Source organism: Glaciibacter kafniensis (genome assembly GCF_039538945.1).
GTDB lineage: Bacteria > Actinomycetota > Actinomycetes > Actinomycetales > Microbacteriaceae > Cryobacterium > Cryobacterium kafniensis.
Genome location: NZ_BAABCN010000017.1, coordinates 228078 through 341654 on the forward strand (window position 1 = coordinate 228078; position 113577 = coordinate 341654).

General features: G+C 64.4%; 109 protein-coding genes (2 of these 109 running past the window's edge). 76 read left to right on the forward strand and 33 right to left on the reverse strand.

The features are described 5' to 3' along the window. From nusA to ABD791_RS19860, 5 genes are all read left to right on the forward strand, one after another. Window positions 1–508, forward strand: partial view of a transcription termination factor NusA gene (gene nusA, locus ABD791_RS19840; RefSeq protein WP_345069614.1) — the 3' portion only. Its footprint begins 503 nt before the window's first position; the window shows 508 of its 1011 coding nt (coding positions 504–1011); its start codon lies beyond the left edge, outside the window; its stop codon occupies window positions 506–508. An 8-nt stretch (window positions 509–516) separates the two neighbouring features. Next, window positions 517–774: a YlxR family protein gene (locus tag ABD791_RS19845; protein WP_345069615.1), complete on the forward strand. Its 258-nt coding sequence runs from the start codon at window positions 517–519 to the stop codon at window positions 772–774. 76 nt (window positions 775–850) lie between these two features. Beyond that, the gene (gene infB / locus ABD791_RS19850) at window positions 851–3727 is read left to right on the forward strand and encodes a translation initiation factor IF-2 (RefSeq protein ID WP_345069616.1); all 2877 of its coding nucleotides are present in this window, start codon (window positions 851–853) and stop codon (window positions 3725–3727) included. Between the two features lie 126 nt (window positions 3728–3853). Beyond that, window positions 3854–4360, forward strand: a complete 507-nt coding sequence (gene rbfA / locus ABD791_RS19855; RefSeq protein ID WP_345069617.1) for a 30S ribosome-binding factor RbfA — start codon at window positions 3854–3856, stop codon at window positions 4358–4360. A 487-nt stretch (window positions 4361–4847) separates the two neighbouring features. Next, complete coding sequence (locus tag ABD791_RS19860; RefSeq protein ID WP_345069618.1) at window positions 4848–5819, forward strand: D-2-hydroxyacid dehydrogenase family protein; 972 nt, start codon at window positions 4848–4850, stop codon at window positions 5817–5819. Window positions 5820–6018: 199 nt separating this feature from the next. Here ABD791_RS19860 and ABD791_RS19865 read toward each other — a convergent pair whose 3' ends face one another. From ABD791_RS19865 to ABD791_RS19880, 4 genes are all read right to left on the reverse strand, one after another. Then, complete coding sequence (locus ABD791_RS19865; RefSeq protein ID WP_345069619.1) at window positions 6019–6594, reverse strand: dihydrofolate reductase family protein; 576 nt, start codon at window positions 6592–6594, stop codon at window positions 6019–6021. A gap of 588 nt (window positions 6595–7182) precedes the next feature. Beyond that, window positions 7183–7479 carry a Dabb family protein gene (locus ABD791_RS19870; protein WP_345069620.1) on the reverse strand — a complete coding sequence of 99 codons (297 nt, stop codon included), beginning with the start codon at window positions 7477–7479 and terminating at the stop codon, window positions 7183–7185. A 50-nt stretch (window positions 7480–7529) separates the two neighbouring features. Then, window positions 7530–7682 (reverse strand): hypothetical protein, encoded by a 153-nt coding sequence (locus tag ABD791_RS19875; RefSeq protein ID WP_345069621.1) that lies wholly within the window; start codon window positions 7680–7682, stop codon window positions 7530–7532. 97 nt (window positions 7683–7779) lie between these two features. Next, window positions 7780–8136 carry a YybH family protein gene (locus ABD791_RS19880; RefSeq protein WP_345069622.1) on the reverse strand — a complete coding sequence of 119 codons (357 nt, stop codon included), beginning with the start codon at window positions 8134–8136 and terminating at the stop codon, window positions 7780–7782. Between the two features lie 235 nt (window positions 8137–8371). Between ABD791_RS19880 and ABD791_RS19885 the strand changes: the two genes are divergently transcribed. Together ABD791_RS19885 and ABD791_RS19890 are read left to right on the forward strand one after the other, a co-directional pair. Further along, window positions 8372–8791, forward strand: a complete 420-nt coding sequence (locus ABD791_RS19885; RefSeq protein WP_345069623.1) for a YciI family protein — start codon at window positions 8372–8374, stop codon at window positions 8789–8791. A 145-nt stretch (window positions 8792–8936) separates the two neighbouring features. Beyond that, entirely contained in the window at window positions 8937–9560 is a 624-nt protein-coding gene (locus tag ABD791_RS19890; RefSeq protein WP_345069624.1) for a YdeI/OmpD-associated family protein, read from the forward strand. Between the two features lie 166 nt (window positions 9561–9726). Here the strand turns inward: ABD791_RS19890 and pdxR are convergent, their stop codons facing one another. Then, entirely contained in the window at window positions 9727–11127 is a 1401-nt protein-coding gene (gene pdxR / locus ABD791_RS19895; RefSeq protein WP_345069625.1) for a MocR-like pyridoxine biosynthesis transcription factor PdxR, read from the reverse strand. Window positions 11128–11174: 47 nt separating this feature from the next. Here pdxR and ABD791_RS19900 point away from each other — a divergent pair, with 47 nt between their 5' ends. The 3 genes from ABD791_RS19900 (at window position 11175) to ABD791_RS19910 (ending at window position 13541) form a co-directional block, all read left to right on the forward strand. Then, window positions 11175–11669, forward strand: a complete 495-nt coding sequence (locus tag ABD791_RS19900; protein WP_345069626.1) for a carboxymuconolactone decarboxylase family protein — start codon at window positions 11175–11177, stop codon at window positions 11667–11669. A gap of 48 nt (window positions 11670–11717) precedes the next feature. Continuing rightward, a complete protein-coding gene (locus ABD791_RS19905) occupies window positions 11718–11921 on the forward strand; it encodes a hypothetical protein (protein ID WP_345069627.1) in 204 nt (67 codons plus the stop codon). A gap of 477 nt (window positions 11922–12398) precedes the next feature. Next, window positions 12399–13541: an AI-2E family transporter gene (locus ABD791_RS19910; RefSeq protein ID WP_345069628.1), complete on the forward strand. Its 1143-nt coding sequence runs from the start codon at window positions 12399–12401 to the stop codon at window positions 13539–13541. A 16-nt stretch (window positions 13542–13557) separates the two neighbouring features. Here ABD791_RS19910 and ABD791_RS19915 read toward each other — a convergent pair whose 3' ends face one another. Next, entirely contained in the window at window positions 13558–14577 is a 1020-nt protein-coding gene (locus ABD791_RS19915; protein WP_345069629.1) for a LacI family DNA-binding transcriptional regulator, read from the reverse strand. A gap of 169 nt (window positions 14578–14746) precedes the next feature. Here ABD791_RS19915 and ABD791_RS19920 point away from each other — a divergent pair, with 169 nt between their 5' ends. The 4 genes from ABD791_RS19920 (at window position 14747) to ABD791_RS19935 (ending at window position 20015) form a co-directional block, all read left to right on the forward strand. Beyond that, the gene (locus tag ABD791_RS19920) at window positions 14747–16030 is read left to right on the forward strand and encodes a sugar ABC transporter substrate-binding protein (RefSeq protein ID WP_345069630.1); all 1284 of its coding nucleotides are present in this window, start codon (window positions 14747–14749) and stop codon (window positions 16028–16030) included. Between the two features lie 50 nt (window positions 16031–16080). Continuing rightward, window positions 16081–17046 (forward strand): carbohydrate ABC transporter permease, encoded by a 966-nt coding sequence (locus ABD791_RS19925; RefSeq protein WP_345069631.1) that lies wholly within the window; start codon window positions 16081–16083, stop codon window positions 17044–17046. Beyond that, the gene (locus ABD791_RS19930) at window positions 17043–17942 is read left to right on the forward strand and encodes a carbohydrate ABC transporter permease (protein ID WP_345069632.1); all 900 of its coding nucleotides are present in this window, start codon (window positions 17043–17045) and stop codon (window positions 17940–17942) included. The genes ABD791_RS19925 and ABD791_RS19930 overlap by 4 nt, the downstream gene beginning before the upstream one ends. Window positions 17943–18053: 111 nt before the next feature. Next, window positions 18054–20015 (forward strand): glycoside hydrolase family 127 protein, encoded by a 1962-nt coding sequence (locus tag ABD791_RS19935; protein WP_345069633.1) that lies wholly within the window; start codon window positions 18054–18056, stop codon window positions 20013–20015. On the opposite strand, the gene ABD791_RS19940 is transcribed toward ABD791_RS19935, so the two are convergent. Beyond that, window positions 20012–21520 (reverse strand): RNB domain-containing ribonuclease, encoded by a 1509-nt coding sequence (locus ABD791_RS19940; RefSeq protein ID WP_345069634.1) that lies wholly within the window; start codon window positions 21518–21520, stop codon window positions 20012–20014. The two genes, ABD791_RS19935 and ABD791_RS19940, sit on opposite strands and share 4 nt — an antisense overlap. Window positions 21521–21663: 143 nt before the next feature. Beyond that, window positions 21664–22554, reverse strand: coding sequence for an HhH-GPD family protein (locus tag ABD791_RS19945; RefSeq protein ID WP_345069635.1), 891 nt, complete (start codon window positions 22552–22554; stop codon window positions 21664–21666). A 23-nt stretch (window positions 22555–22577) separates the two neighbouring features. On the opposite strand from ABD791_RS19945, the gene ABD791_RS19950 reads away from it, so the two are divergent. Continuing rightward, a complete protein-coding gene (locus ABD791_RS19950; protein ID WP_345069636.1) occupies window positions 22578–23180 on the forward strand; it encodes a nucleoside/nucleotide kinase family protein in 603 nt (200 codons plus the stop codon). A gap of 111 nt (window positions 23181–23291) precedes the next feature. Here ABD791_RS19950 and ABD791_RS19955 read toward each other — a convergent pair whose 3' ends face one another. Beyond that, window positions 23292–24290 carry a ketopantoate reductase family protein gene (locus tag ABD791_RS19955; protein ID WP_345069637.1) on the reverse strand — a complete coding sequence of 333 codons (999 nt, stop codon included), beginning with the start codon at window positions 24288–24290 and terminating at the stop codon, window positions 23292–23294. Window positions 24291–24351: 61 nt separating this feature from the next. Beyond that, on the reverse strand, window positions 24352–25851 hold the full coding sequence (locus ABD791_RS19960; protein WP_345069638.1) for a DHA2 family efflux MFS transporter permease subunit: 1500 nt from the start codon (window positions 25849–25851) through the stop codon (window positions 24352–24354). A 62-nt stretch (window positions 25852–25913) separates the two neighbouring features. Between ABD791_RS19960 and ABD791_RS19965 the strand changes: the two genes are divergently transcribed. From ABD791_RS19965 to ABD791_RS19985, 5 genes are read left to right on the forward strand one after another with little or no spacing between them, the layout of a single operon-like run. Next, a complete protein-coding gene (locus ABD791_RS19965; protein ID WP_345069639.1) occupies window positions 25914–26546 on the forward strand; it encodes a TetR/AcrR family transcriptional regulator in 633 nt (210 codons plus the stop codon). Then, the gene (truB, locus tag ABD791_RS19970; RefSeq protein WP_345069640.1) at window positions 26543–27553 is read left to right on the forward strand and encodes a tRNA pseudouridine(55) synthase TruB; all 1011 of its coding nucleotides are present in this window, start codon (window positions 26543–26545) and stop codon (window positions 27551–27553) included. The genes ABD791_RS19965 and truB overlap by 4 nt, the downstream gene beginning before the upstream one ends. Further along, entirely contained in the window at window positions 27550–27918 is a 369-nt protein-coding gene (locus ABD791_RS19975; protein ID WP_345069641.1) for a hypothetical protein, read from the forward strand. Before truB ends, ABD791_RS19975 begins: the two co-directional genes overlap by 4 nt. Before the next feature lie 46 nt (window positions 27919–27964). Then, window positions 27965–28456, forward strand: coding sequence for a hypothetical protein (locus tag ABD791_RS19980; RefSeq protein WP_345069642.1), 492 nt, complete (start codon window positions 27965–27967; stop codon window positions 28454–28456). Next, complete coding sequence (locus ABD791_RS19985) at window positions 28453–29382, forward strand: bifunctional riboflavin kinase/FAD synthetase (protein WP_345069643.1); 930 nt, start codon at window positions 28453–28455, stop codon at window positions 29380–29382. The genes ABD791_RS19980 and ABD791_RS19985 overlap by 4 nt, the downstream gene beginning before the upstream one ends. A 216-nt stretch (window positions 29383–29598) precedes the next feature. On the opposite strand, the gene ABD791_RS19990 is transcribed toward ABD791_RS19985, so the two are convergent. Next, on the reverse strand, window positions 29599–30261 hold the full coding sequence (locus ABD791_RS19990) for a maleylpyruvate isomerase family mycothiol-dependent enzyme (protein WP_345069644.1): 663 nt from the start codon (window positions 30259–30261) through the stop codon (window positions 29599–29601). Window positions 30262–30283: 22 nt separating this feature from the next. On the opposite strand from ABD791_RS19990, the gene ABD791_RS19995 reads away from it, so the two are divergent. After that, window positions 30284–31507 (forward strand): MFS transporter, encoded by a 1224-nt coding sequence (locus tag ABD791_RS19995; protein WP_345069645.1) that lies wholly within the window; start codon window positions 30284–30286, stop codon window positions 31505–31507. A 33-nt stretch (window positions 31508–31540) separates the two neighbouring features. Here the strand turns inward: ABD791_RS19995 and ABD791_RS20000 are convergent, their stop codons facing one another. After that, a complete protein-coding gene (locus ABD791_RS20000; RefSeq protein ID WP_345069646.1) occupies window positions 31541–32488 on the reverse strand; it encodes an ROK family protein in 948 nt (315 codons plus the stop codon). A 251-nt stretch (window positions 32489–32739) separates the two neighbouring features. Between ABD791_RS20000 and ABD791_RS20005 the strand changes: the two genes are divergently transcribed. The 7 genes from ABD791_RS20005 (at window position 32740) to ABD791_RS20035 (ending at window position 43508) form a co-directional block, all read left to right on the forward strand. Next, window positions 32740–36798, forward strand: a complete 4059-nt coding sequence (locus ABD791_RS20005; protein ID WP_345069647.1) for an Ig-like domain repeat protein — start codon at window positions 32740–32742, stop codon at window positions 36796–36798. 341 nt (window positions 36799–37139) lie between these two features. Continuing rightward, on the forward strand, window positions 37140–38111 hold the full coding sequence (locus ABD791_RS20010) for a sugar-binding transcriptional regulator (RefSeq protein ID WP_345069648.1): 972 nt from the start codon (window positions 37140–37142) through the stop codon (window positions 38109–38111). 88 nt (window positions 38112–38199) lie between these two features. After that, window positions 38200–39204 carry a deoxyribose-phosphate aldolase gene (gene deoC / locus ABD791_RS20015; RefSeq protein ID WP_345069649.1) on the forward strand — a complete coding sequence of 335 codons (1005 nt, stop codon included), beginning with the start codon at window positions 38200–38202 and terminating at the stop codon, window positions 39202–39204. Window positions 39205–39290: 86 nt separating this feature from the next. Beyond that, window positions 39291–40877 (forward strand): aldehyde dehydrogenase family protein, encoded by a 1587-nt coding sequence (locus ABD791_RS20020; protein ID WP_345069650.1) that lies wholly within the window; start codon window positions 39291–39293, stop codon window positions 40875–40877. Next, the gene (locus ABD791_RS20025; RefSeq protein WP_345069651.1) at window positions 40874–41737 is read left to right on the forward strand and encodes an aldehyde dehydrogenase family protein; all 864 of its coding nucleotides are present in this window, start codon (window positions 40874–40876) and stop codon (window positions 41735–41737) included. Before ABD791_RS20020 ends, ABD791_RS20025 begins: the two co-directional genes overlap by 4 nt. A gap of 284 nt (window positions 41738–42021) precedes the next feature. After that, window positions 42022–42873 carry a glycerophosphodiester phosphodiesterase gene (locus ABD791_RS20030; protein WP_345069652.1) on the forward strand — a complete coding sequence of 284 codons (852 nt, stop codon included), beginning with the start codon at window positions 42022–42024 and terminating at the stop codon, window positions 42871–42873. Between the two features lie 74 nt (window positions 42874–42947). Continuing rightward, window positions 42948–43508 (forward strand): GDSL-type esterase/lipase family protein, encoded by a 561-nt coding sequence (locus ABD791_RS20035; RefSeq protein WP_345069653.1) that lies wholly within the window; start codon window positions 42948–42950, stop codon window positions 43506–43508. A gap of 593 nt (window positions 43509–44101) precedes the next feature. Here the strand turns inward: ABD791_RS20035 and ABD791_RS20040 are convergent. Both ABD791_RS20040 and ABD791_RS20045 read right to left on the reverse strand, forming a co-directional pair. Next, window positions 44102–45478: a M20/M25/M40 family metallo-hydrolase gene (locus ABD791_RS20040; protein ID WP_345069654.1), complete on the reverse strand. Its 1377-nt coding sequence runs from the start codon at window positions 45476–45478 to the stop codon at window positions 44102–44104. Next, on the reverse strand, window positions 45475–45750 hold the full coding sequence (locus ABD791_RS20045; RefSeq protein ID WP_345069655.1) for a metal-sensitive transcriptional regulator: 276 nt from the start codon (window positions 45748–45750) through the stop codon (window positions 45475–45477). Before ABD791_RS20045 ends, ABD791_RS20040 begins: the two co-directional genes overlap by 4 nt. Before the next feature lie 459 nt (window positions 45751–46209). Here ABD791_RS20045 and ABD791_RS20050 point away from each other — a divergent pair, with 459 nt between their 5' ends. Beyond that, the gene (locus tag ABD791_RS20050; RefSeq protein ID WP_345069656.1) at window positions 46210–46485 is read left to right on the forward strand and encodes a type II toxin-antitoxin system TacA family antitoxin; all 276 of its coding nucleotides are present in this window, start codon (window positions 46210–46212) and stop codon (window positions 46483–46485) included. Further along, the gene (locus ABD791_RS20055; protein ID WP_345069657.1) at window positions 46482–46997 is read left to right on the forward strand and encodes a GNAT family N-acetyltransferase; all 516 of its coding nucleotides are present in this window, start codon (window positions 46482–46484) and stop codon (window positions 46995–46997) included. The genes ABD791_RS20050 and ABD791_RS20055 overlap by 4 nt, the downstream gene beginning before the upstream one ends. A gap of 33 nt (window positions 46998–47030) precedes the next feature. Here ABD791_RS20055 and ABD791_RS20060 read toward each other — a convergent pair whose 3' ends face one another. Beyond that, window positions 47031–49157 (reverse strand): heavy metal translocating P-type ATPase, encoded by a 2127-nt coding sequence (locus ABD791_RS20060; RefSeq protein ID WP_425562277.1) that lies wholly within the window; start codon window positions 49155–49157, stop codon window positions 47031–47033. 142 nt (window positions 49158–49299) lie between these two features. Between ABD791_RS20060 and ABD791_RS20065 the strand changes: the two genes are divergently transcribed. Both ABD791_RS20065 and ABD791_RS20070 read left to right on the forward strand, forming a co-directional pair. After that, window positions 49300–51195, forward strand: a complete 1896-nt coding sequence (locus ABD791_RS20065; protein WP_345069658.1) for a DUF2207 family protein — start codon at window positions 49300–49302, stop codon at window positions 51193–51195. A 49-nt stretch (window positions 51196–51244) separates the two neighbouring features. Then, a complete protein-coding gene (locus ABD791_RS20070) occupies window positions 51245–51601 on the forward strand; it encodes a DUF6804 family protein (RefSeq protein ID WP_345069659.1) in 357 nt (118 codons plus the stop codon). A gap of 70 nt (window positions 51602–51671) precedes the next feature. On the opposite strand, the gene ABD791_RS20075 is transcribed toward ABD791_RS20070, so the two are convergent. Further along, window positions 51672–51875: a hypothetical protein gene (locus tag ABD791_RS20075; RefSeq protein ID WP_345069660.1), complete on the reverse strand. Its 204-nt coding sequence runs from the start codon at window positions 51873–51875 to the stop codon at window positions 51672–51674. On the opposite strand from ABD791_RS20075, the gene ABD791_RS20080 reads away from it, so the two are divergent. Both ABD791_RS20080 and ABD791_RS20085 read left to right on the forward strand, forming a co-directional pair. Then, window positions 51865–54051: a DEAD/DEAH box helicase gene (locus ABD791_RS20080; protein WP_345069661.1), complete on the forward strand. Its 2187-nt coding sequence runs from the start codon at window positions 51865–51867 to the stop codon at window positions 54049–54051. The genes ABD791_RS20075 and ABD791_RS20080 overlap by 11 nt on opposite strands. A 120-nt stretch (window positions 54052–54171) precedes the next feature. Further along, window positions 54172–55200, forward strand: coding sequence for a 6-phosphofructokinase (locus ABD791_RS20085; protein WP_345069662.1), 1029 nt, complete (start codon window positions 54172–54174; stop codon window positions 55198–55200). A gap of 21 nt (window positions 55201–55221) precedes the next feature. Here ABD791_RS20085 and ABD791_RS20090 read toward each other — a convergent pair whose 3' ends face one another. Beyond that, window positions 55222–55476: a mycoredoxin gene (locus ABD791_RS20090; RefSeq protein ID WP_345069663.1), complete on the reverse strand. Its 255-nt coding sequence runs from the start codon at window positions 55474–55476 to the stop codon at window positions 55222–55224. Window positions 55477–55628: 152 nt separating this feature from the next. On the opposite strand from ABD791_RS20090, the gene ABD791_RS20095 reads away from it, so the two are divergent. The 3 genes from ABD791_RS20095 to ABD791_RS20105 are packed head-to-tail and all read left to right on the forward strand — an operon-like array spanning window position 55629 to window position 57757. Further along, window positions 55629–56210 (forward strand): 8-oxo-dGTP diphosphatase, encoded by a 582-nt coding sequence (locus ABD791_RS20095; protein ID WP_345069664.1) that lies wholly within the window; start codon window positions 55629–55631, stop codon window positions 56208–56210. A gap of 18 nt (window positions 56211–56228) precedes the next feature. Further along, on the forward strand, window positions 56229–57428 hold the full coding sequence (locus ABD791_RS20100) for an inorganic phosphate transporter (RefSeq protein WP_345069665.1): 1200 nt from the start codon (window positions 56229–56231) through the stop codon (window positions 57426–57428). Beyond that, window positions 57425–57757 (forward strand): peptidase, encoded by a 333-nt coding sequence (locus tag ABD791_RS20105; protein WP_345069666.1) that lies wholly within the window; start codon window positions 57425–57427, stop codon window positions 57755–57757. The genes ABD791_RS20100 and ABD791_RS20105 overlap by 4 nt, the downstream gene beginning before the upstream one ends. A 397-nt stretch (window positions 57758–58154) precedes the next feature. Here ABD791_RS20105 and ABD791_RS20110 read toward each other — a convergent pair whose 3' ends face one another. Next, complete coding sequence (locus tag ABD791_RS20110) at window positions 58155–59429, reverse strand: uracil-xanthine permease family protein (protein WP_345069788.1); 1275 nt, start codon at window positions 59427–59429, stop codon at window positions 58155–58157. Window positions 59430–59628: 199 nt separating this feature from the next. Between ABD791_RS20110 and ABD791_RS20115 the strand changes: the two genes are divergently transcribed. The 4 genes from ABD791_RS20115 to ABD791_RS20130 all read left to right on the forward strand — a co-directional run bounded on the left by ABD791_RS20115 (window position 59629) and on the right by ABD791_RS20130 (window position 64493). Continuing rightward, a complete protein-coding gene (locus ABD791_RS20115; protein WP_345069667.1) occupies window positions 59629–61059 on the forward strand; it encodes an NCS2 family permease in 1431 nt (476 codons plus the stop codon). 220 nt (window positions 61060–61279) lie between these two features. Then, window positions 61280–61678, forward strand: coding sequence for a DUF4190 domain-containing protein (locus tag ABD791_RS20120; RefSeq protein ID WP_345069668.1), 399 nt, complete (start codon window positions 61280–61282; stop codon window positions 61676–61678). A gap of 319 nt (window positions 61679–61997) precedes the next feature. After that, complete coding sequence (locus ABD791_RS20125; RefSeq protein ID WP_345069790.1) at window positions 61998–63434, forward strand: aspartate ammonia-lyase; 1437 nt, start codon at window positions 61998–62000, stop codon at window positions 63432–63434. 138 nt (window positions 63435–63572) lie between these two features. Next, window positions 63573–64493 (forward strand): alpha/beta fold hydrolase, encoded by a 921-nt coding sequence (locus ABD791_RS20130; RefSeq protein ID WP_345069669.1) that lies wholly within the window; start codon window positions 63573–63575, stop codon window positions 64491–64493. 42 nt (window positions 64494–64535) lie between these two features. On the opposite strand, the gene ABD791_RS20135 is transcribed toward ABD791_RS20130, so the two are convergent. After that, the gene (locus ABD791_RS20135) at window positions 64536–65366 is read right to left on the reverse strand and encodes a glycosyltransferase family A protein (RefSeq protein ID WP_345069670.1); all 831 of its coding nucleotides are present in this window, start codon (window positions 65364–65366) and stop codon (window positions 64536–64538) included. 148 nt (window positions 65367–65514) lie between these two features. After that, complete coding sequence (locus tag ABD791_RS20140) at window positions 65515–66390, reverse strand: fumarylacetoacetate hydrolase family protein (protein ID WP_345069671.1); 876 nt, start codon at window positions 66388–66390, stop codon at window positions 65515–65517. 176 nt (window positions 66391–66566) lie between these two features. Between ABD791_RS20140 and gdhA the strand changes: the two genes are divergently transcribed. The 3 genes from gdhA (at window position 66567) to ABD791_RS20155 (ending at window position 69974) form a co-directional block, all read left to right on the forward strand. Further along, window positions 66567–67928 (forward strand): NADP-specific glutamate dehydrogenase, encoded by a 1362-nt coding sequence (gdhA, locus tag ABD791_RS20145; RefSeq protein WP_345069672.1) that lies wholly within the window; start codon window positions 66567–66569, stop codon window positions 67926–67928. A gap of 84 nt (window positions 67929–68012) precedes the next feature. Continuing rightward, window positions 68013–69413, forward strand: a complete 1401-nt coding sequence (locus ABD791_RS20150) for an FAD-binding oxidoreductase (protein ID WP_345069673.1) — start codon at window positions 68013–68015, stop codon at window positions 69411–69413. Window positions 69414–69602: 189 nt separating this feature from the next. Next, complete coding sequence (locus ABD791_RS20155; protein ID WP_345069674.1) at window positions 69603–69974, forward strand: FKBP-type peptidyl-prolyl cis-trans isomerase; 372 nt, start codon at window positions 69603–69605, stop codon at window positions 69972–69974. Between the two features lie 13 nt (window positions 69975–69987). Here ABD791_RS20155 and ABD791_RS20160 read toward each other — a convergent pair whose 3' ends face one another. Further along, window positions 69988–70140 carry a hypothetical protein gene (locus ABD791_RS20160; protein WP_345069675.1) on the reverse strand — a complete coding sequence of 51 codons (153 nt, stop codon included), beginning with the start codon at window positions 70138–70140 and terminating at the stop codon, window positions 69988–69990. On the opposite strand from ABD791_RS20160, the gene ABD791_RS20165 reads away from it, so the two are divergent. Then, window positions 70139–70576 (forward strand): hypothetical protein, encoded by a 438-nt coding sequence (locus ABD791_RS20165; protein ID WP_345069676.1) that lies wholly within the window; start codon window positions 70139–70141, stop codon window positions 70574–70576. The two genes, ABD791_RS20160 and ABD791_RS20165, sit on opposite strands and share 2 nt — an antisense overlap. 34 nt (window positions 70577–70610) lie before the next feature. Here the strand turns inward: ABD791_RS20165 and ABD791_RS20170 are convergent, their stop codons facing one another. The 6 genes from ABD791_RS20170 to ABD791_RS20195 form a co-directional block, all read right to left on the reverse strand. Further along, complete coding sequence (locus tag ABD791_RS20170; RefSeq protein ID WP_345069677.1) at window positions 70611–71462, reverse strand: SDR family NAD(P)-dependent oxidoreductase; 852 nt, start codon at window positions 71460–71462, stop codon at window positions 70611–70613. Window positions 71463–71543: 81 nt separating this feature from the next. Beyond that, a complete protein-coding gene (locus tag ABD791_RS20175) occupies window positions 71544–72734 on the reverse strand; it encodes a hypothetical protein (RefSeq protein ID WP_345069678.1) in 1191 nt (396 codons plus the stop codon). Between the two features lie 58 nt (window positions 72735–72792). Next, window positions 72793–73215, reverse strand: a complete 423-nt coding sequence (locus ABD791_RS20180; protein ID WP_345069679.1) for an ester cyclase — start codon at window positions 73213–73215, stop codon at window positions 72793–72795. Between the two features lie 75 nt (window positions 73216–73290). Then, complete coding sequence (locus tag ABD791_RS20185) at window positions 73291–73992, reverse strand: M23 family metallopeptidase (RefSeq protein ID WP_345069681.1); 702 nt, start codon at window positions 73990–73992, stop codon at window positions 73291–73293. Between the two features lie 5 nt (window positions 73993–73997). Next, window positions 73998–74276: a protealysin inhibitor emfourin gene (locus tag ABD791_RS20190; RefSeq protein ID WP_345069682.1), complete on the reverse strand. Its 279-nt coding sequence runs from the start codon at window positions 74274–74276 to the stop codon at window positions 73998–74000. Window positions 74277–74283: 7 nt separating this feature from the next. Continuing rightward, on the reverse strand, window positions 74284–75420 hold the full coding sequence (locus tag ABD791_RS20195; RefSeq protein ID WP_345069683.1) for a M4 family metallopeptidase: 1137 nt from the start codon (window positions 75418–75420) through the stop codon (window positions 74284–74286). Window positions 75421–75587: 167 nt separating this feature from the next. Here ABD791_RS20195 and ABD791_RS20200 point away from each other — a divergent pair, with 167 nt between their 5' ends. The 7 genes from ABD791_RS20200 to ABD791_RS20230 all read left to right on the forward strand — a co-directional run bounded on the left by ABD791_RS20200 (window position 75588) and on the right by ABD791_RS20230 (window position 81872). Next, window positions 75588–76478, forward strand: a complete 891-nt coding sequence (locus ABD791_RS20200) for an LLM class flavin-dependent oxidoreductase (protein WP_345069685.1) — start codon at window positions 75588–75590, stop codon at window positions 76476–76478. Further along, the gene (locus ABD791_RS20205) at window positions 76478–76933 is read left to right on the forward strand and encodes a PaaI family thioesterase (RefSeq protein WP_345069687.1); all 456 of its coding nucleotides are present in this window, start codon (window positions 76478–76480) and stop codon (window positions 76931–76933) included. Before ABD791_RS20200 ends, ABD791_RS20205 begins: the two co-directional genes overlap by 1 nt. Before the next feature lie 68 nt (window positions 76934–77001). Then, window positions 77002–77859 (forward strand): class II fructose-bisphosphate aldolase, encoded by an 858-nt coding sequence (locus tag ABD791_RS20210; RefSeq protein WP_345069689.1) that lies wholly within the window; start codon window positions 77002–77004, stop codon window positions 77857–77859. A 3-nt stretch (window positions 77860–77862) separates the two neighbouring features. After that, complete coding sequence (locus ABD791_RS20215) at window positions 77863–78669, forward strand: HAD-IA family hydrolase (RefSeq protein ID WP_345069692.1); 807 nt, start codon at window positions 77863–77865, stop codon at window positions 78667–78669. Further along, the gene (gene dhaL, locus ABD791_RS20220; RefSeq protein ID WP_345069693.1) at window positions 78666–79343 is read left to right on the forward strand and encodes a dihydroxyacetone kinase subunit DhaL; all 678 of its coding nucleotides are present in this window, start codon (window positions 78666–78668) and stop codon (window positions 79341–79343) included. The genes ABD791_RS20215 and dhaL overlap by 4 nt, the downstream gene beginning before the upstream one ends. A gap of 73 nt (window positions 79344–79416) precedes the next feature. Next, window positions 79417–80412: a dihydroxyacetone kinase subunit DhaK gene (dhaK, locus tag ABD791_RS20225; RefSeq protein WP_345069695.1), complete on the forward strand. Its 996-nt coding sequence runs from the start codon at window positions 79417–79419 to the stop codon at window positions 80410–80412. Between the two features lie 167 nt (window positions 80413–80579). Then, a complete protein-coding gene (locus ABD791_RS20230; RefSeq protein WP_345069697.1) occupies window positions 80580–81872 on the forward strand; it encodes an acyltransferase family protein in 1293 nt (430 codons plus the stop codon). Between the two features lie 36 nt (window positions 81873–81908). Here ABD791_RS20230 and ABD791_RS20235 read toward each other — a convergent pair whose 3' ends face one another. From ABD791_RS20235 to ABD791_RS20250, 4 genes are all read right to left on the reverse strand, one after another. Further along, the gene (locus ABD791_RS20235; protein WP_345069699.1) at window positions 81909–82043 is read right to left on the reverse strand and encodes a hypothetical protein; all 135 of its coding nucleotides are present in this window, start codon (window positions 82041–82043) and stop codon (window positions 81909–81911) included. After that, on the reverse strand, window positions 82040–83494 hold the full coding sequence (locus tag ABD791_RS20240) for an aspartate aminotransferase family protein (RefSeq protein WP_345069700.1): 1455 nt from the start codon (window positions 83492–83494) through the stop codon (window positions 82040–82042). The genes ABD791_RS20235 and ABD791_RS20240 overlap by 4 nt, the downstream gene beginning before the upstream one ends. A 48-nt stretch (window positions 83495–83542) precedes the next feature. Further along, the gene (locus ABD791_RS20245; protein WP_345069701.1) at window positions 83543–84643 is read right to left on the reverse strand and encodes a phosphotransferase; all 1101 of its coding nucleotides are present in this window, start codon (window positions 84641–84643) and stop codon (window positions 83543–83545) included. A gap of 186 nt (window positions 84644–84829) precedes the next feature. Next, window positions 84830–85339, reverse strand: a complete 510-nt coding sequence (locus ABD791_RS20250; RefSeq protein ID WP_345069702.1) for an OsmC family protein — start codon at window positions 85337–85339, stop codon at window positions 84830–84832. A 116-nt stretch (window positions 85340–85455) separates the two neighbouring features. Here ABD791_RS20250 and ABD791_RS20255 point away from each other — a divergent pair, with 116 nt between their 5' ends. The 12 genes from ABD791_RS20255 (at window position 85456) to ABD791_RS20310 (ending at window position 98817) form a co-directional block, all read left to right on the forward strand. Continuing rightward, window positions 85456–85815, forward strand: coding sequence for an ArsR/SmtB family transcription factor (locus tag ABD791_RS20255; protein ID WP_345069703.1), 360 nt, complete (start codon window positions 85456–85458; stop codon window positions 85813–85815). A gap of 56 nt (window positions 85816–85871) precedes the next feature. Continuing rightward, on the forward strand, window positions 85872–86357 hold the full coding sequence (locus ABD791_RS20260) for an SRPBCC family protein (RefSeq protein WP_345069704.1): 486 nt from the start codon (window positions 85872–85874) through the stop codon (window positions 86355–86357). A gap of 200 nt (window positions 86358–86557) precedes the next feature. Then, complete coding sequence (locus ABD791_RS20265; protein ID WP_345069705.1) at window positions 86558–87085, forward strand: asparagine synthase; 528 nt, start codon at window positions 86558–86560, stop codon at window positions 87083–87085. Between the two features lie 172 nt (window positions 87086–87257). Next, window positions 87258–87527: a 30S ribosomal protein S15 gene (gene rpsO, locus ABD791_RS20270; protein ID WP_345069706.1), complete on the forward strand. Its 270-nt coding sequence runs from the start codon at window positions 87258–87260 to the stop codon at window positions 87525–87527. Window positions 87528–87706: 179 nt separating this feature from the next. Next, complete coding sequence (locus ABD791_RS20275; RefSeq protein WP_345069707.1) at window positions 87707–89488, forward strand: DUF262 domain-containing protein; 1782 nt, start codon at window positions 87707–87709, stop codon at window positions 89486–89488. Continuing rightward, window positions 89478–90719, forward strand: a complete 1242-nt coding sequence (locus ABD791_RS20280) for a type II toxin-antitoxin system HipA family toxin (protein ID WP_345069708.1) — start codon at window positions 89478–89480, stop codon at window positions 90717–90719. The genes ABD791_RS20275 and ABD791_RS20280 overlap by 11 nt, the downstream gene beginning before the upstream one ends. 78 nt (window positions 90720–90797) lie before the next feature. After that, on the forward strand, window positions 90798–91067 hold the full coding sequence (rpsO, locus tag ABD791_RS20285; RefSeq protein ID WP_345069706.1) for a 30S ribosomal protein S15: 270 nt from the start codon (window positions 90798–90800) through the stop codon (window positions 91065–91067). A gap of 191 nt (window positions 91068–91258) precedes the next feature. Further along, window positions 91259–92311, forward strand: a complete 1053-nt coding sequence (locus ABD791_RS20290; RefSeq protein ID WP_345069709.1) for an LLM class flavin-dependent oxidoreductase — start codon at window positions 91259–91261, stop codon at window positions 92309–92311. 253 nt (window positions 92312–92564) lie between these two features. Further along, the gene (locus tag ABD791_RS20295; protein ID WP_345069711.1) at window positions 92565–94085 is read left to right on the forward strand and encodes an amino acid permease; all 1521 of its coding nucleotides are present in this window, start codon (window positions 92565–92567) and stop codon (window positions 94083–94085) included. Window positions 94086–94148: 63 nt separating this feature from the next. Beyond that, window positions 94149–95306, forward strand: a complete 1158-nt coding sequence (locus tag ABD791_RS20300; RefSeq protein ID WP_345069712.1) for an LLM class flavin-dependent oxidoreductase — start codon at window positions 94149–94151, stop codon at window positions 95304–95306. Window position 95307: 1 nt separating this feature from the next. Then, complete coding sequence (locus tag ABD791_RS20305; protein ID WP_345069713.1) at window positions 95308–95934, forward strand: FMN reductase; 627 nt, start codon at window positions 95308–95310, stop codon at window positions 95932–95934. Window positions 95935–96537: 603 nt separating this feature from the next. Next, window positions 96538–98817, forward strand: coding sequence for a polyribonucleotide nucleotidyltransferase (locus ABD791_RS20310; protein ID WP_345069714.1), 2280 nt, complete (start codon window positions 96538–96540; stop codon window positions 98815–98817). Between the two features lie 354 nt (window positions 98818–99171). On the opposite strand, the gene ABD791_RS20315 is transcribed toward ABD791_RS20310, so the two are convergent. Beyond that, window positions 99172–99645: an Lrp/AsnC family transcriptional regulator gene (locus ABD791_RS20315; RefSeq protein WP_345069715.1), complete on the reverse strand. Its 474-nt coding sequence runs from the start codon at window positions 99643–99645 to the stop codon at window positions 99172–99174. A 230-nt stretch (window positions 99646–99875) separates the two neighbouring features. Here ABD791_RS20315 and pdhA point away from each other — a divergent pair, with 230 nt between their 5' ends. From pdhA to ABD791_RS20340, 5 genes are all read left to right on the forward strand, one after another. Further along, on the forward strand, window positions 99876–100979 hold the full coding sequence (gene pdhA / locus ABD791_RS20320; protein WP_345069716.1) for a pyruvate dehydrogenase (acetyl-transferring) E1 component subunit alpha: 1104 nt from the start codon (window positions 99876–99878) through the stop codon (window positions 100977–100979). Further along, the gene (locus ABD791_RS20325) at window positions 100976–101953 is read left to right on the forward strand and encodes an alpha-ketoacid dehydrogenase subunit beta (RefSeq protein ID WP_345069718.1); all 978 of its coding nucleotides are present in this window, start codon (window positions 100976–100978) and stop codon (window positions 101951–101953) included. Before pdhA ends, ABD791_RS20325 begins: the two co-directional genes overlap by 4 nt. After that, entirely contained in the window at window positions 101950–103422 is a 1473-nt protein-coding gene (locus ABD791_RS20330) for a dihydrolipoamide acetyltransferase family protein (protein ID WP_345069719.1), read from the forward strand. The genes ABD791_RS20325 and ABD791_RS20330 overlap by 4 nt, the downstream gene beginning before the upstream one ends. Window positions 103423–103517: 95 nt before the next feature. Then, a complete protein-coding gene (locus ABD791_RS20335; protein WP_345069720.1) occupies window positions 103518–104177 on the forward strand; it encodes a VOC family protein in 660 nt (219 codons plus the stop codon). A gap of 12 nt (window positions 104178–104189) precedes the next feature. After that, the gene (locus tag ABD791_RS20340; RefSeq protein WP_345069722.1) at window positions 104190–105011 is read left to right on the forward strand and encodes an MBL fold metallo-hydrolase; all 822 of its coding nucleotides are present in this window, start codon (window positions 104190–104192) and stop codon (window positions 105009–105011) included. On the opposite strand, the gene ABD791_RS20345 is transcribed toward ABD791_RS20340, so the two are convergent. Beyond that, complete coding sequence (locus tag ABD791_RS20345; RefSeq protein WP_345069723.1) at window positions 105005–105622, reverse strand: SACE_7040 family transcriptional regulator; 618 nt, start codon at window positions 105620–105622, stop codon at window positions 105005–105007. The genes ABD791_RS20340 and ABD791_RS20345 overlap by 7 nt on opposite strands. 169 nt (window positions 105623–105791) lie before the next feature. Here ABD791_RS20345 and ABD791_RS20350 point away from each other — a divergent pair, with 169 nt between their 5' ends. The 7 genes in view from ABD791_RS20350 to ABD791_RS20380 are tightly spaced (at most 10 nt apart) and all read left to right on the forward strand, a layout consistent with a single transcriptional unit that may run on beyond the window. Then, window positions 105792–107399: a carboxyl transferase domain-containing protein gene (locus ABD791_RS20350; protein WP_345069724.1), complete on the forward strand. Its 1608-nt coding sequence runs from the start codon at window positions 105792–105794 to the stop codon at window positions 107397–107399. Beyond that, entirely contained in the window at window positions 107396–109528 is a 2133-nt protein-coding gene (locus ABD791_RS20355; RefSeq protein WP_345069726.1) for an acetyl/propionyl/methylcrotonyl-CoA carboxylase subunit alpha, read from the forward strand. The genes ABD791_RS20350 and ABD791_RS20355 overlap by 4 nt, the downstream gene beginning before the upstream one ends. Continuing rightward, window positions 109525–110727, forward strand: a complete 1203-nt coding sequence (locus ABD791_RS20360) for an acyl-CoA dehydrogenase family protein (protein WP_345069728.1) — start codon at window positions 109525–109527, stop codon at window positions 110725–110727. Before ABD791_RS20355 ends, ABD791_RS20360 begins: the two co-directional genes overlap by 4 nt. Before the next feature lie 10 nt (window positions 110728–110737). Then, window positions 110738–111568, forward strand: coding sequence for a CoA transferase subunit A (locus tag ABD791_RS20365; RefSeq protein ID WP_345069729.1), 831 nt, complete (start codon window positions 110738–110740; stop codon window positions 111566–111568). Beyond that, window positions 111565–112230 (forward strand): CoA transferase subunit B, encoded by a 666-nt coding sequence (locus ABD791_RS20370; protein WP_345069730.1) that lies wholly within the window; start codon window positions 111565–111567, stop codon window positions 112228–112230. The genes ABD791_RS20365 and ABD791_RS20370 overlap by 4 nt, the downstream gene beginning before the upstream one ends. Next, entirely contained in the window at window positions 112227–112760 is a 534-nt protein-coding gene (locus ABD791_RS20375; RefSeq protein WP_345069731.1) for a MaoC family dehydratase, read from the forward strand. The genes ABD791_RS20370 and ABD791_RS20375 overlap by 4 nt, the downstream gene beginning before the upstream one ends. Continuing rightward, window positions 112757–113577: the 5' portion of an HpcH/HpaI aldolase/citrate lyase family protein gene (locus tag ABD791_RS20380; protein ID WP_345069791.1), read on the forward strand. 10 nt of this gene lie beyond the right edge of the window; 821 of the gene's 831 nt are visible here — the first part of the coding sequence; its start codon is at window positions 112757–112759; the stop codon falls past the right edge of the window. Before ABD791_RS20375 ends, ABD791_RS20380 begins: the two co-directional genes overlap by 4 nt.

Below are 113577 nucleotides of genomic sequence, written 5' to 3' on the forward strand. Positions count from 1 at the left end.
TTTCGTGACCAGCGTCGCCAAGGGCATGAAGGGTCCGCAGATCACGGTCTCGCGCACCCACCCGTCGCTCGTGCGCAAGCTTTTCGCACTCGAAGTGCCGGAAATCGCCAGCGGAGTCGTCGAGATTGTGTCGCTCGCCCGCGAAGCAGGCCACCGCACCAAGATCGCCGTGCGCGCAACCGAGCCAGGCGTCAACGCCAAGGGTGCCTGCATCGGTGAGCTCGGACAGCGCGTACGCGCCGTCACCGCTGAGCTCAACAACGAGAAGATCGACATCGTCGACTTCTCGGCCGACCTGGCGACCTTCGTGGCCAGCGCACTGTCGCCGGCCAAGGTGACGAGCGCCTATGTCATCGACGAATCGATCAAGGCAGTTCGGGCACTCGTGCCGGATTACCAGCTTTCGCTGGCGATCGGCAAGGAAGGCCAGAATGCCCGCCTCGCAGCCAAGTTGACCGGAGCGAAAATTGACATCCAGCCTGACAGCATTCTGGAGGATGCCGAATAGGGGGTACGATGGACTCCGTTAGAACGTGCATCGGCTGCCGTTCACGTGCCCCGCGGTCCTCACTACTGAGGGTTGTGGCCCGGGATTCAGAACTCGTGGTGGATGAACCCGCCACACTTCCTGGGAGAGGTGCGTGGCTGCATCCGACGATCGCGTGCTTCCAGGCTGCGGTCAGGCGCAACGCTTTCGGACGTGCCCTTCGCGTATCGCGCCCCCTGGACGCGACACAACTAGAGAACAGGCTGAATTGGCTAATGGATAACTAATGAGCGGCTCGAAATGAGACCCGTCCGTTACTAACGGTCTGCCCCTTTCCGGGTGCAGGCCCGGAACAGGAGAATTGTGGCTGCAAAACCACGCGTACACGAGATCGCAAGCGAACTCGGTGTCGACAGCAAGATTGCCCTTGCAAAATTGAAGGAAATGGGCGAGTTCGTCAAGGGACCGTCCTCCAGTGTTGAACCCCCCGTTGCACGGCGCCTGCGCGCCGCCCTCGAGGCTGATGGCCTGATCGGTTCCGCGCCCGCCGCGGCTGCCCCCAGCGCCACCCCGACTGCCGCGGCCGCTGCGCCGCGCCCCGGCACCCCGGCCAAGCCGGGTGCCTCACGCCCGACCCCCGGCCCGGCTGCACCTGCAGCTCCGGCTGCTCCGGTTGAAGCAGCTGTTGCGGCTCCCGCAGCGGATGCAGCACCGGTTCCCGCCGCGCCGCTGACCGTTGCAGAGCGCCAGACGCAGGCCGCCGAGAAGGCTGCCGCTGCCGAGAAGGCCGCTGCAGCTGAGAAGGCTGCTGCTGCCGACGCTCCGGCCGCCGAAGCTGCTGTTTCTGCTGCTCCGACCGATGGCGCCGCGGCATCCGCTGCGAAGCCGGGCGGAAGCATCCCGAAGCCGCCGTCTGCTCGTCCGGGTAACAACCCGTTCGCCAGCAACCAGGGCATGGGCCAGCGTCCCGCCGCTCCGCGTCCGGGTAACAACCCGTTCGCCAGCGCGCAGGGCATGGGTCAGCGTCCGACGAGCCCGGTTCCGACCCCCAGCAACATTCCGCGTCCGGCTGCTCCGCGCCCCGGCGCACCCCGTCCGGGCGGACCCGGCCAGGGTCAGCGCCCGACCGGTTTCGGTCAGCGCCCCGGTGGCTTCCAGCGTCCCGGCGGCGCTCCCGGTGCCGGTGGCGCCGCACGCCCCGGCTTCACACGTCCCGGCGCACCCGCCGGCGCACCGGGCTTCGGCCCGCCGCGCCCGGCTGGTGGAGCAGGCGGCGGCGGCGGTCGTGGCCGTGGTCCCGGCGGTGGAACCGCTGGTGCATTCGGTCGCGGTGGCGGCAAGAGCAAGGCACGCAAGTCGAAGCGTACGAAGAGAGCAGAATTCGAACTGCGCGAAGCTCCGTCGCTGGGTGGCGTGAGCGTACCCCGCGGCGACGGTGGAACCGTTGTTCGTCTGCGCCGCGGCGCCTCGATCACCGACTTCGCTGACAAGATTGACGCGAGCCCCGGAAACCTCGTCACCGTGCTGTTCCACCTCGGTGAGATGGCAACGGCGACGGAGTCCCTCGACGAGGCGACCTTCGACATCCTGGGTGAAGAACTGGGTTACAAGATCCAGATGGTTTCGCCTGAAGACGAAGACCGCGAGCTGCTGCTCACGTTCGGCATCGACATCGACGAAGAACTCGCCGAAGAAACCGATGACGAGCTCAAGCCCCGCCCGCCCGTCGTCACCGTCATGGGTCACGTCGACCACGGTAAGACTCGCCTGCTGGACGCCATCCGCAACTCGAAGGTTGTCGAAGGCGAAGCCGGCGGCATCACGCAGCACATCGGTGCGTACCAGGTTGTGGCCGAGCACGAGGGCATCGAACGTCCGATCACCTTCATTGACACCCCTGGCCACGAGGCGTTCACCGCCATGCGTGCACGTGGTGCTCAGGTGACTGACATCGCGATCCTCGTTGTCGCAGCTGACGACGGCATCATGCCGCAGACCATTGAAGCGTTGAACCACGCTCAGGCTGCAAACGTGCCGATCGTTGTCGCGGTCAACAAGATTGACAAGGCAGACGCCAACCCGCAGAAGGTGCGTCAGCAGCTCACCGAGTTCGGCCTCGTCGCCGAAGAATACGGTGGAGACGTCATGTTCGTCGACGTGTCTGCACGCAACAACATTGGTATCCAGGAGCTCCTCGACGCTGTTCTGCTCACCGCAGACGCCGGCCTCGACATGCGGGCCAACCCGGATAAGGATGCTCGCGGTGTGGCCATCGAGGCCAAGCTCGACAAGGGTCGCGGTGCTGTTGCTACCGTGCTCATCCAGTCGGGAACACTGCGCGTCGGAGACGCCATCGTTGCGGGAACGGCTTACGGCCGCGTTCGTGCCATGGCCGACGAGAACGGTGTTGCGGTTCTTGAAGCCACGCCGTCACGTCCGGTTCAGGTTCAGGGTCTCTCCAGCGTTCCCCGCGCCGGTGACACCTTCCTCGTCATCGAGGAAGACCGCACCGCCCGTCAGATCGCTGAGAAGCGCGAAGCTGCAGAGCGCAACGCCCTGCTGGCCCGCACTCGCAAGCGCATCAGCCTCGAAGACTTCACCCGTGCACTCGAAGAGGGCAAGGTCGAGTCGCTCAACCTCATCATCAAGGGTGACGTTTCCGGTGCCGTTGAGGCCCTGGAAGAGTCGCTGCTCAAGATCGAGGTCGATGACTCGGTTCAGCTGCGCATCATCCACCGTGGTGTCGGTGCTGTCACGGAGAGCGACGTCAACCTCGCCACCGTCGACAACGCCATCATCATCGGCTTCAACGTGCGTCCCGACACGAAGGCGCGCGAACGTGCGGCTCGTGAAGGCGTCGACGTGCGCTTCTACTCCGTCATTTACTCGGCACTCGAGGACATTGAGAACTCCCTCAAGGGAATGCTCAAGCCCGAGTACGAAGAGGTTCAGAGTGGTGTCGCCGAGATCCGCGAGGTCTTCAGCTCCTCCAAGTTCGGAAACGTCGCCGGTGTTATCGTTCGCTCAGGCACGATCACCCGAAACGCCAAGGCACGCGTCATCCGCGACGGCATCGTCGTGGGCGACAACCTGGCCATCGAGTCGCTGCGTCGATTCAAGGATGACGTCACTGAAGTTCGTACGGACTTCGAGGCTGGTATCGGCCTCGGCAAGTTCAACGACATCCAGATCGGCGACGAGATCGAGACCATCGAGCTCAAAGAGAAGCCCCGCGTCTAACCACGCATGCCGAGGTCGGCATCCGTTGACCTCAGCACCCTGTTGACCTCGCCCGTCGAGGCCCCTCCCTGCTAGCCGGGGAGACGGCCTCGACGGGCTTGGTTGGCTTAGAGAAGGAGAAGAGCAATGACAGATCCGGCACGCGCCAGAAAAATGGCAGACCGCATCAAGGTCATCGTGGCCAAGCGCCTCGAGCGCGGCATCCGCGACCCGCGCCTCGGCTTTGTGACAATCACGGATGTCAAGGTGACCGGCGACTTGCAGCACGCGTCGATCTTCTACACGGTCTACGGCTCCGACGAGGAACGTGCCGACAGCGCCCTGGCGTTGAAGGCCGCCACCGGAATGATGCGTAGCGAGGTGGGCAAGAACATCACCGCTCGGCTCACTCCGTCGATCGAGTTCATCGCCGACGGCATCCCCGAGAACGCGAAGCTCATCGAAGACCTGCTGCGCACCGCGCACGAGCGCGACACCGAGGTGGGCCAGCTTGCTGAGACCGCCACGTACGCCGGCGATGCCGACCCGTACGCGAAGCCGCGCGACTTCGATGAAGAGAGCGACGACGAGGACGACTTCGACGGTGCGGCGCCTGGCGCCGCCACTCCGTCTGACGAGAACGCCGCGAAATAGCTTCGGCTTCAGCCGGCGTGTGGACCTCAGGGTCTGCACGCCGGTTTTTTGTAGGCGGCGTTCGTTCTCGTCGCATCGAACGTGAGGCAGAGTGAAGATCGTGTCACTTTCAGAACCTGTCTGCGCGTGAGTGGGAACGGAATGTGCGGCCAAGGGCAGTTGCGTATGACGCACGGCCATCGGGCTTAATCTCGGGACAGTCAAACGGTCACCGTGACATTTCGGCACGGTCAGACCCGCGAGTTTTCGGGGGATCACCCGATGGGCGTCCGGCTTGCGGGCACAGTCACAAGATGGTCAGGCCGACCCGTCCGGAAAGCCGGATCAGATACCTACTACTCGTGTAGCAACCCCGACGTAAACTGTTCCCCGACATGACAGATAGCGATGCGGGGGTTCGGTACGTACCGATTCATCCCGAAGCGGTGCATGCGGGCAGCGGACGTCGATTGGTAAAAACTAGGCACAGGAAAGTGGGGAGTACGCCATGACAGTACGCCTGCGATGCGTCGTGCTTGATGACTTCCAGGGGGTAGCAACTAGCAGTGCTGACTGGTCGCCGCTAGAAGAAACAGTGGAAGTAATCAGCGTTACTGAACATCCGGGGTCAGAAGACGAGCTGATCGGACTCCTTGGCGATGCCGAGATTGTGGTGACGCTGCGAGAGCGTGTTGATTTCCCTCGCAGTGTGTTCGAGCGCCTACCGAAGCTGCGGCTTCTGGTAGCGACTGGTATGCGCAATTCGGCCATCGACATGGCTGCGGCCCGTGAGCATGGTGTGGTGGTCAGTGGCACGGCGAGCAGCCTGACCCCGCCGACAGAGCTCACCTGGGCGCTCATCCTTGGACTGACTCGAAATCTCGTGGTCGAAGACGCCATTGTTCGCGCAGGTGGCTGGCAAACGACTGTCGGCTCGGATCTTCACGGGCACACACTTGGTGTCATTGGTCTTGGAAGAATCGGCACAGCGGTCGCGAAAGTCGGTTTAGCGTTCGGGATGGAAGTGATCGCTTGGAGTAGCAACCTCACCGAGGAACAATGCGAGGAAGCCGGGGTGGTCTATGCAGGCTCCTTGGACAACTTGCTGTCTAACAGTGATGTAGCCACCATCCATCTCAAGCTGAGCGTGAGGAGCAACGGGCTTATTGGGGCTCGTGAACTTGGGCTAATGAAACCCTCGGCACTTCTGGTGAACACCTCAAGGGCTGGAATAATTCAACGGCAGCCGCTTCTGGAAAGCCTATATAACGGGACGATCGCTGGCGCTGGACTCGATGTTTTTGACCAAGAGCCGGTGCCTCAAGACGATCCGATCCGAAACGCGCCGCGTACTCTTCTGACTCCGCACCTGGGGTACGTCACGAAGGACAATCTGAACACCTACTTCAGCCAGGCTCTTGAAGACATCACGGCATTTATCGCTGGTACCCCACTTCGGATACTAAATACGAGAAGCTGATAGGCCGGTAATAACGGCAAAAACCACAAAATGGTGCTGGGCGCATTCCGTCCATCACCCGCACACCGTTTGTGTCCGGCAGTGGCTTTGCTTTCGAAAATCGACTAGCGCAAAGGCAAGGCGTTCCGCTGGAGGTTCCAACGCGATTCACACCGACGGCACCGAAAACGTCTCCGGATCGATGCTGTCGAGCGCGTCGTCAGCGTCGCACGTCGTAGACGAGTTTCACTACTCCGTTGGCGTAGGTTGCGGAGTCGCGCAGCGCTAGGCCGCGGCGGTCTGCGCCACTTGCACTGAAGATCGTTTTGCCGCCGGGCAAGAGGTAGGGGAACATCAGCAGGTTGTAGCGGTCGATGAGGCCTGCTTCGCCCAGGCGCAGGGCGAGGTCGGCGCTGCCGTGGATGAAGATCGCGCCGCCTTCGGTCTGCTTCAGGTCGGCGATGTCCTCTGTGGTGCGCAAGATTGTCGTAGGACCCCAGCCATCGACCAGATCGTCGTCGCCGAGGGTCGTGGATGCGACGTACTTCGGCAGGTCGTGGTAGGCCGCGTGGTCGGGAGACGTCGGCCAGAAGTTCGAAAACGCCTCGTAGCTGCGGCGGCCGAACAGCAGAGCCGTCGTCTCCTCGAGCTCTTCCGCCTTCAGCGAGAACGCATCGGAGACGAACTCGGTGTCGAATACCCAGCCGCCGCCTGGGTGCCCCTCGGCCGTGCCACCGGGAGAGTCGATCGCGCCGTCGAGAGCAATGAATCCGGTGTAGATCAATTCGCGTGTCATGGTTCCGCTTCCGTGCTGGGACACCCGTTCGGTGTCTTCATAGGGCCGTCGAACGGGGCGTCCACAAATCGACATCTCCCGTACTTTATTCTCCCGACGATACTGAGGTGCGGCTCCTCGCGTCCGATAGTGGGATCAGCCTCACCCCAGCGGTCAGAACCAGCCATTCAGGTAAACGAGCGCAGCCGACGCGATAGCAGGGCGGATGTGCCCGCAGAGCGTTCCGGTTGCGCCACAATAGCAGCGGCACCATCTCAAGCTGCACTAACTGCTGCCTACGCGGTCGGCCAAACGGAAATACCAACAGAACAAGCGGAGTCCTTGTCAGATAACAAACCAGTTGTCCCATGAAGCTGACGCTGACGCTTTGCGGCTCCTCGCCGTCTGCCGGGCGACACCGTTGACGGTCGACTTCCTCGCCGACGAGTGAAAGACGCAGCCAGGAACGGGAGAACGGGCCTCCCGCCCCGCAAGCAGCACGAGACTGATGCCTCTTCTCCGGCGACACCGCGGAAGGCCGCACCTTTGTGATGCGGGCGGAACATCGGATGTGACCGTTGATCGTGAGTGGCGGTGTTTGCGCCGTGTCTAGTCGACCGGAACGAGATCGAGTTCTTGGTACGAAGTGACCTCGGTCTGCCAGCGGGACGATACGAACGCCTGGTGGTCAGGGTGCGCGTCGTAGGCATCGTAGTCGGCCTGGTCGGCGAAGCGCATCGAGAACTGGAACGTGTGATCGCTCTTCGGGCTGACCTGACGGCTAACGGTGAAGTCATGCACGCCGGGGATCGCGGTGAGCGTGCGCCGTCCCGTGCCGAGGAATTCGGCCTCGGCGGCGGAGCCGGGGGAGTGCACGAGAGCGAAGCTGACGGTGTGTCGGATCATGGGATCTCCTGTCTGGGGTCGTGGGTAGAGGCGGACGTCGTCAAGTGCTGCTAGCGGGCGAGGTGGGCCCGGAACGCCTCGACGATGAGGTCGTGCTCGACATCGTCGTTCACACCCGACGCGACCGCGACGCCAACCAGGGCCCGGCCGATCCTGATGGGCACGGCGCCCCCGTTGAAAGCGTAGACCGTCGGGTCGACCATGCGGGCGAGGCGGGCTCGGAGATCCTGTATGCGGCCATCTGCTCGGCAACGAGCAGGGACGCCTTGTCGCATCGGCGGACGACCGCTGCCTTGCGGTTCATCCACGAGAGCTGCCGTCGGCCTGGCGGCGCACGACCTGGGCGCGGGCTCCAGTGCCCTCCTTCGGTGGGGTCGAGGTGAGTGCGAGGTCGCCGCTGACAAGAGTCGGGAGAGGCTCTTCCGGTTCAAAGTGCGGCCTGTGCGCGAGGACTGAAGCCCATAGTTTCTGGATCGCGGCTCGCCCCACCGTCTGTGCGCCGGCCGGATAGGCCATCACGGCGTCCTCCTCGTAGAGCGCGGCGACGCCCTCGGCATCGCCGGCGTTGGAACGCTCGACGAACAGGCGGGTGATGACTTCTGGCGTGGACGCCTTCTCTCGGTTTGGATCGAAACGCGGCCTCGAGTGCAACTTCACGGCAACCTGAAAGGCCGCCCGATGGGCGTCCGGCTTGCGGGCGGCTTGACTGAAGACGTCGCGCCCTGGGCAGTACAGTCAATGTTGATCCGGCTGGCCCGCGGTCGTGCGGTGGCGAATTGTCCCGCTCGAAAACTATCCAAGAATTCTTTTGCGAGTGTCGATCTGGGGTCGCGCCGTTCGACCTATGGGTGAGAAGGTCGAAGGGCGACCTTCCAGAATCAAGGAGTACGAGATGGCCAAGTACATGCTGATCATGCGCGCGACCGACGAGTCGTTCGCGAACTTCACGAGCGTCGACTTCACCGAGATCCTCGACGCGATGGGCAAGTTCAACGACGAGCTGATCCGGGCTGGCGTATTGCTCGCGGCCGAAGGCCTCGACGACCCGAACAACGGGGTCGTGGTCGACTTCACGGGAGAGACGCCGGTCGTGACTGACGGTCCCTACGGAGAGACCAAGGAACTGTTCAACGGCTACTACATCCTCGACGTCGCGTCGATTCAGGAGGCAGTCGAATGGGCCAAGCGCGCGCCGATGACCGCGGGAAGCAAGACCGAGATCCGTCGCGTGCCGTCAATCGATGAATTCCCCCAGGACAACGCCTGGATCCAGAAGGAGCGCGCCTGGCGCGAGCAGACCGGGCAGCTCTGATCGATCTCGCCCAGGAGGCACTCGCTTAAGCTGTGCGGGTACGCCGTCGAACGCGCGGCGCTCGAGCGCAAGGTTTTCGACAGTCGTCCCGCTGAGCGTTGCTACATCTAACAATTGAACGATGTCCCGGAAGGAGAATATATAAATGTCACTCAAGAATGCTGACCCAAAAGTCACACAGTACATCGAAAACTCTGAGGACTTTGCCAGACCAATCCTCAATCATCTGAGAGAGCAGATACATAAGAACTGCCCCGATGTAGTGGAGTCGGTTAAGTGGGCTATCCCGCATTTTGACTACAAAGACGATTTTATGTGCGTCCTGGCTTCAGCTAAAAACCACTGTTCGCTCACATTCATAAAGTCTGAATTCATGGACGATCCCCGGTTTGCTGGCGGCAAAAAGGTAAAGCCGGGCCAGCGATTTATGAGCAGAATCACGAGTATGTCCGAGCTGCCATCAGATGAAGAGCTCGCAGGCTTTATCAAACAAGCGATTGATTTAAATGACAGAGGCGTAAAACTCGACAAGACAGCCAAAGCTGCACCGAACAGCGAACCGGTGGAAACTCCGGCATATCTCCTAGAAGCACTATCGACAAACTCCGTTGCCAAACAAGTTTTCGAAAACCAATCGGCGTCATTTCGCAAGAACTATATCGTGTGGCTTGATAGTGCAAAGACCGATACCACACGACAACGGCGAATAGATGAAGCCCTGGAATGGATCGCCGGCGGCAAGGGTCGATTCTGGAAATACGAAAAGTAAATGGGCGCTGTCGAACTGCCAGCGCGATCGCAAGCGCCGATACCAATCAGAGGGCCCAAAGCTAACAATGCCCTCGACGATCGTCCCGCATGCGGTTCGGCCTGCGGGCAGCTCGAGCAGCGCGTCGAGGCGAGCGGAATTAAGCTTTGACGTGCCCGTGTAGGTATTACACAGCGCGCATGATCGCGCTCACCGCGGCCCGCAGCGCCGCAGGATAGTAACGCTGCTGTGGCGCTCCATAGCCGACGACCATTGCCGGTGCACGAGAGGCGAGGCGACCTTCGGGAAGGTAGGTGCTGAGTCCCTCAAAGCTAAGACCGTGCTGGGCAGCCTCCACGGTGACGTCGGCTTCGAGGACACCAGGGGGGAGTTCGACGAGGCAGTGCAGTCCGGCGGACAATCCGCTGATCCGGGTGCCTGGCACCAGCGCTGTGAATGTCCTCTCCAACTCCTCGCGACGGTTCCGGTAGCGTGCCCGTTGCTGCCGGAGGTGTCGGTCGTACTGATGGCCCCGCATGAATTCGGCCAGAGTGATTTGGGCGAGAACATCGGCGGTGCTGCCCAGCAATGTACGTTGCTCGACCAGACCGGGCATGAGTCGATCCGGGATGACTCCCCAGGCGAGGCCGACCGCCGGTGCAAGGCTCTTGCTGGCGGTGCCGGCGTAGATCACGTGTTGCGGTGCAAGCGCTTGGAGCGCGCCGATGCTTCGACGGTCGTAGCGGAACTCGCCGTCGTAGTCATCCTCGATGACGAGGCCATCGGTGCGCTCCGCCCACTGGATCAGCTCAATCCGTCGCGAAGCGGAGAGGGGGACGCCGGTAGGGAATTGGTGCGCTGCAGTCAGGAGCACGGCATCTGCTCCTCCGGCATCGAGTTCGGTGACGACCGCACCATCGTCATCCACTGCGATGGGGATGACGGTCAGGCCCGCCGCGGCGATGATCGCGCGATGTGCTGCGTGTCCGTACTCCTCGACTGCCACCCGGCGTGCTCCGGATGCGCGAAGGGCACGGCAAACGACGGCGAGGAGGTCGCCGAAGCCATGGGCAATGAACACGTCGTCAGGGGTGGCGAAGACACCGCGCGTGCGGGCCAGATACTCTGCCAGGATGTCTCGCAACCGGTCCACGCCTTGCGCGGCCTGGTAACCGAAGCTGTCGGCGGATGCGGCGTTGATCGCTCGGCGGGCCGCCGACGACCACTCGGAGCGTGGAAATGTCGAGGCATCCGGAATCCCTCCACGCAGGTCCAGCGCGAGTCTGGCAGTCGGCGGCGTCAGCGCGCTTCCGGCCGCGCCGGCCGGTAGACCGCTCACCCAGGTTCCGGAGCCGGCACGCGCGAGCAGCCATCCCTCTGCGACGAGCTGACCGTAGACCTCGGCAACGCTGTTGCGGGCCATCCCGAGATCGGCGGCCAGCACGCGGGAAGCAGGCAGGCGAGTCCCGGCTCCGAGCCGGCCGCTGCGAATGGCCGAGCGCAACGCCTCTTCCAAAGACTTGGTTCGTCGAGTTGGCGCGACGCCGAGGTGTAGATCGAGCCCGAAATTGGCCCATTGATTCTTCATGAAATTGGACTGTAGCAGAGGGCCGCCCGTCATCTAGCGTCGAAGCCATGACGACAACAACAACCTGCATCCCGGTTCGCTCGCGCCTCGACTTCGACGCCATCGTTCCGACGTTCTCCCGCGCGGTGAGCGACCTCGACGACGCTGCGACCGCAGAGCTCGACCGCGCCGGCATCCCGCACAGCCTCCGCGAGATCATCCGTCTCCGCGCCTCGCAGCTCAATGGATGCGCCTACTGCGTCGATCTTCACAGCAAAGCTGCCCGCGACGCCGGAGACACCGAACAGCGCTTGCACGCGGTCGCCATTTGGCGCGACTCCTCCTTCTTCACCGCTGCGGAACGTGCCGCCCTCGAGCTCACCGAAGCAATCACCCGACTCTCAGAAACTCACGTTCCTGAGAACGTCATCACCGGAGCCCTGATCGAGTTCAGCGAGGACGAGGTCGCCGCACTGATCAGCCTGATCGTCGTGATCAATCTCTGGAACGGCATCGGCGTCTCCACCCGATGCTGGACGCCCGCGCACCGATCTGCTAGCTGAAGAGTGGACGGCCAACAGCGTGGCCTCCGCGGAGATGCGGTGACAACGATGACCGCAGCAGCCACTCGCACTCAACCACGGTTGCTCAACCATCTCGTCGTCAAGCTGATGCTCCCGATGCTCTCGTGGGCGCGCAATCGGGCCAATCGGGCATCCATCGGCCGCGACGAGCACGAGCGACTGGTCGAGCTGGCCGCTGAATTCCAGCGGCGCGAACACGATTCCGCGAAGCGTGCCGCCCGCGTTATTTAGTCGTCAACGGCCGAGACATCGCCGGTGTGACCGACACGGATGAGCGCGTCACTCTTCTGGACGCAGGCCGCCGATGCACACCGGGCCAGCTGCACAAGCGTCATTTGGCTGCCCCCACTCTCGACGGCAACAAGCGTCCTGAACGGGGCCTTCAGCTCGTCGCGCGCGGGGGCGGCGGCGCGCCATGTTCAGCGCTGTTCCTAACTTCGGAGATTTTGACCACTCGGTGTGAAAATGGGCCGATTCACGACTCGTGGGAAGAAATCTCCGAAGTGGAGAACACGATTGCGGCCAGCCTGCGTAGCTCGACACTCGTGAGGCTTACTGCACCACGACGAAAACGAATCGCCTCACAGGAGATCACTTGAGACGGCCTCACCTGATGAAATTCTGAGTGTCGGCGTGGAGAACACTCAGATGCACCGAACTGAGCTTGGCTAGACGCATCGACGTCTGTCGACACGACGAGGGGCTCTCATGGGATTGTTTGACCGCCGACAGATTGTGGTTCACCGCGAGCCGTCCGCACCGCAGAAGGATGCGCCCGCGCGCAGGACCCAGTGGAACGACGGCTTCGGTCGCATCGCGACCCGCAGCATCCAGATCATCGCGGTGCTCATCGTCGTTGGAGTGCTGGTTTTCGGGATGACTCAGCTGAGCTTGGTGGTCATCCCCGTCGTGCTCGCATTGATTCTGGCAGCCGCCATCAACCCGTTGATGCGCTGGATGCGTTCGCGCCGGGTTCCCGACATCCTGGCCACGTGGCTGGCGTTGCTCTCACTCATTGTTGTACTGGGCGGGATCGGCTGGCTCATCGTCAATGCGGTGCGCAACCAGTGGGGTGACCTGATTTCCTCGGCGCAAGACGGAATTCTGCAGTTGCAGGATGAGCTTGCTCACCTTCCGTTTGCGCTCAGCACCGAGCAGTTCGAGGGCATGCAGAAGGCCATCACCACATTTCTCACCAGTAGCCAGTTCGGCAGCGGCGCCCTCGCCGGCGTCTCGGCGGCAACGGGTTTCGTCACCGGCCTGGTGTTGATGATCGTTGTGCTCTTCTTCTTCTTGAAGGATGGACCGCGCATCTGGGAGTTCTTGCTCCGGCCCTTTGAGGGGGAGCATTACGCCCGTGCCCGCCGCATCGGCGACAAGACAGTGACGACCCTGGGCGGTTATGTACGCGGCACAGCGACCGTGGCAGCCGTCGATGCCATCGGAATCGGCGTGGCGCTGGCAATCTTGCAGGTTCCGTTGGCTCTTCCCCTGGCCGTCATCGTCTTTCTGAGCTCGTTCATTCCTCTGGTCGGGGCGACAGTGGCCGGCATCCTGGCCGCCCTCGTCGCCCTTGTGGCGAACGGTCCGGGCGTTGCGCTGATTGTGATCATCGTTGTGGTCGCGGTCAACCAGCTTGAGGGCAACTTCTTGCAACCCGTCGTGATGGCCCGCTCGCTCAAGCTCCACGCCCTGGTGATTCTGCTCGCCTTGACCATCGGAACGATCGTCGGCGGCATCGTCGGCGCGGTTCTGTCGGTGCCGATCGCCGCAGTGGCCTGGGGAATCGTCACCATTTGGAACGGCCCGAACGAGCCAGCTTGGCCGGCAAAGCAGAAACGTCCGGAGTAGGCGGCGGCCCCACCGATCAGGTTGTCTCGCGCACCACCACGCGGCAGGGCAGCTTCTGGATGCCACCGGAGTGGTCGCCATCGATCGCGGCGAAGAGCCGGCGGGCGGCGGCTCGGCCGAGGGTTTCGAGGTTCATGTCGACACTGGTGAGGGCCGGCCTGGCGCCAGACGTGAAAATCTCCCAGTTGTCGAAGCCCATGACAGCGATCTCATCCGGCACGATCTTTCCTGCCTCGCGCAGGATATCGAGGGCGCCACGAGCGATCTGGTCGCTTCCGCAGAGGATCGCGTCGACGTCGGGATGTTCGGCAAGGAGCTGCTGTGTTGCGCGCCGCCCCCAATCCTCGGTCCAACTGCCATAGCGGGCCTCACCGCCCACGAGCGTGAGACCCGAACGGGCGAGTTCGATCTCGACCCCGGTCGCACGATCGGTCGCCGCAAGGTAGCCGGCATCACCGGTGATATGTGCGATGCGGATGCGCCCGCGTTTGACCAGGTGCGCGGCGGCATCCGAACCGGCTTGTTCGTTGTCGGCGACAAGCGAAATGTCTGACGCATCGAGCGACGGGGCATACGCGTAGACCACGGGAATGGGCAGATCCGAACCCAATGACGGCCGCGGGTTCGTGGTGCTGCCGACGACGATCAACCCGTCGACACGTCGACTCAGCAGCGCCTGGAGATGGTACTGCTCCCGGATGGCGTCGCCCCGGGCATCGCAGAGAAACACCGACATCTTGCCGGTTCCGAACGCGTCTTCCGCGCCCATCAGGATGGGGATGCTGAAGCGCCCATCAAGATCTCCGGTGATCAGCCCGACGGTGCCGGTCTGGCCGGCGATGAGACCCTGCGCGAGCGCGTTCGGAGTGAACGAAATCAGGCGGGCGGCTTCGTGCACTCGAGTTCGGGTCTCCGGATGCACATGGTCGCGGCCGTTCAAGGCCTTCGACGCCGTGGCGATTGAGACGCCGGCCAACTGGGCCACATCGCGCAGGGTGGGGTTCTTGACCCGGACAGCACCGTCGTTGAGTTCCACCACCACTCCCATCGTGTTTCGTGTTTGCCCAAGCATAGAGGTTTGACGCCTGAAATTGTTTGATGTTAGGGTGGCGAAAACCTTTTCGGAAAGTTTCGCAAAGGCGAGGCACGCTGACATCCCACCCACCGTGCACTGCAATCAACGACGATTAGAGACAGGACAACGAATGAAGTTCACTGGTGAAAGTCACTCGAGCGGGCGACGCGAACGGCGGGCGGTTGCGCTGGCCACCGGCGCGATCTTTGCCGTGGGCGCCCTCGCCCTCAGCGGATGCACGCCGACGTCCAGCGGCGCAGCGAGCGACGCGACCACGATCACGGTCTGGCACTACTTCAGCGACGAGAATCAGGTCAAGGTCATGACCGACTACAAGGACCTCTTCGAGACCAACAATGACGGCGTCACCGTCGACAATGTGTACGTGCCCTACGACCAGATCAACTCGAAGCTCATCTCCGCAGTCGGCGCGAAGACCGGCCCCGATGTGGTCGTCTTCAACGGAGCGGATGCCAGCACGCTCGCCCTCGGCGGGGCGCTCGCCCCGATCCAGGACCAGTGGGATTCCTTCGCAGACAAGGACCAGTTTCCGGATTCTGTCGTGCACCGCCTCGACGATGCCACCTACGGTGTGCAGGGCTACGTCAACCTTCTCGGACTCTGGTACAACCAGGACATCCTCGACGAGGTCGGTGTGACGCCGCCCACGACCATGGATGAGCTGAACGCGGCATTGGCCAAGGTCGTCGCAGCAGGCAAGGGCGGAATCACCCTCTCCGGCCTGCCGCAGTCACAGGGCGAATGGCAGGCGTACCCCTGGTTGAGCAGCTTCGGCTTCAACTACGACAAGCCGGATGCCGCCGCTCTCACCGACGCATTCACCATGGTGCAGGACTGGACGGACACCGGCGCACTCACCCGCGAGGCCGTGACCTGGGATCAGACCGTTCCGTTCCAGACCTTTGCTGCCGGAAACGTCGCATTCGCGGCGAACGGCAATTGGCAGATCGGCACGGCTGCGAGCTCGGCCGACTTCAATTACGGCGTCGTGCCGCTGCCCGTTGGCGACTCGGGCCAGGTCTATCTCGGCGGCGAAGCCGAGGGCATCGGGGCATTCAGCACGCACCCCGACCTGGCCTGGAAGTACCTGCAAGAGACCTACTACAGCGCAGAAGGCCAGGCGATTGCACTCGCCGACGTCGGAAGCATCCCGAGCCGCCTCGACGCTGCAGCCGACAAGGCTGTGACGGATGACCCGCTGCTGTCGGCCTTTGCGACATCCATCGCCACGAACGGTGCAAACTACCCCTCCGCCGCTGTGCCGCCGGCCAACGTCGCCGACCAGCAGCTGGTCGTCGGCCAGGCCTGGAGCTCGGTGATCGGCGGTTCGGCAACACCGGCTGCTGCTGCCGAGAAGCTCATGGGGCAGCTCACCCCGTTGCTCACGAAGTAACAGCACGACTCCGATGACGATGACTGTGGAATTGACCAGTGAGGCACATCATGACCGTTGAAACGTCATCGAAGCAGATGACTCGGCGGGCCGCTCAGCGGCCCGCCGGCGCAGCTGCTCCCCGCACCCGCAAACGGATGCCGTCGAATAAGCGCAAGCAGCTGGCATTCATCATCCCCGCCGCGGTCTTCCTGGCGATCTTCTCGTTCTACCCGATGCTGCAGCTGTTCAGGATGAGCGTCTCCGACGTCACCTCGTCGACGCTCAACCAGCCCTGGCAGTTCGTCGGACTCGACAACTTCGTGGCCGGCGCCGAGCAAGGCGACCTGGGCACCGCATTCGGCAACACCACCCTGTTTGTTCTCGTGGTCACGATCATCGGGCTGGTCGGCGGCTTGGTCGCGGCCATCCTATTGAGCAAGTCCACCAAGGGAGCCGCGTTCATTCTCGGCCTGATGGTCTTCATCTGGGCGCTTCCACCCGTTGTCAACGGCAGCGTGTGGAAATTTCTCCTCGGCGACGCCGGCCTGTTCAACTCGGTGCTCACCGGCCTCGGCCTCACCGAGTCGGCCGTGCCCTTTCTGTACGACCAGCACTTCGCGCTGATGTCGGTCGCGGTCGTGAACTCCTGGGCGGTGATCCCGTTCAACGCACTGGTCTTTCGTGCGGCGATCTTGGGCATTCCCGCCGAGACCTTCGAGGCAGCTCGCATCGACGGCGCAAACCGCTGGCAGGAGATTTGGCACATGATCGTTCCCGCCGTGCGCCCGACCACCCTCGTTCTCGTCGTGTTGACCATCGTCTACGCGTTCCGCTCGTTCGACTTCATCTATGTGATGACCTACGGCGGCCCCGGCACGTCGACGAACACGCTGCCGTTCCTCAGCTACTTGCAGGCGTTCGTCAGATATGACTTCGGCCTCGGCGCTGCGACCGCCGTGATCTCGGTTCTGCTTGTGCTCGTACTCGCATTCATCTACGCCCGCAGCGTGCGCAAGGAAGAGGCCAACTCGTGAGCGTCACGTCACCAGAAGCTCCGGCGGTGCTGACCGCCCGGTCGACGAACCCGTCAACGAACCCGGCACGTCGCCGCCGTCCCAAGCGGTTCGAACCGATCGCCTCACCGCTGCGATTCATCCTGCTGTTGGCGTACGGCATCCCGATTTTGTGGATCGTACTCACCTCGTTGAAGAGCCCGTCCGATGTCATCTCGTCGCAGGCATCCGTCATTTTCGCGCCGACGCTCGACGCCTATTCCGCGGCGCTGGGCCAGAGCGGACTGTTCATCGCACTCGGTCAATCACTCGTCATCGCAGCCGGAACGACACTCGTGACACTTCTGGTCGCCATCCCCGCCGGATACGGTCTGGCTCGGGTCGATGGGCGGATCACCACGATCGGCCTCGGACTGCTGATCGTGCTGCAGATGGTGCCGCAGACCGCGAATGTGATTCCGCTCTTTCAGATCTTCGGATCTTGGGGTCTGCTCGATCAGAATCTCGGTGTGATCATCGCGGACTCAGCGATGCTCATCCCCTTCGCCGTGCTGCTGCTGCGACCGTTCTTTCGGGCCGTGCCTGAAGCGCTCGAAGAGGCCGCGTCGATCGACGGCGCGTCGACCATGCGCACTTTCTTCTCTGTCATGCTGCCGATCGCCAGAAATGGCGTCGCGACGACGGGAACGCTCGTTTTTCTGATGTCGTGGGGCGAGTTTCTCTATGCCGTCAACTTCTTTCTCTCGCCGGGCAACTACCCGCTGAGCGCGTTGCTGGCGCAGCAGGTGTCGGCCTTCGGCATCAACTGGCCGGGACTCATGGCGCTTGCCGTGATCACATCGGTTCCGATTCTGATCCTGTTCGTATTCACCTTCAAACTCCTGCGCGAGGGGCTCACCATGGGCGCCGTGAAGTAGCGCGTTTTCGCTCTGCATCGCCATCCTTCGGCGACTTCGCCATCTTTCTTCGTCATTCTTCGCTCGACTGAGCTGCATTTTTCAACTTCTTCACCGTGAACTGGGGTAACCATGTCTTCTACCGCTGAACTGATCGACCGTGCACAGAACTTGGCAGCTGCTGCCGGTCGCCCCGTCGAACCGAGCCACGGCCGGCTGAACCCGCTCGGTCTGCGCGAGGTGCGCATCGAGGGCGGCTTCTGGGGTGAGCGGCAGGAGCTGAACGCCGGCGCCATCATCGAGCACTGTGAACACTGGGTCGACAAGATGGGCTGGGTCGACAACTTCGATGCGGCGGTCGAGGGCCGTCTGCCGGCCGACCGCACCGGACGCGAGTTCGCTGACTCGGATGTCTACAAGTTGATTGAAGCTATGGCCTGGGAGATCGGTCGCACGAACGATTCGGCAATGGACGCCAGGCTCCGGGCGCTCGTGGCGCGGATCGCCCCGGTACAGGAGGAGGACGGCTACCTCAACACCCACTTCGGTCGTCCCGGCCAGGCGGCCAAGTACTCCGACCTGCAGTGGGGGCACGAGCTCTATTGCTACGGCCACCTGCTTCAAGCCGCGGTCGCCCGCGGTCGCACGGTCGGGGACGACCAGCTGGTGCAGATCGCGCGCCGCGCCGCAGACCACGTCTGTGAGGTGTTCGGCGTCGGCGGCATCGAATCGGTCTGTGGGCACCCCGAGATCGAGACGGCGCTGGTCGAATTCAGCCGATACACCGGCGACCCGCGCTATCTCGAGCAGGCGCGCCTCTTCGTGGAGCGCCGCGGGCACGGTGTGCTCGGCGACATTGAGTTCGGCCGAAGCTACTACCAGGACGACGTTCCCGTTCGTGATGCAACGGTGATGGCCGGACACTCGGTGCGTGCCATGTATCTGGCCGCCGGCGCGATCGACGTGGCGGTCGAGACGGATGACGAAGACCTCGTCAGCGCCATCATCGGCCAGCTGTCCGAGACACTGGCCAAACGCACCTACATCACCGGGGGAATGGGCGCTCACCACGAGGGGGAGTCGTTCGGTGCCGACTTCGAACTGCCGTCTGACCGTGCATACTCGGAGACCTGCGCCGGCGTCGGCTCGATCATGCTCAACTACCGGCTTCTGCTTGCGACGGGTGATTCCGCATACGCAGACGTGATCGAACGCACTCTGTTCAATGTGGTCGCGGCATCGCCGGCGGCCGATGGGCGCTCATTCTTCTACACGAACACGCTGCACCAGCGCGAGCCGGGAAGTGTTCCGTCAGGCGACGAGGCGAGCCCCCGTGCGTCGTCGAGCCTGCGCGCACCGTGGTTTGACGTGTCCTGCTGCCCGACCAACGTCGCCAGAACTCTGGCTTCCCTCGGGGCCTATCTCGCCACGTCGTCGGCCGATGGCCTGCAGATCCACCAGTACGCCGGCGGGGCGATCACGGCGCCGGTGGCCGGCGGTACCGTCGGCGTCACGGTCTCGACCGAGTACCCCGTGCAGGGCCTCGTGCGTGTCGAGGTCACCGATACCGTCGAGGGGGAGTGGGAGCTCACGCTCCGCGTTCCCGGTTGGGCGAGCGTCGGCGCCACCCTGACCGAGAACGGTGAGACGCGCGCCGTCGAACCCGGTGCGGTGAGCATCCGTCGCGAATTCGCCGTCGGCGAGGTCATCGAGCTGTCGCTGCCGATGGCGGCGCGGTGGAGCGCTCCCGACCCTCGTATCGATGCGTTGCGCGGCCAGCTTGCCGTCGAACGCGGACCGCTGGTGCTGTGCCTTGAATCGACGGATGCGCCCGGCATCACGAGCGTGAACGAAGCGCGTATTCTGACTGAGCTGCTCGACCGCACCGATGAGGGCGAGGGCGTGACTGTTGCCCTGCGGGAGGTCACGGTCGCTGACAGTGGATGGCCATACGGCACAGGTGCGGTGGCGGGCGATGACGCGCCGGTCACCCGGGCGGCGTTGCGACCGTACTACTCCTGGGCGAATCGCGGACCATCGACGATGAGGATCTGGCTTCCTGTCGTCGGCTCCGACTCGGTGGTTCCTGCCTAGTTGGCGATGAGTTCGTGCTGACTCGTCGACACCGCCTCGAATGACACGATTCCCGTCTCGATGGTGGCTTCGACGAGTCGCACCGAAATCACCGTGCCGGCAGTCAGATTTCCGGTGCAGCGCGCGGTGACGGCCGGATCAGTCAGCTGGATGCGACCCCTGCCGTTCGCTGCGCCGTTTCCGGCTGTTGCAGAGCCAGACGAACCGGTGCCGGCTGAAATGACCGTCGCGGTGAAGACCTCGCCGACCCGTCGGCTGAGCACGGCGGCCTCCACGGCATCGATTGCGGCGCGGCTGAGTGCGCCCTCCTTCTGATCCGACGATGTCATCAGGCCCGGCAGCTCGGTGAGCGCATCACTCACCCATTGAGGCACTGGTTCGTTTGCGCAGATTGCCGCACAGAGCACCAGAGTGAACCTGTCGACGAGGCGTCGCAGCGGTGCGGTGACGTGAGCGTATGGCGCGGCGACGGCGGCCTGCATGGTGTTGGCGGGTGCCGTGCCGTCGAATGCCGTGTAGCCGGCGCCGCGAAAGAGGGAGCCTGCCGCGTGCATGATGGCGAGCTCACGGGGATCCTGCAGGTCGAGCGTGCGGAGATATTCTCCATAGGGCATATCTTCAGGCCATGGATGCCCGAGTGCGTGGGTTTGATGGCGGAAGCTGGTGATGGTGGCCGGTTCCGGCTGCGGCATCGTGCGCAACAGCCCGATGCGTGCGCCGAGCATCAGCTGAGCCGCAGCCATCCCGGTCATCAACGAGATCTGGGCGTTCCAGTCTTCAATCGGCAGCGGGCTGCGTCGCACGAGACGGTAGCCACCGCCGGACTCAGCATTTCCCACTTCTTCAATCTCGACGCTCGGGAGGTTGAGGCTCGCGCCGCCGCGCTGCCGCTCCAATTCGATGCGCGCGGTTCCGACGACCTTCAACAACCGCAGGGTTTCGCTGGGCTGCGCCGTGTCGAGTGCCGACTGGGCTTGTTCGTAGCTGAGTTGCTGACGGCTGCGGATGCGCGCCCGCGTGACGGTCGTCGAGGTGATCTCACCCTCGGCATCGAGAGCGATCTCCCAGACGAATGCACTGCGCTCCTGCCCGGCCAGCAGTGAGGCGGCTCCCTCACTGATAACGGCGGGATGCAGGGGGATGCGCCCGTCAGGAGCGTAGATGGTCTGGCCGCGGTGGCGGGCCTCTGCATCAAGCGCGCCGCCGGGAACGACGAAGGCGGGGACATCCGCGATCGCATAGAAGACTCGATATCCGCTGCCGTGCGTCTCAATGTGCATGGCCTGATCGAGGTCGGTTGAGCCGGCCGGATCAATCGTCAGGAACGGCAGGTGGGTGAGATCGATCGACGGGAGCTGGAGTGCGGCGATGGCGTGCAGCGCCTCGGCGGTGGCGGCATCCGCAAACTCGCGCACCAACCCGAATCGTTCAGGCAGCGCGGCCAAGGCCAGCGCCAACTCGTCGGTAGCAGTCTTCGCGTGAACATGCAGCACGGGCTTCGGCATGGCCTCAGCCTAGATTGTTGCTTGCTTCCCCCGCGAGAGTGCAATTGTCGGAGCTTCCCGCGTCGTGAGGCTCCGACAACTGCAGGCTCGCGGTGAGTGACGAGAGTGACGACAGGGACGAGTGGTTCTCGAGGGACGAGAAGTCAGTCGGGCAGCAGGTAGCCACCGGTGGGCGAGGCGACGGCGAGACCATCGGAGAGTAGGCCGGCCAGTGCGCGGTCGCGCTGGGCGGCATTCGGCCAGAGAGTCTCGATCTCCGCGTTGGTGACCGGACGGTGGGTCGAGCGGAGCTCCGCCATGATCAGGCCGCGCACCTGCCTGTCGCTTCCCTCATACTTCTTCTGCACGGCCTTCTTCGGCCCGTCGTAGACCGGGTAGCCGGCTGCCCGCCAGGCGCAGGCATCCCTGATCGGGCAGACGTCGCAACGCGGACTCTTCGCCGTGCAAACGATGGCCCCGAGCTCCATGATCGCGGCGTTGAACGCCGCAGCCTCGCGCCGGTCATGCGGCAGCAGCGCGGTCATTGCCTCCAGATCGCGGGTGCGACTGGGCGGGGCGGGCTCGCCCTGGCCCGCGACGGCGCGCGCGATCACCCGGCGCGTGTTCGTGTCGACGACCGGATGCCGGTGGCCATAGGCGAAGGCGGCTACCGCGCGCGCGGTGTAGTCGCCGATCCCGGTCAGAGCCAACAGCTCGTCGACGTCGTCTGGTACCTCCCCGCCGTGCCGCTCGGTGATCTGCACCGCCGCGGCATGTAGCCAGAGGGCGCGGCGCGGGTAGCCAAGCGACGCCCAGGCACGCACCGCCTCGCTGGCCGGAACCGCGGCGAGAGCGGCGGGAGTTGGCCAGCGGGTGAGCCACTCCTCAAGGCGGGGAATCACCCGGGCGACTGGCGTCTGCTGAAGCATGAACTCGCTGACGAGGGTTCCCCAGGCGGTGAAACCGTCGCGCCGCCACGGAAGATCCCGAGCATTCTCGTGAAACCACGCGGTGATCACAGGCGCAAGATCAGGTGCGGGGAGTGTCTCGTTCATCACATCTAACCTAGGCTCGATTTATGAAGCTAGTCTCCACGCCTCGGATCGAGTTCCTGCGCTCGCTCACCACCGAGATTTTGCACAACTACGGGCGTGGACGACAGATCGTCGCGGTCGGTGGCAACGAATCATCGGGGCGCACCGCGTTCGCCGACGACCTGGCCGCCGTCTTCGACGAGCGCGAGCATCCGGTCTTTCGGGCGTCGCTGCGCTACTTTCAGAGGTCGCGTGCTGCCCAGGATGCCTTCGGACCGCCGTCGCCGGAACGCCACTATCGGCACGCCTACGACTACCCCACGCTGCGCCGTGTGCTGATCGACCCGTTCCGGATGGGGGTCGCGACGGGGTTTGTGACCGCCCAGTGGGATCCGGATCGCGACACCTGGATCGAGCCGACCTGGTTGACCTCTCCCGTCGACGCCGTGCTGATCATCGACGGCGAGTTCATCAACCGGCGTGAGTTGCACGGACTCTGGGCCTACAGTATCCGCATCGACAGCGAGCCGGAGAACGAGGCCGACCGTCTCTACCTCGAGGAGGCGAATCCGCGCAGTGTCGTCTCGGCGTTGATCGACAACTCGAACCCGTTGCTGCCGCGGCGTCTGTTGCTCGACAGCTGCTGACGGCGTCGTGCCCCCTCGCCGAGCTTGACCGTTTCGGTCGAGTTTGACCGGCACACCAGGGAAACTCGACCGCACGTGTCAAACTCGGCGGGATGAGGTCGGTCGCGAAGACTAGAGGGCGGCGTACCGATTCAGCACCTCGGCCGGCGCCACGAAGGCTCCGGACGCCTCGACCTCATGCACGAGCGCGGTGAGTAGCGCATTCACCGGCGTTGGCACTCCTGCAAGGCGCCCCTCGCGCACGACCGCGCCGTTCAGAAAGTCGATCTCGGTCAGCTGACCGCGGGTGACGCTCTGCAGAGTCGAGCCGAGGTTCGGCACCGATCCCATCCGTCGGCGCATCTGAAGGGGGAGAACCTGTCCGAGCGTGAGAGGCAGGTGGCGAAAGGCGCGCAGCCGGGCATCTCCGAGCGCCTGAAACGCACCGAAACGCACCCCGCGGCCCACTCCGACCTGCACGGCCTCACGCATGCTCGCGGTCATCACGCGGCGCAAGCCCCCATCGTCGACGACGGTCTGCACGCTCAGCCCGGTGATCGCGGGGAGGGCATTGAGCATATTCACGACAAGTTTCGTCCATTGTGCGCCCACGAAATTGGGCTGGGCGACGGTCGGCACCGCGTCGTTCAGAACGGACTGCCAGCGCCGAGTCTCGGCATCGACCGGGCCGGAGCCGCGGCCGAGATAGGTCGGCGCCGCCGTGGTCACCCGCACGGCTCCTGGCTCGGTGTAGTTGGCGGCGATGATCGAGAGCGCTCCGAAGGAGTCGGATCGGGGGAGCAGCCGCCCGGCCGTCTTCACCCCGTCGAGGCCGTTCTGCACGACGATGACGGCCCCGCCATCGATGACCGCGGCGTTCTGCGCGATCGCGGCCTCGGCATCTTGCGCCTTGGTGCAGACCAGCGTCAGCTCTGGTGACTCGGTCAGCTGCTCGAGCGCGGTTGGCCGCGCGTGAACATCGCCGAAACCACCACTCAGGCGGATGCCGTCGGCCCTGATCGCGGCCAGCCCCGCGCCGCGCGCGGTCACGGTGACGTCATGCCCGGCCCGGGCGAGGAGAGCGGTGAATGTTCCGCCGAGGGCACCGGCACCGATGACTGCGATTCGCATTGCACCAGCCTAGATTGAGGAGTCCGCCTGGCTTGACGCGACGGCTCCTCAACCGGAGCCGCTACAGCGCCGAGTGCACCGGGTCACGGGTCTCGCGAGCGTCGGCGTCGGCCGACTCCTCCGGCTGAGCGCCGGACCGAGCGCCCAACGCCGCGGCCGCTAACGACGCCGCAGCCGCCATCGCATTGCGCTTCGACGGTAGCGCGAGTGCGATCACCGCGGCAATCGCGAGTACGCCGGCGCCGACCGTGATCGCCGGAATAGCGGCATCCACATAGCCGGTCGGGGTGAGCTGGCCGCCGGCGCCGGTGAAGACAGCGGTCAAGACGGCGATGCCGAGCGCGACACCGATCTCGCGCAGCGTCGAGTTCGTTCCCGACGCCTTTGCGTGGTCCACCGGCGCCATATTGGCGAGCACCGCGGTGGAGCTCGGCGCGAAGACGAAGCCCATTCCGACTCCGGCGAGCAGGAACGCCGGAATCAGTGCGCCGTATGCCACGGTGGGCGACATGGTCGCCGCCAGAGAGAACATTGCCACCGACAAGAAGGCGAGGCCGACGACGATCGGCAGACGCGTTCCGGTGCGCGGGCTGAGCATCCCGGTGAGTGGCGCGACGACCATTGGCGCGAGCGTCCACGGCATGGTCATCAGGCCGGCTTCGAGCGGGGTGTGCCCCTGAACGATCTGCAAGAACTGAATCAGGATGAAGATCGAGCCGAAGATCCCAAAGCTGAAGGTGAGACCCACCAGGTTGGCGACGGTGAAACTGCGATCGCGAAACAGTCGCAGGGGAAGGAGTGGAGCCGCTGCCCTCATCTCCCAGAGAACGAAGAGCACGAGCAGGATGGCGCCGCCGCCGAGCGTGCCGACTACTTCGGCGCTACTCCAGCCCGCATCGTTGCCGCGCACGATTCCGTAGACCAGGCCGAACACGCCCAGGCCGGCCAGAATGAGGCCGACGATATCGGCGCGCAGCTTCGCGCCGAAGCTGTTCGGCAGGGCGAGAAGAACGAGCGGGACCGACAAGATGCCCACCGGCACGTTGAGCCAGAAAATGGCCTGCCAGTTCCAGCCCTCGATCACCGCACCGCCGATCAGCGGGCCGAGTGCGACACCGAGACCGGCGATGCCGCCCCAGATGCCGATCGCGGCTGGCCTGAGCTTGGTGCTGACCGAGCCGACCAGCAGGGTGAGCGAGAGCGGCATGAGCGCCGCAGCGCCGACGCCCTGCAGTGCGCGGGAGGCGATGAGCATCCAGGTCTCGTGGCTGAGCGCCGCAAGAACTGACGCGGCGGTGAAAACGGTGATGCCGACAAGAAAGACGGTGCGCCGGCCGAATCGGTCGCCGAGTGCGACGGCCATCAGCATGAAGGTGGCGAAGCTGAGCGAGTAGGCGTTGACAACCCACTGCAATTCTTCGATGGATGCGGAGAGGTCGCGGTTGATCACGGGCAGAGCGCCGGTGACGACGAGGTTGTCAAGTGTCGCCATGAACATCGGCAGTGCGGCCGCGATGATCGCGAGCCAGACAGGAACGCGGCGGGCGGGGGTGGAAGCCACGGGAACACCTTTCGTGGTAATTGAATGATTACAAAGGGACACGTTAGTAATCGACTGATAACATGTCAAGTGTGAGTGAGACGACAACTGAGCGAATTCCGGCCGCTGAGCGCCGGGAACAGATTCTCGCCGCAGCCAGCCGCGTGTTCGGTGAGCGGGGCTATGCCGGTGCAACGACCGACCAGATCGCCCGCGCGGCTGGCATTTCCCAGCCCTACGTCGTGCGGATGTTCGGCACTAAGGAGAATCTCTTTCTCGAAGTGCTCGATCGAGCACAGATCAAACTGGCCGTCGCGTTCCGCGCGGTGATCGCCGAGTTTCCACCCGTCGACGGTGTGCCGCCCGAGGGAGTGGGCGCGCGTCTCGGTGCCGCCTATGTCGACCTGATCGAGGATCGCGGCATCCTGCTCTCGCTCATGCAGGGCTTCATCAGCGGACATGACCCCGTCATCGGGCCGCGCGCCCGGGTGGGGTTTCTGGCCACCTACCGAATTCTTCGCGACGAGGCGGGGTTCTCGCCCGAGTATGTACGGGGCTTTCTGGCCGACGGCATGTTGATGAACACATTGCTCGCCCTGCAGTTGCCCGATGCGATCGACGACGATCCGGCGACCAGAGAGATCTTGGCCTGCGCGTTTCAGAGCAAACTTGATTTGGTGATCGACGTCACCGCAGCACAGAAAGAAGACGCATGAGCGCCACCAAGAGCGGCCTGGTTCTGATCGACAAGACCCCGGGTTGGACCAGCCACGACGCCGTCGCCCGCACGCGCCGGCTCGCCGGCACACGCAAGGTCGGCCATGCCGGCACTCTCGACCCGATGGCAACCGGCCTGCTCATCCTCGGCATCAACAGCTCGACCCGACTGCTCACCTACGTGGTCGGCCTCGACAAGGAGTACCTCGCCACGATTCGTCTGGGGGCGTCGACGACGACCGACGACGCCGAGGGCGACATCCTGGTCGCCGCGGATGCAGCAACGGTTGCCGCGATCGAAGCGGATGCGGTCACGGCCGGCATCAGCGACCTGACAGGGGCCATCGAACAGGCGCCCAGCTCGGTCAGCGCCATCAAGGTCGACGGCAAGCGAGCCTACGCTCGCGTGCGGGCCGGAGAAGACGTGGTGTTGCCGAAGCGCCCCGTCACGGTCAGCGAGTTCGAACTGCTCTCGAGCACGTTCGTCGACGGCTTTCTCGACCTTGAGGTGCGCGTCGTGTGCTCCTCGGGCACCTACATTCGTGCCCTCGCCCGCGACCTGGGGGAGGCGCTGGGCGTCGGCGGACACCTCACCAGCCTGCGCCGCACGCGCATCGGCCCGTTCGGCATCGATGCGGCCCAGACGCTCGAAGAACTCGATATCGCCTCGGTCTTGATCGGCCCCACGGATGCGGCGACACTGCTTTTTCCGCGCCTGGACCTCACCGCCGAGCAAGCGGTCGACCTCGGCCACGGCAAGCGCATCGACTTGACCGGCACGTCGGTGAGTGAGATCGCCGCGGACTCCCCAATTGCCGCCGTTGCGCCGGGCGGCCGGCTCGTCGGCCTGGTCACGCGTCGGGGGAGCCAGGGCAAGACGCTGGTGAACTTTCCGCCCGACGAGCCCGATGTGCCCACCGGGCCTGATGAACCCGACAAGCAGGCACCCGACGCGCCGTCCGTGTCTGCCGGCACCGTGGCATCCGCCTCGGACGCCACCTCATGATCGAGTGGTTCACCTGGCTGCAACTGGCGGTTGCGGTGCTCGGCGGGCTGCTCTGCCTCGCCCTTGGCCTGGCCGGACGCAAACCGAACGACCTCACGCTCGGCGCCGTCGCCCTGGTCGAGCTGTTGCTGATCGTTCAACTCGTTGTGGCTCTCGTCGCGCCGGCGGTGGGCAACGAGCCGACCGGAAGCCTGCTCGAGTTCTACATCTATTTGATCAGTGCGTTGCTGCTGCCGATCGTCGCCGCATTTTGGGCGCTGATCGAGCGCAGCCGCTGGAGCACTGTCATTCTGGGGGTGGTCTGCCTCTCAGTGGGGGTGATGGTCTACCGGATGTTGCAGATCTGGACGGCCGCGGCCGTCTAGGCGCTGGCACGAAGTGCCTTGCGGATGCTGCGATAATTGCCAAGCCATGATCGAAGAAAAAACTCAGGCCGACACGCGCACCGCTGCCGGAACCCCCAGCCGCGTGACCGGTGTCGGACGACTGCTCATTGCCGTCTACGGTGTGTTGGCGCTCGCCGCCACCGGCCGTTCCGTCTCGCAGCTCATCTCTCGGTTCGACGAGGCGCCGCTGGCATACTCGTTGTCGGCGCTCGCCGCCGTCGTCTATATTGTCGCCACGATCGCACTGATCGCGCGCGGCCCGGTCTGGTATCGCATCGCCTGGGCGACGATCACCTTCGAGTTGGTCGGCGTACTCACCATTGGAACCCTGAGCCTTCTTGTTCCCGATCTCTTCCAGCACCACACCGTCTGGTCGGTCTACGGCTACGGCTATCTGTTTATCCCTCTCGTACTGCCGATTCTCGGGATGTGGTGGCTGGCGCGTCATCGTCCGCGTGCACGCGCGAAAGCTCCGCAGGCCGTCAACAGCGCCGCAACGCCGGGACACGCCTCGTGAGAACGTTGAACGGGGTCGACGCCGTTCCCTCCAACTGGCCGGCCTCCGCGATCAGTATCGGCAAATTCGACGGGGTGCACGCCGGTCACCGAGCCGTCATCAGCGAACTCAAATCGCTCGCGCAGCGCGACGGACTCGCGGCCGTCGTCGTGACGTTTGACCGGCATCCGCTTGCCCTGCTCTCGCCGTCTCACTGCCCGAATGCTCTCGTCAGCGTCGATCAGAAGCTTGAGTTGCTGGCCGAGACCGGTGTCGATGCGACACTCGTGCTGGAGTTCAACGAGGCGTTGTCGTCGTTGCCGCCCGAAGATTTCATTCGCGGCATTCTCGTTGACGCGCTGCACGCGCGGCAGGTGCTGGTTGGCCGTGACTTTCACTACGGTGCCCGTGGTGCCGGCGATGTCGCCTTGCTGCAGCGGCTCGGCGAGACCCATGGTTTCGAGGTGCACGTCATCGACGACGTGATGCCAGACAACGAGCACAGAGTGTCGTCGACCTGGATTCGCGAGCTGCTGTCCGACGGGGACATCCCGGCGGCGGCGGCGCTGCTCGGTCACATTCCGACGGTGCGCGGTGTTGTCGTGCACGGAGCAGCCCGCGGCCGAGAACTCGGCTATCCGACGGCCAACCTCTCGCCGCAATCCGAGGGACTGATTCCGGCCGATGGCGTGTACGCCGGCTGGCTGACGGATGCCGGAACTCGCTACCCCGCAGCGATTTCAGTGGGCAACAATCCCACTTTTGAGGGAGTTCCGCAGAAGCAGGTCGAGGCGTATGTGCTCGACGAAGACATCGATCTGTACGGGCACATTGTCGACGTGTCCTTCGTCGAACGGATCAGGGGCATGGTGGCCTTCACCGGAATCGACCCGCTGATCGAACAGATCGCAGACGATGTCACCCGGGTGCGCGCGATCCTGACCTAGCCGGCTGGCCATTTCGTTGATCGAGGAGCGCGCGACGGAGTCGGCCGCGTCTTTGAAGTATGTGGGCCATTTCGTTGATCGAGGAGCGCGCGAGCTTGCGAGCACGCGTCTCGAGATCTCGCGAGCCAATCCTTGAACTCGGGTTGCGTGTGAATATCTGCTCGCGAGGTCTCGAGACGCTCGCTGGTGCTCGCTCCTCGACCAACGGGCGTTCGCTCAGCGGCTCTCGACCGGAAGCCCTCCGCGACCGTAGATGAAGGGCACAAGCGTCTCGGCCGTGCCGAGCAGCTCGCGGCCGTGTCCCACCCGCCACACCGCATCCGTCGCCACCAAGGTGCGGGTGCGGAGAACCGCCTTGATCTCGGTCGGCGCCAGCAGGCTGCCTCGCACGGCTACCGCGCCGGACGCCGACGGAGCGATCGGCAACGAGATTCCGAGCGGTCGGGCGATGTCATACCCATGCACGACGGCCTCGGTCAGCTCGCCCACGCCGGTGCGCCCGTGGCCGGCGGCTTTCTCGTCGGCGATCTCACGGATGCGTGCCACCAGGTCGGCGACGGGAGCCTCGGCGGCTGCACGGCTGAGCGCGTCGATCGCCCGATTCGGATTGACGAAGTGGCCGAAGTAGGCGCGGGACGCGGTGCCGACGAGAACCCGGTTGCTGCTGCCGACCCGCCAGACCAGGTGTCCGGCGACATCCCGAATCCGCCAGAGGCCGCAGAGGCTCTGGGTCTCCCACTGCTCGGGAGTGAGCGTGTCGAGAACATCGGCCGTCGCACGGAGCGTTGCCGCGAGATGCCCGCCCCAGCGAGAGTTGGCGCCGGATTCGTCAATCGTCGGGCGCATGCTGAGCGGAAGGTGTTTGGCGAAGTCGGCCATGCTCCGAGCTTAGACTTGTCCGATGACTGACGCGCCGGCCCCCCGACTCTGGGCGGGCCGAACGCTCGCTCTCATCGGGATTATTCTCGTCGCCGCGAACCTCCGCACCGCGGTCACCGCGTTGTCCCCGATCGTGACTCAGATCAGCGTTGACCTTCCGCTGAACCCCGTGACCATCGGCGTGCTCGGGATGCTTCCTCCCATCTGCTTCGCCGTGTTCGGCATTCTCACCCCCGTGCTCACCCGGCGCATCGGCCTCGAAAACGTGCTGCTGCTCTCGCTCGGCGCAATCGTGGTCGGAAGCCTGCTGCGCGGATTCTCCGGATCGGTCGCCGTTCTCCTGCTCGGCAGCGTGATCACGTTCGCCGGACTCGGCTCCGGCAATGTTCTGCTGCCGCCGTTGGTGAAGAAATACTTTCCCGACCGGATCGGGCTCGTCACCTCGCTCTACGCCACCATGCTCTCGGTCAGCACGCTGGTACCGCCGCTGCTGGCCGTTCCGGTCGCCGACACGGCGGGATGGCGCACCTCGCTGGGAATGTGGGCGGTTCTCGCCTTGTTCGCCATGGTGCCGTGGATCACCATGCTGGTGCGTCACCGCACGTCGGCCCAGGCGACACCGGTCATCGACGAGGCGGAGCCCGCACTGCTCGGCAAGATCTGGGGGTCGTCGATCGCCTGGGCCATCACGATCGTCTTCGCTGTTTCGGCGCTGAACGCCTATGCGATGTTCGCGTGGCTGCCGCAGTTGCTGATCCAGAGCGCCGGCGCGAGTGCCGCGGAGGCCGGCACGATGCTGTCGCTCTACGCCGCAATGGGCATTCCCGCCGCGATCCTCATTCCGGTGCTCGCCGCCCGGATGAAGAACGTCGCGCTGCTCGTCTATCTGGGCGTTGCAAGCTTTCTCGTCGGCTATGGCGGCCTGGTTCTGTTTCCCACCACGGGAACCTGGTTCTGGGTAGCGGTGGCCGGTCTCGGCCCGCTGCTCTTCCCGCTCGCGCTCGTGCTGATCAATCTCCGCACGCGCACGCATGCCGGGTCCGTCGCCTTGAGCGGGTTCATTCAGAGTGTCGGCTACGTCATCGGCGCTTTCGGGCCGCTGGTCGTCGGGGTGCTTCACGATGCGACAGACGGATGGCTGTGGCCGCTGCTGTTTCTGATGGCAACGGCTCTCGTCGCCGTCGTCGCGGGCACCGTCATCGGTCGGCCCCACCTGCTTGAGGATGACCTCGCCAGACGCCGGTAGGCGGGCTCGGCCCGAGCACTCCGGCAGTTCTTGCTACGGCACCATCGACGCACGGTGAATCAGCGCAGCCGCCCCGATCAACGGGCCTTCGCCCGAGAGCGCGGAGTGAGCGAGGCGCACCCGTGTCGCGAACTCGAAGCCCGTGCGTTCGGCGATGGTGCGGCGGGCGGCGTCGAACAGCGCGGGGGACACGTGCGAGAAGCCGCCTCCGATCGCGACGAGGTCGAGGTCGACCAGGTTCGTCGCTGAGGCGATCGCGTGGCCGAGAGCTTCACCGCTGCGCTGAACGGCACGCACGGCGATGTCATCTCCTGCGGCATGAGCGGCGGCGAGCTCCTCGCCCGTCGTTCCGGTCCACCCCTGTCGGCGCGCCCATGCCACTGTTTTGGGGCCGGAGGCGATGGCTTCGAGGCAGCCGCGGCCGCCGCACGCGCACGGGTCGTCGTATCCGCTGACCTCAACGTGCCCGATGTGTCCGGCATTGCCGCTGGGGCCGGTGATTGTGCGCCCGCCGAGAATCAGCCCGCCGCCGACGCCGGTCGACACGATCATGCCCATCAGGTTGTCAACGCCCTGGCCGGCTCCCACCCAGTGCTCGGCAAGCGTGATGCAGAGTCCGTCCAGTCGAAGTCGCACCGGCACATTGGGCACCAGCGAACGCACCAGATCGGCCAGCGGGTAGTCGCGCCAGGCCGGCACATTCAACGGAGAGATGACACCGGATGCGACGGTGATCGGACCAGCGGTACCGATTCCGACTCCGGCCAGCGGCGCATCGTTCGGCAGCGCTGCGACGGCCTGCGTGACGACCGCGGTGACGCTCGCCTCCAACTCGGCGCTTGACGAGCTGGGGCCAGTCGGTGCGCGAAAGCGGCTCGGCGCGAACAGAGTGCCCGTAGCGTCGATCAGAGCGGCTTCCACTTTGGTGCCGCCGAAATCGAGGCCGAGTGCAAAGGAACCGTGAGCTGGCGCAGTAGACATTGTCAGATTCTATTGGGCCCACGAGCTGGTCGAGTTCGGTCGCCAGACGCAGCCGATATGAAGCTTGTGTTACGACTTCATTTCCCGGCCGGAATGGCTTCTCCGCGCGCCCTAGTCTCGTCCCGGAGGACAACGGAATCCTCCTGTTCGCAGTGCAGCCCCCTGCACTGAAGCTCCTACGCGCGCGCCCACAAACTGCGGTGTCTGAGCCCATCCGATCATTTTCAGCGAGGAGAACTGTGTCTAAACGCATGTCCACAGCACGAAGAGCGGTGTTCGCGGCCGCTCTCTGCCTGGTGCCGGTGATGGCCCTGACGACTGCCCCCGCAGCGTTCGCAACGCCGATCGCCAGCAACAACTCTGCAAGTGAGGTCGCATCGGGAGACGGCTGGTCGATCACCCAGCTCGCAGGTGCCTACCTGGTCACGCTCGCCCTGAGTGAGCCGCTCCCCATCGTCAATGACGCCCCGACCCTTCTCATCGATGGCACAGACATCGGGCTTGCCGTCGAATCGGCGGACGGACTCTCGCTGGCCGTCGTGACGAGCGATCCGGCCGTCGTCAACGCCACCACTGTGACGAAGGGCTGGTCGAGCGGCGAGGATGACAAAGCAGCAGAAGCGACAGAGACGCCCGTCACCCCGGCCGTACCTGAGAACAAAGCGCTCCTCAAGCAGCTGAAGTCGCTGCCCCTCGCCGAGGACACCCCGGCGGCCGACCCAGCAACGCTTGGTGCGTACACCGTGACCGAAGCCGAATACGACTTCGGCGACCAGGCCGTTCCCCTCGCCGCAATCGGCGGACTCCGCGGCGAGCTCACCGGAAAGATGTACCTGACAAATGCGGAAGGCGCGCGTCCGACCGTCGTTCTGATGCACGGTCGCCACACCTCGTGCTCCGGCAGCGGGGCCAACCCGCTGCGTTGGCCGTGTGGTCCGACCCAGATGAACATCCGCAGCTACCTCGGATATGAGGGCACCGCGCGTGCTCTCGCGAGCAACGGATACAACGTGCTCTCGATCGCCGTCAACGCCGTCAACTCGAACGACAACCAGCTTGCGCTCGACTACGGCGCACAGGCCAGAGGCCAGGAAGTTCTCGACACACTGACGATGCTGCAGAACGCGTCAGCGGGAACAGCGGTCAGCTACGACGACATCACGACCGCCACCGCGACCGTGCCAAGCACGACGACCACGCGCACACTCGATGACGCGTTGCTGCGAGCAACCACGCGTACCGACCAGCCGGCTGCCGCCTCCGGCGTCACCGCGGCTTCGCTCGTCGGCCGGTTCGACCTCGCCCACGTCGGAATCATGGGTCACTCGCGCGGTGGGGAGGGCGTCGTCTCTGCGGCGACTCTCAACCAGGGCCTCGCGACGCCGTTCGGTATCGAAGCGGTTCTCCCGCTTGCGCCGGTCGACTTCGGGCGCATGACTCTTCCCGATCTGCCCACCGCCGTCTTCCTCCCGTACTGTGACGGCGATGTGTCGAACCAGCAGGGGCAGCACTTCATCGACGACTCACGCAACGCGTTTGACGACAACGTGCTCCGCTCAGCCGTGTGGGTCATGGGCGCGAACCACAACTTCTTCAACACCGTCTGGACTCCGGGCAAGTACCCGGCCGCAACCGGTGACGACTGGAGCGTGAATGACAAGACCTCGACCTGTTCCACGACCGACTCGACCCGCCTCACCGCCGACCAGCAGTACCAGGTCGGCGTGTCGTACATGGCCGGCTTCTTCCGGCTCACGATGGGCGGCGAGACGCAGTTCCAGTCGCTGTTCGACGGTTCGGTGAAGCCGAACACCTCCTCGACAAGTTTCGCCGACGTGCGGGTGATGGCCAGCCAGCCGCAGCAGAACACGTCAACGATCGCCGACTTCACGTCGCAGAATTCGCTGATCCGCACCTACGGAGCGGCCACCGCACCGGTCTGCACCAACCTGACCGGTCGCACTCTGCCGCAGGCGCTGCCATTCTGTGCGACATCGAAGCTCTCCGCGCAGGTTCCACACTGGACGCCAGGCTCGTTCGCTCCGAACGTTCCCGAATTCCCCGTCACCAAGTTCCTCTGGACAGGGGCATCGGCATCGGATCCGACTGTGGCCAGCACGGGAGAGCTGCGTGTGACAGTACCGAAGGCACAGCGCGACGCCTCGCAGTACTCCCAGCTCACCGTGAAGACTGCGCCAGACGAGTCAGTGCCCACCGGCACCGACTTCACCGTCACCGTTGTCGACGGCGACGGTGCGACATCCTCGGTGCTCGCGTCGGCGATCAACCCGTCGGCGATCAACCGCATGCCGGGAGGATCCCACACGACTCTGAACAAGGTCGTGCTCCAGCAGCTGACGATTCCGACCTCGAGCCTGACCGGCATCAACCTGGCGGATGTCCGTGAGATCCGGTTCACGGCCGCGATCGGTGCCGACACGACCGGCACCGGCGGGGTGTATCTCTCCGACCTCGCATTCGACACCCCGGGCGTCGGCACGCCCGTCATCGCAACCCGCACGACGGTCAACGTCGGTGCGACGAGTGTCGAAGAAGGCAACGGGCCGGGAACCGCCGATGTGCCGGTTTACCTGAGTCGTGCCGACGACAAGACGGTCACCGCATACGTCAGCGTGATCGGCAGTGCGACGGGCAAGGTCGGCCTCGGAATGGAGAAGGTCGTTTTTGCACCCGGCGAAACCTGCAAGGCGATCACCGTCTCGACGCTCGGCGACAAGACTGCCTCGAGTGCGGCAACCACCGCATTCAAGGTGTCGGCGACCAACACGCAGAATGCGGTGATGGGTGCGAGCGCCTTCAACAACCTGACCGTGCGTGAAGACGATGGAGTGACCGGTTCAGCGGTCGAGGCATCGGCCGTCGGTGCTCAGGGCGATGTGTGCGCCGAGTTGGCCGCGTCACAGTCAGAGGGGTCGCTGGCGGTGTCGGCGAAAGACGTTGCGCCGGAGGCTCCGCTGACTGTCACGGCCAGCGGCTACCGTCCGGGGGAGAGCATTGCGTTCACCTACGGCGAGACTGACCTCGGCCGCGTCATCGCCGACAAGTCCGGCTCTGCCGTGCGTGAGCTGACTGTTCCGAGCGACGCGGCACTCGGGTCGACGGTGCTCACAGCTCTCGGGTCCGGGTTCTCGTACCGCTCCACCGCAACGGTGTCGGTGCTCGCGCCGACCTCGACCACCCTGGCCGTGTCACCGTCGCTCCCTGCGATCAAGAAGTCAACGACGCTGACCGCAACGGTGTCGGGTGCCAGCAGAGACGGTTCGGTGACCTTCACCGACGGCGACACGGTTCTCGGCACAGCTGCAACAGTCGACGGGATCGCGACCCTGGAGGTGACCGCCGGGTTCACGGCGGGTGCCCACGCACTCTCCGCAACGTTTGCCGCAACGGCGACCGCCTCGGCGTCACAGTCGGAAACGACATCGTTCGCCCTCGTCAAGGGCAAGACCACGGTCGCGCTCAAGCTGGCCACCGCCACGCAGACGTTCGGAGCGACAACGAAGGTCACAGCGACAGTCGGCGGTTCGGCGACGGGCTCGGTTGCCTTCACGTACGGTACGAAGACTGTGTCGGCTGACGTCGTGGAGGGCGTCGCCTCGATCACTCTGCCGGCCACGCTGAAGGTCGGCAGCTACACGGTCACGGCGACGTTCCTCGAAACCGAGGAGGCGTCGGCAAGTTCGGTTGCGAGTGCCGGCTTTGCGGTAGTGAAGGGCAAGACGACGGTCGCGCTCAAACTGGCCACCGCCACGCAGTCGCTCGGCAAGACGACGAAGGCTACGACTACCGTGAGCGGCTCGGCGACAGGCTCGGTTGCCTTCACCTACGGCACGAAGACGGTGAACGCCACCGTTGTGAATGGCGTCGCGTCGATCACTCTGCCGGCCACGCTGAAGGCCGGCAGCTACAAGGTCACCGCAAAGTTCCTCGGAACGGATGAGGCGTTGGCGAGCTCGGTTGCGAGTTCAGGCTACGTCGTGTCGAAGGCGGTGACCTCGGTCTCGTTCTCGCTGGACACCTCGAAGCCGAAGGCAAAGAAGACGGTCACGGTGACCGCAACGATCACGGGGGCGACGGCCGGGTTCTACCCGACCGGAACCATCAAGATCTACAACGGGACGAAGGTCGTCAAGACGGTCAGCATCTCGGCCGCGAAGAAGGGGATTGTGAAAACCTCGTTCACGGCACCGAGCAAGACGGGAGCCGTCAGCGTCAAGGTCTCCTACTCAGGCGACTCGAACTTCCTGGGCAAAACCTCGGCGTCGAAGACGTTGACAGTGACCAAATAGTTCGTCAGCGAACGGTTGCCGATCGCCTCTGAAACAGCAACGCGAGGGCGATCTGGTTGGCCGGTGTCCCCGGTGCGGCGTGAGTGCGAACACTCATGCCGCACCGGGGATTTTCGCCGTTTCGGGGACCGGTGCACTGCGCCTCGCACTGGACCATGCCCCGCCGTTCCCCCACCGGCGGCAACAACTGTGGGGATCGACCCCCGCCATCTGCTCATATGAGCAAGGTTGCCAACGAGTGTTGAATTGCGCAGCCCGGCGACCTACGCTGGTTGAAGAGGGCCACGAGCCACACAGTCCCACCAGGTCTGACAGAACACGCCACGAGAGGAGTGCGCCGAGTGATTGATACTGACGAGCTGCTTTCGATTCGCGCCGCAGAGCTGTACTACGAAGAGAACAAGACCCAAGACGAAATCGGGTCGATCCTGCGTCTCACCCGGTGGAAGGTCGGTCGCTTGCTCGCTCAGGCGAAGGCGAGCGGATTCATTCGGATTGAGATCGTGCATCCGCGCGCCCGGCGTCTGCCGCTGGAACGGCGGCTCCGCGAAGCGATGGGACTGAAGGCTGCCATCGTTGTCTCTTCCGCTGGGGTTTCCGATGATGAAGAACTTCAGTCGCGCACTGCCCAGGCGGCGGCCGACTACCTCACCAGCCTGCGTCCGATCCCGCGCACGCTCGGCCTGAGCTGGGGTCGCACCCTGCACGATGTCTCGCTTCACCTCAAGCAGGGCTGGGCTCCTGGCGTGAACGTCGTGCAGATCAACGGCGGCGTCAGTCTGAGCAAGCGCACCGGAACCGCGGCAACCACCGCCGTCATGATCGCAGAGAAGGCATCTGGGTCGGCCACGCTGTTGCCCAGTCCCGCCATTCTTGAGCGACTCGAGACCAAGCGCGCCATCGAGTCCGATCGGGCCGTCGCGGCAGTGCTCAATCTCGGAATCGGCGCATCGGCCTATCTCTACAGCGCCGGTCAAGCGGATGCCAGCTCCGCCCTTGTCGACAGCGGCTATCTGACCGCCGCGCAGATCGACGAGCTCGTTCAGCGGGGCGCCGTCGGTGACATCGTCGGCCGCTACATCGACAGCAGCGGCTCCATCGTCGATCCGGAACTCGACGAGCGCACCTTGGGCATCTCGCTCACCCATCTGCGTCGCGCGCCATTGGCCATTGCCGTGATCGCCGGTCGGCAGAAGCACGCCATCGCGCGCGCCGTTGTGTCGAGCGGCCTCTGCACCGTGCTTGTCACCGATGAGGCAACGGCCCTCGCGGTGCTCGGCGACACTCCCGACAGCGAACCTCACTCCTCGTAGCCTCGACCGACGTCGACGACCATTCACCCCAAATACCAGACAATTACGACCGACCAGAACCACGACCGACCCGAACCAAGGACACGTCATGACCAGTACTCAACTCGCCACCCGGGAACGCACCCTGGCTGTGCTCGGCGGTGAAGCCACCGACACCAATCTTCGGCGCTACCTGCACGGCATCCCCGGAATCGACGCCGTTGGCCTCGAACAGCGCGCCGCGGGGCTCGGCACCCGCTCGATCAAGACCACATCAAAGAAGTGGGCGATCGACACCATCATTCGACTGATCGACCTCACCACGCTTGAGGGCGCCGATACGCCAGGCAAGGTGCGGTCCCTCGTCGCCAAGGCGATGAACCCCGACCCGAGCCACCCGAGCACGCCCCGCGTCGCCGCGGTCTGCGTCTACGGCGACATGGTGCCAGACGCGGTTGCAGCCCTCGGCGCCGCCCACTCGAATGGCACCGATTCGGGCATCAACGTGGCAGCCGTCGCGACTGCCTTTCCGAGCGGGCGTGCCTCACTCGCGGTGAAGTTGTCAGACACCTCTGATGCCGTGGCCGCCGGAGCCGACGAGATCGACATGGTCATCGACCGCGGCGCTTTCCTCTCGGGCCGCTACGGTCAGGTCTTCGATGAGATCGTCGCGGTACGGGAAGCCTGCAAGCGTGAAAACGGAACCTACGCGCACCTCAAGGTGATCCTCGAGACCGGCGAACTCAACACCTATGACAACGTTCGCCGCGCCTCTTGGTTGGCAATTCTTGCCGGAGGAGACTTCATCAAGACCTCGACAGGCAAGGTTGCTCCCGCTGCGACGCTCCCCGTCACCCTGTCGATGCTCGAGGTCGTGCGCGACTGGCACCGCCTGACCGGCGAGAAGATCGGCGTGAAGCCGGCCGGCGGCATCCGCACCTCAAAAGATGCAATCAAGTACCTCGTGACCGTCGCCGAAACGGTGGGGGAGGAGTGGCTGCAGCCGCACCTGTTCCGCTTCGGTGCGTCAAGCCTGCTCAACGACGTGCTGTTGCAGCGTCAGAAGATGACGACCGGCCACTACTCAGGCCCCGACTACGTGACGATTGACTAACCCTTCGAGACGGCCCTGGCGGGCCTCCTCAGGGACCGATTTACTCATGCCTGACATTTTTTGAATACTGAAGGGTTACCCCTCTTATGAACTTTCTTGACTACGCCCCGGCGCCAGAGTCGCAGGCAATCCTCAATCTGCAGAGCGACTACGGGCTCTTCATCGACGGCGAGTTCGTCGCCGGCCGCGGCACGCCGTTCTCCACGATCAACCCAGCCACCGAGAAGCAAATCGCAATGATCGCTCACGCCAATGCAGCGGATGTCGATGCTGCAGTTGCCGCAGCACGTCGCGCCTACGACGGCGTCTGGTCTCGCCTCTCCGGCAGCGACCGCGGAAAGTACCTCTTCCGCATTGCTCGACTGGTGCAGGAGCGCGCCCGTGAGCTCGCCGTCGCCGAGAGCCTCGACAATGGCAAGCCGATCAAGGAGAGCCGCGACGTCGACGTTCCCCTCGTCGCGGCCTGGTTCTTCTACTACGCCGGCTGGGCTGACAAGCTCGACCATGCCGGTGCCGGACCCAACCCGTCGTCGCTCGGTGTCGCAGCCCAGGTCATCCCGTGGAACTTCCCGTTGCTCATGTTGGCATGGAAGATCGCCCCGGCCCTCGCCGCCGGCAACACGGTTGTGCTGAAGCCCGCCGAGACGACCTCGCTGACGGCGCTGCTCTTCGCCGAGATTCTGCAGCAGGCCGACCTGCCCGCCGGCGTCGTGAACATCATCACGGGCGCCGGAGACACCGGCTCACTGCTGGTGAATCACCCGGATGTCAACAAGGTCGCGTTCACCGGCTCCACCAATGTCGGCAGGGCCATCGCTCGTTCGGTTGCCGGAACCGATAAGAAGCTCACCCTGGAGCTCGGCGGCAAGGCGGCGAACATCGTCTTCGACGACGCACCGATCGACCAGGCCATCGAGGGAATCGTCAACGGGATCTTCTTCAACCAGGGGCAGGTCTGCTGCGCCGGAAGTCGCTTGCTGGTGCAGGAATCGATCCACGACGATGTCGTCGACCGACTCAAGCAGCGTCTGTCGACCCTGCGTCTCGGCGATCCGCTCGACAAGAACACCGACATCGGCGCCATCAACTCGGCCGCCCAGCTGGAGCGAATTCGCACGCTCTCCGACATCGGCGAGCAGGAAGGCGCGGAGCGCTGGACTGCAGACTGCGCCATCCCCGAGAACGGCTTCTGGTTCGCGCCGACCATCTTCACGAATGTGTCGACCAGCCACCGCATCGCCCGTGACGAGATCTTCGGCCCGGTGCTGTCGGTGCTCAGCTTCCGTACCCCGGCTGAAGCGATCGCCAAGGCGAACAACACGCCGTATGGATTGTCGGCGGGCATCTGGAGCGACAAGGGCAGCCGCATCCTCGCGGTGGCCGACAAGCTGCGCGCTGGAGTGATCTGGGCGAACACGTTCAACCGATTCGACCCGGCCAGCCCGTTCGGTGGCTACAAGGAGTCCGGCTACGGCCGCGAAGGCGGGCGCCACGGTCTCGCCGCCTACCTCAAGCCGGCAAACAGTCGACCCGTTCTGACTGCAGCCGCCCCGGCTCCGGCGATCGAGACCGCATCGGTGGTCGAGCCTGCCGGCGCCCCTGCCGCATCCCCGACCGCCAACGCCACCGCTCCCGCACCGAAGCCTGCCGCAGGAAAGAAGGCCGCAAAATGACCCGCCTCGCCGTTCCCAAGACCTACAAGCTCTACATCGGCGGAAAGTTTCCGCGCAGCGAGTCTGGCCGGGTCTACGAGATCCGTTCGCACTCCGGTGAGTTTCTCGCCAATGCCGCGCAGGCCTCCCGCAAGGATGCCAGGGATGCCGTCGTCGTCGCCCGTGGCTCGCTCGGTGGCTGGGCCGGCGCAACGCCCTACAACCGCGGCCAGGTGCTCTACCGCATCGCCGAGTTGCTCGAGGGCCGCCGTGCGCAGTTCGTTGACGAGATCATGCAGTCAGAGGGTGTGACGACAGCCGTCGCATCCGCTCAGGTCGACGAAGCCATCGACCGCTGGGTCTGGTACGCCGGCTGGGCAGATAAGTACGTGCAGGTTGCCGGAAACGCCAACCCGGTCTCCGGTCCGTTCTTCAACATCTCGGTGCCGGAGCCCACCGGAATCGTCGCGATCGTCGCGCCGCAGTCCGGCGGCTCCCTGCTCGGAATCGTCAGCGCGATCGCGCCGGCACTTGTCGCGGGCAACACCGTCGTCGTGGTGGCGAACCAGTCGGCGCCCCTGTCGGCGATCAGCCTGTCTGAGGTGCTCGCCACCAGCGACGTGCCGGGTGGCGTCGTCAACATTCTCACCGGCTCACCGGCCGAGATCGCGCCGTGGCTGGCCAGTCACGCCGATGTCAACGCGATCGACCTTCTCGGTGCCGGTGCGCTTGACTGGGTCGACCTGCAGATCGCTGCCGCCGACACCCTCAAGCGGGTGCTTCCTCCTGAGAACGGTGAGGATGCCGCCACGCCGTCGTTGGAGCGCATCCTGGCGTTCACTGAGACGAAGACGGTCTGGCACACGAAGGCTCTGATCTAGGGCGCCCGTGCTTCGCGCCTGCGTCGTCCGCACCTGCGTCGCCCGCACCTGCGTGCTTCGCCAGCGCACGTGAGTGAATGGCCGCTTCCCGTCAGGGGAAGCGGCCATTCTCACGCTCACGTGCACCGGCTCCCAGACGGATGCCTGTGCCCTGGTTGGGGGAGCACTCGAAAGGTAACAAAACGGTAACGACTCGGGTAGTGTTGCTTCACGCCCACCGCACCGTCGCGGCGGCGGGGAGGGGCACCGCGGTGAGACGACCGTCAACACGACGACTTCTTTCAGTGCTGTTCGCCAGCTGCACCACGGCAGTTCTCGCCGCCATCCTGATTCTGGGAGCCGCACCGGGGCAGGTTTACGCCACCGATGTCTTCGGCGCCCTGCGCACCCCCGGCGAAGGAGCGTTCATCGCCGGTCACCGGGGCGACAGGTCTGCCGCACCAGAGAACACCATGCCCGCCTTCGAACTCGCCCTTGCGAGCGACATGGACTTCGTCGAAACCGATGTGCAGCTCACGAGCGACCACGTTCCGGTGCTCTTTCACGACGTGACGCTCGAGCGCACCACGAATGGTCGCGGAAAGGTCTCCGACAAGACCAGCGCGCAGATCAAGAAGCTCGACGCCGGCCGCTGGTACGCCCGCGAGTATGCCGGAACGCGCATCCCAACCCTCGACGAGTTCTTCACCCGGCTCGTCGACTCCGACAAGAAGGCTCTCGTCGAGCTGAAGTTCAGCTGGAGCGACGACGACCTGCGCAACGTGATCGACCTGATCGGCCAACACGGGCTGAGTTCGCGCGTCGTGCTGCAGAGTTTCAGCATCGAGACGCTGCTGAACCTGCAGCGGGTGTCGCCGCAGTTCCCGCGCATCATGCTCGTGCGCGAGCTGCCGGCGAATCCGGTGCCCATGGCCGAGCGCTTCGGCGTCATCGCCCTCGCGACGACGGCGAAGGCGGTGGCCGCCCAACCGGATGCCGTCACTCGCCTGCATGAGGCAGGGTTCGGCATAATTTGCTACACGCTCAATACCGAAGACACCTGGGCTGAGGTGCGTCAGCTCGGTGTCGACGGAATCATCACCGACACCCCGAGCGACCTGGATTCCTGGCTCGCGGCGACGAGCGGCGGAACCTGAGAACCTGCCAGCGCTCTCGCCAATACTCTAGCCAGCGCGCCGCGCCGGAGGCATGATTGACAGGGGAGGCAACAATGCCAGCGACGGTTGTGTTCATGGGTGACGGCCTGATTGCGGGTGGGCGTTGGAACGAATGGCTTCCCGCCTACGAGGTGACGAACCTCGCAATCGGGGGTGCGACCAGCGACGATGTGCTGGGCGGGCTTGACGTGCTTGTCGAACACGCTCCCGACGCTGTGGTGCTCGGCATCGGCACCAACGACCTTGGCTGGCGTCGCTCAGACGAGTATGTCGTGCGCAATGTCGAGTCGATTCTTGTCACACTTCGAAGGCGGCTCCCCGAAACGCGCATCCTGATTCATTCAGTGCCGCCCCGGGAGCGGGAGTTCGCCGACCTCATCAGATCGGTCAACCGTCACCTCTGGCAGTTCGCTCCGACGATTCACTCCCAATACCTCGATCTCTGGCCGACACTGGCCGAGGCCGACGGCGAGCTGAACCCGTCGTACACCGAAGACCGCTTGCACCTCACGAAAGAGGGCTACGAAGCGTGGGTGTCCGAGCTGATCCCCGCGCTCGAGACCCTGTTCGAGCTGCCGCCCTCAAGCTCGGCGATTCCGGTGCAGCACGCCTGACGCCGCGCGCCATCCGCCGTTGATCAGCTGGTCTCGGCTCTGAACCTCCTCGGTGGTCGAGCCAGTCGAAAACCGCCGCGCCGACCGAACTCAAGAGGCGTCGCGCCATTCGACCCTCATGGTGCGAAACGGGCCACCCACGGATGCCGCCACGCGGGTTCGCACCCACCGCGAGCTATCTGAACATTGCGGTGGTCGAGGAACGAGCGCAGCGAGTATCTATCAGGCATATGGGCCATTTCGTTGGTCGAGGAGCACGCGACGAAGGAGCGCGCATCTGTGAGGTATATGGACCATTTCGTTGATCGAGGAGCGCGCGAGCTTGCGAGCACGCGTCTCGAGATCTCGCGAGCCAATCCTTGAACTCGAGTTGCGTTCAAACATTGGCTCGCGCGATCTCGAGACGCGGCCTCCTTCGTCGGCTGCTCCTCGATCAACGGCGGGAGCTCGGGACCGCGTTCAGGGGCGGAGGTGTGTCGAACGACGCGAGCCCGCGGAACGACGGGGCGCTGCATCCATGACACGCACTCCGTTCCTGAACCAGGACCCTGCCCATCCAGTCGGCTCGGCCGATCTCGACGGCTTCGCACCACCTAGCGGGCCGCGATCACCCTGCGATAAAACTCTATGCCCGCCAGAAACGTCGACACGGTGACGCGCTCGTTCACGGCATGCAGGGTTGCTCGTTCGTCGCTGCTCATCCGAAACGGACTGAACCGGTAGACAAAATCACTGACCCGGGTGAAGTGGCGGCTGTCGCTCGCTCCCAACATCACGTAGGGCGTCACGATCGTGCCGGGATAGGTGGCTTCGATGCTGTCGACAACGAGCTGCCAGGCCGCCCCGGTCGTCGGTGACACGGCTGACGGCTCGTTCGGAAGCTCTGCGTCGATCACGACCAGGGGGTCGCGGATGGCTCGGCGCACGTGTCGAAGCATGGCGGCGACGCTGGAGCCTTGGGCGATGCGCACGTTGACCACGGCCCGGGCTTGCTCCGGCAAAGCGTTCGCGGCCTGCGCACCCGAAAGCTGGGTGACGGCCGCCGTGGTGCGCACCATGGCACTCGTCTCATCGCCCAGTCGTCCGAGCAGGGCGGCAAGCGGTCGGTTGAACAGGCGGGCGCGTTCGAAGACGAAACGCAGCGGGCCGCTCGTGTGAGCGCCGAGCGTTTCAATCATCTCGAAGTTCGTCTCGGTGAGGTGGGCCGCAAAACGTCGTGCGTTCAGACGGGTGATGGCGCGGGCCAAACGCACCGTCGCAGTCATCCGTGGGGGAGTCGAGGCGTGCCCGCCCGACTGGTTCACGGTCAGTGTGACGCTCGTGATTCCCTTTTCGCTTACGCCGACCACGGCGATGGGTTTGGTCACGCCGGGAAAAATGTTCTCGACCACCGCGCCACCCTCGTCGATGACCAGCGCTGGGCGGATGCCTCGGCTCGCCAGCAGATCGACGATCGCCGACGCACCCGCTCCCGTGGTCTCTTCGTTGTGCCCGAAGCTGAGATAGATATCGTTGGCCGGTTGGAATCCGACACCGACCTGGGCTTCGACCGCTTCAAGGATGGCCACAAGGGCGCCTTTGTCGTCGAGTGTGCCGCGGCCCCAGACGGACTGGCTCGCTCCCTCGCCGACAAGGGTGGCGTCAAAGGGCGGATGCGTCCAGCCGTCAGACGTGGCCGGCACGACGTCGTAGTGGGCCATTAAAACCGTCGCGTCGCCCGCTGCGGCACCCGGCCAGCGGTAGAGCAGCGAATGCCCGGCCACGACCTCACGGCTGAGTGTCGCGTGGAGGGCCGGATAGAGCGAGGGGAGCGTCGCAACGAAACGATCGAAATCCGCCCAGACCGTCTCGGTTTCGTCGAGCCGCGACATCGTCGGGATGCGGATGAGCTCCTGAAGGCGCGATACTGCGTCGGTCGCCGAGTTACTTTCCTCCGGGTGGCTGGCCCCCACGGCCACCGAGTCGCTCACCGGTTGTTGTTGAGCTCGAAGACACGCAGAAGTTCGGCGATGGCGTCTTGACGCTCTTGGCCGCCGGCGTCGAACATGTGGCTGACGTGAGTCTGCAGATGGTTCTCAACGAGAAGCTTGTTGAGTGAGCCCAGCGACTTCTGGATGGCCAGCGACTGGGTGATGATGTCGACGCAGTAATCCTCGTTCTCGATCATCTTCTCGAGACCACGCATCTGGCCTTCCATGATGCGGGTGCGGTGCAGAGCGCGTCGCTTGATGTCTTCGATCATTGCTCAAGCGTACTGCTCAGTCCTGATACCCCTCAAGGGTATCGGCGCCGGCCGAAGCATCCACCGTGCCGCCGCTCGGCTCACGCTCAAACTGGGCGCTGAGCCCACTCAATCCAGGTCGCGCCAAATTTCTCGGTACTGGGCACTGCCGAAGCCCAGGACGAGGTATCCAAATTGATGTCCTCTGGTTAGCGCTGACGTCGGTCCAAACTGCGAAGAGACTATCGGTGCAGCACCGCAGGGGGTGGCAGGGACGGTCGTACTCGAAGGCATCACCGCTGGCCGACACCGGTTACGCCGTTGAAGTCCTGCTTCGTCGCACTCGGCATTTCCGTATCCGGGCGTTCGCCCATCGATGGTTTGGGCCAGCAGGCACCAGCGACATCTGTCCTTCACACGCGGCCCAGATCGTCTATATCTACCGTTGAACTGTACGGAAATTTACCGTACACTCATCTCATGGGAAACGTTACCAAGAGCGACCGGCTCGACTTGCGGCTCACTAAGCAACACAAGCAGGAAATTGAGCAAGCAGCAGCTTTGTCGGGGCGATCAGTCACCGATTTCTCTGTCTCGGTGCTCGTCAAGGAAGCTGCCGAGGTGATCCGTCGCGAACGTGATCTTGCGATGTCGTTGGAAGCATGGGAAGCCTTCAATAGGGTTCTCGATCGACCAGCACGGCCAGTCGAAATGCTGGCGAGCCTACTCAAGCGCCCGACCGTCTTCGACGATTGAGTCCGCTTCTTCGGCCTCGGGCTATCACCTCGAAAGACTCTTTCGTTGACTTCGATTGCGGGGAGCCATCACTCAACGAATGGCTGCGCAATCGGGCGGTTGCCAACGAGCGTGGCGGCGCATCTCGCACCTTCGTCTCAGTCGACAGGAATTCGCAGATCATCGCGGGCTACTACTGCCTCTCGGCCAGCTCGCTGCGGAGCGAAGACGCACCGGGAGCTCTCAAGCGGAACATGCCCAACCCCTTACCCGTCATTCTGATTGGCCGACTGGCAGTGGATGGTCGCTTCGCCGGTCACGGGCTCGGGGCTTCTCTCCTTCAGGATGCGGTCCTGAAAAGTGTGGAGGCGGCTCGGCTCGTTGGAGCACGCGCGCTCCTCGTCCACGCTCTCACGGAGGCGGCAGAAAACTTCTACACTAAATTCGGTTTCGTGCGGGTGCCGCATAGTGCTCGCGTCATGTATCTCCTGACTGCGGACGCCGAAGCCACCATCGCTTCAATCACGACGTAAGTCCTCGCCTCAGATCTCACTGTCAACCACGACTCAGCGCGCACTGACCTCCGGCCGCAAATCGAGGCGACGCAACAGCTGCGCGTTCAGTGCCACGACGATCGTCGAGACCGACATCAGGATCGCACCGACCGCCATCGGCAGTACGAAACCGATCGGTGCCAGAACGCCGGCCGCGAGCGGAACCGAGATCAGGTTGTACCCGGCTGCCCACCACAGGTTCTGCTTCATCTTGCGATAGGTCGCCGTCGAGAGATCGATCACGGAGAGCACCGAGCGGGGGTCATCGCTCGCGAGGATGACGCCGGCCGAGGCGATGGCCACGTCGGTTCCGGCGCCGATCGCGATGCCGACATCCGCCTGGGCCAATGCAGGGGCATCGTTCACTCCATCGCCGACCATGGCGACGGTGCGTCCCTCGCTCTGCAACTCGGCCACCTTTGCCGCTTTGTCTTCGGGTTTGACCCCGGCGAACACCCGGTCGATGCCGAGTTCGGCGGCCACAGATTCGGCGACAGCCTGCGCATCGCCCGTGATCATGACGACCTGGATGCCCCGCGCACGCAGCGCATCGACGGCGTGCCTCGACTCCTCCCGCACCTCATCGGCCAGACCGATCGCGCCGATCGGCACTCCGTCCTGCAGCACGTGCAGGATGATTGTGCCCTCCCTCGTCCAGGGTTCGCTGGCCGCGAGGGGAGTGACGCCATGACTGGTGAGTAGGTGCGGTCCACCGACGCTGACCTGGCGCCCGTCGATGGTGCCCGTCACACCGACCGCGGCCTGCGCCACGAAATCGGTGGCCTTCACAACCGTGAGACCGCGCAGGCTTGCCGCCTGCACGATCGCCTTCGCCAACGGATGCTCGCTGTCGGCTTCGACCGATGCCGCCAGTGCGAGAACCTCGTCATCGGTGTGCCCGGCCGCGACCGACAGGTGAGTCAACGCCGGCTCGCCCTTGGTCAGGGTGCCGGTCTTGTCGAACAGCACAGTGGTGACGGTGCGCATACTCTCCAGCGCGAGGCGGTCCTTGATCAGCACTCCAGCCTTCGCCGCGCGCTCCGTGGCGATCGAGACGACGAGGGGAATAGCCAGGCCCAGGGCATGCGGGCAGGCGATCACCAAGACGGTGATGGTGCGAATCACCGCGTCGTCTGGGTAGCCGAGCATCGTCCAGACGATGGCGGTGAGCACGCCGGAACCGAGGGCGAACCAGAAGAGCCAGCCGGCCGCCGTGTCGGCGATGCGTTGGGCGCGCGAGGACGAGTTCTGCGCCTCGGCCACGAGGCGAGCGATACCGGCCAGCGCCGTGTCATCGCCGACCGCGGTGATCCGCACCCGGATGGCGGTGTCGGTGGCGACGGTTCCGGCCACGACGCGCGAACCGGGGCCACGCTGCACGGGGCGCGACTCTCCGGTGATCATCGACTCGTCGACATCCGCTGTGCCCTCGATCACCTCGCCATCGGCGGGAACCCGTGCACCGGGGCGCACGATCACGACGTCGCCGAGCTCGAGTGACGTCGGCGACACGACAACAACACTGTCGCCCTCCACGCGCTCGGCCTCATCGGGCAGCAACGCAGCCAGAGATTCCAGTGCGGTGGAAGTCTGCGCCAGCGAGCGCATCTCGATCCAGTGCCCGAGCAACATGATCACGATCAGCAGCGCGAGCTCCCACCAGAAGTCGAGTTCGTGGTCGAGGATGCCGAGGCTCGCGCCCCAGGAGGCGAGGAACGCGACGGTGATCGCGAGGGCGATCAGCAGCATCATTCCCGGTTTGAGCGCCTTGAGTTCGGAGACCGCTCCGGTGAGGAATGGCTTGCCGCCCCAGACATACATGACGGTGCCGAGCACGGGGGAGATCCAGGTGAAGAAGGCAGAGTCGGGCAGCGAATAGCCGATGATCGACGCGAACATGCTGCTGAACAACACGACGGGAATCGCGAGCACGAGCATGATCCAGAACAGGCGGCGGAACTGGCCGACGTGGTCGCCGTGTCCGCCATGGCCGCCATGGTCCATCGTGCTGTGGTCTGTGGCGCCGTGATCCATGGTGCTGTGGTCTGTGGCGCCGTGATCCATCCCGCTGTGAGTGCTGTGCTCCATCGTGCTGTGGTCGATTGCGTGGTGATCGTGCGAGTTCTGTGGCTCGGTCATGCGTCAACGGTATACCCCCTAGGGGTATGCGTCAAGGGTGTGGCCTTCTCGACGACGGGAGCACCGCGTGCTCGAGATCGGCCAACGGATGCCGACAGCTCGACCTGCAAAGGCCCCGATCGAGTCTCGATAGGCTGGCCAGATGCGCCGATTGCTCCGTCTTGTTGTCACCACCTCCTGCGCTGCGCTCGCGCTCGCCGCATTCGCCGTCGCGGCTCCGGCCACCGCCGCACCCAGCCAGGCGCCGATGATCGTTGCCACCGACACGAGCGACTTCACGTTCGATTCCTGGCACTCCGACCTCCGACTCGGGCTGACCGCCGACGGGCACTCCGAGCTCCTCACCACCGAGACGATCGTCGCCCGGTTTCCCGACTTCGACCAGAATCACGGGATCCGACGCGCCATCCCCACCGACTATCGCGGGCATCCGACTGGCCTCGAAATTGAGAGCGTCACCGACGAAAACGGCGTGCCTCGCAGCTACGACACCGAGTCGACGTCCGATGATTCAGGCGATTTTCTTGAACTCACCATCGCCGCCGACGACTTCGTGCACGGTGCGAACACCTACCGAATCACCTACCGGCAGAGCAACGTGACATTTATCCCGTCGGGTTCGAACGACGATCAGTTTTTCTGGGAGGTGAACGGCACCGGTTGGGACCAACCGTTCGGCGACGTGTCGGCAACCCTGCTCATTGATCCGGCGATCGCGGGAAAACTCACCGGCCAAGTGCGGTGCCTGCAGGGCGCTGCCGACTCGGGTTCAGACTGCGCCAGCCTGACCAGCGAAGCGGATGGCGATGGCTGGCGCATCGAGGCGGCGACCGGTCCGCTGGCCGCACACCAGGGTCTCGCGCTGGTGGTCGGTTTCGAGCCAGCGACCTTCGTGCCCCGTGACGACTCCTTTCTGGCCAGCCCCGCTCCGAGCATCGGGCTTGCCGGTGCTCTGATCGCGCTCGCCGGTCTCGCCCTGGGCTGGATCGGTCGTGCTGGTCCCTGGCGCAACGCGCGAGGGCGGCCGACGATCATCGCGGAGTACCTGCCGCCGAAGGGCGTCAGCCTCCTGAGCTCCGCCAACGTCAGCGCAACTGCGACCAAGCTCATCCCTGCGCTGATCTTGAGCTTCGCCGTGCGCGGCAATCTGCGGGTACTCGCCGAGAACGGCAAGAAAAAATACACTCTCGAGTTGGTGCACGCCGACGGCCTCGAACCGTCAGAGCATGCCATCCTCGCCGACCTGTTCCCCGGCCTGCAGCCCGGCACACTGCGCAAGCTCGCGAAGAAAGACGCCAAGCTCGCCGCCGCGCTGCAGAAGAAACTGGCCGCCGTGCCTCAGCGGGCCGTCGCCGACGGGTTGCGCCTGAAAATCGGTGGGCCTCTGCGCCGCTGGGCGATCATCCTCGGCATCGTCGCCCTGCCGCTGAGCTTCTTCGGCAGCGTCATCGCGCTTTCCGATCAGATCGGCGGTGTCTGGCCGGTGCTCACCCTGATCGTCGGGATCGTGGCCGCCATCGGTGCGCTGGTGCTGGCATCCGTCGTGCGCCCCTTGACCGCTGCCGGTGCAGAACTCCGCGACTACCTGGCCGGGTTGAGGCTCTACATCAAGCTGGCCGAGGCCGACCGAATGCGCGTGCTGCAGAGTCCACAAGGCGCGCTGCGTTCGCCGTATCGGCCCGATGCCGCAACCGAGGCGACTTTCGATCCGTCGGCCGATCCGTCAGTCGATCCGGCGCAGCAGCTTGAAGTGCTCAGGCTGTCGGAGCGGCTGCTGCCCTACGCCGCGCTGTTCGGCCTCGAGAAGGAATGGTCGGCGGTGCTCGGCGATTATTACGCCAGAAGCGGCGCCGAGCCCGACTGGTACCTCGGTTCCAGCGCGTTCAACGCGGCCTATTTCGGTGCGGCGATCGCGTCGTTCTCTGCGTCGACCGCCACGTCGTGGGCGGGCACCGCGTCGAGCTCAGGGGGCTCAGGGTTCAGCGGCGGCGCCTCGGTCGGCGGCGGTGGGGGAGGCGGCGGTGGCGGTGGGGTGTAACCGCTCCGGCGCGGTCATCCCGCACGCTCTCGCTCGATAGTCTTGAGGGATGCGCGCAGACCGACGTCCCCTGGGAACACCCGCCGAACCGACGTTTTCCCGATCGGCGCTCGCCCCTGGCCTGCTCGGCGCGATTGCGCTGCTTGCCGGCCTGGCTCTGCTCGACTCCGATGGCTTCATCATCATCCGCTACATCGTGAGCATCCTCGCGATCATCATCTGCGTGTTCGTGATCCAGGCCAAGTCGTGGTGGTGGCTGATCGGGCTCGTGCCCATCGCCATCCTCTGGAATCCGGTCTTCGTGATCGAGCTTCATGGGCAGGGCTGGGTCTCAGCCCAGTTCATCGCCGCGATCGTCTTCATCCTCGTCGGTGTCAGAACCAAGGTTCCTGCGCGCCACGAGTAATCTGCGGGCGTACACTGGGTCTTGCGCCTGAGAACCCGGTCACCGTCTCGACCGTGCGATTGCAGGTCAGTCACGCTGACACAGCAGAACTGACAAGCACGACCTGACCAGCAACCAACGCGATGCTCGATTCAGGGTTCGGCGTCTCGAACGAGCCGACATCGCGGATGTCGACGCCTTTGAGATCGGTTTCTTGTGGAGCCTGTCGGAAGCCGCGCCACTCGGGTGCAGCGTCCGAACCGGCATCCGTGAAGTGGAGAAGAATGCCATACACCCGCCAGCAGTCGTCAGGCTCTAGCAGCCGCGGACCCCGCGCCGACAGCAGCCGCAGTCGGCAGCGTGCGCGCTCCCGAGACGACGACGCGCCCATCATCCCGATCCTCGCCCGCAAGGTGCGCGAGGTCGAGGCGAAGGCGCAAACCGGCGGAAAGCTTGGCCCGACGAACCGCATTAAGTACCAGGTCATCGCACTGCTGATGCGCGAAGAACGCGCCAGAGTCAAAGCAGACCAGGAGACGACGGATGCGAACCGCGCCGAGTTGCTCAAGCGCCTCGACGGCATCGCTCAGATTCTCGCGAAGACCGCCGCACGCGACACCAGCCTGATCACCCTGCTCGAGCCCGACGCGTCGGTGTCGACCGTCGCCCAGCGATTCCGTCGCGATTGGCTGCTGGAGTCCGGCGCCGAGCTCAGCCCAGACGAGCTCATCATCACGCGCGAGCCGGAGGCCAAGCCCGAACTGCCAGAGAACCAGGTCATCCCGCAATCGGTGAAGGCCCGTCAGCTGGCCAACCCGTTCCTGGCCCCTGACTTCAGCGCCGCGCAGGCCAAGCCCGTCGTTTCCGCACGCCGCCTGGCCAACTGGGAACTCCTCGGCCCGCTGTTCAAATCGTTCGAATACGGCTCCGGCGGCCAGGCCGCCACGATGAGCCTCCCCGAAGCTCCCACCCTCGACCGGCTTTCTCCTCCTGGCATGGAGCTGATGCGACACCAGGCCCGCTTCATCGAAAGCGCGCGCCTCGGGCACCGGAGCTACCTGTTGGCCGACGAGCCGGGCCTCGGCAAGACGGCACAGAGCTTGCTCGCCGCATCCGTCGCCAACGCCTACCCGCTGCTGGCCATCGTGCCGAACGTCGTCAAGATGAACTGGGCACGCGAGGTTGAGCTGTGGACGCCGAACCGTCGCGCCACCGTCATTCACGGTGACGGCGACACCCTCGACGCCTTCGCCGACGTGGTCGTCGTGAACTATGACGTGCTCGACCGTCACCTGGCCTGGCTGGGAACCCTCGGGTTCAAGGGCATGGTCGTCGACGAGGCGCACTTCATCAAAAACCAGCAGTCGCAGCGGTCCAAGCATGTGCTTTCTCTCGCCGACCAGATTCGGCGTCGCACGCCCGGCGGAAACCCGCTGCTGATGGCCCTCACCGGCACCCCGCTGATCAACGATGTCGATGACTTCCGTGCGATCTGGCAGTTCCTCGGCTGGATCGACGGCGACAAGCCGGCACCCGCCCTGATGGCGAAGCTCGAGGCGACCGGTTTGACCCCGGCGGATGTCGGCTTCTACGCCGAGGCGCGTGCTGCCGTGATTGACATGGGTATCGTGCGCCGTCGCAAGGTCGACGTCGCCGCCGATCTGCCGGCCAAGCGCATTGCCGACCTGCCGGTCGAGCTCGACGACGACCTGGGCCGTTCGATCAGACAGGCGGAGCGCGAGCTCGGCGCCCGACTGGTCACGCGCTACAACGCCCTGGTGACCGCCCGCAGCACCGGCAAGAAGAAGCTCGTGCCAGACGCCGAGCAGCGTGAGCAGTTCATCCGCGCGGTCGCCCATGCCGAACTCGAAGAGTCGAAGGGCGCCACGACCGGCGAGAACGTCTTCACGATGGTGCGCAAGATCGGTCAGGCGAAGGCCGGGCTGGCCGCAGACTACGCCGCCCAGCTCGCGCGCTCGGTGGGCAAGGTCGTCTTCTTCGCCAAGCACATCGACGTGATGGATGCTGCAGAAGACACCTTCGCCAAGCGGGGCCTGCGCACGGTATCGCTCCGTGGCGACCAGACTGCACTGGCCCGCCAGGCCGCCATCGACGCCTTCAACAACGACCCGGAGGTTGCTGTCGCGGTCTGCTCGCTCAGCGCAGCCGGCGTCGGCGTCAACCTGCAGGCATCCTCGAACGTCGTACTGGCCGAACTCAGCTGGACCGCCGCCGAACAGACTCAGGCGATCGACCGGGTGCACCGGATCGGCCAGGACGAGCCGGTGACCGCCTGGCGGATCATCGCGGCGCACACCATCGACGCCCGCATTGCCGATCTCATCGGCAGCAAGCAGGGTCTCGCGGCCCGTGCGCTCGACGGCTCAGAAGAAGCAGACACGTCGTCTGACTCGATCCAGGCCAGCGCCCTGATCTACCTGCTCACGCAGGCGCTCGACGGAACGTTGTAGCCACCCGAGCCCGGTCGAGCCCCCGTGCGATTTGATCGCGGGGGGCTCGGCACCCCATGATGTGTAGACGGTAATGGCGCCGTTTCTGATCTCGTCCTGTTGCATGAAAGAGCGGCCACTATGAAAATCGGTATCCTCACCAGCGGTGGAGACTGCCCCGGCTTGAACGCTGTTATTCGCGGCGCCGTCTTGAAGGGCGTGCGCATTCACGACGACGAGTTCGTCGGAATCCGCAACGGCTGGCGCGGCCTCGTCGACGGCGACTTTATGGCCCTCGACCGTCACAGTGTGCGCGGCCTGTCGAAGCAGGGCGGCACCATTCTGGGCAGCTCCCGCACCAACCCGTTTGAGGGCGAGCACGGCGGGCCCGAAAACATTCAGAAGCGTCTCGACGCTCAGGGCATCGACGCGATCATCGCGATCGGCGGCGAAGGAACCCTCGCCGCCGCGCAGCGTCTGACGGATGCCGGCATCAAGATCGTCGGCGTGCCGAAGACCATCGACAACGACCTCGCTGCCACCGACTACTCATTCGGATTCGACACGGCCGTCGAGATCGCGACCGAGGCCATCGACCGGCTCCGCACCACCGCGGAATCGCACGGTCGGTGCATGGTCATCGAGGTCATGGGTCGCCACGTGGGCTGGATCGCGCTGCACTCCGGCATGGCCGGTGGCGCTCACGCCATCCTGATTCCCGAGCAGCCGCAGACGATCGAGCAGATCTGCGAATGGGTCGAGCACGTGCGCGACCGCGGTCGTGCGCCGGTCATCGTCGTTTCGGAGGGCTTCTTGCTCGCCGGAATGGAAGAGGCCCACTCGCACAAGGGTCTCGACGCGTTCAACCGCCCGCGTCTCGGCGGCATCGGCGAACTGATCGCCCCCATGATCGAGGAGCGCACCGGCATCGAATCCCGCGCGACAGTGCTCGGTCACACCCAGCGTGGCGGCGCTCCGTCGGCCTATGACCGGGTGCTCGCGACCCGCCTCGGCATGGCGGCGATCGACGCGATCCAGGCCGAGCAGTGGGGCTCGATGGTCTCGCTGAAGGGCACCGAGATCGAGATCGTCAGCATCAAGGAAGCCACCGGCGGCCTGAAGACGGTTCCGCAGGATCGCTATGACGAGGCTGCAGTTCTCTTCGGATAACCGAAATCGCGACGCGCGGGTTTAGGCGAGTTTGGCCTGAACCTGCGCGAGCGACGGATTCGTCGCCGCCGAACCATCGGGAAAGAGCACCGTCGGCACCGTGCGGTTACCGCTGTTCAGGCTCATCACGAGTTCGGCGGTGCCGTCGACCTCTTCGATGTTGACCTCGCTGTAGCCGATGCCGACCTTGTCGAGCTGGGTCTTCAAGCGACTGCAATAGCCGCACCAGGTCGTGGTGAACATGGTGATGGTTCCTGATTCGGGCACAAAGTCCATGTGCAGAGCCTAACCGAGTGCGAATGGCAGCTTTCTGTACGCGGGTGTGGCGCCCCGTTTGCGCCCTGCCTGCGCCGTGCCTACGCCCTTCCTGTGGCACGCACACTGCTTGCAGCCAGGTTCACCTGGCAGTCGCCCGCTACGCTGAATGCATGACGTTGCCTCAGGTTTGCGTGAGCTACATTCTGCGCCGAACCGACGACGGACGCACCCAGGTCATGCTGGGACGTAAGAAGAAGGGCCTCGGGCTCGGAAACTTTGTCGGCCTCGGCGGCAAGCTCGAACCGGGGGAGACCCCGGTGGATGCCGCGGTGCGAGAGATTCACGAGGAATCAGGTCTCAGCGTGCGTGCGTCAGATCTCGTGCCGATGGGCCGACTGCGCTACTGGTTTCCGCACCGTCCCGCGTGGAGTCAGGAATCGAGCGTTTTCGTCTGCTCGATCTGGTCGGGAACTCCGAAGGAATCCGACGAGTTGAACCCGGAGTGGTTTGATCAGGGCGCGCTTCCGCTCGCAGAAATGTGGGACGACGCGAAGCAGTGGCTCCCTGGAGTCCTTGCGGGAAAACCGATATTTGCCGATTTCACGTTCGGAGCGGACCTGGCAACTGTCGTAGAACACTCCGCTCAAGTTGACCAGCCTGGCCGTGAGTGTCAGGATCATACGGGTCCGATTCGCGGCTCCCGTATTACGTCTGAATCTCCGGCTCTCGTAGTCGATCACAACGGTTCATAAACGCAGAGAAAGACGCCGGTGGACTTCACCCTCATCGTCGTGCTGGTCATCGTACTGGCACTTGTATTTGACTTCACCAACGGATTTCATGACACCGCGAATGCGATGGCAACGCCCATCGCCACCGGCGCCATGCGACCGAAGGTTGCAGTTACCGTCGCAGCAATCCTCAACCTGGTTGGTGCTTTCCTCTCGACAGCGGTCGCAACGACCATCTCGAACGGGCTGATCAACGAGGGCGAGGGCGGGGTCAGTATCACCCCGGAGCTCATCTTCGCGGGTCTGATCGGCGCGATTGTCTGGAACCTGATCACCTGGCTGCGTGGCCTGCCGTCAAGCTCCAGCCACGCCTTGTTCGGTGGACTGATCGGCGCGGCAATCATCGGTGTCGGAATCGGGGCGGTGAACTTCGATGTCGTCGTGACCAAGGTCATCCTGCCGGCGCTGATCGCACCGGTCATCGCCGGTCTCGCCGCCTTCGCTGCCACGAAGATCGCCTACGCGGTCACCCGGCGTGACATCGGCAAGCCAGACGGTCGCGGCGGCTTCCGCTACGCGCAGATCTTCTCGTCGTCGCTCGTCGCCCTGGCGCACGGCACCAACGATGCGCAGAAGACGATGGGTGTGATCACTCTCACCCTGATCGCCGGTGGTTTCCAGGCTGTGGGTTCGCCCGTTCAGTTCTGGGTCATCGCCTCCTGTGCGCTCGCGATCGCGATCGGAACGTACTCGGGCGGATGGCGCATCATCCGCACGATGGGAAGCGGCCTGACCGAGGTCAAGCCGGCCCAGGGCTTCGCTGCGGAGACCAGCACGGCCGCCGCGATTCTCGCGTCAAGCCACCTCGGATTCGCCCTCTCGACCACGCAGGTCGCCTCCGGATCGGTGATCGGCTCCGGCCTCGGCCGTCGCGGTTCGACCGTGCGCTGGGGAATGGCCGGCAAGATCGCTCTCGGCTGGGTGCTCACTCTTCCGGCATCAGCCATCATGGGCGCGTTCGCCGCGGGTCTGGCCTCATTCGGCACGATCGGAATCATTCTCGACGCCGTGCTCGGCACCATCGTGATCGTGGGAATCTTCCTCTGGTCGCGCAAGGAGCGGGTCTCACACAACAATGCGGTGAACGTCAACGACATCGATGACGCCGGCCGGGTTGTGAAGATCAGGAAAACGCCCCGCAAGCCGTCGCGCAGCGACCGGAAGAAGGTTGCATCATGAACGAGGTGATCGCCTTCCTCCTGGTGGCAGTAGTCACGTTGGTTTCCGCCTGCGTGATCGTGTTCTTCTTCTCGCTCGGTCTGCGATTGCTCACGACGGCCGGTCGCATTCCCATGGTGGAGCCGGCTGAATTCACCGGTGCCATCACGATTCTCTCCCCGGCTCGTGCCGCGAAGGAGGCCAAGCGTGCGCGCAAGGCGAGGGCGGCCAACCCGCTCAGCGACATGCAGAAGCGCCTCGCCTCGTTGGGCGCGTACCTCTGCTTCGCGGTCTGCGGTGCCGCGGTGCTCTACGGCATCTACTTGATCGTGCCGGCCCTGCACGGCTAGGTTGCTCGACGCATACGGCCCGCACGCCCCTGAACAGGGTGTGCGGGCCGTTGTCGTCTATCGGCGCGGCCGTCTCGTTGATCTATGAGGCATGTGGGCCATTTCGTTGATCGAGGAGCGCGCGAGCGTGCGAGCACGCGTCTCGAGATCTCGCGAGCCAATCCTTGAACTCGGGTTGAGTTCGAACATCGGCTCGCGAGGTCTCGACCCGATCGCGGGCGGCCTCCTCGATCAACCAAATGGCGTCGCGCTGGTCGAGTGCCGCCGCGCGGGTTGGCGCCAACCGGCGTAATGGCACCCGACCCGCGTGACGCGGACGTGGGCATCCGCTGCAGAACGCACAACGGCCCGCCCACCTGCGAAGGGTGAGCGGGCCGATTGCGATGCGCGAGAGACGCTATAGCGTTCCGCGCAGGCGGCCGACCCAATTCATCAGGTGGTAGATCACGATGGCCGCGATCGTGCCGAGTGCGATGCCGTTGAAGGTCAGCGTTCCGATGTTGAACGTGAAGTTCGCGATACCGATGATCAATGCCGTTGCAGCGGTGAACTGGTTCACCGGGCGCGAGAAATCGACTTTGTTGTCGAGCCAGATCTTCACACCGATGATGCCGATCAGGCCGTACAGGGCGGTCGTGACGCCGCCGAGCACTCCCGGCGGAATCGTGTTGATGACCGCGCCGACCTTGGGCGAGAGGCCCAGGGCGATTGCGACGATACCGGCCACCCAGTAGGCAGCCGTCGAGTAGATGCGCGTGGCCGCCATCACGCCGATGTTCTCGCCGTAGGTCGTCGTGGCCGAACCTCCGCCGAAACCGGCGAGCACTGTGGCCAGGCCGTCGGCCATCAGAGCGCGTCCGGTCTGCTTGTTGACGCTCGGGTCGGTCATCTGGGCGACGCCCTTGATGTGACCGACGTTCTCGGCAATCAGCACGAGCACAACGGGAAGGAACGCCGGGAGAACACCGAGAACTGCGGGGTTCACAAACGGGTTGTCTGGTGAATTGAACTCGGGGAATCCGAACCACGCGGCATCCGCGATGCTGCTGAAGTCGACTTCGCCGAACATCACTGCGGCAATGTAGCCGACGATCACGCCGAGGAAGATCGATAGTCGACCCAGGATGCCGCGGAAAATGACGGTGCACAGGATGACGGCGAGAAGCGTGATCAGCGCGGTGAGCGGCGCCTTGTCGAAGTTGTCCTTGGCCGCGGGAGCCAGGTTGAACCCGATCAGGGCCACGATCGCGCCGGCGACGACGGGAGGCATCAGCGCGTCGATCCAGCCGGTGCCGGTGAGTTGCACGATCACACCGACGATGGCCAGCAGTGCGCCGACGACGACGATGCCGAACAGGGCGCTTCCCATGCCGGCCGTCGCGGTGGCCGCGGTGATCGGCGCGATGAACGCGAATGAGGAGCCCAGGTAGCTGGGCAGCTTGTTGCGCGTGATCAGCAGAAAGAGCAGGGTGCCGATACCGGAGAACAGCAGCGTCGTCGACGGGGGGAAGTCGGTGAGAATCGGCACGAGAAAGGTGGCGCCGAACATCGCGACGACGTGCTGAGCGCCGATTCCGATGGTGCGCGGCCAGGTCATTCTTTCGTCGGGTGCGACAACATCCGATACTCCGACAGTCTTACCGTCGCCGTGCAGTTTCCAGGGCAGCGCCATAGTTCCTCGTTCCAATTCGATTTAGATCCTTGCCGATCGTAGTAGCCGCGAGAGCGGGCGCCGTGCCGCGCATACACCTTGGCGAGTGAGACGCGCCAGAGCCTTTAGACTTATTCCCTGAGAATCCGCCGAACTGGCCCAGGAGAAAATCATTTCCAGTACACAAACCCCAACGTCCCCGGCAGCGCCGAAATCGGGCATGAAGGCCCGGATCGACAACTACTTCGAGATCAGCTCACGCGGGTCAACCTGGGGCAAGGAGGTGCGCGGCGGTCTGGTGACCTTCGTCACCATGGCCTACATCGTTATCCTCAACCCGTTGATCCTCGGTGGCTTCAGCGCCGACCAGGCGCCGCTCGACGTCAACGGCGACTGGTTGCCGAACGCTCAGGTCGCGGCTGTCACCGCCCTGACCGCCGGCGTCATGACCATCCTCTTCGGTCTCGTCGCTCGTCTGCCGTTCGGCTTTGCGGCCGGGCTCGGCATCAACTCCTTCCTGGCCGTCAGCGTCGTCGGGCAGGTCACCTGGCCCGAAGCCATGGGCCTCGTCATCATCAACGGTCTGATCATCGTTCTGCTGGCCTCGACCGGGCTCCGCTCGCTGATCTTCAACGCCGTACCCCAGCAGTTGAAGATTGCCATCACCGTCGGTATCGGCATGTTCATCGCCTTCATCGGACTGGTCAACTCCGGGTTCGTGCGCTCCAGCGGAGTTGCATCGCCCCCGGTGCAGCTCGGTGACCACGGTTCGGTCGCCACGCTTCCGACAGCCACCTTCGTGATCGGGCTCATCATCATCGGCGTGCTGATCGCTCGCAAGGTGAAGGCCGCTCTGCTGGTCGGCATCGTCGCAACGACGATCATCGCGATTATCCTCGAAGCCATCTTCAAGGTCGGGCCGTCGCTGGGAACCAACCCGGCAGGCTGGAACCTCAACGCTCCCGTTCTGCCGACGAGCATCGTCTCGGTGCCTGACCTCAGCCTGGTCGGCCAGTTCAGCTTCGGTGCGTTCGAACGAATCGGCGTGCTCGCGGCCGTCATGCTCATCTTCACCCTGGTCTTCACGAACTTCTTCGACGCCATGGGCACCATGACCGGTCTCGCCAACGAGTCAGGGCTCGCCGACAAGAAGGGCAATTTCCCTCGCCTGAAGTCGGCGCTGATCGTGGAAGGCATCGGCGCTGTCGCCGGTGGCGCGGCATCCGCTTCGTCGAACACCGTCTTCGTGGAGTCCGGAGCCGGCATCGGCGAAGGTGCTCGCACCGGGTTTGCGAACATCGTCACCGGATTGCTGTTTCTCGCTGCGATGTTCTTCACGCCGCTCACCCAGATCGTTCCGCTCGAAGTGGCCAGCGCGGCACTGGTCATCGTCGGTGCGTTGATGGTGTCGCAGATTCGCTTCATCGACTTCAGCGAGTTCTCAATCGTGCTGCCGGTGTTCCTCACGATCACCGTGATGCCGCTCACCTACTCGATCGCGAACGGCATCGGGGCCGGCTTCATCAGCTACGTGCTCGTGCGCTCGCTCTCGGGCAAGGCCAAGGAGATCAGCCCGCTGCTCTGGGTGGTCGCCGTCGGCTTCCTGATCTACTTCGTGCGTGGTCCGATCGAGGCGACGCTCGGCTTCTAGCCGTCACGTTTCTCAGCGCGTGCGCTCAGATCGTCGGCTCTGCCCAGGGCAGGCGACAATTTGAGCGCACGCGCGAGTCGTTAAGGCGGATGCGGGGGAGAAGCCGACCACGGATCCGGGGGCTAGCCCCATGCCGGGGTCGCACACGCATCCGTAATGTTGTGAGCACGTTGCACTCGCAGCTCCCTCAACGATTCAGACGATTCAGGAGAACACTCTCATGTCACCCACAGCCGCCTACCCCGCTCCCGCGCAGGCACCCGCACCGGAATCCGGGCAGGGATATGCACCGGAGTCAGGTCAGGCTCCGGGGCAGACTCCGGGCCCGGCCTGGAGCCAGACTCCCCGCCCCGCTGCCGCGCCCCTGACAGAGGGACGCGCACTCGGCCTCTCGAGCCTCGTGCTCGGCCTCGTGTCGATCTTCGCCGGCTGGACCTTCTTCGCCCCCGTCGCCGGGTTGGTCACCGGAATCATGGCGCTCAGCCGGGAGCCGGCCAACCGCACAATGGCCATCTGGGGCATTGTGCTGAACTCCGTGATGATCGCAGGGTGGGTGCTGATCGGATTGCTGATTGTCGGGCTCGGTCTGGCTCTCGCACCGTTTGCGTTCGTCTTGTAACACTCGAGTTCGTTCTGGAGCGCTCGCGTTCGCCGGTCACGGCAACGCCGGCACTCGCGCTCCGGAGGTCATTCTGTCGGACAACGCCGCCAGCCGCGCACGATCTGTGCGTCTGGCGGCGTTTTCGCGCGCCAACGGTGCGCCACAGCACGCTGCGGCCTCGGCAACGTTCAGGTGCCCGCGATAAGGTTGAAGGGTCAGGAGCCACAAGCTCACCCCCCTCGGCAATGGAGCCATAGTGTCAACTCGCGTGTCCGAAAATCCGTCAGCGCAGTCGGAAATCATCGATCCAACTCCCACACCGGCAGTCGATGCCGAGGTGGCCCGACCCGGGTTTCGGCTCGAACGGGATTCACTCGGCGCTCTCGAGGTTCCCGAGAACGCCTATTGGGGCGTGCACACCAAGCGCGCGATGGACAACTTTCCGATCGCCAAGCGGCCGATCTCGGTCTACCCCGACTTCATCGTCGCCCTCGCCTCGGTCAAGCAGGCCTGTGCCCGCGCGAACAAGGAGATCGGCGCTCTGAGCCCGGAGAAGGCCGGCTGGATCGACGCGGCCTGCCAAGACATCATCGAGGGCAAGTACCACGACGAATTCGTCGTCGGCGTCATCCAGGGTGGTGCCGGAACCTCGACGAACATGAACGCCAACGAGGTCATCTGCAACCTCGCGCTCGAACGCGCCGGGTACGCCAAGGGGCGTTACGACATCCTCAGCCCGATCGACCATGTCAACCGCAGCCAGTCGACCAACGACACGTACCCGACCGCGATCAAGATCGCGCTCAATTTCTCGCTGCAGCACCTGCTGCGTGAACTCAAGTTGCTGCAGGGCTCGTTCTCGGCCAAAGCCGTCGAGTTCAACCACATTCTGAAGGTCGGCCGCACCCAGATGCAGGATGCCGTGCCGATGACGCTCGGCCAGGAATTCCACGGCTACGCGACGACGCTCGGCGAAGACTACGACCGCCTCACCGAGACGATTTGGCTGTTGGCCGAAATCAACCTCGGCGCGACGGCAATCGGCACCGGCATCACCGCCGACCCTGGGTACGCGGCCGCCGCCATCCGTCACCTCAACACCATCACCGGCCTCGACCTCGTCACCGCACCCGACCTGATCGAGTCGACGAGCGATGCCGGCGGCTTCATGTCGTTCAGCGCCAACCTCAAGCGCAGCGCGATCAAGCTGTCGAAGATCTGCAACGACCTGCGTCTGCTCTCGTCTGGCCCGCAGGCCGGGTTCGGGGAGATCAACCTGCCGCCCAAGCAGGCCGGTTCGAGCATCATGCCTGGCAAGGTCAACCCGGTCATTCCCGAGGTCGTCAACCAGGTGGCGTTCGCCGTCGCCGGAGCGGATGTCACGGTGACGATGGCCGCAGAGGGCGGCCAGCTGCAGCTGAACGCCTTCGAGCCGGTGATTGCACACTCGCTGCTGCAGAGCCTGGCCTGGATGACACAGGCCATGTGGACCCTGCGGGTGAACTGCATCGACGGAATCACCGCCAACGAAGACCGCTTGCAGGCCATGGTCGGCTCGAGTGTCGGTGTGATCACCGCGCTGATCCCGCACATCGGCTACTCGGCTGCCGCGGCGCTGGCGAAGACGGCGCTGCTCACCGGCCGCAACGTGGCCGACCTGGTCGTCGAGTCGAAGCTGATGACCCGCGAAGACGTGATGCGGGAGCTTGAGCCGGCCCGCCTCTCCGGCATGGTCACCGACACCGGGACCAGCGCCATCCCGATCATCGAATAGCGATCAGCACGTCACGTCATGCCGAGCGGGCGGGGCGACGAACCGATGACTTCGTCGCCCCGCAGCTCCTTTCTCGCAGTGCAGTGCCTCTCTGTCCGCGCCGAAGCGCGAACAGAGAGGCAGGCGTAGCCTGAATCCGTGACTACCTGGGAGCGACGACGCTTTCGCCGGACGACGAACGGCGAGAGTGAGTCGGCTGCGGTCCTCGACAGTGCCCAGCCCGACATCGATTGGCGGATGCTCCCTCCCGGAGCACACCGCTTTCGATTTGCGGCCCCGAGCGGCTCACTTGCCGCTGTCTCCTTCGGGGACCCGGCCAACGAGCGCGTTGTTCTCGTGCCTGGCGCGACGGGCTCGAAGGAAGATTTCACGCTGGTCGCACCCCTGCTTGTCGCGGCAGGCTACTACGTCGAGAGCTACGACCTGGCCGGACAATACGAGTCGGCGGGGGCCGGACCTGAGCCGAGTCTGTCGTACGACTACGACCTCTTCGTGGGCGACCTCCTGGCCTTCTTGAACGCGGGCGAGGCGCCGGCGCACGTGCTCGGCTACTCGTTCGCCGGGTTCGTGGCTCAGCTGGCGTACCTGGCGCAGCCTGAGCTGTTTCTGTCGCTGGCCTTTCTCGGCATGCCGCCGCAGCCAGGGCAGAGTTTTCGCGGGGTGAGTTGGATTGGGCCGCTGAGCTATGTCATCCCGGCGCACACGATTGCCGGACTGCTGATCTGGGGAGTCAGGGGCAATCTCAACCACGCGTCGCCCGGCCGAGTGCCACTCGTGCGCGAGCGTTTCGACGACACGGTGCGTTGCAGCATCGACGACATCATCGGTCTGATGAAGCACGCCCCCGATCTGCGCGTCGAGTTGGCGGTCAGCGGCCTGCCCCTGCTGGTCGCGGTGGGAAGTCACGATCTCTGGCCGACCCGCCTGCAACGGGAATTCGCCGCGCTGATCCGCGCTGACTATCGGGAGTACTCGACGGGGCACAGCCCGTGCGAGACAACTCCGCACCAGCTCGCGCGCGACCTCGTCGCTCTCTATCGTCGAGCGTCCCCAGATTGAGTGAAGGCAGGCTGAGTGAAGGCGCCGCGTCAGACGACTGCCTCACGAGAGCGAGCGCGGCGGTTCGTCGGCCTCAGTCCCGGCCAGCCCCGCCTGCCCAGTTTGCGCGGTCTGGCCGGCCTGCCCAATGTGCCCGGTCTGCCCTGCCCGCATAGCGCGCCGAGCCTGCCGACGACGGAGCGGCGATTCGTCAGACCAATGCAGTTGCATGGTGCGAAACGCCCAACCGATGCGCCGAAAAAAGCCAGAGAAGCTGTTGAACGGCCGTGCCGAAATGCCAACCCGAAGCGACGATCGATAGACCACAACTGCCGACGGGTCGAGGTGGTAGCTGAGGTCGAGGTCGTCATGCACATTCGGTATCGTGCGGTGAACCTGCTCGCGCACACCACGCCACAGTTGCCTGCGCATCGCAAAATTGGAGCCGAAAATCGGCGGCTGGGTGAGCCACCAGCTCATGAACCAGAAGTAGCCGCCGATGTACAGATGTTCACCGAGAGCTGCGACAACCGGGCTGCAGTCATAGAACCGGCCGGGCCCGGTCAGCACGTCGATCTCGGGAGAGCGCAGAAACTCGGCCTCAATCTGGGCAAGCCAGTCGCCTGGAACAACCGAATCCGCGTCGATCCGGGCGATCAGGTCACCGGATGCCGCGTCATAGCCAGCCGCAGCGGCCGGCCAGATGCCGTGCACCGGCTCGCTCACCAGCCGAGCGCCTGCCGCGCGGGCAACGCTCGCCGAGGCATCCGTCGACCCATTGTCGACAACGATCACTTCATCGGCCAGACGCGTTTGAACGGCGAGTGCGGCGAGAGCTCTCTCGAGAAAAGGCGCATCGTTGAAGCAGGGGATCACGACCGTGATGCTGACCATCGCCCGCCGCCTCCACTCCCGCCTGTCGCCGGCGTTGAGGCGATCCTACGCCGGCTGTGATCCGCCGAGCTTGACCGTTGCGGTCGACCTGCCCAGGCGCACCAGGCAAACTCGACCCGAAGTGTCAAGCTCGCCGGAGAAGCGCGGCTTAGATCTCGCGGCAGTGAGTGGTGAGCATGCCGATCTTGTCGATGGTGATCGTGACGGTGGAGCCGTCGCGCAAGAACACCTGCGGCTTGCGGCTGTAGCCGGCTCCGCCCGGGCTGCCGGTGGAGATGAGGGTGCCGGGCAGCAAGGTTGCGGTCTTCGAGAGGTAGGAGATGATCTCGGCGACGGTGCGCACCATGTCGCCGCTCGAGGCATCCTGCAGGATGCGCCCGTCAACGTGGGTGGTCAGCCAGACATCCTGCGGGTCACCGATCTCATCGGCGGTGACGACGACGGGGCCGGTGGGGGTGAAACCATCGAAGGACTTGCAGCGTGACCACTGCGCTTCGGAGAACTGAAGGTTGCGCGCGGTGATGTCGTTGACGACCGTGTAGCCGAAGACATAGTCGAGCGCGTCGGCCACCGACACGTTGCGGGCCGGGCGACCGATGATGACACCGAGCTCGGCCTCGTAGTCGACCTCCTGGGTGATGTCAGCCGGCCAGCTGATGGTTGATTCGTGCCCGGTGAGCGAGTTCGGCCAGAGCGAGAAGATTGTGGCGGCGGTCTCGGAGCGCAGCTTCAGCTCGGAGGAGTGGGCCGCGTAGTTGGCACCGATCGCGATGATCTGCGGCGGGCGCAGAACGGCTGAGGAGTGCCTCAGCTCCTCAATCGGGGTGAGGCTGGTGCCGTGCGCGAGCGCATTGGCGACAAGCGCGCGCACCCGGTCGAACTCTTCAGGACCCTTGTCGAGCAGGTCCTGCAGATCGCGCGGTGCGTCATCAAGCACCTCGTCGAGAAAGAGGGCCCCGTCGCCCTGGGTGACCGCAAGGCGGGGAACAGACTGGCCTTCGATTCTCAAATGTGCAAACTTCACCTATCCAGGCTAGAGCACCTGCTGAGGCTAAACCTATGGAATAGGAGCAAAGACCGGGCGAACCCTTGGTGTCATAGGTACAAGATCAGCTGCGGCGTCGGAGCGCACCCGCAGTCAATCGCGCGCGAGCGTAGCCGGTACTCTGGAATTCTGAAACTGCGAGAAAGATGCAAAATATGAGCACGATTGATCCAGCAATCCAGCACGTCTTTGATGAAGTACTTCTGCGTAACGCCGGTGAGGTTGAATTTCACCAGGCAACACGAGAGGTCTTCGAATCCCTCGGACGCGTTGTGCTCAGACACCCGCAGTATGCCGATGCGTCGATTCTGCAGCGCATCTGCGAGCCCGAACGCCAGATCATTTTTCGTGTGCCGTGGATCGACGACTCGAACCGCGTGCAGATCAACCGTGGCTTCCGTGTTGAGTTCAACTCGGCGCTCGGCCCGTACAAGGGCGGCCTGCGCTTTCACCCCTCTGTGACTCTCGGCACCGTCAAATTCCTCGGTTTCGAGCAGATCTTCAAGAACGCGCTCACCGGCATGCCCATCGGCGGCGGCAAGGGCGGCAGCGACTTCGACCCCAAGGGCAAGTCAGAGCTCGAAATCATGCGCTTCTGCCAGTCGTTCATGACTGAGCTCTACCGCCACATCGGCGAGTACACGGATGTCCCTGCCGGCGACATCGGCGTCGGCGGACGCGAGATCGGCTACCTCTTCGGCCAGTACAAGCGCATCACCAACCGCTACGAGTCCGGTGTGCTCACCGGCAAGGGTGTCGGCTGGGGCGGATCCCGTGCGCGCACCGAGGCCACCGGCTACGGTGCGGTGTTCTTCACAGAGCAGATGCTCGCCACCCGCGGTGAAAGCTTCGACGGCGCTCGGGTGCTCGTCTCCGGTTCCGGAAACGTCGCGATCTACGCCATCGAAAAGGTGCACCAGCTCGGCGGCGTCGTCGTGGCCTGCTCCGACTCGGCCGGTGTCGTCTACGACAAGGATGGCCTCGACCTCGACCTGCTCCGGGAGGTCAAAGAGAACCAGCGCGGTCGCCTCTCTGACTACGCGGCGCTTCGCGGCTCGGCCTCCGAGTACCGCGCCGGTGGAAACATCTGGTCGCTCGCCGCTGAAACACGCATCGATGTCGCGCTTCCGTGCGCGACCCAGAACGAACTGCACGAAGAAGACGCCCGCGTTCTTGCCGCCAACGGCGTGCGCGCCGTGGCCGAGGGCGCGAACATGCCCTGTACGCCGGATGCCGTGCGTGTCTTCACCGAGGCTTCGGTGCTCTTCGCACCGGGCAAAGCCGCGAATGCCGGTGGTGTCGCCACCTCGGCTCTCGAAATGCAGCAGAACGCATCGCGCGACTCCTGGACCTTCGAGCACACCGAGGAGCGCCTCGCCGAGATCATGCGCGGCATTCACGAAAGCTGCGCGACGACGGCTGAGGAGTATGGCGAGCCGGGCAACTACGTGCTGGGCGCCAACATCTCGGGCTTCACCCGCGTCGCAGACGCCATGCTCGCGCAGGGCGTGATCTAGCCGATCTCGAAATATCGGTGATCGAGACGCGGCCGACTCCGTCGGGCGCTCCTCGATCACCGGGTTTTCCGAAAGAATGATGGCATGACCGCACTTCACCGTCTGCAGGCCGAACTCGGCGCTATCGTCAGTGTCGATCCCGGCGACCTCGCCGCCGCCCGCATCGACAAGTCGGGCTGGCAGGCCTTCGGGATGCCGTTGGCCCTGGTCGCAGCGACCTCGGCCCTGCAGGTGCAGACCACGCTGCGCATCGCCAGCGAGTTCGGCGTTCCGGTCGTCACCCGGGGGGCGGGAACCGGCCTGGCCGGAGGCGCGTGCGGAACCGACGGCTCGATCGTGCTCAGTCTGGCCGGCATGAATCGCATCCTTGAGATCCGGCCACAAGACGAACTCGCCGTCGTCGAGCCCGGGGTCATCAACCAAGACTTGAATGACGCGCTTGCCCCGCACGGCCTGTGGTTTGCGCCAGACCCGGCAAGCAAAGCCATCTCCACGATCGGCGGAAACATTGCCACCAACGCCGGCGGGCTGCTCTGTGCCAAGTACGGCGTGACCCGTGAAGCGGTTCTGGCGCTGACGGTGGTGCTGGCCGACGGCAGCCTCCTTGAGATGGGGCACCGCAGTGTGAAAGGCGTCACCGGCTACGACCTCACCGCGCTGTTCACCGGTTCAGAAGGAACCCTCGGCGTGATCGTGGGCGCGACGGTGCGCACCCCGGCACGTCCGACCGGAGCGGTCTCGACAATTGGGGCGGTGTTTGCCGACGTTGCCTCCGCTGCCGCGGCATCCGCTTCGATCACGGCCGCACGTCTGCGTCCGGCTGTGATGGAACTGCTCGACCCGTCGGCGCTTCGGGCGATTGCCGGCTATCTCGGCCCTGACAATATGGCGGGCTTGCCGCTCGGCCACGGCGCTTTTCTGTTGCTGCAGACCGATGGCCCGCTGGCCCGCGTCGAGGCCGAAGCCGCACTGAGAATTCTGCGTGAGGCCGGAGGTGACGCAGAACTGTCGACCGATCGGGAATCGGGCGAGCAATTGCTCGCGATTCGTCGCGCCATGCACCCGGCCTTGGCCGCGCAGGGCGAGGTTCTGATCGAGGATGTCTCGGTACCGCGGTCGCGGATGGCTGAGATGTTCGAAGAGATCGCTCGGATCAGTGAACGAACCGGCGTGACAATTCCGACTGTCGCTCATGCCGGCGACGGAAATCTGCATCCTAACTTTGTGATTCCCTTCGACCCTGACAAGGCAGCGGATGCCCCGCTGGTGCCCGAGCACATCTGGGCGGCTGCCGACGAACTGTTCAGGGCCGCTCTCGCACTCGGCGGTACTCTGACCGGCGAGCACGGTGTCGGTGTTCTCAAACAGCGTTGGCTGATCGACGAACTCGGCGAGACAAGCTTCGGGCTTCAGCGACAGCTGAAAGCGGTGTTCGACCCACAGGGCATTCTCAACCCGGGAGTCATGTTCGCCGCCGCGAAATAGCGGTGGGAACCGCTCATTCCGAGCTGGTGTCCAGGGAATAGAAAACCCGCCGTCCGGTCGAGTGGCACTGCCGACTAGCGATCCGGGGCGGCGGGTTTGTCTTACTTAAGGGTGCACCCGCCGGGGTCGATTAAGCAAGCACTTCTTTTTCAATGTGCGTCAAGTCACGAAATCCGCTTGGATGGTGCAATGACTGATTTGAATTCAAAACCTGAACTTGACTTCCCCGAGGGTCCCGCGCCCGAGGCCCTCGAAATTGTTGACATCGTGGTGGGCGACGGCGCAGAGGCGACGCCCGGCGCCAAGGTTGACGTGCACTACCTCGGTGTCGAGTTCGACACCGGCGACGAGTTCGACTCGTCGTGGGGTCGCGGCCAGTCGGTCAACTTTCCGCTCGGCTCGCTTATCGCCGGCTGGCAGCAGGGTATCCCCGGAATGAAGGTCGGCGGACGCCGCAAGCTCGTCGTTCCTCCGCACCTGGCCTACGGTCCCGCCGGTTCGGGTCACCACCTCGGTGGCAAGACCCTGATCTTCGTGATCGACCTGCTGGGCGTCAGCTAACCCGCAGCACCCCTCACACCGGCGTGGTCACCGCGTTGCCAGTGGGCAGCCGGGGCCACGCCGTCGTGCGTTGCGGCGCTGCCCTGAGTGGGGCGTTGCTCCAGTTCGACGGCAAAATGCACACCTGCTCTTTCGCGCCGGGCGTCACGCGCAGATAATGAGCCATGATCTCCTCCGACCTGGCCAGGTCCCTGCGTCACGCGGGATTGGCGTGGCAACCGGCATCCGGCGACTTCTTTCGCATCGAGCGCCCCGAGTTCGAGACCGACGTCTTCACGGTCAGCGACATGGCGATCGAGTCACACGAGTTCGATACCGGAACGATTCTCGGGTTCAACGGAACCACCGAATGGGCGCTCGATTCGTTGGCGCTCGAGGATGCCCTCTGGTTGCCCCGTGAAGATCAGCTGCGCGAGTTTCTCGGCCCCCGATTCCACTCGTTGGAGCGGTTGGCCGATGACCAGTATCGCGTGGAGATCGACATCGGCGGTGTCCAGGTCGACTGCATCAGGTCAGACCCGGCAGATGCCTACAGCCTGGCCATTCTCGCGGTGCTGGCAGGGCTGCCGAGCGAGGACGAGAGGGCGGCAAACGGTGACTGAGCAGTGCGACGGGAACGTGGCGCACGGAGCGTGATCAGCTGACCCACGCCCCGGTCATTCGCTGCACGCCCCCACCGTCGAGGTCGGCGAGCTTGACCCCGACGAAGGCGCGCGCGGCATCGGAGGTCTGCACTCGGAACGGTGGCCTGTCTCCGCTGAGCAGCCCGGCGATGAATCGACCGGCATCCTCAGCCGACTGTGCGTTGTCAAACGCAGTTTCCGTGCGCGCGACATAGGCCCGCAGGGCGTCGGCATACGGGTCATCGGCCGGGTGGGTTCGCTCCCGGTCGAAGCCCACGTTTTCGACGAAGGCAGAGGCGACGGCCGCCGGTTCGACGACGGTCACCGAGACGCCGGCCGTTGCCGCCACTGGGGCGAGGCTCTCCATGAAGCCTTCGACAGCGAACTTCGCGGCGCAGTAGGCCTCGTTGAACGGCTGGCCGACGATTCCACCGACGCTCGTCACCGAGAGCAGACGCCCGTGCGCGGCGCGGAGGTGGGGGAGCGCGGCCCTCGTCATGGTGACGGCGCCGAAGAAATTCAGTTCCATCACCTCGCGCACATCGGCACCGCTCTCGTGCTCGATGGTGCCGATATGGCCGGCCCCTGCGTTGTTGACGAGGGCGTCGAGTCGGCCGTGGTCGCCGACGACATCACCGACGACATCCGTCACCCACTGCGGCTCTGTCACATCGAGACGACGGATGTCGAGGCGCACGCCGAGCGCCGAAGCGGCGTCGCGCAGGGTGTCGGAACGATCGAGGTTGCGCATGGTGGCCACCACGGTGTGACCGGCTTGCGCGGCGACGAGGGCAGTGTGCAGGCCGATGCCGGATGAAGTGCCGGTGATCAGAACGACATTCGGGGTGGGGGATGAAGTGCTCATGCGTCATCGTCTCACCGACGCCGCGGTTGCGCGAGGGGCGTTCCGCTGCCCGATCAACGCTGCCCGATCAGTGCCGGCTGATCAATTCCGGCTGATCAACGCCCATGCCCAGACCAGCGCGAAGGCGACGAAGAATGCGGCGCCGAGCCAGCCCGAGCGGTATTTCAACCGCCGCCCCTCTGGCGCAACCTTTTCATCCCCCGAAACGGAGACGCAAGGGGTGTTCAGATGGGCCCGAGTCATCCGTTCGTCGCGGTAGCGTTCGGTTTGTTTGAGTGTCTTCGCGCCCACCGTGCTGACGATGCTGAACAGGCGGTGAAGCACGCGCGGATCCGTCATCGCGAAGGGTTTCGCGGAGTAGATGAACATCCAGTCGTCGATGATCTCGACGTCGAAGCTGCCGGCATTGTCGATCAGCAGCGCCATCAGGTCTGGCGTGAAGACATACAGTGCGTCTGGCTCATACTCGTGTGGGCAGTAGAGCGTGAAATGCGAGTTGAAGTCGCCTTCGAGACGGAGTTTTTGGTTGCGCGCGACGCTGATCGGCAGATTCATGGCACCGAACAGTCCGTTGTTCGAACGGGAGTCGAGCAGCATATGAGGCAGCTGCCGATCGAGTTGCAACGCCAAATAACCCCAGCTGTGGATGGTGCGATCGTCACCTGACCGGGTCGTGAATCGGTAGTTGCCGAGGTCGAGCACGCGGCCACCGTTCGAGTGGATGCGGTCATAGCCGGCACGATCGCTGCCCGGACGAAAGATCGCCCCCGGGTACGAGAGTCCGGGGGAGAGCGGTTCGGCGACCAAGCCGTTCGCCACGGCGAAACGGTCAAGTCGATACCAGCGCGCCCAGTCTCCGAGCGGCGGCCCTGAGCGCACCGTCTTGACGACGATGAGCACAGCCACCAGCCCGATGAACAGCGGAATCGCGATGAAAGGACCGATCATCCAGCCTCCCGAGAAATCAGAGGAATCAGCCGAGAGCCGCTGCGCTGACCAGAACGCGGTGGCCACGCTGAGGGCGACCGCGGCGACGGCGAGAATGACGAGGCCGATGACCACCATCAGGGCGAGAGCCAGGAAGCGCGCGACGGTTCCCTTCGCCCAGGCAGCGCCATTCAGCCGGGACGTGCGGCGGTACTCACGCATCGCCGCCCGATCGACCGGATCGGTGAGGGCGCGATAGTCAATCGCGGTCACGCTCAGCGGGCCGTGGGGGCCCGTCGCCGCCGCCTCGCCGGGTGACCGGGTCGTCTCTGTGTCGTCGCTCATCTGTTTCAGACTAGATGTACGCCGCGAGGCCGTCGCCGCGGTTGTCGACTGAGCGACGTCACTCTGCGGGAGGCCCCGCCGGAACGGCACCGATCTGCTGCATCATCCCCAGGGCGTCATATACCCCCCAATGCTCATGCACGAGACCGTCGCTGCCGACGCGAAAAATGTCGATCAGCTGCACGTTGACGCTCTTTCCCGAGGCCGCCATGCCCATGAAGTCTCCCTGGTTGGTTCCGGTGAATCTCGCCCGCACGACCACTTTCTCGCCGCTCACCACGACATCTTGAACATCAATCTTCATGTCAGGGAATGCTGCCTTTTGCATTCGGAAGAAATCCTTCACTCCTGATTTCGTCGGTTCAAAACCCGGTGTCAGTTCGTACTCAATGAAATCGTCGGCCAGAAGGTCACCGAATTTGTCGATATCTCCGGCGTTCAGATGGTCGTAGGCGCTTCGTGCCATCGTCTCGTTGTCCATTTCTTCCTCCTTTGAGAGGTTTCCTACCGGGAAGTGTGTACTTCGTCGGGGTGGCCGTCTACCCCGACGGGACGGTCACCGGCCACTTTCCGCCACACCGACATGCAGCGGTTCAACGACCGCACCCTCGGCCGGAACCCCGGACTCCCTGATCTGAAAATGAGTGGTGCCGCGCGCCGATTCGCGATAGCGGCGAAACTGCATCGGCAGGCCGCTGGCGCGGGAGAGGTCGGGGCTGTCCATGACCTGCAGATGCAGATGGGGCTGAGTCGAGTTGCCGGAGTTTCCGCATTCTCCGATCGGTTGACCGGTCGTCACCTTCTCGCCGGGCGACACACGAATGGAGCCGGCGCGCAGATGAACAAGCACGACAAATGCCTCACGGCCGTCTAACTTGACGGTCAGAAAGTTGCCAGCGATCGCTTCAACGCCCCGACGCACCCGAGCGCTCTGGCCGAGCGCGTAGGGCACCAGCGCGAGTTGAGACCTCCGAGCCACGTGATCGATTTCACCGTCGTGCACCTCGACGACGATGCCGTCGACCGGCGAAAGAATCGCACGGCCGAAAGCGAAGAATCGCTCCGCCGGTTCCGTGGCGAAGACGGTGCGCCAGTCACGCTGAGCCGCAGTGCGCCGCCGGGCGTCGACTCCGATGAAATCGATGGCGTACCGCTCGCCCCACAGATCGGTTCCGTGGCTGGGCACTCGGCGGGCCGGACTGTTCTGCACGAGCCAGAGACTAGTGAAGGGCAGCGCGATGACGATCGGTGCGCTCACCGTGACTACTCCGTGGGAGGAGGCCGGTGCGCCCGCTGCACTCGTTCGACGAGCTCCCGCCATGGCCCGGCCAAGTCGGGTTCGGCCAGTTCGACATCGTGGGCGTTGCAACGGATGCGATAGACGAACCGGTCGGGTTGCGGGGCGGTTCTCGGTGAGTCTCTCCACGGCAGGGTTGAGATGAGAGCCAGCCAATCGGAGGAGTCGGGCTGATCCTCGACCTGAACCTCCCAGGTGAGACGGATGCCCGCAATCCCGCCGCTTCTCGACACGATGACTTTCATGAGGCACCTACCTCGCACCGAGTGTGCTGACGCCGACGGTATGCCAGGCGGTCGTCACCGCGTGCTGCTCAGCTGAATCCACTCCGAACCGGGTGGCAGCGGCCGTCTCGGTCGCCCGAGCGAAGTCAGCGAAGTCAGCATTTGGGGCCAGCGTGCTGCCAGTGGGTGTGCGGCCGGTCAGAGCGTCGTACCAAATCTGACCAGGAGCCTCCCACGCGTTGCCGCCGAGGGCATCCGCCACCAGATAGAACGCCCGATTCGGGATGCCGGAATTCAGATGGACACCGCCGTTGTCGGCATCGGTGTCGACGTAGCCCGCCATCTCTGACGGCTGCGGGTCTTTGCCGAGCACGTCATCGTTGTAAGCGGTGCCCGGAGCTTTCAGCGAACGGAGCGCCGTGCCTTCGACCTGATCGGTGAACAGGCCCTCACCGACCAGCCAGCTCGCCTGCGTCGTGCTCTGGCCGAACGCGAATTGCTCGACCAACGACCCGAAGACGTCGGCGATCGACTCATTCAGTGCCCCGGACTGCCCGCGATAGTCGAGGTTCGCGGTGTGCTGCACGACGCCGTGGGTGAGCTCATGCCCGATCACGGTGAGCGAGAGCGTGAACCGATTGAACACCTGTCCGTCTCCGTCGCCGAAGACCATGCGTTCGCCGTTCCAGAACGCGTTGTCGTAGTGATCGCCGTAGTGCACCGACGCATCGAGGGGCAGCCCGGCGCCGTCGATTGAGTCGCGCTGAAACTGAGTCCAAAACATCACGTGGGTTGATCCGAGTCCGTCGTAGGCCTCATTCACCGCGAGGTCGGCGACGGGCGGCTGACCCTCGCGGCGCACGATCCGACCTGGCAGCAACTCCCGGCCGCCGGCATCCGCCACCGTACGGTCGATCGATCCCGGTCGGTGCCCCGGTCGCGTGGCAGCTGCCGTTCGCGGCGCACCAGAAAGCGGAGTGGGCGGTTGTGCCGGAATGCGGAGCTCACGGAGCGGGAGATCCCGCAGCAAGGACTGGCGTGCCGCCTCTGCCGCGCCGGCGTAGCGCGGATCGGTGAGCCGGGCGAGCCGCACCAAGAGGTACGGCGGCACAATGGTGCAGCGCGCGGGCCAGTGCTGCTCGACGTTGTGCGGCGTACCGGTCATGAGCTGAGTCTGCCACCCGCGACTGACAGCACAAACAGTCGCGCTGAGATCACGAGTGGAGTTGTGGAATTGCCAGTCGTGGTTCGCTGCTCCCGCTGGCCGGTGTCGCTGTTCCCGCTGGCCGGTGTCGCTACTCCCGCTGGCCGGTGCGTCCGTAGACTCGCACCATGCGATTTGGAATTGTGATTCTCCCGCAAGACTCCTGGCGTCACGCACGCCGCAAGTGGCAGGCGGCCGAAGATTTCGGGTTCGACCATGCCTGGACCTACGACCACCTTTCCTGGCGCACCCTCGCCGATCAGCCCTGGCAGGCGACGGTGCCGACCCTCGCGGCCGCAGCGGCGGTGACCAGCGAAATCAAGCTCGGCACCTTCGTTGCCTCGCCGAATTTTCGGCATCCGGTGACGTTTGCCAAGGAGGTCGCGACGATCGACGACATCTCCGACGGACGATTTCTACTCGGGATCGGTTCGGGCGGCACGGGCTTCGACGCCTTCGTTCTGGGACAGGCCGAGTACACTCCGGCTGAGCGGCATGGCCGATTCGCCGAGTTCGTGACAAGCCTCGACCTGCTGTTGCGGCATGAGGAGCCAGGCTCCGGCGGGGTGAGCTTTCGGGGTGACTGGTTCACCGCCGTTGACGCGCGCATGGTCGGGCGCCCGGCACAACACCCGCGCGTTCCCTTCGTGATCGCCGCAAACGGGCCACGCGGTCTGGGGCTTGTCGCGCAATTTGGAGCCGGCTGGGTGACCACCGGCGCGGACGGCGTCGATGGCGACGAGTGGTGGGCCGGCGTGCGCCAGATGGTCGGCCGGTTGGAGATGGCAGCGCATGCCGCCGGCCGCGACCCGCAAACCATCGACCGCTACCTCTCGCTCGACAGCGGTGGCTCCTACTCTTTGCAGAGCGTTGGTGCCTTTCAGGATGCCGTCGGCCGGGCTGCAGAACTCGGCTTCACCGACGTGATCAGCCACTGGCCGCGAGCCGACGGTATCTATGCCGGCTCCGAAGCCGTTCTCGACGAGGTCGTCGGCACATTCGACGAATGGCGCAGCTGATGTCAGAGACGCTTATGGAAGAAATGGGCCCCGGCCTGTCGGGCATTGAACAGTTGCGTGCGTTGATTGCGTCAGGTCGCCGCCCCGGAATCGCCGAGTCGCTTGATTTCGACCTGGTCGAGGTCGGCGAGGGGAGTGCCGTGTTCGCCGGAACGCCCGGCCCGCACGCCTACAACCCGATCGGCTCGGTGCACGGCGGTTACGCGGCATCCCTGCTCGACAGCGCCTGCGGCTGCGCCGCGCATTCACGGCTCAGCGCAACGCAGGGCTACACCACGCTCGAGCTCAAGGTGTCGTACCACAAGGCCATCACCACCGACACCGGACCGATGCGGGCCGAGGCAACGCTGATCTCGTTCGGTCGCCGCGTGGCGTTCGCCGAGGCCAAGCTGGTGGATGCGTCGGGTCGCGTGTACGCGAGTGCCACCTCGACTCTGTTGGTGTTCGAGCGCTAGAAATAGTGGGATTGTCGGCCACGAGGTTCCGGCTTACCATGTGCCGCACAGGGGCAAGGAGGCACCAGGTGGCTGTTTCGACATTGAAAGACATCGTCGATCGGGCGTTCGCCGAACGCTATGGGGTGCCGGCGATCAACATTGTCAATGACCTCACCATGGAAGCCGTGCTGGCCGGAGCGGTCGAAGCGCGCTCGCCGGTGATTCTGCAGACATCGGTGAAGACGGTCAAGTCGATCGGCTCGGCCGTGCTGTTCGCGATGTGGGAGTCGATGACGGCCGGAATCGATGTTCCGGTGGCCCTGCACCTCGACCATTGTCCCGACCGGGCGGTGATCACCGAATGTCTGCAACGCGGCTGGAACTCGGTGCTCTTCGACGCGTCGACGCTCCCCGTCGAAGAGAACCAGCGGCAGACGATCGAGGTCGTCGCCGAGGCACGCCAGTATGGCGCGCATGTCGAAGGGGAGATCGAGTCGATCCGCGGGGTCGAAGACGGTCTCGGCTCCGACGCGGAATCCAACCGTCAGACCCTCGAGGTGTCGCTGAGGTTTCTCGAGGCGACCGGGGTGGATGTCTTCGCGCCGGCGATCGGCAATGCGCACGGCGTGTACAAACGCGAGCCGGTGCTCGACTTTCAGCGGGTCACCGACCTGGTCGAAGCGCATCCGGTTCCCATCGCTTTGCACGGCGGAAGCGGACTCACCGACGCCCAGTTTCATGATCTGATCGCGCGGGGCTGCGCGAAGGTCAATATTTCCACCGCGTTGAAGATCACCTACATGAAGTCGAACCTGAGTTTTCTGAAGGAGGCGGAGGCCATCGACAAGTGGGATCCTCCGTCGCTCTTCGCTCACGTTCGGGCCGACATCGTGGCGATGACTCGCGACCTCGCCCAGCAGTTCGGCAGCGCGGGCAAGGCCTGAGCGATGCCGACCTTGATCTTTGACTGTGATGGGGTGCTGGCCGACACCGAACGAGACGGACACCTGCCCGCGTTCAATCAGACGTTTCGCGAGTTCGCCGTTCCGGTGCACTGGAGCGATGCCGACTATGCCGAGAAGGTGAAGATCGGCGGGGGCAAAGAGCGCATGAATAGCATCCTCACGCCAGAACTGGCGGCTGAGCTCGGACTCGGCGACGATCCGTCGTCGTGGGCAGACACGATCGCAACCTGGCACCGCCGCAAGACCGAGATCTACACCGAGATGGTGGCCGCCGGGGTACTGCCGGCGCGGCCCGGCATCCGTCGAATCGTGCAGGAAGCCGCGGGCGCAGGGTGGACGCTCGCCGTGGCGTCGACGTCGGCCGAGGCTTCGGTGCGCGCCGTGCTCAGCCACAGTGTCGGCGAGAACCTCGCGAGCAGGTTCCGGGTCTTCGCGGGTGATCGCGTGACGGCGAAGAAGCCGGCCCCCGACATCTACCTGCTCGCACTGCACGAGCTCGGTGTCGACGCCGACGACGCCCTCGTGATTGAAGACAGCGAGAACGGCCTGCGCGCGGCGCTCGCCGCTGGGCTCCTCACCGTCGTCACCGTCAGCGGCTACACCGCGGAGGAGAACTTCGACGGTGCAGCCCTCGTGGTGAGTTCGCTCGGCGACCCCAGCGGCCCCGCCGCCGTCGTGCTCGACGACCCGCTCGGGCTCCATCCAGGGCAGTGGGTGGAGTTGGCAGATCTGAGCGCGCTTCTCCGACTCGTCGATGAGGAGAAGAAGGGCAAGGAAGGGGAGAAATGATGACCGATTCCACCACCGATTCCGCGCCTGATCCGGCACCCGGTTCCAGCCTCGCCGACACCGAATTCGTGGTGCGCAGCATGGCCCAGACCGCCGTGGACAACGAGCGGGAATTCGGGGACCTCGATGCGGTGGTCGGAGACGGCGACTTCGGCTACTCCCTGGCTCGCGGCTTTGAGATCGTGCTCGCCGACTGGAACGACTTCGACCGGAGCAACCCCGCCGCGTTCCTCCAGAAAGTCGCCATGGTGATCGCCGGTCGCGTCGGCGGCACCTCAGGTCCGCTCTGGGGAACCGCATTTCTGCGGGCTTCGGGAGCTGTGCGGGGCAAAGACGAGCTGACGGGCGGCGACGTGGTCGCGATGCTGCGTTCGGCGGTTGAGGGAATCAAAGCCCGCGGAAACTCGGACCTCGGCGACAAGACACTGCTCGACTCCCTCGTGCCGGCGACCGACGCGCTCGAGGCAGAAGTCGCGGCGGGAACTGACGCCGCGGCATCCGTCGCACGGATGGCGGCCGTCGCACGGTCCACCGCCGATGCGACCACGAGCATGCTCGCCAAGCGCGGACGCGCCAGCTACACCGGCGAGCGCAGCATCGGTTCGCCCGATCCGGGCGCCGTCGCGGTGGCCGTCATGCTGGAACGCCTCAGTGACGAGTGGGCGCACCGGTAGCCGCCGACGAACGCATGATGCTCCCGTGCCGGGGCGGCACGGGTCAACCCGAACACGACCTGGAGTGCACGCCATGAAGAAATTCGTCAATGATCCCCAGAAGTACGTCGCCGAAATGCTGACCGGAATCGCGCTGGCGAACCCAGACACCCTGACGTATGTGCCCGACTACAACTTGATCATGCGCTCCGATGCGCCGAATCCGAACAAGGTGTCGATTGTTCAAGGCTCTGGCTCTGGCCACGAACCAGCGCACGTGATGGTGGTCGGCAAGGGAATGCTCGATGCGGCCTGTCCTGGTGACGTTTTCGCTGCCCCGCCCATGGACTACGTCTACGAAACGACGAAGCTCGTTGCCTCGCCGAAGGGCGTGCTGCTGCTGGTGAACAATTACACCGGCGACAAGATGGCCTTCGAGATGGCAGAGGAGATGAGCGCGGCCGACGGAATCCTGGTGAAGACGCTGTTCATCGACGATGACGTGTCGGTGAAGGACTCCACTTACACGGTCGGGCGGCGCGGAGTCGCCGGCAACTTCTTTGTGATGAAGGCGGTGGGGGCTGCCGCTGAGAACGGCGCAGACCTCGACGAACTCATCAGGATCGGCGAGAAGGTGAATAGCGTCACCCGCACGATGGGTATGGCGCTGACCTCCTGCACTCCGCCCGCGAAGGGCTCTCCGCTGTTCGAACTCGGTGAGGACGAGATGGAAATGGGCGTCGGCATCCACGGGGAGCCGGGTCGTCGGCGAGCCAAACTCGCCAGCGCGAATGAGATCGTCGACGAGCTTCTCGAAGCCGTGGTCAGCGATCTTCCGTTCGAGTCAGGTGACCGGGTCGCTCTGATGATCAACGGCCTCGGAGGCACCCCGATCAGTGAGCTCTACATACTGTACGGACGTGCTCACGCCCAGTTGGCCGAGCGCGGCATCACCGTCGGCCGCAGCTATGTCGGCGAGTACTGCACCTCGCTGGACATGGCCGGTGCTTCGCTCACCCTGGTCAAGCTCGACGATGAGATTGAGGCGTTGCTCGCGGCGCCGGCGGAAGTTGCGATCCGCATCTTCTAGGCGCGGCGCTTCAGCGGATGGCGCGCTCGGGTGCGCCATCCGCCTTTCCGTGGGCCTGTCTCGAGTACCCAGATCGGTGCCACACTGAAAACAGAGAACTTCAGCCCGTGCGGAGGTCAGGTGTGAAACGGGTGAAAGAGCCCCGCTCCGCTGCTGTGCGGAGTGGAGTGAGTGGGCGGGACCCCGTGATGGACATCGCGCGGGTCGGATGCCTCGTGTGTGTCGTGCTCGGCCATTTGCTGCTGCTCGGCGCCTCCGTCACCGCCCGCCACGATCTGGTTTTGGTGCGCCCATTGGAGCTTCAGGCGTGGTTCACCCCCGTCACCTGGGTCACCCAGATCATGCCGCTGTTCTTCGCGATCGGCGGTTTCGTCGGCGCGCAAGCCTGGCGCAGAATCGACGCGCGCGGCGGAACCGCGGCCGAGTTCATCCGAGGACGCGTGCTGCGCCTGGCGCGTCCGGCCGTGCCATTCTTCGCTTTTCTGGCGATCGCCATTCTCGCCATGCTACTGAGCGGACTCGACTCCGACACCGTCGGACGCATCACGAGCGGGGTCGCCTCGCCGCTGTGGTTTCTTGCTGCGTATACGTTCAGCCAGGCGTTCGTGCCGGGGATGGTGGCCCTGCACGAGCGTGCGCCCGTGCGTACCCTGGTCGGTCTGGCCGTGGCGGCGATCGCACTGGACGTGACGCGGTGGGCATCCGGGATTTCGGAGCTGGGTCTGTTCAACATGATCTTCGTCTGGTTGTTCATCCAGCAGCTGGGCGTGTGGGCGGCAGACGGATGGTTCGCGGCGCGGTCGCGGTGGAGCCTGTCACTGCTCGTCGTCGCAAGTTTCGCCACTCTCGCACTCCTCACCGAGCTCGGTGCGTACCCGGCGAACATGCTGGACAACTTGAATCCGCCGACCGTCGCGCTCTGCCTGCAGGGCATCGCCCAATTGTCATTGCTGATGCTGCTCCACCCGCTTCTCGATCGGATGATGCACGTCACGGCGATCAGGCGGATCGTCGCCGCGGTGGGCAGCCGGCTGATGACCATCTATCTGTGGCACTTGCCGGTGATCGCGCTCATCGTCGGACTGCTGCTGCTCTCTCCGGTTCCGTCGCCGGAGCCAGGGACCGTCGGCTGGTGGCTGACGCGGCCCGTCATCTTGCTGATCGCTATTCTGCTGCTGACCGGTATCACGATCGCTCTGCGACGGTTCGAACAACCGATCATTCCCCGCAGCAACGACAAGCGGGTGCACGACTGGAGCGTCAGTGTCTCGGCCTCGCTTGTGATTCTTCCGCCGTTCACCGTCGTGGTGTTCGGCCTCAACTTCGCCATCGCCGTCGTCGGGACTGTCTTGCTGGCGCTCGCCGTGCTGCTTCAACTTCCGCCGCGGTGGTCGCGGCGGTCGCGGCGGTCGGCGCAGACGGTTCACTCCCGCGACTTCGACAGGCTCAATCGCCGGTGATGTGCCGGTGATGTGCCGGTGATGCGTTCGTTTCGACTACGGGTGCACGATGATTTTGACTGCCCGGTCGATGAGGTTTTCGCTGCTTGGATCGACGACGTGGTCGGCCACGCCCGTGGAACGGGCCTGCTCTTTGCGGGCGTCACTCAACTCGGAAATGATCACCGTCACGCCGATGGCCTTGAGCGCCGCTGGTGACGCAGCGTCGTCAGCGCTCCCTCGAGTTCGGTGAGAAACCGGTCGGCGTCGCTGATGCTGAACGGCAGTGGAGGGCGCACCTTGAGTGTGTTGTTGGCAAGGCCGGATGCCCCGATCAACACGTGCCGCCGCCTCAGCTCGTTGAGCAGCGCGACGGTGCGCGCTTCGTCGGGCTGCCCGTGAGCGTCGACGATGTCGACACCGATGAAGAGCCCGGCCCCGCGGATATCGCCGATCTCGGCGGCCGTGCCCGCCAGAGCGGTCAGCTGTGAGACCAGGTAGCGGCCGACGGCCGTGGCGTTCTGGGGCAGATGCTCGTCGCGCACGACGTCGAGGGTGGCCTGTGCTGCGGCGATGGACACCGGATTGCCGCCGAAGGTGTTGAAGTAGCGCATTTCGGCGCCGAAGGCGTCGACGAGGTCGCGGCGGGCCAGCATCGCGGCGATCGGCATTCCGTTGCCCATCGGCTTGCCCAGGGTGACGATGTCGGGAACGATGGTGTGGCGGGCGAATCCCCAGAGGCCCGATTCGGGGGCGGTGAAGTCGGTGTCGTGCGCAGCGCGGCCCGTGCCGCTGCCCGTGCCCGTGCCCGTGTCGGTCCCGGTGCCGGTACCGGTACTGGTCCTGGCGGCACTCGGCCACGAGCCGAGCCGACCGAATCCCGGCTGCACCTCGTCGGCGATGAAGAGCCCGCCGGCGGCGCGAGTCGCGGCAACGACCGGGGCGAGAAACCCGGGTGAACCAGGGAGGTGGCGGCCAGGAACGACACCGTCGCTGGCGAACACCGTGTCGACGATGACCGCGGCGAGGCCGTGCGCTGACTGGCGAAGCGCATCCGTCGCGGCGACGACCTGCCGAACGAACTCACTGCCGTCACCGGTCGGCGCATCGACGATGCGCACCCAGGGCGCGACGGTGTTCTCGCCGCCGAGCGACGGAGAGATGGCCGCGACTTCGGTGGTGACCCCGTGATAGGCGTTGCGGGTGACGATCACTCCCTGATTTCCGGTGACACCTTTGGCCAGGCGCAGGGCGAGGTCGTTGGCCTCAGAACCGGTGCAGGTGAACATCGCGTTGTCGATGCCGGGCGGCAGAGTGGCGAGAAGGTCGTCGGAGTAGTCGAGAATCCCGCGGCTGAGATAGCGGGTATGCGTGTTGAGCGTCGCGGCCTGGCGTGCGATCGCCTCGACGACGCGCGGATGCGAATGACCGACAGAAGGCACATTGTTGTAGACATCGAGGTATTCAGCGCCGTCGGCGTCGTACAGCCTGGTGCCCTCGCCGCGCACGATCTCGATCGGCCGCTCATAGAACAGACGGTAGGCCTGCCCGAGCAGGCGCTCGCGCCGGGCGACAAGATCGCGCTCGGCCGCGGGTAGCTCGTCGATGTTCTCAGGGCGAAAATAGCTGCTCGGACCTGCCACAACGGGGGTTCCTCTCATGCTGGTGAACTGCTCACGCGGTTGACCTAATCAGTCTGTTGACCTGCTCAGTCGGTTGAACTGGTCGAGTGTGAGTCGAAGATTCTTGGCCGTGTAGTCGGCGTTCGCCGGGTCTGTGCTGGCGAGCCAGCTGCCGAGAATGTAGCGCTGCACGAGGCGGCCGATGGCGAGCGGATGCAGCAGCTCACGCTCGCGCGGCGTCAGGGGAGTGATCTCGCAGTAGCCGTCGCGCAGCGCATCGGCGGCAGCCCACGGTGTGGCCTCTCGGCCTGGGGTCGCCTCGCCTGAGTCTGCTTCTCGGTGCGGTTCGCCGGCACGCGCACGCGGATACCCGCCGGCATACGACATGGCGACCGCAAGATCGGCCACCAAGAAGCTGTCGACGGTGTCGCCGAAATCGAGGATGCCGGCGACGAACGTGGGATCGTCTGGGTCGACGATCACATTCCCGCCGTGAAAGTCGTTGTGGATCACCTGCCGGCGCGTCTCACGCAGACGCGGCAGCGTCTCGTCGATGAGGCCGGTCAGCACCGTCGCCATCTCAGCGCGCACGCCGGCGTCGGCGACGGCGACGAGTTTCGGCTGAAGGGCGGCGAGTTGCTGCAGATCCCACGGGAGTGAACGCCGTGCTGCCTGGTGCTCGAAGTCACGGAGCGCAACGGCGAGTTTTGCCATCATGCGCCCGGCGGCACGCAGCTGTGCGAGGGTGCACGGGGTATCGTGCAGCAGCGAACCGGGAAGATACGTCAGCACACGACCGATGCGCACGTCGCCGTTCGCCAGGGTGAGGCGGGGGAGTAGCTCGCCGGTTTTCGAGGGGATGTTGCGTTGCAGCGGCAGGGTCGGGTCGCGCCGTCTCGCGTGAAGCAGCGCGCTGGTCTGCAACTCGATCTCGGCAGGGTCGTCGGCCGGGTTGGCCAGTTTCAGGATGAAGCTGGTCGGGTCGTCACTCCGGGCATCCGCCTTCGGAACGATGCGCACCCGGAATGTGTCGTCGTTCTCGGTGTCGAGTCGGCTGAGCGATTGGGCATGGATGCCCCAGTGCCGGTCGAGAAGGCGGGCCGCTGTGTCGGCATCCGCTCGCGTGAAGGGCGACCCGATCGTGCTCTCGCGCTGCCCGTCAGTGGTCACACGGCCAGTCAAACATGCGAACGGCGCGAAACGCCACCCTTCCGGTGGGGTACCGAAATCAGGAGTGGAGGTGTGTCGGGCGCGGCCCGCCCGCAGAATGGCGGGCCATCGCATCCGCGACACGCCCTCCACGCCTGAACCCGGTCCCGCGTCAACGAGAGGAATCGTGACCGGACGTCTCGTTGTTCACGCGTTGGATCGCGCGTGGGTGACAGACAGGGCCGGCCGCACCGCCAGCGTTTGAAACACCACGCAGTAACGCTCGGTCAAGCGCATCAGGGTGGCCAGTTTGTCGTCATCGGCCTCGGACTCCAATGCAAAAGTGAGCCTGATCTCGCGAAATCCGACTGGCGCTGTTTTCTCGACCGCCAACGTCCCGCGAAAATCGAGGTCTCCCTCAGCACGTACGGTGCCCGAGACGACGAGGCCGAGCGCGGATGCGACGGCGCCGAGAGTGACGCCGGCGCAGGCGACAAGTGCCTGCAGCAGCATGTCTCCTGAGCAGACGAGAAGCCCGTCGCCTCCGGTTGCCGGATGCAGGCCGGCTCTGACGAGTGCCTGACCGGTCTGTACTGAGCAGCTCTGTCCCATGCCAAGGGTGCCGTCAGCTGCCAGTGTCACCAGTGCTGCATCTGGATCATCGCGGTAGCGCTGTTTGATCGGCTCTTGCACTTCGCGCAGTGTGCTGGGTTGCATCGTTTTCTCCTCATTCGACATTCAGTCCACACCTCATCTGCCCCCTTGACAACGTCAGCCGCCGCTCCTATTCTCGGATTATCAACCAGTTGGTTGATCAACAAGAAGGTTGATAAATGCCCGACAGTGACTCAGGTGCTGGCGACCGAGAAGCTCAGCTTGACCGGGCTTTTCTGGCCTTGGCCGATCCGGTGCGACGATCGCTGATCGCACGGCTCTCCCGGGGTCCTGCGACCGTCAACGAACTCGCCGATCCCTTCGCCATGACCAAGCAAGGAGTTTCCAAACACATTCAGGTGCTCGAGGCAGCGGGTCTGATCACCCGCACGCGGGAGGGTCAACGTCGGCCCTGTCACCTCGACCCTGCAGCACTCGAAGCACTCACGGCATGGATCGACACCTACCGGCTCGTCGCCGAACGGCAGTTCCGCCGCCTCGACGCCGTGCTCACAACGATGCAGAGTGACACTCAATAGATCGACGCTCAGCAGCGTGACGCTCTGCATATCGAACACATGAAAGCAGGAGAGAAATGACTACCCATCACCCCGTTACCGTCACGGCTTCGCCCGGCGTTCCCTACGTCGATATCGTGCGTGAGTTCGAAGCGCCCGTCGCGGATGTCTATCGCGCCTACACGGAACCCGAGCTCGTCGCTCAGTGGCTCGGTCCGCGCGACCTCGCCATGGACATCCAAGAATATGACGTGCGTGCCGGCGGAAAGTGGGCCTACACCCACACCGACCCGGCGGGAACGCCCTACGGCTTTAGCGGTGTCTTTCACAGTGTCGCACCCGATCGCATCGTGCAGACCTTCGAGTTCGACGGCTATCCAGGGCACATCAGCCTGGAATCCGTGACCTTTGTCGACCTGGGCGGGCGCACCCGCATCGAGGTTCACTCGGTGTACCAATCGCAAGAGGACCGCGACGGAATGGTGGCCAGCGGCATGGAGCGCGGCATGACCGAGGGCTTCGAGCGTCTCGACGACCTGTTGGAGGCAGCAGCAGTTCACTGATGATTCACGCTCAAACGGCGGAGCCTCCCGGTGGCGGGAGGCTCTGCCGCGATAAGCTGTGAACTGATCGCTGCTGATCCAGTGGCTCCGGAACGAGGGGACTCGAGCGTCAGATGTGGTTTCGTCGCAAACACCGTGTGCGGGCGAAGCCTTTTGATTTCTCGACACTTCCGATTCCGGAAACCCCGGCACTGGAGGACATGGTTTCCGAAGGCGTGATGCTCGCGGAGTTCGCCGCCCGAATGGCTTTGAAGAATCAGATCGTGATCGGTGCGCTGGCCGAATCGCTGTCGTATGACCCCGAGTACTATGCCGAGTCGGCGCGGGCTGTGCTCACCGAGGTGATTCGCGAGTCGGAAGGGTCGGCCCAGCTGGCCGAACACAAGCGCGAGGTGGCTGCCGGCCGCGGCGGCGTCGGCGAACATCAGCACGACTACCGTGCGGGAGACACGGCGAATCTGCGTCGTCGTGAGGATGTGAACCTGGCGGTTGCCGATCGCTTGGCGGCCCTGCGTGACGACGACGACTACGTCGCCCGCCTGGTGGCGCGCGCGCGAGACGACGCCTGGGGTGATATCGGACAGGCGATCACGGCTCGCTTGGATCGCGAGCTGCAGGCCTTCACCCTCACCGACGCCGATGCCGACTACTGGAATCGTCGTGACAAACGGATGCGCCAGCTGCGGCGCGAGGTCGCACAACTCGCGCGGGAGAGTTCGAAGGCCTGAGCTGCCTGAGTTGCTTCCTGAGTTGCTGCCTGAGTTGCTTCCTGTGATGCGGGAGCACGGGCATCCGCATCTCTGCTAAACTCTTCAGGTTGCCGTCTAATCGGCCGCGGATAAAGAGAGCCCAGGCATTCTGCCCCGGGCACCGCGCAGTGAGAGAAAGGGGATCCCATCTATGGCACTCGAAGCTAATGCTAAGAAGGCGATCATCGAAGAGTACGCTACCCACCCAGGTGACACCGGTTCCCCCGAGGTCCAGATCGCAATGCTCACGCAGCGCATCAAAGACCTGACGGAGCACCTCAAAGAGCACAAGCACGACCACCACTCGCGTCGTGGCCTGCTCCTGCTGGTTGGTCAGCGTCGTCGTCTGCTCGGTTACCTGTCGGATGTCGACATTAGCCGCTACCGCTCGCTGATCGAGCGTCTCGGACTGCGTCGCTAGTTCTTTCGTAACGTACTCGGTCCCTGAGCTTGTCGAAGGGTCGAAGATACCGCGAACTTCTTCGAAACGGGCCGTCACCTTCGGGTGGCGGCCCGTTTTGTTATGGGAGGGTAGTGGAAGTGCTCATGTATGGATCCGTGCTCGCGGCTTCAACCAGGAAATGAGTGGGAGACCCGAAATTGTCCGAAATATCAGTTACAAGGCTTCAAACGCAAGCCCTTCCTGTTGATGATCTTGTGGAGATGGTGCAAGCTGGGCAGATACGTATCCCATCATTTCAGCGTGGTTTGCGATGGCAACGCTCAGACGTAATCAAGCTTTTTGATTCGATCGTGCGTGGGTACCCAATTGGAAACCTTCTTCTCTGGCGCAAGAACGCAGAAGCTGCTGCGGACCTGAAGATTGGTGCGCTCAACATCGACGCTCCGGCGATGGAGCAGGCGCTCTTCGTCGTCGATGGACAGCAGCGGCTCACGTCGTTGTCAAACGCCCTCACTGACGGGGGGCACAACGATCCGCGGTTCGCGCTTGCGTACGACGTGTCTAAGGAACAATTTGTGCAGTCGGTCGGGAGATCGGTCTATGAAATTCCACTTCCCGTTATTTTCGACCTAAGTCGGCTGCTCAATTGGTATAGAGATCATTCCGAGCTAACGGACGACCCTTCGTATGTCGACCGCGCGAATAGAGTTGCGAAGTCGATCAGAGAGTTCAGGGTCCCTGTCTACATTGTCGACCGATCAGACCCCGACGTACTCCGGGATATTTTCGATCGAATGAACAATTACGGCAAGCAACTGACAAGAGCTGAGGTCTTCTCGGCGCTGCATGAGAGTGGTAGCGGGGAGAAAAGAGCGGAAGGTGGGCTTGGAGATCTAAGTTCGATCTCAGCTGAGGTGCACGCTGCGACCGGATACGGCCTTGTAGACGACGACACAATTCTTCTGGCGATGCTGGCGCGCAGGGGGGCGGACGTCTCGCGAGACATTCGACGAGAGTTCTCAAGTTCGGCATCTGTGTCAAGCAGTACTCGTGCCCCACTCGATTTCCCGTACGAATCCCCGGTGGATGCTCGAGAAAATGCCACGAAAGCGCTTCAGTCCGCAATTAGTTTTCTTCAGGTTGACGCTGGCGCACCACATTTCGCGTTTCTTCCCTATCGCTATCTCCTCGTCGTGCTGACGCGATTCTTCGCTCACTTTCCGAATCCTGATCCTGCAGTGCGTCGCAACCTAAGGCGATGGTTCTGGCGGGCCGCTAGTCTCGGCCCAGAACTTACAAAGGGAAACATCACCTATGCCACCCGTTCGTTGTGCAGCCGTATTAAGCCTGGCAATGAGGCCGAATCGATTGAAGGGCTACTCAGGCTAGTCGGGAACGGCCCAGCCAACGTGCCCGACGTCAAGATTTTCAAGACAAACTATGCAGCCACACGTCTGATGGTTGCCGCAATGTGGGACCTTAGCCCTCGTCGCCTCAGTCTGATGGGTGCAGGGGAATCATTTAGTCAAGAACAGCTGCTTGCAGCTCTGGGTGAGGGAAACACCGCTGTTGAGATCTCCGTTCCGTTGTATCGAACGGGCGACTTGGATCCTGCAGATCGGGCGCTGGCAGCGAATCGAGTGTTGTTGCCCGACGTTGGTGGGGGGCTGCCAGACTCGGCCGTGGACGTACTTCGTCTTGTAAGCAGACGAGCTATCGAGGGCGACGATAGTGCAATTGCGGTGCTTGATTCACATGGAGTCTCAATCCGATCGGCCGAAATGTTGAGCCACGGCGCGGATGTAGAGTTCATTCATGCGCGGCAAATTGATCTGGTCAAGCATCTTGAGGTCTTCCTCGGAAAGCAAACCGAATGGCAGTTCGAAGACACTCCTTCGCTCGACTCATTGAATCTGGACGAGTACGAAGTACTCGACGAGCGTGATGACCCACTCTGGAGTTATTCGAATGGCGCATGATGTAGTTGCGCTTGAAGTACTTCTACACGGCCGGCCAGCGGGAGTGATCCAGGCGAGAGGGCCGTCTGTCCGCTTCTATTTCTTCGAGCAGTACATCAACGATCCAGACAGGAAGGTACTGGGGCTCCGATTCGAGGAAGATATTCGACGTCTTTCCACTGGGCAGAGGAAGCTTCCGACTTGGTTCTCGAATTTGCTCCCCGAAGGGCGCCTCGGGGAGATGATGCGTGCTCAGGTTCGAGACCACGAAACGCCTGCGGTACCAGACTTGGATCTGCTTGCGCAACTGGGCAGTGATTTGCCCGGAGCGGTCACTGTGCGTGCTATTGGAAACGCCGATTCCATCGTTTTTGAAGATCGACTTGAACCTGAAGATGTTTCAATCATTCAACAGGACGATCACGATTACGACGATCAGCTCTTTCGCTTTTCAATCGCTGGCGTTGGCCTAAAGTTCTCGATGCTGCGTGCCGGTGAGAGGTTTACGGCGCCAGCCACAGGAACTGGCGGCGACTGGATAGTGAAATTACCAGATGCCAATTTCAAGGACCTCCCGGTTAACGAATTCGCGACAATGACGCTTGCCTCTCGCGTCGGAATCGAGGTCCCAGAGATCCGAATGGTGCATCGAGATCACATCGTTGGAGTCCCCGAGTATGCGTGGAATTCAGAACACGACGCTTACGCAATTAGACGGTTTGATCGAGGTCAGTCAGGACCCATCCACATTGAGGACATGGCGCAGGTCAGAGGATATTACCCAGAAGAGAAGTACACAGGAACCTTCGAATCGGTTGCGAACCTGTTCTATCGAACATATGACACCAAATCAGTATCCGAATTTGTCCGACGGTTGGCTTACAGCGTGCTCATCGGGAACGGGGACGCACACCTAAAGAACTGGTCGCTAATTTACCGAGACGGTCGAAAGCCCACTATTTCTCCGGCGTACGACATCGTGTCGGTGAAGGCCTATCCGGAAGTGGTCCAGGACCTTGGTCTGAAGCTGATGGGCAAGAAACAATATGATTCAGTTCGAATCGCATCGTTTGAGCGAGTTGGGGAGCGAATAGGGGCGAGGGACCTTGACTTCGGAGGGATAGCAAGGCAAGTCATCGCGGACGTTGAGAAACACTGGGATGAGGCGGAAAGCATTCTCTCCCGAAGGCCAGCTCTTGTTCAACCGATCAAAGATCACTTCATCAGTATGAAGGCGCAGCTTCTTGGCTGATCGGAGGGGCCACGCAATTTTGCAAGAAACGATGCCCGACCGGCCAGCTCTGCTGGTGAGAGAAAGGGGATCCCATCTATGGCACTCGAAGCTAATGCTAAGAAGGCGATCATCGAAGAGTACGCTACCCACCCAGGTGACACCGGTTCCCCCGAGGTCCAGATCGCAATGCTCACGCAGCGCATCAAAGACCTGACGGAGCACCTCAAAGAGCACAAGCACGACCACCACTCGCGTCGTGGCCTGCTCCTGCTGGTTGGTCAGCGTCGTCGTCTGCTCGGTTACCTGTCGGATGTCGACATTAGCCGCTACCGCTCGCTGATCGAGCGTCTCGGACTGCGTCGCTAGTTCTTTCGTAACGTACTCGGTCCCTGAGCTTGTCGAAGGGTCGAAGATACCGCGAACTTCTTCGAAACGGGCCGTCACCTTCGGGTGGCGGCCCGTTTTGTGTATCCGGTGTTGCGTGCTGTTTCTGATGCGTCCGAGGTCGGGCGTGCGGCCAGGGAATACCCCGGGCGCGGCCGCCGTTCGCCCTAGAGATGACTACTCCACTGCGCCTCTCCGTGCTCGACCTCATTCCCGTTCGCCAGAACCAGAGCACGAGCCAAGCGCTCACCGCTTCGATCGCCCTCGCACAGCTCGCCGACGCCCTCGGCTTCGAGCGCTACTGGGTTGCGGAGCACCACAACATGCCGTCGGTGGCGTCGACGAACCCGCCGGTGCTGATCGGCATCCTCGCCGCGAACACGCAGCGCATCCGCGTCGGCTCGGGCGGAGTCATGCTGCCGAACCACGCCCCGCTGGTCATCGCCGAGCAGTTCGGACTCCTTGAAGCGGCATTCCCCGGCCGCATCGACCTCGGTCTCGGTCGCGCGCCCGGCAGCGACCCGGTCATCACCTCGCTTCTGCGATCGAGCGGCGCGGTCAGCGACGTCGACGCGTTCCCGCGCAACATCGGCGACATCACCGCGCTGCTGCACCCCGATGGGGCGACGGTGAAACTGACCTCCGGAAACTACGAGTTGCGCGCGACCCCGGCCGCCACGGGCATTCCAGAGGTCTGGCTGCTCGGGTCGAGCGAATTCTCCGCGCACCTCGCTGCAGCACAGGGGCTTCCCTACGTTTTTGCCAACCACTTCTCCGGCGACAGCACCACGCATGCGCTCAACGTGTACCGCCGCGAGTTCACCCCGTCGGAGAATTTGGCCGCACCACGCACCTTCCTCACCCTCAACGCGTCGGTGGCCGACACGAAAGAAGAGGCGACGGCGCTCGCGCTCCCGCAGATGCAGCTGATGGCCCGGCTCCGCAGCGGCCAGCCGCTCGGCCCGGTGGCGACCGTCGAAGAGGCAGCGGCAACCGTGATGACGCCGGCGCAGTCCGAGATGATCGAGCGGATGTCTGCCAACTGGATCGTCGACGAGCCCGTCAACGCGGCCGCCCGCATCCGCTCTCTCGCCGCCGAATTCGGCGTCGACGAAGTGATGCTGCAGCCGGTCGGCTCCGCGCATGCCGGCGCGAGCATCGACGCGTCGCCGGCGCGACTGCGCACGCTGGAGCTGCTCGCCGAGCAACTGCTCGCGGCTGAGTAGCTCCGGCGCGCACTTTCTGCGCGAGGAGCACCGTTCAGCGCCCTGCAGCTTCAGACGGGGTGCTCCGTCGAACGGCAATTTTTCAACGCAATTTCCAGACGGAGTGGGCCACTCGGTCATAGCATGAAGTACCTCGTTCAGTGCTGGCTCGAGGCAAACGAACACGCAATCGAACAAGCAGCTAGGCATCCTGCACCGCACGGTGGTGAGAGCCACCGAACGGCGCCGAACCGCACCGACGGAAGGCGAAACGATGAGCCTGTGGCGCACCAAAAGCATTGAAGATTCACTGGCCGATTCGCACCTCGAGCATCGCAGTCTGACGCGGTCGCTCGGCACCTTCGACCTCATGGTCATGGGGGTCGCCGTCGCCGTGGGCGCCGGGATCTTCTCGGTGGGCGCAAAGGCAGCAGGTAGCTACGCCGGGCCATCGGTCACCCTCGCATTCGTGCTGGCCGCCGTCACCTGCGCCCTGGCGATCATGTGTTACGCCGAGTTCGCCTCCACGATCCCCGTCGCCGGCTCGGCCTACACCTATACCTATGCCACGCTGGGGGAGCTGCTGGCCTGGATCATCGGCTGGGACCTCATCCTCGAGATGCTCACCGCCGGCGCGGTGATTGCCAAGTACTGGGGTATCTACCTCAGCAGCGTGTTCGAGCTGTGGGGCTGGGATGTGCCGGCCACCGTCAATGTTCTCGGCCTTGAGGTGAGCTGGGGCCCGTTTTTGATCGTCGCGATCTTCACCACGCTGCTGGTGCTCGGCACCAAGCTCTCCAGCCGGGTCGGCGCCGTGTTCACCATCATCAAGGTGGCCATCGTGCTGTTCGTGATCGTGGTCGGCGCATTCTTCATCAACCCGGCCAACTACACGCCGTTCATCCCGCCCAGCCAGCCCGCCGCTCCGGGCGCGGGTGACGTCTGGACGCAATCCCTCTTCTCGTTCATGACCGGTGCGGCGCCCGCGCAATACGGGGTGTTCGGACTGCTGGCCGGCGCATCGCTCGTCTTCTTCGCGTTCATCGGTTTCGATGTCGTCGCCACCTCGGCCGAGGAGGTGAGGAATCCGCAACGCACGCTTCCGCGCGGAATCTTCGCCGGCCTCGCCATCGTGAGTGTGCTCTACATCGGCGTGAGTCTGGTGCTCACCGGCATGGTCCCGTACACGGTGTTGGCCGACGCGAAGGATCCGAGCCTCGCGACGGCATTCATCGCGGTCGGGGCCAGCTGGGCGGCACAGGTGATCTCGATCGGCATTCTCGCCGGCCTGACCACTGTGATCATGGTGTTGCTGCTCGGCCTCGCCCGGGTGCTGTTCGCGATGAGTCGCGATGGTTTGCTGCCGCGCTGGATGAGCCGTACCTCCGACACCCGGCACACGCCGGCGCACGTGCAAATCCTGGTCGGCGTCGTCGTGGCGCTGATCGCCGGGCTGACGGATGTCGGCATCCTCGAGGAGATGATCAACATCGGCACGCTCTCGGCCTTTGTGCTGGTGAGCATCGCCGTGGTCGTCTTGCGCAAGAAGCGGCCGGATCTGCCGCGTGCGTTCAGCGTGCCGTGGTCGCCGATGATTCCGATTCTCTCCGCCGCGCTCTGCGTGTGGCTGATGCTCAACCTCACCACGCTCACCTGGGTGCGGTTTCTGGTGTGGCTGGTCATCGGGCTGATCGTCTACTTCGGGTACAGTCGCCGCCATTCGGTGCTCGGCCAGAAGGAGAAGGCCCTCGCCGAGGAGCGCGGGCGACAATCCGGTTCCACCGGGCGGGAATAGGAACGCAGGGTGTACGGTTGGACCCAATATCCATGCAAACGCATTGAAATTTGAGAGGGCGACATGCAGTTCGGAATCTTCACCGTCGGCGACTTGACCACCGACCCCACCACCGGCCAGACGCCGACCGAGAACGAGCGCATCAAAGCCATGCTCACGATCGCTCAGAAGGTCGAAGAAGTGGGAATGGACGTCTTCGCGACCGGCGAGCACCACAACCCGCCGTTCGTGCCCTCGAGCCCGACGACCATGCTCGGCTACATCGCGGCCAAGACCGAGAAGCTGATCCTGTCCACCGCGACCACCTTGATCACCACCAATGACCCGGTGAAGATCGCCGAAGACTTCGCGATGCTCCAGCACGTCTCCGACGGCCGCGTCGATCTGACCCTGGGGCGCGGAAACACCGGCCCGGTCTACCCGTGGTTCGGTAAGGACATCCGCCAGGGCATCCCGCTGGCCCTCGAGAACTACGCATTGCTGCGCCGCCTCTGGCGTGAGGAGTTCGTTGACTGGCAGGGCGAGTTCCGCACGCCGCTGCAAGGATTCCAGTCGACGCCGCGCCCACTCGACGATGTGCCGCCCTTTGTCTGGCACGGCTCGATCCGCAGCCCCGAAATCGCCGAGCAGGCCGCCTACTACGGTGACGGCTTCTTCGCCAACAACATCTTCTGGCCCAAGGAGCACTACATGAAGCTCATCAGCTACTACCGCCAGCGCTTCGAGCACTATGGCCACGGCACCGCAGAGCAGGCGATCGTCGGCCTCGGCGGCCAGGTCTTCATGCGCAAGAACTCGCAGGATGCCATCAACGAGTTCCGCCCGTACTTTGACAACGCCCCGGTCTACGGCCACGGTCCGAGCCTCGAGGAGTTCTCGGAGCAGACCCCCCTCGCGGTGGGCAGCCCACAGGAGATCATCGACCGCTACGCCAAGATGCGCGACTACTACGGCGACTACCAGCGCCAGCTGTTCTTGATGGACCACGCCGGTCTGCCGCTGAAGGTCGTGCTCGAGCAGCTCGACATTCTCGGCGAAGAAGTTGTGCCGGTGCTCCGCAAGGAGTTCGCGACCAACCGTCCGGCGTCGGTGCCTGACGCACCGACCCACGCGTCGCTCAAGGCCGCGGCCGAGAAGGCCTCCACCGCCGAGTTCGCCCAGGTGAAGTCGGCCGGCGGCGCCGCATTCGGACTCGGCAGCACGACCAAGGCAGGAGCCTAAGATGACGACACGCACACTCGCCGTCGTCTCGGCCGGCCTCAGCCAGCCGTCGTCGACACGGATGCTGGCTGACAAGCTGGCCGCCGCGACAGCGGCGCGGCTGGCCGAAGACGGTGTCGAAGTAAAGATCGTCACCGTCGAACTCCGCGACGTGGCCACCGACGTGATGAACAACATGCTGACCGGTTTTCCGAGCCCGCGGCTCGACGCGGTGATCGAATCGGTCACGGGGGCCGACGGCCTGATCGCCGTCACGCCGATCTTCACCACGAGCTACAGCGGTCTGTTCAAGACGTTCTTCGATGTGTTGGACAACACCTCGCTCACCGACATGCCGGTGTTGATCGGAGCGACGGCCGGAACCGCGCGTCACTCCCTGGCTCTCGACTACGCCATCCGCCCGATGTTCACCTACCTGCACGCCGTCGTGGCACCGACCTCGGTGTTCGCGGCCTCTGAAGACTGGGGGAGCGGCGCCGACACGGTGAAGACGCTGCCCAACCGCATCGATCGCGCGGCAGGCGAACTGGCGGCACTCGTGCTGCGCTCCGACCGTTCGAGCCTCGTGCGCGACCCGTTCACGCTCGACCCGTCGTTCAACCCGACGGGTGGTTTTCAGGCCAGCTAGGTCACGTGTGCGAACAGCGCCTTTCACGCCCGATTGGGCGCGGGAGGCGCTTTTCGGTGAGCCCCTGTCGGCGTAGCATCGGCGCCTTCAGTCGCAGCTGCTGATTGCACCGTGGGGTGGGCAGGTGGGAGCGGTGGGCCAGGAAAGCACCCCGCTCGCCCTGCGTTCCTCGCGCTGGGTGACGCATCCGTTCGCAACCGGGGAGGGGTCGACCGGCACCGACCGGGCGATCGCGTGGACGCGGGACTTTCGCCGAGAGATTGCCCCCTCTACGAATGGCGGTGTTCCAAGGCAACCAGAACATCGTGCCGGCATGAGGGGCTCAGAGGGGTGCCTCTGTTAGACTTGCGACGGTTAACTTTCGAGTTGGCCGAGCACGATGTAATGAAACATCGTACGAAGCAGGCTGACAGGCGCTGGTCTTCGGTGGTGGTTTCCCACCTGGTACGCAGAAGGATGCGTAGGCGAGGTGGTGAATTTCTACTGGTGGCCAGCATGAGCGCGGTGAGAAAATCTGCCGCGACACAGATTCTGTGGTTCTGCTTCGTTGTTCCACTCGCGCGCCATACGGGCAAACGAGTCTAAACAAAGGAGATAGACCTCTTGGAAGGTCCAGAAATCACGTTCGCCGAAACCGTTATCGATAACGGCACGTACGGCAAGCGCACCATCCGTTTCGAAACTGGGCGTCTTGCTCAGCAGGCGCAGGGTTCTGCTGCCGCTTACATCGACGAAGAGACCATGCTTCTCTCCGCCACCAGCGCGAGCAAGCAGCCGAAGGACAACTTCGACTTCTTTCCGCTGACCATCGACGTTGAAGAGCGTATGTACGCCGCGGGTCGCATCCCGGGCAGCTTCTTCCGTCGCGAGGGCCGTCCCTCGACCGAAGCCATCCTCACCTGCCGTCTGATCGACCGGCCGCTGCGTCCGTCGTTCGTCGACGGTCTCCGCAACGAGATCCAGGTTGTCGTCACCGTTCTGGCCATCGCGCCCGACGAGCTGTACGACGTGCTCGCGATCAACGCCGCATCCATGTCGACGCAGCTTGCCGGCCTGCCCTTCTCCGGCCCGATCGGTGGCGTTCGCGTCGCCCTCATGCCCGACGACAAGGGTTCAGGCCAGTGGGTTGCCTTCCCGAAGCACTCGCAGCTCACCGACGCTGTGTTCAGCATGGTTGTTGCCGGTCGTCTGATCGATGACGGCAACGACGTCGCGATCATGATGATCGAAGCTGAGGCTACCGACAACGCCTGGAACCTGATTCAGGCCGGCGCCGTCAAGCCGAACGAAGCGGTCATCGCGCAGGGTATCGAAGCGTCGAAGCCCTTCATCAAGCAGCTCATCGAGGCTCAGCAGAAGGTCGCTGCCTCCGCAGCCAAGCCGACCGCTGAGTTCAAGCTCTTCCCGCCCTACGAGCAGGAGACCTACGACGCAGTCGCAGCTCTCGCCGAGGCCGAGCTCAAGGGCATCTACCAGATCGCCGCCAAGGTCGAGCGTCAGGATGCTGACGACGCCCTCAAGGCGCGCGTCAAGGAAGCCATTGCCGCTCAGGTCGAGGCCGGAACGCTTCCCGCTTCCGCCCTCAACCAGGTTGGTGCCGCGTACAAGTCGGTCACCAAGAAGGTTGTGCGCACCCGCGTGCTCAACGAAGGCATTCGCATGGACGGACGCGGCCTGGCCGACATCCGCCCGCTCGACGCCGAGGTTGCTGTCATCCCGCGCGTGCACGGTTCCGCGATCTTCCAGCGCGGCGAGACCCAGATCCTGGGTGTCACCACGCTGAACATGCTCAAGCTTGAGCAGACGATCGACTCGCTGAACCCGGTCACCAAGAAGCGTTACATGCACAACTACAACTTCCCGCCCTACTCGACCGGTGAGACCGGCCGTGTGGGAACGCCGAAGCGCCGCGAGATCGGCCACGGAGCGCTCGCTGAGCGTGCCCTGGTTCCCGTGCTGCCGACGCGCGAGGAGTTCCCCTACGCGATCCGTCAGGTGTCTGAGGCTCTCAGCTCCAACGGCTCGACCTCGATGGGTTCCGTCTGCGCTTCGACTCTGTCGCTGCTGAACGCCGGTGTGCCGTTGAAGGCACCCGTCGCCGGTATCGCCATGGGCCTCATCTCCGACACCGTTGACGGCAAGACCCGCTACGCGGCTCTGACCGACATCCTCGGTGCTGAAGACGCACTCGGCGACATGGACTTCAAGGTTGCCGGTACCAGCGAATTCGTTACTGCGATTCAGCTCGACACTAAGCTCGACGGCATCCCCGCCTCGGTTTTGGCCGGCGCGCTGAACCAGGCGAAGGATGCCCGCACGACGATCCTCGCCGTGCTCAACGCTGCAATCGACGCTCCTGACGAGATGGCACCGACCGCGCCCCGCGTGATCAGCGTCCAGATCCCCGTCGACAAGATTGGCGAGCTGATCGGCCCGAAGGGCAAGACGATCAACGCCATTCAGGACGAGACCGGCGCAGACATCTCGATCGAAGAAGACGGCACCGTGTACATCGGCGCCGTTGACGGACCGTCGGCTGAGGCTGCGCGTGCGCAGGTCAACGCCATCGCGAACCCGACCAACCCTGAGGTCGGCGAGCAGTTCCTCGGAACTGTCGTGAAGATCGCCGCATTCGGCGCCTTCGTCTCGCTGCTCCCGGGCAAGGACGGCCTGCTGCACATCTCTGAGGTGCGCAAGCTTGCCGGTGGCAAGCGCGTTGAGAACGTCGAAGACGTGCTCGGCGTCGGCCAGAAGGTTCTCGTTGAGATCACCAAGATTGATGACCGTGGCAAGCTTTCGCTCGCCCCGGTGCTCGAAGAGGGCGGTGACACGGAAGGTCGTGGCGCCGCCGCTGAGCACGCTGAGGCTCCGGCCGAAGGCTAGTCAGATAGATCTCCCGGTTCGCCTCTCGCCAGGCTGCCGGTGAGACGGAGGGCCCGTTCTGCTTCGGCAGACGGGCCCTTTCGCTTTAACCGTGGCGGTGGCAATCGTGCCGACCCGTCGCAATCGCCGCTACCCGTCGCACTCGCTGGGCATTCTCGCCGCGCAGTTTCGTGCGGTTCCACCCATTCGACGGAGATTTTGCCGCAAATGGCCCCGATTTGGCGAAAAGGCGCGATTTTGGCGTGAATCTCCGTCGAATGGGGGCTCCTCCGGCTCGGGCGGGCGCTCCGGCGCAGCGGTGTGCATTGGGCGCGGGGGCTGCTTGCGCAAGGGCTGCTTGGGCGCGGCGGCCGCTCAGACGCGGGCGGAAGTTCGCTCCAAGAGCGGCGCCACCCGGTACGGGATCAGCTCGCCCATCGAGAGCGATGTCGCCGTGCGCTCCACACCCTCGACGGCCAGAATCGTGCCGTCGATGCGAAACAGATCATCGGCATCCGTGCAGACGACCCGCACCAGAAGGTCGGTCGATCCGCTCATGCCATGCGCCTGAACGATCTCGGGAATCAGGGCCAGCTCAGCCACGATCTGCGCCAGCTGTTTCTGTTGCACGTGCACCTCGATGAAGGCGGTGAGCGGGTAGCCGAGCGCTGCCGGGCTGATGCAGCGGTCGAACGGCAGGAAGGCCTGGGATTCCTCGAGACGAGTCATGCGCGCCTGCACCGTGTTGCGCGACAGCCCGAGCCGAGAAGCGAGGGCTACAAAGGTGCCGCGCGGGTCGGCGATGAGTGCCAGAAGGAGCTGCGAGTCGGTGCGATCGACGGTGTACATGATGCCGAGAGTAGCACCCTGATTCGGCAGAAAACAGTGCACTCTGCTCAAGGAATTGGCTAAGGATTGTGCTCTCTGTCGCATAGTCGTACGCTCGCGGTGACTTCAGAAATGCAGTTTCAGCACGGTCTTAACTTCAGCACGGTCTTAACTTCAGCACGGTCTTAACTTCAGCACGGTCTTAACTTCAGCACGGTCTTAACTTCAGCAATGACGCGGGGGAGCGACGAATGAACGACACGGATGCAGCCTTCGTGCAACTTCTCACGCCAGACGGTGTGCGCGTGGCGGCGCCAGAATTCGATGACTGGGTCGCCGACATCGGCCTCGCCGAACTCGGCGCGCTCTATGAAGACATGGTCGTGGTGCGCCGCATCGACACCGAGGCCACTGCCCTGCAGCGCCAGGGGCAGCTTGGCCTCTGGGCTCCGCTGCTCGGGCAAGAAGCCGCCCAGATCGGATCGGCCCGCACCCTGCGCAGTGACGATTTCGTTTTCTCGAGTTACCGCGAGAACGGGGTCGCCTACTGTCGCGGCGTGGGCCTCACTGACCTTCTGCGGGTCTGGCGCGGAAACACTCAATCGGGATGGAACCCGTTTGAGGTCGGAATGGCGACCCCTGCGATCATCATCGGCGCCCAGACGTTGCACGCCACGGGATACGCCGTGGGCTGCGCCTTCGACGGCGTCGACTCGGCGACCATCGCCTATTTCGGCGACGGGGCCACGAGCGAGGGCGACGTCAATGAGGCGATGGTCTTCGCGGTAAGTTTCAAGGCGCCGGTGGTCTTCTTCTGCCAGAACAACCACTGGGCGATCTCCGAACCCGTCGGACTGCAATCCGCGGGGAATCTCGCCGACCGCGCGCCCGGGTTCGGGATTCCGAGTCTGCGCGTCGACGGCAACGACGTGCTCGCGGTTACGGCGGCAACCCGCATCGCCCTCGATCGGGCGCGGAAGGGCGGAGGCCCGACCTTCATTGAAGCAGTCACGTACCGGATGGGCCCGCACACCACGGCAGACGATCCGACCCGCTACCGCGACGCGGTCGAATTGGCCGAATGGGCTGATCGGGACCCGATTCTGCGGGTGCAACGGATGCTCGACGCAGCCGGCGCCTTCACTCCCGAGTTCGAGCGGCAAGTGGCATCGACCGCCGATCGGGTGGCCGCCGAGCTTCGCGCCGGGTGTGTGGCCATGCCGGATCCGAAGCCGCTGGCGCTGTTCGACAACGTCTACGTGACGCCGCAGGCGACGTTGCAACGTCAACGCGATGACTATGCGGCTTACCTCGACAGTTTTGACCTGACATCCGGAGCGGGGGAGAACTCATGACAACGATGACCCTCGGCAAAGCAATCAACTCGGGCCTGCGGCGGGCGATGCAGGACGACGACAAGGTCGTTTTGCTCGGCGAAGACATCGGCCCTCTCGGCGGCGTCTTTCGCGTGACCGACGGACTACTCGCCGAGTTCGGGAACCGCCGGGTGATCGATACTCCACTCGCGGAGTCTGGCATCATCGGCACAGCGGTCGGGCTGGCCTACCGTGGCTACCGGCCGGTCTGCGAGATTCAGTTCGACGGCTTCATCTACCCGAGTTTCGACCAAATCGTCGCCCAGGTCGCCAAGATGCACTACCGAACCAACGGTCTTGTGCGAATGCCGATCACGATTCGGGTGCCGTTCGGCGGCGGAATCGGCTCGGTCGAACACCACTCCGAGTCGCCGGAGGCCTACTTCGCGCACACGGCCGGGCTGCGGGTGATCGCCGTGTCGAACCCGCAGGATTCCTACTCTCTGTTGCGCCAGGCGATCGCCTCAGACGACCCGGTGCTCTACTTCGAGCCCAAGCGGCGCTATCACGTGAAGGGTGAGGTCGATGAGGTGCTCGGCACGGAGATGGAGCGAGCCACGATCGTCGCTGAGGGCACTGACGTCACCCTCGTCACCTACGGGGCGCTCGTGACAACGGCGAGGGATGCGGCTCTCGCCGCGGCCGACGAGGGGCTGTCGGTTGAGGTGATCGACCTGCGTTCGCTCGCCCCTGTCGACTACCCGACGATTGAGACGTCGATCAGAAAGACCGGGCGCCTGGTGGTCAGCCACGAGGCGATTCGTTCTGGCGGGTTGGGCGGCGAGATCATCGCGACGATCACCGAGCGCTGCTTTGAGTTTCTGGAGGCTGCGCCGGTGCGGGTGACCGGGTTCGACATCCCCTATCCGGTGGCAAAACTGGAGAGTCATCATCTGCCAGACCTCGACCGGATGCTCGATGGAATCGACCGAGTGATGGGACGCCGCTCATGATCAAAGTCTTCTCGCTGCCCGATCTCGGAGAGGGATTGACCGAGTCTGAGGTTGTGGCCTGGCATGTGGTGCCAGGGGATATCGTCGCGCTGAACCAGCACATCGCCGATGTCGAGACGGCGAAAGCAGTCGTCGAGCTGCCGTCACCCTTCGCCGGCACCGTGACCGCGCTGCATCAGCAGCCGGGCGTGGTGATTCAGGTGGGGGATCCATTGCTGTCGTTCGAGGTGGCGGAGACCGAAGCTGCGGATGCGGGTGCTCCGGATGCGGGTGCCGCGGACGTGGGCGGGCCCCGCGCTGAAGCACCAGAACCGGCAGCAGCTGCGCCAGCAGTGCCAGCAGTGCCAGCAGCGGCGTCAGCGGCGTCGGCAGTGACCGCGCCCGAGGGACGCACAGCGGTGCTCGTCGGCTACGGCGCCGTGACCGAGCGCGCCGGGCATCCGGTTCGGAAACCGCGCACGACCTCACCGCCGGTTGTGTCTCGACCGGTTGTCGAGCCTGACGAGCGCGTCGCGCCCGTGGAGCCCGTCGAGCCTGGCGAGCCCCGACAACCGGTGCATCCCGGCGAACGCCCACGCTCTAGTCCTCCCGTGCGCGCCCTCGCCAGGGAGCTCGGCGTCGACCTGCTCTCGGTGAGCGGCACCGGCGCCCACGGCCTGATCACCCGCGATGACGTGACTGCGCAAGCGGAAAGTGAGCGGGACACGGCGGGAGGTGTGAAGGCAAGCCGCCCCGGTGCATCCGTGGCGTCGCATGCGGGACGAGTCGAACGGGAGACCCGCAGCCCGATCAGGAGCCTGCGCAAACTGACGGCAGCGGCGATGGTGCAGAGCGCATTCACCGCGCCGCACGTGACCGAGTTTCTCAGCATTGACGTGACGCCGACCCTGGACCTGATCGAGACGCTCAACCAGCGAAGAGACCCGGGGCAGGCGCGCATCGGGATACTCGCCGTTGTCGCGAAAGCTCTCTGCATCGCAGTCGACCGTCAACCCGCGGTGAACACGCGGTGGGATGACGCAGCAGGGGAGATCGTTCAATTTCATTATGTGAACCTCGGCATCGCCGTCGCGACGCCGCGCGGTCTCGTCGTGCCGAACCTCGCCGATGCGGATCAGCGCACCCTTCCCGAACTCGCGGACGAGATCGCTTCACTCGCCGACGCGGCTCGGGGCGGAACGACGTCTCCGGCCGATCTCCGCGGCGGAACCATCACCATCACCAACATCGGTGTCTTCGGCGTGGATGCCGGCACCCCGATCCTGAATCCGGGGGAGGCTGCGATCCTCGCGATGGGTGCCATCCGACGTCAGCCGTGGGAGCACCGCGGGGAGATCGCGCTGCGTCAGGTGATGACGCTTGCCCTCTCGTTCGACCACCGCCTTGTCGATGGGGAACAGGGCGCACGCTTTCTGACCGATATCGGGGCGATTCTCGCGAATCCGGGCATCGCATTGACAATGGTGTGACGCGTGCTGCGCGCGTGTTGACTCCGGGCTGAACGCGGGTTGTTGACCAGGAAAGCAGGGTTGACCCGGCCTGCGGGGCAGAGCAGAGTGGGGCTATGAAAGCGCCCGCATTTCTCAGCCAGGCCGACACGGCACACCGCCTGCGCAGAACCGCGTTTGTGCACCTCGACGGCGGCCTTCACGCGAACTATCGCACCAGTGATTTCGCCTCGGCCTTGGCCCTGGTGAACGGGGTCGGTGCGGTGGCCGAGGAGCTGAATCATCATCCCCACGTGTTGCTGGGGTGGGGCTCGGCGACGTTTCACCTGAGCTCCCACGACGTCGGTGGGGTGACCGAACGGGACATGCGGTTGGCGCTCCGCATCCAGGAGCTCGCAGATCTGGCGGGCGCGACCGTCGGAGGCCTCGGGCCGACTCGGTATGACATTGCGATCGACTGCACCGACGTGGATGCCATCCTTCAGTTCTGGAAGGTCGGCCTTGACTACCGCGAGGTGGTCGGCGAAGACGGCACCGAGCTTGTCGACCCGCGCGGCCAGGGACCGCGGGTCTGGTTTCAGCACATGGAGATCGCGCGCACCCAGCGCAACCGCATCCACCTTGATGTGTATGTGCCCACCACCAGCGCCAAGACGCGGGTGAAGGCGGTGATCGAGGCGGGCGGTGTGCTGCTCACCGACGAGCACGCGCCCGATTGGTGGGTGCTGGCGGATGCCGAGGGCAACGAAATGTGCGTCTGCACGACCGACAACTAGGGTGGCGTTCTGATGGCGCTCTGGATCTGCACGGCCTGCGGGTTGGAGCACGAGGATTCGGCTGCGCCGCCGGAGCGATGTGAGGTCTGTACCGACGAACGCCAATTTGTGCCGCTCACGGGTCAAGCCTGGATCACCGCGAAGCAACTCGAATCACAGGGCACCCTGCTGCACACTGCACCCATCGAAACGGGCCTTCACCGGTTGAGCGTCGCGCCGCGGGTCGGGATCGGCCAGCAGGCGTTGCTCGTGCAGACCAGCACCGGCAACCTGCTCTGGGAACCGCCAGGATTCATCAGCGACGCCGCAGCGCAGACGGTGCGCGCACTCGGCGGGGTGGCGGCGATCTCCGGCAGTCATCCGCACCTGATGGGGGCGATGGTGAGTTGGAGTCAGGCGTTCGGCGGCGCCCCGATCTACATTGCCGCCGCCGATCGGGCGTGGACGCGGCGGCCTGACTCGGCCATCGTGCACTGGAGTGGCGAAGCGAACCCGTTGCCGGGCATCCGCTTGGTGCAGTGCGGCGGCCACTTTGCCGGAAGCAGCGTGCTGCACTGGGCTGACGGTGCAGACGGTAGGGGAGTGATCTTCACCGGCGACACCATCTTCATCGGGCCGAGCGGCCGCACGGTGAGTGCGATGCGGTCGTACCCGAACTTGTTGCCGTTGCCGGAGGGTGCTGTCGGTCAGATCCTCGATCGGCTGGAACCGCTTGTCTACGACCGGGCCTATGGATCTTTTGGGCAGGTCATCCCCTCGGACGCCCGCGAGGTGGTGCGCCGTTCGCTCGCCCGGTATATCGAGTGGCTACGCGGAGAGGTCGACGACTACTGAGAGCCGCTGGTGCTGTTCGGTGTGGGGGCCGGGGTCAACGCCGCCAGTGCCATCTCCTCAAGCAACGGCCTCACCAACGCCGACGAGACGGTCGGCACGCTGTGCGGAGTCGAGTTGATCAAACCGAAGGTCGCCTGGGCGCGTACCCGCAGGAGCGGCGCCGGCACCGTTGGATTCAGCCGACCAAGCACCGCGACCCAGAGTTCGACGTAGCTGCGCTGCAGCGCACGCACCTGGTGTCGACCCGGCTCGGTCAGGGTGTCGAGGTCGCGGTCTTGCACCCGGATGACGTCGGGATGCGTGAGCGCGAAGTCCACGTGAAAGCGCACCAGCGCCAGCAACGCCGCCCGGTCGTCGGCGGCAGCATCCACCACCATCTGCCCGCCGGAGGCGAGTCCCTCACTCACCCCGACGAGCAACGCGGAGAGCACCGCCTGCTTGCCGCTGAAATGCCGGTAGACCGCCGGCCCGCTGATGCCGACCGCCGCACCGAGATCCTCGATGGCGACACCGTTGAAGCCCGAGCGCGCGAAGAGCGCCGCCGCGGCATCGAGCAGAGCCGTGCGCCGGTCGGCCTTCGCCTGGCTGCGAAGCGTGGGGGCACCTGTCATCGTGTGATCCTCTTCTGCTCAGGGTCCGCTCAAGGTCCGCTCGAGACCCGGCCAACGGAACGCGGCCCTCTAGACATCCGGAGGGAGAGTGGCTACTCTGAATTTCAGTTAGTGGTTATTAACCGAATCTTCTCACACAATCTATGCCCTGACCAACCGGAAGTTGTCAATGCAGACGCTCACCTCACAGCTCGACCGCACCGACCCGGCGTTTGCCGAGAACGATGCCGCCCAGCGCGCACTCGTCACGACACTGCGCAGCCGTTTGGCTGTCGCGGCGCTCGGTGGCCCGAAAGCGTCGCGTGAGCGACACCGGGGGCGCGGCAAGCTGCTGCCCCGCGAGCGCATCGACGAGTTGCTCGACCCGGGCAGCCCCTTTCTCGAGATCGCCCCGCTCGCCGCCTTCGGCCTGTACAACGACGACAGCCCCGGCGCCGGTTTGATCGCCGGAATCGGCCTGGTGCACGGCCGCCACGTGCTCGTGATCTCGAACGATGCAACGGTCAAGGGCGGCACCTACTACCCGTTGACGGTCAAGAAGCACCTGCGTGCGCAGGAGATCGCCCTCGAGAACCGGCTGCCCTGCATCTACCTCGTCGACTCGGGCGGTGCCTTTCTCCCGCTGCAAGACGAAGTCTTTCCGGACCGCGACCACTTCGGTCGCATCTTCTTCAACCAGGCACGGATGTCCGCGGCCAAGATTGCACAGATCGCGTCGGTGATGGGTTCGTGCACCGCCGGTGGAGCCTACGTTCCAGCGATGAGTGACGAGACGGTGATCGTGCGCGGCCAGGGCACCATTTTTCTCGGTGGCCCGCCTCTGGTGAAGGCCGCAATCGGCGAGATCGTCTCGGCGGAAGAACTCGGCGGCGGTGAGTTGCACTCCCGCACCTCTGGGGTCACCGATCACCTCGCCGAGAACGACAGTCACGCCCTGCAGATCGTGCGTGACATCGTTGCGACGCTGCCGGCGCCGGCCGCACCCGCGTGGGAGGTGCGCCAGAGCGTTGCCCCTGTGGTCGCGGAGGGCGAGCTCTACGGCGCGGTGCCGATCGACGTGCACGGCCACTACGACGTGCACGAGGTGATCGCACGCCTCGTCGACGGCAGCGAGTTCCACGAGTTCAAACGCGAGTACGGCACCACGCTGGTCACCGGGTTCGCTCACCTGCACGGGCATCCGATCGGCATCATCGCCAACAACGGCGTGCTGTTCTCCGAGTCGGCCGAGAAGGGAGCACATTTCATCGAGCTGTGCGACCAACGCGGGATTCCGCTGCTCTTTTTGCAGAACATCTCGGGATTCATGGTCGGCCGCGACGCCGAAGCCGGAGGCATCGCCAAGCATGGGGCAAAAATGGTCACCGCGGTCGCAACCGCCCGCGTGCCGAAACTGACCGTCGTGATCGGCGGCTCATTCGGGGCCGGCAACTACTCGATGTGCGGCAGGGCCTACTCGCCCCGGTTTCTCTGGATGTGGCCGGCCAGCCGCATCTCGGTGATGGGCGGAACCCAAGCGTCGTCGGTGCTCGCCACCGTGAAACGCGACCAGATCGAAGGGCGCGGCGACGAATGGTCTTCCGCCGACGAGGCGGAATTCACCACACCGATCACCGAACAATACGAGCGGCAAGGCAGCCCGTATTACTCGACGGCGCGCCTCTGGGATGACGGGATCATCGACCCCGCCGACACCCGCACGGTGCTCGGACTCGCTCTCGACGTCTGTTCACGAACTCCCCTTCCCGAGACCTCCTTCGGTCTCTTCCGGATGTGACGACGACGATGATCCCGCAGATCTCTGACACCGCGATGTTCACCACCGATGTGTTCGCCACCGTGCTCGTTGCCAACCGCGGAGAGATTGCCTGCCGCGTCATCACAACGCTCCGGCGTCTCGGCATCCGTTCGGTCGCCGTGTTCAGCGACGCCGACCGGAACGCCCGGCATGTCGCTCTGGCAGATGTCGCGGTGCGGATCGGACCCGCCGAGGCACGGGAAAGCTACCTCAACATCGAAGCGATCCTGCGCGCCGCCGCCGAGACCGGCGCCCAGGCAATCCACCCGGGCTACGGATTCCTGAGTGAGAACGAGGAATTCGCCCGGGCGACGGCCGAGGCCGGGCTCACGTTCATCGGTCCGAGCGTTCACGCCTTGCGGGTCATGGGCGACAAGATCCGCGCCAAGAACCACGTCGCAGAGAGCGGGGTTCCGACGACCCCTGGCATCGCTCTGCCGGGACTCGACAATGCCGCCCTCGCAGCGGCCGCCGCCGATGTCGGCTACCCGCTGTTGATCAAGCCGTCGGCGGGCGGCGGCGGCAAAGGAATGTATGTCGTCGAAGCGGCCTCCGAGTTGGCAGCCGCCCTCGATGCTGCTCGCCGCGTCGCCGCGCGTGCGTTCGGTGACGACACACTCTTTCTCGAGCGACTCATTCCGAGCCCGCGTCACATCGAGGTGCAGGTGCTCGCCGACAACTACGGCAACATCATCCATCTCGGCGAACGTGAATGCTCGCTGCAACGTCGGCACCAGAAGGTGATCGAAGAGGCCCCGTCGCCGCTGCTCGACGAACCGTCCCGGCGCCGCATCGGCGCCGCGGCCTGCGCCGCCGCCCGCAGCGTCGACTACCGCGGGGCGGGAACCGTCGAATTCTTGGTGTCAGACGCCGAACCCGATGCGTTCTACTTCATGGAGATGAACACCCGGCTGCAGGTTGAGCATCCGGTCACCGAACTCGTCACCGGACTCGACCTGGTGGAATGGCAGGTGCGCATCGCGGCGGGCGAGCGGCTCGCGCTCGCACAGGATGACGTGCGGCTCACCGGGCACTCGATCGAAGCACGCGTCTACGCCGAAAGCCCGGCCGCCGGGTTTCTGCCGGCCACGGGAAGCGTGCTGGCCCTGGACGAGGCCCACGGCGACGGCATCCGTGTCGACAGTTCGTTGACCCCCGGCCTCGTGCTCGGTGCCGACTACGACCCGCTTCTCGCCAAGGTGATCGCCTGGGGAGTCGACCGGGGGCAGGCGCTCGCCCGGCTCGACCGGGCACTCTCTGAGACCGTGGTGTTGGGCGTGCCGACAAACATCGAGTACCTGCGACTGCTGCTTCATACCCCCGCGGTGCGCGCGGGTCACCTCGACACCGAACTGATCGAGCGCACGCTTCCCAGCCTCATCTTTCGAGCGATCGACGACCGGCTGCTGGCCGCTGCCGCGTTATTTTTGCGCGCGCACGCGGAGGCGTTGCCCTTAGTCGGTGGCGAAGCGTCTGCGACCTCACCCTGGACTTCCCGCTCTGGATGGCGAATCGGCGAGCATCAGCCGACGCCCTACACGCTGCAGGTCGGCACCGCATCGCCGGTGACGATTCACGTCGATGACACGACGGATGCTTCTCGCGTCACGGTGGGTGACTGCAACTTGGTGTCGGCCAGCCTGCAGAGGATACCGGGGCGACCACACGGTTACAGCGTCGAGTTCGACGGCAGCGTCAGCACCGTCGACATCGTTGCTGCGGGCAATGACGTGTGGCTGGGCACCGACGGGGCCACTTTCCGTCTGCGGGTGCTCAGCCGCCAGGATCAGCTCGCCGCCCGTCTCGCCGCGGCGGAGCCGTCAGCGGGAGTCGCCGACCCTGCGGTGCGCTCGCCCATGCCCGGCACGGTGATTTCAGTGAACGTTGCCGACGGTTCATCCGTCGAGGCGGGGGACACCCTGCTCGTCGTCGAGGCGATGAAGATGGAGCATCGTCTCGCCGCAGCACTCGGCGGAATCGCCACCGTCGCCGTCGCGGTCGGCGACCTCGTCAGTCTGGGCCAGATCGTGGCCACGATTCAACGGCCAGACCCGGCCTCATCACCAGAGGGCTCACCCAGCCCCGCACTCTCGGAAGGTTCAGCATGAACGCGCAGCACAACACCACCTCGACCTACGGCGACTCCGAGCTGAGCGACGCCGAACTCCGGCTGAGCAACGAGGTGCGGGAGTTCGCCGACACCGTCGTCGCTCCCGCCGCCTACGAGTACGACACCAAGAGGGAGCTGCCATACGGCATCATTCGGTCGATGGGGGAGATGGGCCTGTTCGGGCTCCCCTTCCCCGTCGAGTACGGCGGCCAGGGCAAGGACTACTTCTCGCTCTGCCTAGCCGTCGAGCAACTGGGTCGCGTCGACCAGAGCATCGGCGTAACCCTCGAGGCCGGAGTCGGCCTCGGCGCGATGCCGATTTATCGAAGCGGAACCGAGGCCCAGAAACAGGAATGGCTGCCGATGTTGGCACGCGGGGAGGCTCTCGCCGGATTCGGGCTGACCGAGGCGGACGCCGGATCTGACGCCGCCGGCACGAAAACCACGGCGGAACTCGTCGACGGCCACTGGGTGATCAATGGCACCAAACAATTCATCACCAACTCCGGCACGCAGATCACCAAGCTCGTCACCATCACCGCGGTGACCGGCGAATCGACGCGCGCCGACGGCTCGATTAAGAAAGAGCTCACCGCGATTCTGGTGCCGAGCAAGACGCCAGGTTTCGTGGTGGAACCGAGCTACGACAAGGTGGGCTGGCACACCTCAGACACGCATCCGCTCACCCTGACCGATGTGCGGGTACCCGCGGCCAACATCTTGGGGGAGCGTGGCCGCGGCTTCGCCAACTTCATCCAGACCCTCGACGAAGGCCGCGTCGCCTTTGCCGCGCTCTGCACCGGGGCCGCGCAGGGCTGTCTCGAAGAGTCGATCAGATATGCGAAAAGCCGCAACGTCTTCGGACGCAACATCGGGTCGAACCAGCACATCGCTTTCAAAATCGCACGGATGCAGGCTCGCGTTCATGCGTCGCGGCTCGCCTACTACGACGCCGCGCGCAAACTCGTCGCCGGTCGCCCTTTCAAAATGGAGGCGAGTCTTGCGAAACTGGTCGGGAGCGAAGCCGCCATGGACAACGCTCGCGATGCAACCCAGATCTTCGGCGGCTACGGATTCATGAACGAAAACCCGGTGGCACGGCACTACCGTGATTCGAAGATTCTCGAGATCGGCGAAGGAACGAGTGAGGTGCAGCTGATGATCATCTCGCGCGAACTGGGGTTCGACACGTTGTGAGGAGCACCACATGATCAACAAAGTTGTCGGCAGCGCGGCAGAGGCCGTTGCTGATATCCCGGATGGCGCTTCTCTCGCGGTCGGCGGGTTTGGTCTGTGCGGAATCCCCTCGGCGCTGATCCAGGCGTTGCATGACCGGGGGACGAGCGGGCTCGAGACGATCAGCAACAATTGCGGAGTCGACGATTGGGGGCTCGGCATTCTGCTCGCCGATCACCGAATCCGGCGCACGGTCAGCTCCTACGTGGGCGAGAACAAGGAATTCGCCCGACAGTTTCTGGCCGGTGAACTCGAAGTCGAGCTGACCCCGCAGGGAACCCTGGCCGAGAAGATGCGCGCCGGCGGGGCCGGGATCCCCGCCTTCTATACGCCGGCCGGCGTCGGAACGCAGGTCAGCGAGGGCGGTCTGCCGCAGCGCTACAACTCTGACGGCAGTGTCGCTGTGGCGTCTGAACCCAAGGAGGTGCGCCGGTTCGACGGCCGCGACTACGTGCTCGAACATTCGGTCACGCCCGACTTCGCTCTCGTGCATGCGCAGAAGGGCGACCGCTACGGCAACCTCGTTTTTCACGCGGCAGCCGCAAACTTCAACCCGCTGGCCGCCATGGCCGGGCGTATCACGATCGCCCAGGTTGAAGAGTTGGTCGAACCGGGAGACCTCGACCCCGAACAGATTCACACGCCCGGCATCTACGTGCAGCGGGTCGTCGTGGTGGGGCAGGTCGCGAAACGGATTGAGCGGCGCACCGTCACCGCGCCGGAGTCGGCAGCGGAGTCGGCAGCGGAGTCGGCAGCGCAGCCGGCCCCAACCGCACCAGAGCAGAAGGAGTCACGCGCATGAGTCTCACCCGCACCGAACTCGCCGCCCGCGTGGCCGAGGAGCTGGAGAACGGCCAATATGTCAATCTCGGCATTGGAATGCCGACGCTCATTCCGAACTACATCCGTGCCGACATCGAAGTCGTTCTGCATTCCGAGAACGGAATATTGGGCGTTGGACCCTACCCGACCGAGGCACAACTCGACCCCGATCTGATCAACGCGGGCAAGGAAACCGTGACTGTGAATCAGGGGGCGGCCTTCTTCGACTCGGCGACATCCTTCGGCATGGTGCGCGGCGGTCACGTCGACGTCGCCGTGCTCGGCGCCATGGAGGTCGCAGAGAACGGCGACCTGGCCAACTGGATGATTCCCGGAAAGATGGTCAAGGGGATGGGCGGAGCCATGGACCTCGTCTTCGGCGCGCGCCGGCTCATCGTGATGATGGAGCACACCGATCGTGACGGCAATCCGAAGCTGGTGAAACGGTGCTCGTTGCCACTGACCGGACGCGGCTGTGTTGACCGGATCATCACTGATCTGGCGGTGATCGACGTCACGCCCGACGGTTTCGTGCTTCGCGAACGAGCTCCTGGGGTCAGCCTCGAGGAGGTCATCGCCGCCACTGGTGCCGAACTGCACATCGATGAGACAACGCAACAACCGCAGGGAGCGCGCCCGTGAGCGACACCGACCGCGCGAGCGCTGAGCCAAGCGGCACCGACCGAACCGACCTCGTGCAACGCGGCCTGTACTACGAAGAGTTCGATCTGTCGGTGCGCTACCTGCACCGACCTGGCCGCACCGTCACCGAGGCCGACAACGTGCTGTTCACGACGCTGACGATGAACACCCAGTCGCTGCACCTCGACGCGGCGTGGGCAGCCACTCAACCGTTCGGTCAGCGCCTCGTGAATTCGATGTTCACACTGTCGACCCTGGTCGGAAGCTCGGTCGCCCAGCTGACCCAGGGCACGATCGTGGCGAACCTCGGTTTCTCCGAGGTGACGTTTCCGCATCCGCTGTACCACGGGGATACGCTCTACTCCGAGTCGATTGTGACCGACAAACGACTGTCGGCATCGCGCCCCGGCCAGGGAATCATCACGCTCGTTCACACCGGCCGCAACCAGCACGGCGAGGTAGTGGCCACGGCCACGCGCACCACACTCGTCTGGTGTCAGGATGCCGCGCCACGGCCGGCGGCGGAATGAACGGCCCGCCGCTGAACGCGGCGCCGTTCACCCTCGGCCCCGCGTTGTTGTTCTGCCCGGCCGATCGTCCCGACCGCTACGGGCGAGCACTCGACCGGGCCGACGCCGCGATCATCGACCTCGAAGACGCGGTGACCCCGGCGAATCGGGTGGCGGCACGAGAAGCGCTCATTGCGCATCCGCAGGACCCGGCGCGCACCATCGTACGGGTGAACCCCCTCTCCTCGCCCGACCATGCGCTCGACCTGGCGGCGCTTGCCGAGACGAGCTACCGCACGATCATGGTGCCCAAAGCCGAGAGCGCCACCGCTCTCGCCGGGCTGGACGGCTTTGCAGTCGTGGCACTCTGCGAGAGTGCGGCCGGGGTGATCGCCGCCGCTGAGATTGCCGCCGTCGACACCGTCGTCGCCCTGATGTGGGGCGCGGAAGACCTGATCGCCTCCCTCGGCGGAACGTCAAGTCGGCGAGCAGACGGCGCCTATCGCGATGTTGCGCGGTACGCCAGGGCGCAGGTGTTGCTGGCAGCGGGGGCACACGGCAAAGCGGCGATCGACACGGTGCACCTCGACATCGCCGATCTGGTCGGCGTCTCCGCTGAAGCAGAGGATGCCGCGGCGAGCGGGTATGCCGCAACGGCCTGCATCCACCCGAGTCATGTCGAGCCGATCCGACGCGCCTACCGACCGAGCGACGCGGAGATCACCGCGGCCACCGACATCCTGCAGGCTGCGAAGAGCCAACCGGGAGTCTTTCAACACCACTCCCAGATGATCGACGCACCACTCTTGCGTCACGCCGAAGCCGTCTTGCGGAGAGC

Bases quoted from the DNA above. Each gene is read 5' to 3' on its own strand.
- ABD791_RS19845 (WP_345069615.1), top strand. From the start codon at position 517: ATGGACTCCGTTAGAACGTGCATCGGCTGCCGTTCACGTGCCCCGCGG.
- rbfA (WP_345069617.1), top strand. From the start codon at position 3,854: ATGACAGATCCGGCACGCGCCAGAAAAATGGCAGACCGCATCAAGGTC.
- ABD791_RS19860 (WP_345069618.1), top strand. From the start codon at position 4,848: ATGACAGTACGCCTGCGATGCGTCGTGCTTGATGACTTCCAGGGGGTA.
- ABD791_RS19865 (WP_345069619.1), bottom strand. From the start codon at position 6,594: ATGACACGCGAATTGATCTACACCGGATTCATTGCTCTCGACGGCGCG.
- ABD791_RS19870 (WP_345069620.1), bottom strand. From the start codon at position 7,479: ATGATCCGACACACCGTCAGCTTCGCTCTCGTGCACTCCCCCGGCTCC.
- ABD791_RS19875 (WP_345069621.1), bottom strand. From the start codon at position 7,682: ATGGTCGACCCGACGGTCTACGCTTTCAACGGGGGCGCCGTGCCCATC.
- ABD791_RS19885 (WP_345069623.1), top strand. From the start codon at position 8,372: ATGGCCAAGTACATGCTGATCATGCGCGCGACCGACGAGTCGTTCGCG.
- ABD791_RS19890 (WP_345069624.1), top strand. From the start codon at position 8,937: ATGTCACTCAAGAATGCTGACCCAAAAGTCACACAGTACATCGAAAAC.
- pdxR (WP_345069625.1), bottom strand. From the start codon at position 11,127: ATGAAGAATCAATGGGCCAATTTCGGGCTCGATCTACACCTCGGCGTC.
- ABD791_RS19900 (WP_345069626.1), top strand. From the start codon at position 11,175: ATGACGACAACAACAACCTGCATCCCGGTTCGCTCGCGCCTCGACTTC.
- ABD791_RS19905 (WP_345069627.1), top strand. From the start codon at position 11,718: ATGACCGCAGCAGCCACTCGCACTCAACCACGGTTGCTCAACCATCTC.
- ABD791_RS19910 (WP_345069628.1), top strand. From the start codon at position 12,399: ATGGGATTGTTTGACCGCCGACAGATTGTGGTTCACCGCGAGCCGTCC.
- ABD791_RS19920 (WP_345069630.1), top strand. From the start codon at position 14,747: ATGAAGTTCACTGGTGAAAGTCACTCGAGCGGGCGACGCGAACGGCGG.
- ABD791_RS19925 (WP_345069631.1), top strand. From the start codon at position 16,081: ATGACCGTTGAAACGTCATCGAAGCAGATGACTCGGCGGGCCGCTCAG.
- ABD791_RS19935 (WP_345069633.1), top strand. From the start codon at position 18,054: ATGTCTTCTACCGCTGAACTGATCGACCGTGCACAGAACTTGGCAGCT.
- ABD791_RS19940 (WP_345069634.1), bottom strand. From the start codon at position 21,520: ATGCCGAAGCCCGTGCTGCATGTTCACGCGAAGACTGCTACCGACGAG.
- ABD791_RS19945 (WP_345069635.1), bottom strand. From the start codon at position 22,554: ATGAACGAGACACTCCCCGCACCTGATCTTGCGCCTGTGATCACCGCG.
- ABD791_RS19950 (WP_345069636.1), top strand. From the start codon at position 22,578: ATGAAGCTAGTCTCCACGCCTCGGATCGAGTTCCTGCGCTCGCTCACC.
- ABD791_RS19955 (WP_345069637.1), bottom strand. From the start codon at position 24,290: ATGCGAATCGCAGTCATCGGTGCCGGTGCCCTCGGCGGAACATTCACC.
- ABD791_RS19965 (WP_345069639.1), top strand. From the start codon at position 25,914: ATGTCAAGTGTGAGTGAGACGACAACTGAGCGAATTCCGGCCGCTGAG.
- truB (WP_345069640.1), top strand. From the start codon at position 26,543: ATGAGCGCCACCAAGAGCGGCCTGGTTCTGATCGACAAGACCCCGGGT.
- ABD791_RS19975 (WP_345069641.1), top strand. From the start codon at position 27,550: ATGATCGAGTGGTTCACCTGGCTGCAACTGGCGGTTGCGGTGCTCGGC.
- ABD791_RS19980 (WP_345069642.1), top strand. From the start codon at position 27,965: ATGATCGAAGAAAAAACTCAGGCCGACACGCGCACCGCTGCCGGAACC.
- ABD791_RS19990 (WP_345069644.1), bottom strand. From the start codon at position 30,261: ATGGCCGACTTCGCCAAACACCTTCCGCTCAGCATGCGCCCGACGATT.
- ABD791_RS19995 (WP_345069645.1), top strand. From the start codon at position 30,284: ATGACTGACGCGCCGGCCCCCCGACTCTGGGCGGGCCGAACGCTCGCT.
- ABD791_RS20000 (WP_345069646.1), bottom strand. From the start codon at position 32,488: ATGTCTACTGCGCCAGCTCACGGTTCCTTTGCACTCGGCCTCGATTTC.
- ABD791_RS20005 (WP_345069647.1), top strand. From the start codon at position 32,740: ATGTCCACAGCACGAAGAGCGGTGTTCGCGGCCGCTCTCTGCCTGGTG.
- deoC (WP_345069649.1), top strand. From the start codon at position 38,200: ATGACCAGTACTCAACTCGCCACCCGGGAACGCACCCTGGCTGTGCTC.
- ABD791_RS20020 (WP_345069650.1), top strand. From the start codon at position 39,291: ATGAACTTTCTTGACTACGCCCCGGCGCCAGAGTCGCAGGCAATCCTC.
- ABD791_RS20025 (WP_345069651.1), top strand. From the start codon at position 40,874: ATGACCCGCCTCGCCGTTCCCAAGACCTACAAGCTCTACATCGGCGGA.
- ABD791_RS20035 (WP_345069653.1), top strand. From the start codon at position 42,948: ATGCCAGCGACGGTTGTGTTCATGGGTGACGGCCTGATTGCGGGTGGG.
- ABD791_RS20045 (WP_345069655.1), bottom strand. From the start codon at position 45,750: ATGATCGAAGACATCAAGCGACGCGCTCTGCACCGCACCCGCATCATG.
- ABD791_RS20050 (WP_345069656.1), top strand. From the start codon at position 46,210: ATGGGAAACGTTACCAAGAGCGACCGGCTCGACTTGCGGCTCACTAAG.
- ABD791_RS20060 (WP_425562277.1), bottom strand. From the start codon at position 49,157: ATGACCGAGCCACAGAACTCGCACGATCACCACGCAATCGACCACAGC.
- ABD791_RS20065 (WP_345069658.1), top strand. From the start codon at position 49,300: ATGCGCCGATTGCTCCGTCTTGTTGTCACCACCTCCTGCGCTGCGCTC.
- ABD791_RS20070 (WP_345069659.1), top strand. From the start codon at position 51,245: ATGCGCGCAGACCGACGTCCCCTGGGAACACCCGCCGAACCGACGTTT.
- ABD791_RS20080 (WP_345069661.1), top strand. From the start codon at position 51,865: ATGCCATACACCCGCCAGCAGTCGTCAGGCTCTAGCAGCCGCGGACCC.
- ABD791_RS20085 (WP_345069662.1), top strand. From the start codon at position 54,172: ATGAAAATCGGTATCCTCACCAGCGGTGGAGACTGCCCCGGCTTGAAC.
- ABD791_RS20090 (WP_345069663.1), bottom strand. From the start codon at position 55,476: ATGGACTTTGTGCCCGAATCAGGAACCATCACCATGTTCACCACGACC.
- ABD791_RS20095 (WP_345069664.1), top strand. From the start codon at position 55,629: ATGACGTTGCCTCAGGTTTGCGTGAGCTACATTCTGCGCCGAACCGAC.
- ABD791_RS20105 (WP_345069666.1), top strand. From the start codon at position 57,425: ATGAACGAGGTGATCGCCTTCCTCCTGGTGGCAGTAGTCACGTTGGTT.
- ABD791_RS20110 (WP_345069788.1), bottom strand. From the start codon at position 59,429: ATGGCGCTGCCCTGGAAACTGCACGGCGACGGTAAGACTGTCGGAGTA.
- ABD791_RS20115 (WP_345069667.1), top strand. From the start codon at position 59,629: ATGAAGGCCCGGATCGACAACTACTTCGAGATCAGCTCACGCGGGTCA.
- ABD791_RS20120 (WP_345069668.1), top strand. From the start codon at position 61,280: ATGTCACCCACAGCCGCCTACCCCGCTCCCGCGCAGGCACCCGCACCG.
- ABD791_RS20135 (WP_345069670.1), bottom strand. From the start codon at position 65,366: ATGGTCAGCATCACGGTCGTGATCCCCTGCTTCAACGATGCGCCTTTT.
- gdhA (WP_345069672.1), top strand. From the start codon at position 66,567: ATGAGCACGATTGATCCAGCAATCCAGCACGTCTTTGATGAAGTACTT.
- ABD791_RS20150 (WP_345069673.1), top strand. From the start codon at position 68,013: ATGACCGCACTTCACCGTCTGCAGGCCGAACTCGGCGCTATCGTCAGT.
- ABD791_RS20155 (WP_345069674.1), top strand. From the start codon at position 69,603: ATGACTGATTTGAATTCAAAACCTGAACTTGACTTCCCCGAGGGTCCC.
- ABD791_RS20165 (WP_345069676.1), top strand. From the start codon at position 70,139: ATGATCTCCTCCGACCTGGCCAGGTCCCTGCGTCACGCGGGATTGGCG.
- ABD791_RS20160 (WP_345069675.1), bottom strand. From the start codon at position 70,140: ATGGCTCATTATCTGCGCGTGACGCCCGGCGCGAAAGAGCAGGTGTGC.
- ABD791_RS20170 (WP_345069677.1), bottom strand. From the start codon at position 71,462: ATGAGCACTTCATCCCCCACCCCGAATGTCGTTCTGATCACCGGCACT.
- ABD791_RS20175 (WP_345069678.1), bottom strand. From the start codon at position 72,734: ATGAGCGACGACACAGAGACGACCCGGTCACCCGGCGAGGCGGCGGCG.
- ABD791_RS20180 (WP_345069679.1), bottom strand. From the start codon at position 73,215: ATGGACAACGAGACGATGGCACGAAGCGCCTACGACCATCTGAACGCC.
- ABD791_RS20190 (WP_345069682.1), bottom strand. From the start codon at position 74,276: ATGAAAGTCATCGTGTCGAGAAGCGGCGGGATTGCGGGCATCCGTCTC.
- ABD791_RS20195 (WP_345069683.1), bottom strand. From the start codon at position 75,420: ATGACCGGTACGCCGCACAACGTCGAGCAGCACTGGCCCGCGCGCTGC.
- ABD791_RS20200 (WP_345069685.1), top strand. From the start codon at position 75,588: ATGCGATTTGGAATTGTGATTCTCCCGCAAGACTCCTGGCGTCACGCA.
- ABD791_RS20205 (WP_345069687.1), top strand. From the start codon at position 76,478: ATGTCAGAGACGCTTATGGAAGAAATGGGCCCCGGCCTGTCGGGCATT.
- ABD791_RS20215 (WP_345069692.1), top strand. From the start codon at position 77,863: ATGCCGACCTTGATCTTTGACTGTGATGGGGTGCTGGCCGACACCGAA.
- dhaL (WP_345069693.1), top strand. From the start codon at position 78,666: ATGATGACCGATTCCACCACCGATTCCGCGCCTGATCCGGCACCCGGT.
- dhaK (WP_345069695.1), top strand. From the start codon at position 79,417: ATGAAGAAATTCGTCAATGATCCCCAGAAGTACGTCGCCGAAATGCTG.
- ABD791_RS20250 (WP_345069702.1), bottom strand. From the start codon at position 85,339: ATGCAACCCAGCACACTGCGCGAAGTGCAAGAGCCGATCAAACAGCGC.
- ABD791_RS20255 (WP_345069703.1), top strand. From the start codon at position 85,456: ATGCCCGACAGTGACTCAGGTGCTGGCGACCGAGAAGCTCAGCTTGAC.
- ABD791_RS20260 (WP_345069704.1), top strand. From the start codon at position 85,872: ATGACTACCCATCACCCCGTTACCGTCACGGCTTCGCCCGGCGTTCCC.
- ABD791_RS20265 (WP_345069705.1), top strand. From the start codon at position 86,558: ATGGTTTCCGAAGGCGTGATGCTCGCGGAGTTCGCCGCCCGAATGGCT.
- rpsO (WP_345069706.1), top strand. From the start codon at position 87,258: ATGGCACTCGAAGCTAATGCTAAGAAGGCGATCATCGAAGAGTACGCT.
- ABD791_RS20280 (WP_345069708.1), top strand. From the start codon at position 89,478: ATGGCGCATGATGTAGTTGCGCTTGAAGTACTTCTACACGGCCGGCCA.
- rpsO (WP_345069706.1), top strand. From the start codon at position 90,798: ATGGCACTCGAAGCTAATGCTAAGAAGGCGATCATCGAAGAGTACGCT.
- ABD791_RS20290 (WP_345069709.1), top strand. From the start codon at position 91,259: ATGACTACTCCACTGCGCCTCTCCGTGCTCGACCTCATTCCCGTTCGC.
- ABD791_RS20295 (WP_345069711.1), top strand. From the start codon at position 92,565: ATGAGCCTGTGGCGCACCAAAAGCATTGAAGATTCACTGGCCGATTCG.
- ABD791_RS20300 (WP_345069712.1), top strand. From the start codon at position 94,149: ATGCAGTTCGGAATCTTCACCGTCGGCGACTTGACCACCGACCCCACC.
- ABD791_RS20305 (WP_345069713.1), top strand. From the start codon at position 95,308: ATGACGACACGCACACTCGCCGTCGTCTCGGCCGGCCTCAGCCAGCCG.
- ABD791_RS20315 (WP_345069715.1), bottom strand. From the start codon at position 99,645: ATGTACACCGTCGATCGCACCGACTCGCAGCTCCTTCTGGCACTCATC.
- pdhA (WP_345069716.1), top strand. From the start codon at position 99,876: ATGAACGACACGGATGCAGCCTTCGTGCAACTTCTCACGCCAGACGGT.
- ABD791_RS20325 (WP_345069718.1), top strand. From the start codon at position 100,976: ATGACAACGATGACCCTCGGCAAAGCAATCAACTCGGGCCTGCGGCGG.
- ABD791_RS20330 (WP_345069719.1), top strand. From the start codon at position 101,950: ATGATCAAAGTCTTCTCGCTGCCCGATCTCGGAGAGGGATTGACCGAG.
- ABD791_RS20335 (WP_345069720.1), top strand. From the start codon at position 103,518: ATGAAAGCGCCCGCATTTCTCAGCCAGGCCGACACGGCACACCGCCTG.
- ABD791_RS20340 (WP_345069722.1), top strand. From the start codon at position 104,190: ATGGCGCTCTGGATCTGCACGGCCTGCGGGTTGGAGCACGAGGATTCG.
- ABD791_RS20345 (WP_345069723.1), bottom strand. From the start codon at position 105,622: ATGACAGGTGCCCCCACGCTTCGCAGCCAGGCGAAGGCCGACCGGCGC.
- ABD791_RS20350 (WP_345069724.1), top strand. From the start codon at position 105,792: ATGCAGACGCTCACCTCACAGCTCGACCGCACCGACCCGGCGTTTGCC.
- ABD791_RS20360 (WP_345069728.1), top strand. From the start codon at position 109,525: ATGAACGCGCAGCACAACACCACCTCGACCTACGGCGACTCCGAGCTG.
- ABD791_RS20365 (WP_345069729.1), top strand. From the start codon at position 110,738: ATGATCAACAAAGTTGTCGGCAGCGCGGCAGAGGCCGTTGCTGATATC.
- ABD791_RS20370 (WP_345069730.1), top strand. From the start codon at position 111,565: ATGAGTCTCACCCGCACCGAACTCGCCGCCCGCGTGGCCGAGGAGCTG.